Genomic DNA, 112412 nt, shown 5'->3' with positions numbered 1-112412 from the left:
ACATCCGACCGGCCAGATCGGCGCCCACGATCCGGCCGTTCTCGTCGCGGGTGAAGAAACCGCGCTGGCCCTGCAGACCGCCACTGGTGACGACGTATTCGTCGCGGTTGCCGGGGAGCAGTCCGAGACCCGCCGCTGGAAGGTCCGGGGGGAGTTCGATTTCCGAGGCCGCGCGGACTTCTGGCTTGATTCCGCAGGCGATCGTCAGGCCGGTCTCATCGGTGCCGATGGTGAGTGTCATGGCGTCGATTTCGTAATCGCCGATGATCTCCTCGGCCCGCGCCGGATCGAAGGGGAGGGGTTCGGGATCCTTGTCGACCACGCCGAGGTAGTGCTCGAGCGCCCACCGCACCACCGCCTGGTTGAACTGGATGCCGTCCTCCGGACCCGCATTGGACATGACAGTGATGGCGAAATTTCGCTCCGGCACCGTAACGAGTTCGGCGAATTGGCCGTTCGACGAGCCGCCGTGGCTCACGATTCGCACACCGTCCACCTCGCGCAGGAACCAGCAGATGCCGAAGGCGTCGCCGAGTGAGCTGCCGGGCAACTCGACGGTCTGTTCCCGCATTCGTGCCAGTGCCTCGGCGGGCATGACCTGCTCCCCGTTCTCCGCCCGGCCGTCACCGAGTTGAAAACGCGCCCAACGCAATTGGTCGGCCACCGAGGATACGATGCCGCCACCGGGATTATTGGCGCGCGTGTCCTTCCACTCGCGCGCGACCGTCAGCGCGCCATCCGCACCGCGATTGTGTCCGACCGCGAAGCGCCGAGACATGATCTCGCTCAACAGATAGCGACTGCGCGACAGCCCGATCGGGTCGAGCAGCAGCTGTGCGACCGCCTTCTCGAAAGTCAGCCCGGTGACCTTCTCGACGACCCGCCCAAGCAGGTTGTATCCAGCCTGCGAATAGGAGGCGCGAGCACCGACCGGCGCGACCAGGTCCAGCTCGTTCAGTCGCGCCACATACTCGGCGAGCGCATCGTCCCCGTCCCCCGTCTCGACGATCAGCCGAATCCCCAGCCCCGCGGTGTGATTGAGCAGATTCAGCACCGTGAGCTCCGCCGCCGCCGCGTCATCGGCCAGCACCAGCTCCGGCACGTACCGCCGCACCGGCGCGTCCAACTCGACCTTGCCCTCCGCGACCAGCCGCATCACCGCCGTCGCGGTGAACGTCTTACTGACCGACCCCAACACGAACATCGTGTCCCGATCCACCGGCACCGGACTCTCGATACTCGTCACACCGTGCGCGGCGAAAACCTCCAGCCCATCAACCCACACCCCGACCGCGGCCCCCGGCACCCCGAACTCGGCAGCCATCTCCGCCACGAATGCATCCAGCGCAACTTCAGACATCGTCCAACCTTTCCGTTCTGTCCGCCCACAGCATCGAGGTCTTCCGTGCCCCGTGTGTCCGGCCTGCCCAGTACCATGCCCACCCCTGCTGATACGCCGCTGACACGGCTCAGTGGGACCTGGTCCAGGTTCATTTCCGTCCGACGAGGTGGCAGTGTGATCACATGCCGATTCCCGGATTGCGCGATTGGACGGCCGCTGACCTCGATCACCTGCCCGAGAACGGATTGCGGTACGAGGTGCTGAACGGTCAGCTCATCGTCACCGCTGCCCCGACGCCTCGGCATCAGACTCTGATCGCCTGCCTGGTCCGGGCTCTCGAAGTCGCGCTGCCACCTGGCCACGTCGTACTCGCGGGCGTGGGAGTTCTGGTCGGCGATGACGAGCCGGTTCCCGACCTCATCGTGGTGAGCGGCCCGATCCAGTGGGATGACAGTGCTGTCCTGGTCGAGCAGGTGAAGCTGGTCGTCGAAGTGGTGTCCGAATCAACGGCGCTGCAGGACCGTATGGTCAAGCCAGTGCTGTACGCCGCGGCCGGTATTCCGAACTACTGGCGCGTCGAGATCAATCCGTTCGGCGACCAGCTCGTGAACGAAGCGTTGCCGGTCGTGTTCACCCACGTCCTCGGTGCCGACGAGACCTACGCGCAGAAGCATCGGGTGGCGACCGGAGACATTGTCACCGTGCGCGATCCCTTTGAATTCACAGTGGATCCGGCTTCGCTGATGCCCTGAGTCGACAGTGCGGTTCACGGCGGGCCTGTTTCATCGGTGGCAGCGCACAGGCCCGCACGATCGTCGAGCTTCCACGGTCAATGCTGGGGCTCACTGCTCGGCACGAGCGCGAGCAGTTCATCCACGGACCATTGGTCATCAGCATGTTTGCCCAGTTTGCTGGCAACGACGCGCCCGCCCGGCGCGATGAGGAAGTCGCCCGGCAGCCCGAGGCGCCCGCCTTCGGGTTTCGTTGGGGGAGCGGGCTTTTCCTTGCGAAAGACCGCCAGGCTCGCGGTCGTGACGCCGCGGATGATGGTGGGCCAGGCGCGGGGGTCGAGGAGGGCGCGGGGTTTGGCCTCGATGCCGAATTCGCGGTACAGGGTTCGGGTCGGGTCGGCGATCAGGTCGAAGGGGAGGTCGCCCTCGTATTTGCGCAATTCGGCTGCGCTGGAGTGGAATACGACGACTTCGCGGATATCGGCCGCCAGGATTTCGGCGTGCCGGACCGCGAACGAGCGCAGGTGCAGATTGCAGACCGGGCATCCGGCGAAGCGGCGGAACTGCAGGTGGATCAGGCAATCCTGATCCGGAATCCGAATGGTGCTGTCGGCGATGGTGACCAGTTCTCGGGCGGGCACCGTGGTCGGCAATGGCATGGAAACTCCCTTCGTAGGTGTACGACGTACTCCTACGACAAGTATGCGCGTACCTTGTACGCTGTCAACCCGTGCCCCGCCCTCGCTCGCTGACCAGCCCCGCCGTCGCGGCCGCCGCCGTGGCGGTGCTCGACCGCGACGGTCTGTCCGGCCTCACCATGCGCGCGGTCGCCAAGGAACTCCGCATTGCCACCATGGGGCTCTACCGCTACGTCGCCGACCGCGACGAACTCGAGATGCTGATCGTCGACCACCTCTTGGCCGATATCGACCTCAGGCCACCGGCCGACCCGGACTGGCGCGACCGCGTCACGGCGCTACTGGATCGAATGCGCACGACGGTATCCAGCCACCCGGCAGCGGTCCCACTGGTCGTGCGCCACCGTCAGTCCGCCCCCAACAGTCTGCGCTGGATCGAAGCGATGCTGACCGTCCTCACCGACGCGGGCTTCACCGGCATCGACCGAATCCTGGCCCAACGCACCCTCATGGCCTTCCTGCTCGGTCACCTCCAGAACGAGCATTACGGCCCACTCTCGGGCCAGGGCACCACCGCGATGACCCGACTGGACCCCGCCGACTATCCGGTACTCGTCGAAACGGCCACCGCCGCCGGAAATGTCGACGCCGACACCGAATTCCGCCTCGGCATCGAAATCGTCCTGCGCGGTCTGGCCCCGTAAACCTCGGCCAATGCCGCCAGAGTTGCTGCCGCGCATCGATTCGCGCGCCACGCACGTTTTCGCCCGGCGAATTCGTGCGCGGCGGTCGAAAAGGTGCGCGGCGTGGTCTCCGTCGTCGACCGAATGGGGAACTAGTCGGTAAGGCCTGGTATGGACATGGTCGCCCCCATGATGCGGTGCCCTGCATCGTTCAAATGCAGACCGTCGCCGCTGTCCAGATCGGGTCGAATGAAGTCGGGATCACTCGGATCTTCGACAGCGGCAGCCACATCGAACACCGCGTCGAAAACCCGGGTGGTGCGGAGCCATTCGTTGACCGCACGGCGTACCACCCGCCCTTCGGCGACATTGAGGTCCGGATAGATGACGCCGGCGAAGGGGCCGATGGTGTTGGCGTACACCGCGAGTCCGGCCGCATGCGCACGTCCGGCCAACTGTCTGAAACCGGCGATGAGCGCATCGGCCGACGATGTGCTGTTATCGAGGATCAGATCGTTGATACCGAAGTTCAGCACGACGTGGGTCACGCCGGGCACCGCGAGCACATCGCGATCGAAACGGGCCAGGCCGCGTTCGCCGATCTGGTCCGTCAGCAAACGGGTCCCGCCGATGCCCTGATTGAGAACCCAACCGCTGGTGAGACGTGCATCGAGAACGTCGACCGAACGATGGTTCGCACCCGGGGTCGATCCGACCCCTTCGAACCAGGAGTCGCCGAAGGCGACGATGATCGGGTCATTCGTCGAGGTGAGCACGTCGACGCCGGTCACATAGAAGCGCGAGGTGGTCTCCTCCGCATCGGACAGCGCGACAGCGGCGACCTGATCACCGGGGGCTATGAAACTCGATTCCATCGGTAGATGCGAAAAGGGCGCCAGGCCGGTCTCTTCCGGCAGGTGAACGCTCAGCGCCAGATCCATACCCGCCGTCGTGACGAAATCGACCGGGTCGCTGACGATATCGGTTCCCGCCGGAATGGTCACCTGTGCCTTGCCGTCGAAGCGCAACTCGGTATCGGTCTCCGCGACGATCTCGGCCCCGGACTTGCGCACCGCGATCCGGGCTGCGCCGATGGTCACCGGTGTCGAGCCGTAGCGATTCGTCAGTCGCACCCGCAGTTGCTCGCCGCCGCCGACCAGGTGCAGCACTTGTCGCACCGTCTCATCGGCGAAGCCGCGCGGCTCGGCCAAGCGAATCCGTTCGGTGGGGTCGACAAGCGTGGAGCGGAAGCCCGCGACCCAGCGCGAAGAGGTAGTCATCGGATTCTCCATTTAGTTGCGATGAGGAATATTGCGATGACAACAATCTAGCGCATATGTTCCGCATGTCAACTATCCCCACAGCAACTATCTCCGCTAAGCTCGCCAGCGTGGACGCAGAACTCTTCGACGATCCCAGGCTCACCACCATGGGCCTGCTCTACGAGGCGTACGACGGCCTGACCCGAAAGCTGGAACCGACCTGGAAGAAACACGGCCTGTCCGGCCTCGATGTCAACGCGCTCATGCGCCTGAGCCGCTCACCGGACCGTCGCCTGCGGATGACCGACCTCGCCGCCCAGACCAACCTGTCCACCAGTGGCGTCACCCGACTGGTGGACCGCCTGCAGCGCAACGGTTTCGTGCGCCGCGAACTCGACTCGGTGGACCGCCGCAGCTCCTACACCGTGCTCACCGCCGCCGGTGCGACCCGCTTGGCCCGCGTACTCCCCGATTACCTCGAGGTCATCGAGCGCTGGTTCACCGGTCTGCTGCCCCCCGACCAACTCGATGCCTTCGTCGCCGGTCTGCGCACCATTCGCGACCAGGTGAGCCCGGAAGCCACTGCGCGCGAAGCCGACTGAAATCTCGGGGGTGTCGGTGTCGGTTGTTGGGTTGCGGGCATGACGATCACGACGCATATCAACCCCGAAACCTTGCCGAGCAATCCGGCTTTCACCCAGGTGGTACGGGTTTCGGCGAGGCAGCGGGCGCGGCCATCGAGCACGTCGTGAAGTGGACGATTCTGATCGTCGACGGCCACCCGTTGCAGGACGGATTCGCGGCATTCGGCGACGTGTGGGGGCGACGGCCGAATCCGCCCGCCAGCACCGTCGCAAAGGTGGCCGGACTCGTCGTGCCAGGCGCGGTGGTCGAGATCGAGGCGGTCGCCGCCGTTCCGGGGTGACCGCTAGTCGATCGCCGCGGTGAGGCGATCGGTGAGTTCACGGATATGGGCGATCAGTTCGGGAGGTTCGTGGATCCGGCAGGCGAAGCCGAAAATCGCTATGTAGACGGCGAGCTCGTCCAGGGAGTTCGCCCCCGTTCGGAGTACGCAGGTTCGGTCGTCGAGGGCCTCGATGACGCCGACGGTCGGCGCAATGCGTTCGGCGGCGACCTGGGCGGGCACGTACAGGGTGACGCGGGCGGCGTAGCGGTAGGGCGAAGTTGTGGTGCCGCTGGTGATGTAGTGCGCCAGGTCGGTCTCGGGTGGTTCGCGCGGGGTGAAGCGAGGGCCGGTGGGAATGCGGGGCTGCAGCCGGTCGACGCGGTAGGTGCGCCAGTCCGCGCGGTCGTTATCCCAGCCGATGAGGTACCAGTGCCGACCGGTGTGCACCAGGCGGTGCGGTTCGGTGCTGCGCAATGCGGTTGTGCCGCTGTGGGTTCGGTAGTCGAAGCGCAGGCGGTGATTGTCGCGGATGGCGCCCGCGACGGCGGTCAGCACCTCGGGATCGACGGTGGATCCGGCGGAAGGCACTGTGACGGTGACCGATTGCAGCAGACTGACCCGGTGCCGCAGCCGTGACGGCAGCACCTGCTCCAGTTTGGTGAGTGCGCGCAGCGAGCTGTCCTCGATGCCCGCGATGGTGCCGCCCGCCGCGGTGCGCAGTCCGACGGCCACGGCCACTGCCTCATCGTCGTCCAGCAGCAGTGGCGGCAGTTTCGCACCCGCGCCGAGGCGGTATCCCGCGACACCGGCGGTCGCGTCCACCGGATAACCGAGATTGCGCAGCTTATCGATATCGCGGCGCACCGTGCGCACATCGACCTCGAGGCGTTCGGCGAGTTCGGTGCCGGTCCAGTCGCGAGGCGTCTGCAACAGCGACAGCAGTCGCAGCAGGCGCGCGGAGGTTTCCAACATGTCCGAAAGTCTGCCGCACACCTAGGGCCGAAGCTGTCCTAGGTGCCGCATAACGTGGTTCTCATGAGCACAGAGATCATCCCGTTCCGTATCGAAATCCCCCAGCAACAGCTCGATGACCTGCGCAATCGTCTCGACAACGCGCGCTGGCCCGCACCGCTGCCCGGCGACGGCTGGGATATCGGTGTGCCGACCACCTGGCTGCGCGAACTGGTCGACTACTGGCGCACCGGCTACGACTGGCGCGCCGCCGAGGCCCAGCTCAACACCTATCCGCAATTCACCACCGAGATCGACGGACAGCGCATCCACTTCCTGCACGTCCGCTCGCCCGAGCCCGATGCCCTGCCGCTGCTGATGACGCACGGCTGGCCCGGTTCGGTCGTCGAATTCCTCGACGTGATCGGACCGCTCACCGACCCGCGCGCACACGGCGGCGATCCCGCCGACGCCTTCCATCTGGTCATTCCGTCGCTGCCGGGCTTCGGCTTCTCCGGACCGGTCACCGAGGTGGGCTGGACCACAGCGAAGATCGGCGCGGCATGGGCGGAACTCATGCACCGGCTCGGCTACGAACGCTATGGCACCCAGGGAGGCGATATCGGCGCGGCGGTCAGTCCGGAGGTGGGCCGCGCCGCGCCGGAGCATGTTGTCGGCATACACGCCAACGGCGGTCCCGATCCGCTCCCCACACAACAACTTTCCGAGGACGAGCTGGCGAGCCTGACGGAGCTGGAACGGGACCGGATCCGGCGCATCGAGGCGTTCATGCGGGAGGAGTTCGGCTATATCGCCATTCAGTCCACCCGTCCGCAGACCTTGGCGTACGGATTGGTGGATTCGCCGGTCGGCCAGCTCGCCTGGATCATGGACAAGTTCCGCGAGTGGACCTATCCGCGAAATGTGGACCCGGACAAGATTATCGACCGGGACCGGCTGCTGACGAATGTGATGCTGTACTGGCTCAACGGCACTGCGGGCTCGGCCGCCTACGTCGGTTACGCACAGCGCGCCAGCTGGGGCGTAACCAAGTCGAATTCCGGTGTGCCGACCGCATCCCTGGTCTTCGCCCACGACGTCGTTATTCGCCGTTACTGCGAGACCCAGAACACCATCACCCGCTGGACCGATGTGGATCGCGGCGGACATTTCGCGGCCCTGGAGGAACCGGTACTCCTGACCGACGATATCCGCGAGTTCTTCCGCGACCTGCGCTGAGAACGCGGGCCTGTTCCGGCATGTCGAGGCCGGAGCAGGCCCACAATGGATGGCAGCACGACGGTGGCAATGCAGAGGTGGGCGCCATGAGTGAGCCGAGAAGGATTACTCAGGAACATCGGGAAGAGTTCTGGCGGCGCTGCGGCTGGGCACCGGAGCTGCCGATGGCGGAACGCCGCCATATCGAGGAACTCTGGGATGACGAGTCCATCGATACCGCGGAGCTGTTCGGCTGGTAGTGATCAAGCGGTGAGTTCACCAGCCTGGCGCCAGGAGTCGCGTTCGGCGGCAAAGGCTTCGGCCTGTACCGCGCGGAATTCATCGATGGATTCGGCATTGTCGGACAGAAACCTCCGATAGTCGGCGAGCGCGAACGCACCGTCCTCGGCCTGCACCTGGACCTTGCCCGCCGCGAAATCGGCACGCAGGTCGAGGAGTTCATCGGCTTCGACCGGATACCAGCGGATCCGGTCGAAATAGCGCAGCAACCAGGGGGATTCGTCACCCGCGGTACCCGAATGACGATGGTTCCAGACTTGGGTTGTGCGGCCGACGAATTGGTAGCCGCCGGGACCTTCCATCCCATAGATGCACAGGTACGCGCCGCCGATGCCGACGGCGTTCTCGGGGGTCCAGGTGCGGGCCGGGTTGTACTTCGTGGTGACAAGCCGGTGGCGTGGATCGGTCGGGGTGGCAACAGGCGCGCCGAGGTAGACATCGCCGAGACCGAGCACCAGGTACTCGGCCCCGAAGACGGTGTCGTAAACGTCCTGTACCGAAGCCAATCCGTTCATGCGCCGGATGAATTCGATATTCCACGGGCACCAGGGCGCGTCGGCTCGCACGCCGTGCATGTAGCGGGTGATCGCCTCCCTGGTGGACGGATCGTCCCAGGACAGCGGGAGCCGTACGGTACGGCTCGGCACGACGAGCTGATCCGAGGCGGGAATGTGCCGTTCGGCCTCGGTCAGCACATCGAGCAATGCGGCAACGGGCAGGACGCCGGGATCGACCCGGATCTGCAGTGAGCGGACACCCGGCGTCAACTCGGTAACACCGCGCACACCGACCGCGAGCAGATGCTGATGCAGCGCGTGCACGCGGGCGCGTAGACCGAGATCCAGTGTCATGGTGCCGTATTCGACGAGCACGCCGTCATCGCCCTGACGGCGGTAGGTCACCCCGGTCGTGTCGTCGACGTCGGTGCGGCGCAGTACACCGTCATCACCGTCGCCGCCGGGGGAGAGCACGGTGGGCCAGGCGGCGCGTCGAGCGGGACCGAGTTCGCGGATCGAGGCGGCGCGATCGCTGCGGATCGGCACGAAGCGCACCGCGTCGCCGGGGGCGAGCTGGCCGAGTTTCCAGCGGTCGGCGGCGACCACGGTCACCGGGCAGACGAAGCCGCCGAGGCTGGGTCCATCGGGGCCGAGCAGGATCGGTGTATCGCCGGTGAAGTCCAGTGCCCCCACCGAATACGGGGTGTCGTGGATATTGGACGGGTGCAGTCCGGCTTCGCCGCCATCGGTTCTGGCCCATTCGGGTTTCGGGCCGATCAGTCGGACACCGGTGCGATCGGAATTGAAATGCACCTGGTAGTCGGTGTCGACAATCGTGTCGAAGTCATGTCGGGTGAAGAACTCCGGTGCGCCGTGCGGACCTTCGGTGACAGCCAATTCCCACCGCCGGGTCAGAACCGGCTGCTCCTCCATCGGCACCGCGGCCGCCACCCGACCCCGGCGCGCACCGAGCGGCAGCATTTCACCGGCACGCAATGCACTACCCGCGCTGCCACCGAACTTGCCGAGCGTGAATGTGGCCGCGCTGCCCAGATATTCGGGCAGCTGAATACCGCCCGCGATCAGCACATAGCAGCGCATGCCCGGTCCGTGCACTGCACCGATATCGAGCGTGCCGTCCGCCGGAACCAGCACCGTTCGCCACTGCTGGACGCGGATCCCGTTCATGGTGACATCGGTCGGCGCACCGGTGACGCACACCCAGGTCGGCGCGGAAAACCTCAGCGCGGGACCGCCGAGTGTGCACTCGAGGCCCGCGGCGCCCTCGGCATTGCCCAGTACGCGGTTGCCCAGCCGGAACGACAGATCGTCCATCGGTCCCGATGGCGGAACTCCGATGTGCCAGTACCCGACTCGCCCCGGCCAGTCCTGCACCGTCGTCAGCATGCCCGGCCGCAGTACCTCGATGCGTGCGGTGGCGTCGCCGAAGTTCCCGCCGACCGAACCGGCCGAGTCCGGCCGACGGCACGTGCCGTTCTCGGCGGATCCCGCAGCGGCAGTTGTGATCTCGAACGTATCCGCGGCTTCGATGCCTACATTTGCCCTGAGCTCTTCCCGGGTGTTGTCCCGGCTGATCGAATGGTTGTCGGTCGGCAGGTCCGACGATCCGACCCGACTCGGCGCACCGGTCACAATCATCGGCTCACCACCATCCGCACCGGTGTCGGATCGAAGCCGTTGCAGGGGTTGTTGATCTGCGGGCAATTCGACACCAGGACCAACGTGTCGATGTCGGCACGCAGCGTGACTTTCTTTCCCGGAGCGGACAATCCGTCGACGATGCCCAGGGTGCCGTCGGCCTCGACCGGGACATTCATGAACCAGTTGATATTCGACACCAGATCACGTTTGCCCAGGCCCCATTTCAGCGCCTCGGCGAGGAAGTTCTCCACACAGGCGTGCTGATGGCGGGTGTGATGGCCGTAGCGCAACGTATTGGACTCCTGGGAGCAGGCGCCCGCGATGGTGTCGTGGTTGCCGACCTCGTCGGCGAGCACGGTCATGAGTGCGGTGCCCGCGTCGGTGCGGAGCACACTGCCGGTGCCGAGGAAGATATTGCGCTGTGCGGTAACGGTCGCCTGCGCGCTATAGCGGTCGGTGTGATCGGCCGCCGAGTAGAGCAGGCAATCCACCGCCTGATTGCCGTGCAGGTCGATGATTTCGAGTTGGTCGCCCGCGCGTACCACGGCCGACCATGGCGCACAGGCCGGCACGGTTTCGTCGAGCACGATGGTGCGGGTCGGTGCCGAGATCATGCCCCTACCTCCAGAGTCGCGGCCGTCCAGGCCTGTTCGGTGTTCTCGACCGCCCGCACATACTCCGGATCCGAATTATGCGGCACGGCAAGCTCTTCCGCGGCAGACCAAGCGATGATGTCGAGATCTGTTACGGGTCGCTCATCGAGCGGGTGGGTGGCGTCGGCGACGAGCAGCACCACCGGCAGATGGATGAGCAGGTCGACCGAGGCGCCGGCGCCCGCGCTCCCGGTGGCGGACAGTGCGCCGTCGGATCCGACGCGGACGCCGCGGAAGAAGGACACGGTCGGCGCGATATCCCGCGGCGTGAGTCCCTGCTTGGCGCCCGCGAGCCGAAGCAGCGCACGGCCTTCGGGCGTCGTGCCGCACAGGGTGTCGTGCCGGCCGGAGGTGTCGGCGACAATGGTGGCCAGCACCCGGCCCTGATCCGAGAGCAACGGATGTCCGGTCCCCAGATAGGCCTGCCACGGCACCTTCACCGTATCGGCCACATTCAGCCGCTCCCACGGCGCGTCGGCCCGCAACATCAACAGGTGTGCGCACGCTGCTCCGGCGGGATCGCGCAGGCGCAGTCTGGTCCCGCGACCGAGCACGACATTCGCGTATCCACCGGCCGGAATGCGTTGGGCGAAGGTGATCTTCGCCGCCGCGACGTCATCCGGCAGTTCCGGTCCGGCGATGGTCGCGGCGGCTGCTTGAGACCTCGCGTGCGCCCGCGCTCCGGTGGTGGAGTCTGTTCTGGTCATCGATGAGTTCCCTGAGGTCGTAGGTGTCTTGGGTTGGCGTCCCGGATGCCCAGGGCGGCTGGCCGATGGTTATTCCGGTCCGCTCGCTGATTGCGAGCTTGTTGCGGGTCGTCGCTGTTCAGGGATCTGTCGGCGGGGTTGTCCACGGGCTCGAACTACGGTGTCGGTTGCGTGGTGCTCGGCGGGTGTTGTCCGGTGCGACGTGGTCGGTACGTAGTCATCCGGCGCGCCACTGGGTTGGACGGTGTGCGGTGGTGCCGGCAACACCACCGCACACCCCCCTCATCAGGCCGGTTGGATCGCGGGTTCGAGGCTTTCAGTGCTCGGCTTCGCATTGACGATGCGATGCACGACAACTCCGACGGCAACCACGATCACCACGAAAAGCGGTGCGGCCCAGAGCATCCACCAGCTACCACCATTGGGCGTGTAGACCTCGGCGCGCGGCCAGGCCAGGTTCACCGCCATCGCGACGCCCCAGACGACAGCGAGCGCGTTGATCGGGATTCCGAAGCGACCCAGGCTGAACAGTCCGGCGGCACCGCTGTCCCACCCCCGGCTTCGCCGCACCAGCAGCGGCACGGTGACCAGCAGATACGCCAGATAGAGCGTCACGATGCAGACGCTGGCCAGGGTGGCGAAGATCGCCGCATTGCCGAGGTTGAGCACTAGCAGGCCGATACCGAGCACACCGATGATTACGGCGGGCAGCACCGGGGTGCCGAAGCGCGGATGCACCACGGCCAGGCGGCGGGCGAAGGGCAGCTTGCCGTCCCGCGCCATCGAGAACATCAGTCGCGAGCCTGCGGTCTGAATTGCCAAGGTGCACACTGTGATCGCCACCGCGACACAGCCGAGCAGCACCTTGCCCGCCGGGCTGTCGAGCTTCGAGGTGAGCACGTAGGCCAGGCCCTCGGTGCCCAGCGAACCGTCATCCAGGCTCGGCGCCGCCATCAGCGCACCGAGCAGCAGCAGTCCACCGCCGAGTGCGGAGACCGCGAGCGCGGTCAGAATGGTGCGCGGCGCGACCCGGCGCGGATTCTTGGTTTCCTCGGAAAGCTCTCCGGCGGAATCGAATCCGACCATCACATAGGCGGCCATGAGACCGGAGACGAGGAACGCCGCCCAATACGGTCCGGTTGCCGCCTGATCGGTCTGCAGCACCACGCCCGGCCCGCGCTCGGTATGGGTGAAGAACAGGGCGATGATGGCCAGCACGCCGACGATCTCCACGGTGACACCGATCGAATTGATCCGCGCCATCAGATCGATGCCGATCACATTGATCACCGTGGTGAGCACCAGCAGGATGCTGCCGAGCAGTACTGCATTGGTGGCGCCGGAGGTCGAGGTGAGCGCGGTATCGTCGCCGACGATCTGGAATCCGCTCCAGATCGATGGCAGTACCACCTGCAGCGCGATCGCCGCGGCGGCGGCCGTGACGATCTGTGCGATGACCATCATCCACCCGGCGAACCAGCCGACGACTTCGCCGCCGAGCCGACGCGACCACTGGTAGATGCAGCCCGAAATCGGATAGCGCGCGGCCAGTTCGGCGAAGTTCAGCGCGACCAGGAACTGCCCGACGAACACAATGGGCCAGGTCCAGAAGAACGCGGCCCCACCGAACGAATAGCCGAAGCCGAAGAACTGGAAGATCGTGGTGAGAATCGAGACGAAAGAGAATCCGGCCGCGAATGAGGCGTAGCGGCCCAGCTTGCGGTGTAGCACCGGCTGATAGCCGAATCCGGCCAGGTCGGCATTGTCCTGGTTGGCGGGCGGTGGGAGGACGGGGGCGGGGGAATCGACTCTGGTGGCCATGGGGGTTCCTTCGCGAGCGGCCAATACCTATCGAATGACAGTTTTGCGTTCACGATCGCGCTTTCGGTGACCCCCGTGTATCGCTTCCGGGAACGCCGGTAACTTCTGCGTTGCCTGGATTTCTGTCGGATGACAGAAACCTCACACCTGGGCGATCGCGTTGGAAACATCAGACCGGTCTGATTGGTATGGCGGCGGTCGAGCATATCGGCGGCGGTGTCAGAATGGCGTCGTGGCAAATCTCGGTCCCGGCCGTCCCCGTCTCGACCAGCGGCCCCGGCGCGGTCGGACGCCGCGCGCCGAGATCCTCGACGCCGCCGGAGAGCTGTTCACCACCAATGGCTATGCCAATACCTCGACGCGGGCGGTCGCGGATGCGGTCGGTATTCGGCAGGCCTCGCTCTATCACCACTTCGCCGCCAAGGACGACATCCTCGACGCGCTCCTCGCCGAAACCATCGCGGGCCCCTTGGATCTCGCCGAGCGCCTACGCGAGGTGCCAGCGCCGTCGCACACCCGGTTATATGCGCTGGCCTGGTTCGATGTACGTCAGCTGTGCGCATCGCACTGGAATCTCGGCGCGCTGTACCTACTTCCGGAAGTGCGCACCGAACGCTTCGCGGCCTTTCGGTTGCGCCGCGACGAATTACGCGCGCACTACGAAACCTTGGCCGCGGCGGTCGCTGCCGAGGCGGGTGTGGCAGGGGCCGAGGGCCTGCCGTTCCGGCTCGTCGAGACGGTGATCGGCATCCGCTCGGATGCGGGCAGCGCTCCCGCCCATGCCGAACGCGCCATTCCGGACGCGATCATGCGCATGCTCGGCTGGCGCGGTGATCTGGACGGCCTCCGCGCCGAAGCGACCGCACTCCTGCGGCGTTCGGCTTCCTGAACTAGCCCTTCCCGCGGGTGGCTTTGAACTCGAAGCCCCAGTTGTACATGCGCGCGATCTCGCGCACACCGCCGCCAGGATGCCCCGAGGGTGGTCGGACAAATGTGCCGTCGCGACGAACGATCAACTCGCCGTTGACATTCTCGAGATGGGCGAGGATCACATCGCGCGAATTGTCCTGACAGCCGGTGATGATCATTTCGATCGGCGGCGAGTTCAGCGGATACAGCGTGGCGGTGGACTGCACGCCCTGGAAGTTGTTCGCACCCTCGTAGATCGAGGCGAAGACCAGAATCCGGCGGAACTGCGCGGTGTAGTCGAGATTGATATCGAGATTCTCGCCGGTGGTGCTGCTACCGGTCCGGTCGTCCTGGTCGAGCCGGATGAACGGCGGGCGATCCAACGCGCCGAACGAACGGTCCAGTGCGCGAACGGAGCCGATCCGGCCGTCGGCCAATTCGAAGAAACAGCAGAGATCGAGGTCGAGGGCGTTGGCGCGCTTGCGCCCGAACAGACCACCGCCACCGGTCTGCGCGGTAACCCAATTCAGGTTGACCCGCATGGTTCCCGAGGTCGCACCGTGTTTGGTCAGCGAGACCGTCGGCGCTTCCTTCGTCAGCGAAACCTTGCCGAGGTTGACCGGCGCACCGGGCGCTGCGGCAGGTGCGGCGAATTGATCGGACGCGATCGGCGGTGCATAAGGCTGCGCTGGTTGGTTCGGCGGCGCATACGGCTGCGGCGTCTGGTTCGGCGGTGCGGAGGGCTGCGGAGTTTGGTTCGGTGGGTACGGGTTCTGCGCGTATGGCTGCGCCGTCGGGCTCGCCGGATAAGGCTGCCCCGGATTCGGCGGATACCCGGGCGGTGCCGCGGGGGGATACTGCGGAGGTGCCGCGAACTGCTGCTGCGTGGGCGGTGGCGTGTACTGCTGCTGGGGTGCGGGCGGCGTGTACTGCGGCGGCGGGTAACCCGGTTGCTGCGCCGCGGGCTGCTGTTGCGTCTGCCCCGGCCCCGGATCGTCGACCGAAATCCCGAAATCGGTAGCCAACCCGGCCAACCCGGTCGCATACCCCTGACCGACCGCCCGGAACTTCCACGCCCCTTGCCGTCGATACAACTCTCCGAGCACGAACGCCGTCTCGGTAGTCGCCCCCGTGCTGTCGAACCGCGCCGCCTCCGCGCCGCTCACCGCATCGAGTACCCGCACATAAAGCCCGTGGAACTGCCCGAACGTGCCACCATCGGCGGATGCCGCGATCACAATCTTGTCGATCTGCGATTCGACCTGCGCCAGATTCACCGACAATGTGTCGATGACCGTCGGCCCCGGCCGCTTACCTTCGTGCCGCACCGCGCCGGACGGATGATTCGGCTGGTTGTAGAAGACGAAATCGTTATCCGAGCGCACCTTTCCGGAGACGAGCAACAGCGCGGAGGCATCCGCATCCGGAACCCCTGGACCTGACTGCCACCCCAGTTCGACGCGGACTGAAGACATCGGCACCGCGACATTGGCGCCCTTCATCATCGACACATCTGCCAAGGTATACGACCTGGGCGCGCCCTGTCTCGGTCACCGCGCGCCCCGGCATCAGTGGGTGGGCGGCGCGATTTGCCAGTGCTGTTGCAGCGCACCGGCGATCTCCGGCAGCACCGTGACCGGCACGCGCTTGCGCCGCAGCATTGCCCGGATCTCGTTGACCTGCTCACGTTTACGCATGTCGTACGCGCCCGCGACCGGCCGCCGCACCGGCGGGATGGACAGCAGTACGAGTTCGCCGTGCCGCTCGTCGCCGCCGATCAGATCCAGCGCCAGCGACCAGCGGGCCCGCTCGTCGAGTGCGAACCGTCCGGCCACCACCCGCTCCCAGTCGATACTGGCTTCCCGCCACGGGGTGCGCTGGTAGATCGCCCCCTCGGTGAGCACGACGACATCGCGCCCGAACAGCGCGACCAGCATCGCGATGCCCGCGACCGCACCGGCCAGCAGACCGGTGAAGATCCGGTTGACCCCGAATCCGGACACGATCGCACCACAAACGAGCACGGTGACCGCTATCCCGAGCGTCCCGTACAGCATTGCCCGCCCGGTCGGAACCACACCCGCGCGCACCATCGTCATCTCGACCTCCTGCATACCGCACCCCAACCTAGCCGGTCGGTAGACCGGTGGCTTCCCGATGCGGGCGGGTGCACCGATATCAGGACGCCAGAGCGACCGCCGCCTCGCCGGTGTAGACCAGGAACTGCAGACTCTGCTGGAAATAGAGCTGTACCGATTGCGCGTCGTGGGTCAGGTAGCCGATGGAGAGGTCCTGGCCGAGCCGCAGATCGAAGTCGCCGCCGCGCGTGGTCAGCACGAACGCACCGTCGATGGCCGGCGCCCAGATGATCTCGCCCTCCGGGATGAGGCGTTCGATATGGGTGCGGATCGGGTGACCGTGATCGGAGGTCTCACTGACCGCCGTGTAAAGGTCCGCGCTCAACAGCACCGAATACGGACCGTCGACACCCGCCAGCCGCAGCGCGCTCAGCGCCTGGGCGACGGACTCCGGGACCAGTCGCGGATCGCTGGGCAGCGTGATCGGGGAATTGGACGAACTCGCCCGAATACCGGTGATATTCGCGGCCTGATAGCCCTCGAAAATGGCCCGGTCCTCGGCGAAGGCGATCTTGCGCGCGGCTTCCTTGACCGCATCCAGATCGGTGTCCTGTGCGCCGCGCTCGACATCGTCGAGTTCCTCGCGCGACAACGTGAACAGCACCCGCAACTCGACCAGCGGTGCCACCACGCGCTGGCGGGCCTGCACCCCCTCGTCCGGTGCGGTGATGACGGTGGTTCGGCCGAGGCCGACCGCCGAATAGTCGGTGCCGTGCGGTCCGGACAGATCGACCACCCGGCGACCGGCGATATGGCGCTTGAAGGTGCGCGTCGCCTCTTGTTCGATGGCCGTCCATGCCTCGGCGGTGATCGGCGCGAGTTCGCGATGGAGGTTGTTCACTACTGCATGCTCCTTTTCAACGTGCCGATACCCAGAGAACCGTCACTGCCAACACGATTCGGCGATAAGGATTCCGCGAGCGCTGTCGCGGCGACCTCGGGTGCGTCGGGGAGGTCGTCGAAGAAGTCGAGGGGCGGCGCGAAGAACAGCGTGCCGGTCACCGCGATGGAGAAGTCCAGGATCCGGTCATAGGCCGCCTCCGTCGTCCCGGCGAACATCCGGGACAACATCGTTTCGGTAATGCTCGGCGTCGCCGCGTAGGCGATGTAATACGTGCCGAATTCCCCGTCTTTGACGCTGCCGAAGGGCATATTGGCGCGCAGGATCTTTCGCTCGGTGCCGTCCTCGTCGGTCACGGTATTCACCGCGACGTGTGAATTCGCGGGTTTATCCGTGTCGGACAGCTCGAAATCGTCGAGTTTGGTGCGGCCGATCACCCGCTCCTGCTCCTCGACCGACAGTGCCCGCCACTGCGCCATGGTGTGCAGATACTTCTGCACGATGACGTAACTGCCGCCGGCGAAGTCCGGATCCGCGTCGCCGATAACGGCCGCATCGACGGCCCCGGCGCCCTCCGGATTCTCCGTGCCGTCCACGAAGCCGAGCAGATCACGCTGCTCGAAGTACCGGAACCCGACGGTCTGATCGACAATGGTGACCGCGCCTTCGAGCCGGTCCGCGATCGTCATCGCCAATTCGAAGCAGGCGTCCTGGCTTTCGGACTTGATGTGGAAGAGCAGATCTCCCGGCGTGCTCGGCGCGGTGTGGTGCTTGCCGACGAATTCCGGCAGCACATGCAATTCGGCTGGTCGCGGGCCCGCGAAGAGGCGATCCCATGCGGCCGACCCGATCGATGCGACGCAGGTGAGTCCGGCGCCGGGCAGCCGAAAGCCGACCGAACGACGTAATCCTGGGAGATCGGCGAGCAGGTCGCGCACCGCCGCCTCGCCGTCCTCGTCAATTGTGGCGACGAGGAAGATCGCGGCCGGTGTGAGCGGTTCGAGGATCGGCTGCGGCTCACCCATGCGCTCCACCCTAGAGGGCGGCTGCCGCAAATCGGCCACGCGGTGCGGCCCGTCGGCTACTACTTGGCGACTGTCAACAGGAATGCGACATCGTCCACGGCCTTGACGCTGTGCCGTGCCTTGGGCACGACGAGCAGATCTCCGGCCGAACCCTTCCACTCGTTGGTGCCGCTGAGCAAGGTCAGTGTGCCGCTGAGCACCAGCAGGGTGGCCTCGCCCGCATTATCGTGTTCGGCCAGGCTCTGGCCCGCCGACAGACCGACCACGGTCTGCCGGAGCGCATTGGCATGACCGCCATAGATGGTTTGCGAACTGCGCCCGCTCGTGGCGGTGGCGGCCAACTTCAATTGTTGGCGCGCGACCGCAGTCAGCGATTTCTTGTCCATGGACCGCCTTTCGCAGATGCAATCAGCCGGATCAGGGCTGGTGACACGGGCTGATATCCAGGAGTATGCCCGAATGGCGGGTGACGTGTGTCCGGTTTGGGCGCCGCGCCGGTACGCGGCGTGTTCGTTGCAGGTCGGTGTTCGAAGTGTGTTGTGCGATCCCGAATGCGTGCTGCGCAGAGTTTGCCGAATGGTCGGCTTACTCACGGGTGTAGTGACGAATCCGGAAGCGGGGGCCGGACTTCGACTCGTGCCACGGCTCGGTATCGTCGGCGTGCCATTCGGGGCCGATGGCGGGTGCGTAGGCGTCACCGTCGACGGCGGTGTCCACCTCGGTAACCAGCAATTCTGTCGCGAAATCCATGGCGGCTCGGTAGATTTCGCCGCCGCCGATGATCCAGACGTCCTGCGGCGCGGTCATGGCCATGGCTTCGGTCAATGATGCGGCGCGTTCGGCACCGGCTCCCGACCAGTCGGGCTGGCGGGTCACCACGACATTGCGGCGGCCGTCGAGCGGGCGGAATCTGGGCGGTAGGGAGTCCCAGGTGCGTCGGCCCATGATGACCGGATGCCCCATCGTGACGGCCTTGAAATTCGCCATATCCTCGGGCACGCGCCAGGGGATGGTGTTCTCGAAGCCGATCACCCCGTCCGGAGTCTGCGCCCAGATCAGACCGATGGTGCGGTCATGCCCTTCCGTCGCCCGACCACCACTGCGCACCGAATCGCCGCGCGATGCTGCGTTCATACCGCAACCGGCGCCTTGATCGCCGGATGGTGTTGGTAGCCGATCACTTCCACATCTTCGTAGGTGTAATCGAACAGCGTCGGCGCGGGCCGCAGATTCAGGGTCGGGAACGGGTAGGGCTGTCTGGTCAGCTGTTCGGTGACCTGCTCGACATGGTTGTCGTAGATATGGCAGTCACCGCCGGTCCAGATGAAATCACCGGGTGCCAATTCGGTCTGCTGGGCGACCATGTGTGTGAGCAGGGCATAGCTGGCGATATTGAACGGCACGCCGAGGAACAGGTCCGCGCTGCGCTGGTAGAGCTGGCAGGACAGCTTGCCGTCGGCCACATGGAACTGGAAGAACGCGTGGCACGGTGCCAATGCCATCTTGTCGAGTTCGGCCACATTCCAGGCCGAGACGATGATGCGCCGGGAATCCGGGTCGGTGCGCAGGGTGTGCAGCACTTCGGCGATCTGGTCGATATGGGTGCCGTTCGGTGTCGGCCAGGACCGCCACTGCACGCCGTAGACCGGGCCGAGTTCACCATGGCGATCGGCCCATTCGTCCCAGATGGTGACGCCGTGCTCGTGCAGCCAAGCCACATTGGAATCGCCGCGCAGGAACCACAGCAATTCGTAGACGATCGACTTCAGATGCACCTTTTTCGTGGTGATCAGTGGAAAGCCCGCGGCGAGGTCGTAGCGCAGCTGATGGCCGAAGATACTGCGGGTGCCGGTGCCGGTGCGATCCGCCTTCGCGGTACCGGACTCCAGGACCAGTCGCAGCAGGTCCTCGTACTGGGTGTCAGCGTTATCGGCCACGCCTGGCGAGCTTACCCATATCCTCCCCTGGCAAGCTCGGGCCATGCGCAAGCTCTACGTGATCGGCATCGGTGCCGGGGATCCGGACCAGGTGACGGTGCAGGCGATCAAGGCAATGCGGCAGGTCGAGGTGTTTTTTGTGATCGGCAAGGGGGCCGAGAAACAGGAGCTGGTCGACGTGCGCACGTCGATCCTCACCGAACACCTCGAGCACCCGTACCGCATCGTGGAGATCGCCGATCCGCCACGCGACCGGGATCCCGCCGATTACCGGGGCGTTGTCGCGGATTGGCACGATCGCCGTTCGGCGCTGTTGGCGGATGCGTTCGCACAGGTCGACGGTGTCGGCGGCATTCTCGTCTGGGGTGATCCGTCGCTCTACGACAGCACGCTGCGCATGGTCGAGCGGGTACTCGATCGCGGTGCGCAGAGCTTCGAGTACGAGGTGATTCCGGGTGTCACCAGTGTGGCGGCCTTGGCCGCTCGGCATCGGACGGTGCTGCACCGTATCGGGGAGCCGGTGCACATCACCACCGGCCGTCGACTGCGTGCGGACGGGCTCAGCGGCTCGACCGTGGTGATGCTCGATGGTGACTGTTCGTTCACCGAGGTGCCCGACGCCGACGTGCACATCTGGTGGGGTGCGTATCTGGGAATGCCGGACGAGACATTGATCGAGGGGCCGCTGCGTGCGGTCGAACAGGAGATCGTCGAGCGGCGCACGAGGCTGCGTGCCGAAAAGGGTTGGATCTTCGACGTTTACCTCCTGCGTCCGGGCTCCTGACGCGCGACCGCCTTCACGGTGGCGAGGACCGGCGCGGTCTCCAAGGTGCGGATGTCCTCGAATGCGCCGAGGCGGTGGGTGAGGTAGTGGTGCAGTGCCTCGGGATCCGTGCACATGGCTTGGGCGACAAGGTTTGTCGGGCCGGTGGTAGCGGCGACGAAGGCCAGTTCCTCGTGCTCGGCCAGCGCGGTCGCGACCCGATCCAGCTGTGACGGTGCCACCGACATCCACAGCAGCGCCTGGGTGGTGGCGCCGAAGCGAGCGTCATCGAGTTCGACATCGAAGAAGATCGCCTGTGCCGCGCGCAGTTCCGCGAGTCGCCGGCTGACCGTGGCTTGGGACCAGCCGGTCGCCGTGGCGAGTTGGGCCGAGGTCGCTCGCCCGTCTTGCTGCAAAGCGTTCAGTAGCGCCGCATCGCTATCGGCGAGGCCGCGACGAGGTGTGGGACCGGATCGGTTCGGCTCCAATTGTTTTCGCTGCTGCTCCCGCAGAGCGGTGATGTGGCCGCGCCATGCGGTCGGTCCACCGAGGTAGGTGTGCAGAACGTAATGCGCGGAGACTCCGGTGATGCCCGCGGCTCGGGGGAGGTCCCGCAGCAGCAGCGAGCGCGAGGCGGCGGACGCGCGTGGAATGTTCACTACCAGAAGGATTTCCGTGCCGCCGGAGGTGAGTTTTACCCATGACGTGTCGGGTCGGCGTGCCAGGGAATTCGCGAGGTTCCGTCCGCTGGCCGTCGTGGTGGTGAGGCGCACGAGCCACTGGGTATGTCCGGCGTGGCCGGGATCGGTGAGGCCGACCACGCACAGTCCGGCGGTGGCGCGCAGGCGTTGGTAGCGGCGGGTGATTGTCTGGGTCGAGACGCCGAGGACTGTCGCGATCTTGCTGAACGGTGCGCGGCCGTCGATGTGCAGGGCGTGGATCAGGCCGCGGTCTACGTCGTCGAGCATGGAAGTACCTTTCATTTCACCGCCTGATATGGAAAGTATCCGCTGATTTTCGCCGGCTGATGGTGAATTTCTGGGCTGCTGCCGAAAGTTGACTTCGCCTCGGGCCGCACGGCCCGAACCCTCGACGAAGGAGAAGTTGATGATTCTGGTGACCGGAGCGACCGGGACCGTGGGGCGCGAATTGGTCGGCCAGTTGCTCGCGCGTGGTGTTCGGATGCGCGCCATGACGCGGCGGCCCGAACTCGCCGAACTGCCCGACGATATCGAAATGGTGCGCGCGGACCTGGGCGACCCCGACAGCCTCACCGCCGCGATGCGCGGCGTCGATCGGGTGTTCCTACTGTCCAGCGGCCCCGAAATCCCCACTCACGATGCGAATCTCGCGCAGGCCGCGGCTCGTGCGGGCGTCGAACACATCGTCAAGTTGTCATCCGGTCGCACCGGGGACGACACCGCGACCGATCCGATACCCACCTGGCATCGCGCCGGAGAACAGGCGGTCCGCGACAGCGGAGTCCCGTGGACGATGGTGCGCCCCTTGGGGTTCATGGCCAATGCGCTGCACTGGGTCGGTTCGATTCGCGATCACGGCGCGGTATACGCGCCGTTCGGACAGGGCAGTATCGCCGTGGTCGATCCGCACGATATCGCCGCCGTCGCCACGTCAGCGCTGACCACCGAAAGCCACGAGGGCCAGATCTACACCCTGAGCGGCCCGCAGCCACTGTCACCCGGCGAGCAGACCGAAATTCTCGCCGACGTGCTGGGCCGCCCGCTGCGCTACATCGAAGTAGCACCCGCCACCGCCCGCCAGTCGCTCATCGACCACGGCGTCCAAGACGAGATGGCCGACGCGATTATGGCACTGCGCGCCACCGCCTTGGAGGCATTCACCTCGGTCGTCCACCCCACCGTCGAGCACATCACCGGCGTCCTACCCCGCCCCTTCCGTGTCTGGGCAGAAAACCACCGCGCTCACTTCGCCCGCGCCGCATAGCGCTGGCCCGCACAGACTCGCGTCTCTCGCCCCTCCGTGCCCGCCGCGCCGCCTGGACTGCACGCCTCCGTCGGCCCCTGCCCGCAATCCCGCTCGAGCGCCCGCTGTCAAGATCAGGTGGCAACCACGGCGGCATTGGCCCGAGCAGCCCCCGCCACCAGTTCCACCTGATCTCGAGCCACCCGCGCGGGCGTGAACTGCGCCGATGTCGGTGGGGCTCGGTAGGGTGAGGGCGTGCCCGAGCTACCGGAAGTGGAGGCGTTGGCGCAGTTCCTGAGGGAGCACGCGGTCGGCGCCGTGGTGGGGCGTGTCGATGTGGCCGCCTTGAGTGCGGTCAAGACGTTCGATCCGCCGGTTACGGCGCTGTCCGGACGCGATGTGACCTCAGCGGGCCGGTGGGGGAAATTTCTCGGGATGGAGTGCGACGGACTCTGGTTGATCACTCATCTGTCGCGCGGCGGATGGTTGCGGTGGATCGATGAGCCGAGCCGGACACCACCCAAACCGGGGGGTAAGAGTCCGCTCGCCCTACGGGTGCACTTCTTCACCCCCGAAGGTATGACGCCCGCATTCGACCTGACCGAGGCGGGCACGAAGAAGCGGCTCGCGGTGTATATCGTCGACGATCCGAAACTCGTGCCAGGTATCGCGCGCCTCGGCCCCGACGCACTCGAGGTGACCGAGGAGCAATTCGGCGAGATCCTGCACGGCGCATCGCAACGCATCAAAACCGCGATCGTCGATCAGTCTCTGCTCGCCGGAATCGGCAATGCCTACTCCGACGAGATCTTACACACCGCCAAGATCTCGCCCTTCGCCAATACCAAAACCATGTCGGCGGAAAACGTTTCGGTGCTGTACGAGGCCATGCGCTCGGTGCTCACCGACGCCGTGCAGCGCTCCGTCGGCCAGGATGCCGCCCGCCTGAAGGGCGAAAAGCGTTCCGGCATGCGGGTACACGCCCGCACCGGTCTGCCGTGCCCGGTGTGCGGCGACACGGTTCGTGAGGTCTCCTACGCCGAGCGCTCGTTCCAGTACTGCCCGACCTGCCAGACCGGCGGGAAGGTACTCGCCGATCGCCGGATGTCGCGCCTACTGAAGTAGGTCAGATCAACGTCGGTACCCGGATTCCCTGCCAGGCAATCCGTTTGGCTTTGTCCGGATCATTCTCCAACCGGGTGATCTCATCGACGATCAGCGTCGTGCGCCGGTCTTCGTTATAGGCGGGCCAGGAGGGGAGCGGTCGGCCGGTCCGCGCGAATGCGAGCCAATTGTCCTGGAACTGCCGGGTGACCGAGAGCAGTCCACGCCGCCCGCCCACCGCGGTGAAGGCCCGGCCGATCGGCGAATCGGCCGCACCGAAGACCGGGATCAGCTCGGTGGCATGGGTCGCGCCGATCCCCGCGAGACGCAGTGCGCGCGGGGCGAAATCGTAACGGTAGGCGTAGGTGGGGGCGTAGCGACTGTGACCGGCCGCGACGGTGACCGAGGGCCGCCAGAACACGTAATCACCACCGGCCCGAACGGCGACCTTCGCATCCGGATAGCCCGGATAGGCGGCCACGACTCCGGATTCGAGTTCCGCGCCACCGGCCCGGGTGAGCAGGGCATGCAAGCGGTCCGGTGTGGTCGGCAGTTCATCGGCGAACTTCGCGAACAAGGTGCCCTCATCGCGATTGGTGCCGATGATGAGCGGAACCTGATGTGCGGCACCGCTGGTGATCGCATCGATCGGGGACTGCGGCAGATATTCGCCGTCCACGACCGGCGCGATGGGGAACAGGCCGGGGCGCTCCCGCAGCACCTTGTCGCTGGTCTTGTCGACCGCGCGCCGAATGTCATTGGCACCGGCCGTGATCAGTGCTTTGGCCGCGGTGTCGGGTGTGGCGCCGAGCGCTTCTATGCATCGGCGGGCGAATGCGCGCCCATCATCGGCGCTCATACCCCAATCGGCGGGCGGGCTCTGAGCGATGCCGCGATGGAACAGTCCCTCGGCGGCCGGTGTGGCCAGTAATGCGAGCACCGCATGCGCGCCCGCGGATTCGCCGAAAATGGTGACATTGTCGGGATCGCCGCCGAATGCGGCGATATTGCGCTGGACCCACTCCAGTGCCGCGACCTGATCGCGCAGCCCGAGGTTGCTGTCGAAAGGTCGTTCGGGCGTGCCGAATTCACCGAAATCGACATAGCCGAACGCACCGAGCCGGTAGTTCAACGACACCACGATCACGTCGCCGCCGACCACCAGTCGCGCACCGGAGTACAGACCGAGCGCCGAGGTGCCGATCAGGTACCCGCCGCCGTGTATGAAGACCAGCACCGGCCGGGGTGTCGATGATGGTTCGATCGGTGCGACGACATTGAGTGTCAGGGCGTCTTCGCTGGTCGGCTGGTACCGGCGCGGCCCGATCCTGGCACCGGAGCGGTGCTGCATCGCGGCGAAGCCGAATGCGGTCGCCTCGCGCACACCGGTCCATGGCGTCACCGGTTCCGGCGCGCGAAATCGCAGGTCGCCGACCGGTGGGGCGGCATAGGGCAGGGAGCGCCAGCGCAATACGCGACGGCCGCGGTAACCGCGGACAACTCCGTCGGCGGTCGTTATATCGGACATCTTTCCGATGGTAACTACGAGCGGCGGGCCTCCAACAGACGCAACCAGAGCTCGCTTACTGTCGGATAGGCTGGCACTGCGTGCCACAGCGTCGTCAGCGGCACCTTGCCGACGACGGCAATCGTCGCCGCGTGGATCAGTTCGCCGACCTCGGGTCCGACGAAGGTGGCGCCGAGCAGCGTATCGGTCGCGGTATCGATGACGATCTTCGCCCGCCCCGTGTAATCGTCGCGCGCCAGCGACGATCCGGCGACCGCGATATCGAGTTCCACGGTTTCGACCGCATAGCCCGCTTTACGCGCCGCCGCCTCGGTGCGCCCGACGGACGCGACTTCCGGTGCGGTGAATATCACCTGGGGCACCTGCCCGTTGTCGGCCGTCGCCGCATATCGCGCATCCGCGAGCGCGCGTCCCTCGGCGCGTGCGGCAATGACGTCACCACACACCCTGGCCTGGTATTTCCCCATATGTGTCAGCGCGGCACGATAATTCACATCCCCGACCGCATACAGCCAGTCGCCGTCGATGCCGCGTACCGTCAACTGGTCGTCCACCTCGACATAGCCGTCCGCGAGCCCGACCGAGCCCAACCCGAGCTCGGCCGTCGCCGGTCCGCGCCCGGCGGCGACCACGATCTCGTCGGCCTCGATCTCGCTCTCGCCGGTCTGGACGGTCACCGGACCACCGTGCATCCAGCCCTCGCCGGAGTCCTTCGCATCGACGCGCGTCACCCGAGTGGGTCGGGTACCGAATCGAATCCGAACACCGGCATCGGACAGTGCCGTGGCCACGCGTTCCCCCGCGAACGGTTCGGTATTGCCCAGCAATGCCTCGCCGCGTATCAGCATGGTGATCTCACTCGCGCCCAGCGCGGCGAGCCAGGTGGCCGCCTCACACGCCACCACGCCGCCGCCGATGATCACCACCCGGCGCGGAACCTCGTGCAGATTGGTCACATCCCGGGAAATCCACGGCAGCGCATCGCGCAATCCGGGCACATCCGGAACCGCGGCCTTGCTGCCGGTGGCCAGTACCACCGCGTGCCGGGCGCGCAGCTGTCGGCCGTCGACCTCGACGAGTCGCTCGCCCGCGAGCCGCCCCGTCCCGCGAATCACCGCGATGCGATTGTCGTTGGCCCAATCGACCTGTGAGCTGTCGTCGTGCTTATGTGTGAAGGCGTCGCGCCGCTTCAACACCGCGTCGATATCGAGCCCACTCGCGGTTATTCCGGCCATGGCCTCGGCGCCGGACAGCACGTGGGCCGGTCGCAGCAGCGCCTTGCTCGGTATACACGCCCAGTACGAACATTCACCGCCGACCAGTTCCCGCTCCACGATGACCGCCGTGCGCTCGCTGTTCGCGATGGCGTAGGCGGCGGCGTTCTCACCGGCCGGACCACCACCGATCACGATGACGTCGTATTCGGCGGCGGAATCGGTGGTCACTGCAGATAACCCTCGACCTGACGGGCCGGGTTCTCCTGCGCGTCATCGGGCGTATTACCGGCATCGATGCGCGCGCGGCGCTGGCGAAGCAGATCCCAGGCCTGATCGAGCATCACTTCGAGTTCGGCGAGCTGCTGCCGCTCGGTCACCGGATCGACCGCACCGGCCGTCGCCCTGGACCGCAAATCATGCTCGCGATCGACCAAGTTCTTGATATGCGCCAGGATGTCCTGTTCGGTCATGGGGACCATGCTACGACCGCGCTTGCGATCCGACGGTCAGTGCGACCCGGCATCGGGCGGGGGCACGTCGATGCCTTGCTGCAGCGCGGCCACAATGTTGTCCAGGATCTCGTACAGTGCCGCGATCGTATGGTCGGTGCCGAGCATCCAGTGGTCGAGCCCGACCCCGAAGGCCGCGAAGCAGGTCGCCGCGACGAGTTGCGGGCGCAGATCGGATTCGGGCAGGCCGGAACGCTTGGTGAGCAACTGGGCGAGGGCATGTTTGCGGCTCATCGCCCCGGTGAAATTCTCCTGGCGCAGTTCGGGATTGGTGACCAGCACGTGACGGGCCCTGCGGGCGGTATCGGCCTGGCGCCGACGCAGCGCCCCCTCGGATTCGTCGAGCAATTGCTCCTGGATCGCCGACCGCAGTGCGGTGAGCGCGGATTCGGTAGCCGGGCGGCGCTCCAGTGCCGAAAGCAGTTGCGCCATCAGATCTTCCTCGTGCGCGAACACTACGGCCATTTTCGATGGAAAGTGGCGGTGGAAGGTGCGCCGCGAAACCTGCACGGCATCGGCGATCTGCTGCACCGTGGTCTGCTCGAAACCCTGCCGCTCGAACAGGCGCAGCGCGGTATCGATCAGTTCGCGGCGCACTCTGGCCTTTTCCTGCTCGCGCAGACCGCTCTGCTCCATGCGTCCTCCAGAAAACATCTGTCTCAAAGTGACACTTTCCAGCTTAGTCTGGTTAAAGTGTCTCAATGAGACAGTAGCTCCCAACGAGAGGAAAGTGTCGATGCGTCGCACACTGATCACCCTGGCCGCGGCGGCCGTCCTGGCCGGACCCTTGGCCGCGACCGCGCAGGCGGATCCGACCGGACCGGCGCCGGGAACGGTGGTGCGCGACGAGGTTTTGCCATCGAATCTGTGGCTCGCTGGCACCGGATCGGCGCGGCGAATCACCTACTGGACCAGTGACGCCGACAATCGCCCCGCCCAATCGACCGGTGCGATCTTCATCCCGGCGGGTACGCCCCCATCCGGCGGCTGGCCGGTGGTGTCATGGGAGCACGGGACGGTCGGTGTCGGCGACGATTGCGCCCCGTCGACGGCGGGCCGCTCCGAGCGCGATATGAACTATCTGGCGACCTGGCTGCGGCAGGGCTACGCCGTCGTGGCGACCGATTACATCGGCCTCGGCACACCCGGTGTGCACACCTATCTCGATGGTCGGGCCGAGGCGCATGCCGCGATCGATATGGTGCGCGCCGCCCGTGCCGTCGACGATTCGCTCGCGTCGAAATGGGTGGCCGTCGGCCAGTCCCAGGGCGGCGGCGCGGCGGTGTTCACCGCGTCGCTGGCGACGGCATATGGCTCCGAACTCGACTACCGCGGTGCGGTCGCCACCGGCCCCGCTTCGAATATCGTCGACGCGGCGATGCTGGTCGGACCCGCCACGCCAGCGATCGCATCATCGCACCTGACCGCCTATGCGACATATGTGATGAACGGGTTGAAAGCGGCACGTCCCGACTTCGACCTGGACAGCCACCTCACCCCGGTCGGCAGGGAATTGGTCGATGCGGCGCAGACGCTGTGCTTCACACCCTTGGCTCAGCGCGCCGAGGGCGTCACGCTGAATCAGCTGTTCTCCCGGCCGCTTTCGGAAGGCGACTTCGCCGCGACCGCCCGTCCGATCATGGATGTGCCGATGACCGGATACGACCGCCCGCTCTTCATCGGCCAGGGCACCAATGACACCGATGTGCCCGCGCCGTTGACCGCGAAGCTGGTCGCCGACTTGCAGGCCAACGGTGTCCGGCCTGAGGTCCACATCTATCCCGGCTCGGATCACAGTGCGACCCTCGCGGGTTCGCTACCGGACAGCATGCCCTTCGTGGCCCGGCTGTTCGACTGAAATCGGCAGCGCAGCCTCCGTAAGGCATTCTGCGGCAATCGGAACGGCGGTGGTCAGCTCGGTCCAGCTCAGTGCCGTGTAGCCGAGTGCGATGCCGAAAGTGTGCGGACCGGCTGCCGTGGCCAGTGGATGTTGTTGTGCCGCGAGATGGTGGCGGGACAGTCCGTCGAGCGCCACACCGCGCGCCCGGCCAGCTGCTACGGCACGCCGTTCGGCCTCGGCCGAATCCAGTGGCACCACCACATGTGAACCGGCATCGTCACCGAATACTTCGAGTCCGCGGCGGCGTAGCTCGTCCACGACCAGAGCGCGGCGCGGCGGCACCGCGCGGCGCAGTCGGCGCAGGTGTCGGGCGAGATCGCCGTGCTGGGCGAATGCGGCGAGTACGCGCTGACCCGCGGGACTCGGGCTGGTGCCGGTCCGTTCGCGGTGCGCGATAACGGCTTCGGTGATATCCGGGGCGGCCACCAGCCAGCCGATGCCCAGGGTGGGCGAGAGGATCTTGCTCGTGGTGCCGAGATGCACGACCACGTCCGCGGCCATCGCGGCCAGCAGCGGCAAAGGCGCGGTGTCGTAACGCAATTCGCCGTCGTAGTCGTCCTCGATGACGATCAGGCCCGCACGCCTGGCGAATTCGACGAGTTGTACGCGCCGCGCCGCCTGCATGCGGGTGCCGAGTGGAAATTGGTGTGCCGGAGTGCAATACACGGCCCTGATGCCGGTGGGCAGTCGGTCGACGTGCAGGCCGTCGCCGTCGATCGGCACCGGTAGCACCCGGATACCGGCCGCGACGAATGCGCCCGCGGCGCGCTGATAGCCCGGATCTTCCATGGCGATGGCTTCGCCGGGGCGCAGCAGGGCGGCCGCGAGTTCGCCTACGGCCGAACTGGTTCCGGCCGTAGCCAGCACCACGGTCTTACTGCCCGCGCCGAGGCCGCGGTGGCGCAGCAGGTGTTCGGCGACCGCCGCCCGGTATTCCGGTTCGCCGCCGCGATCCTTGCGGACGATGGGGGAGCCGTCGGCGGCCGCGCGCCAGGCACGTCGCCAGGCCGCCTGGTCGATCGCCTCGACGCACGGTGCGCCGGGGCCCAGATCGAGCAGGTCCGGTTCATATTCGGCGGTGCCGTGGTGACTCGGGTGGACGGTCGGTTCGGTCGGGGCGGTCGTCAGGTAGGTGCCCGAGCCGCGGCGGCCCGCGATCCAGCCCTCGGCGTGCAGTTGGTCGTAGGCCGCGGCGACCACCGTGCGGCTCACGCCGAGGCGTCGGGCGAGTTCTCGCGACGACGGCAGTCGATCATCCGCGCGCAGGAGTCCGTTGCTCGCCGCGGCCCGCAGTCCTTCCGCGACCTGAACCGATAATGGCTGGTCGGCATCGCGGTCGAGGACGATCGGAAGTTCCTCCAGCATCGCGCACCTCCGAATTGGACTGTTCGAATTTCCATGAATTGGCTATTTCAGAATGCCACTTTCGGCCCCAGGCTCGAGGTATGACGAAAACGACCAGTGCTCGGCCGCCGCTTTCGCCGACCCCACGTACCACCCTGACACGTTCCAAGGAGCGCGGCCGTACCGACCGGGCAGAACTGGATGCGGTCCTCGACGCCGGCCTGGTCTGCCATCTCGGCGTGCTGCTCGGCGGCAGTCCGGTGGTGCTCCCGACCGTCTACGGCCGCGACGGCGACACGCTGTATCTGCACGGCTCGACCGGCGCCGGAAACCTGCGGGCGGCGCTGACCGCCGATGTCTGCATCGCCGTCACCCTGGTCGACGGCATCGTCTACGCCCGCTCGGCCATGCACTTCTCCGCCAACTATCGCTCGGCCGTAGTGCGCGGCCGTGCCGTCGAACTCACCGACCCTGGTGACCGCATGCACGCGCTGCGGGTCGTCGTCGAACACTCCGCACCGGGCGCGTGGGACCGCGTGCGGCCGCCGAACAAAAAGGAAATGGCCGCCACCATGGTCCTGGCCCTCGACCTGACCGAGGCATCGGTGAAGGTCCGCTCCGGTGGCCCCGAGGACGACGCCACCGATATCGACACCGGCGGCGTCTGGGCGGGCGTCCTGCCCTTGCGTCAGGTCTGGGACGCCCCGATCTCCTCGGACGATCTGGAGCCGGGCATCGGGGTACCGCAGGATGTACTCGATCGAACCGATATCGCGCTCGGACCGCCCGGCAGCAGCAATTCACTCCTGCCGGAGCTCACCACAGGGTGACCGGGAGGGCGAAGGCGGTTGTGGTTTCGTGGGCAAGGGTGCGCAGGGTTGCGGGCGTGTCGATATGGGCGGGATCGAGGCTGACGATAGCGAGGGTGTAAGTGTCGGCGATTCGACAGAGGTAGCCGGATAGCCGAGTGCGTGGCAGGCAGTTCGCGGTGAGGCCGGGGTGGATGGCGCGGGCGGCGACGCCGGTGCAGCGGTGTGGGCCGAGGGCCCGCAGCGAGTCGGGGACGGTTCCGATATTGGAGCACAGCATGTCTCGTTCACCGGCACCCCTGGACAGCGCATGGGCCCAGCGGTCCGGAATGACCTGCAGCAGTTCCTCCGGCATCCCGCCGGGGCTGGACATGCGCCGCTCGTAGGCGATTCGGGCCTTCTCGCGGATGGTGCCCGGAGTATCGGCGCGCTCGATGGTGAGCTCGGTCATCGCGAGATCGTTGTCGACGCGCGGCTCGTCGCGGGTGTCGACCGGGAGGCTGGCATCGATGGTCGCGCCGGGAAATCCACTGGCCCACAACATCTTCGCGATCAGCGCTATGAAGAGACTGTTGGCCGTGCCGCCTTGCGCCTGGGCTACCGACTCCCAGTCGCCTGCCGGGCATTGCAGCACCACGCTGTGGGCGATCTTTCCGCCGGTCGATAGCGCATATTCGCGGTCCGGTACCGCGCGAGTAGGGCGCGGTGGGATGCCGCGGCGCAGCGCGCGGACCGTGCCACGCGCAACGATCGACCACTGCCGCCAGGCATCGGACCAATCCGACGTCGACTCTCCGGACTCCCGGGCCGGTGCGGCATTCGCGTCGGACCGGTCTGCAGCCCCTGCGGTGGATGTCATCGGCTCACCGGTATCCGATCGGCCGGGCGCGGCTGCGACCGTTCGCCCCGTACCAGGGCAATTCGCCGCTGGTGCCGGCGCTTTCGCAAATGAGCCGCTTACTCGCGCCGACGGCGTGGTCAGGCTCGGTCCGCCGAGCGCATCGTCGACCGCGAGTACCAGGGCTCTGCCGTCGGCAAGCGCATGTGAACAGGTCAGCGATACGATCGAACCGCCGTCGGCCAAGGCGGCGGTCGACAATCGCCAACCCGGGCCGAATTCGGGATCGAGGTTCGCACCCTGCTCATCGGCCCACTCGAGCAGGTCTCCGGTAGCGATAGCGCGGTCGGTGAACTCGAGCGGATGCGCCCGAGTATTCGGCCGCCAACCGCGACGTGCTCCCGGAACCCGAGGTCGAATCACCCTGCGGCCCAAGGGGCCAACCCGCAGTGTCGCGTGCACCCGTCGCAGCAGTTCCGGATCGACGCGATCGGCGGTGCGCCACAAACCCTGCAGCGCGATCGGGGTACCGAGCCGGCGATGGGTGCGCAGGAAGATCTCGTCGACGACGCTCAACCGTCGGGCAGGCCCCATTGTCAGGAGCGCGCACCATGACGGCCCGCACCGGCGGCGAACCGTTGCGCGCCGTCCAGGGCGCCATCGGCCAAGGCCTCGAGACCGTGCCGGTACTCATTGCGCATAGCCGTCACTTCGTCCATACCGTCCTGCTCCAGCAGCGACCTGCGGTCCGAGCGCAGGCAGGTCTGCGGCAGTGCGGCCAATTCGGCGGCGAGTTGTTCGGCGGCGCTGCGGGATTCACCATTCGGCACCACTCGATTGACCAGCCCGATCTGCAGCGCCTCGGTGGCGGCGACGGCACGGCCGGTGAGCACCAAATCCATCGCGCGTCCGGTGCCGATGATGCGCGGCAACCGAATCGTGCCGCCATCGATCAGCGGCACACCCCAGCGGCGACAGAACACACCGAGGGTGCTGTCCTGCTCGGCGACTCGCATATCGCACCACAGGGCCAGTTCCAGTCCGCCCGCGACCGCGTATCCGGAGATCGCGGCGATCACCGGTTTGGACAGCCGCAGTCGAGTCGGTCCCATCGGGCCGTCGCCGTCCTCGGTGACCCGATTGGAGCGCTCGGTGCCGAGTGCCTTCAGGTCCGCGCCCGCGCAGAAGGTACCGCCGTCGCCCCATAGCACGGCGACCGCCGCATCCGGATCGGCGTCGAATTCGCGGAATGCGTCGACCAGGGCCGCGGCGGTCGGACCGTCCACGGCATTGCGTGCCTCGGGGCGGTGCAGGATCACCGTGGTCACGGGCCCGTTGCGTTCGATTCGCACAGTCACGTGCACGACCATACGCCGTCGGAAGCACCCTTGTGTGAAGAAATGAATATGTGGTTCACTTCTTGTATGGCGTACCGCAGAACCCCTGCTGTGCAGGCCCGCCTCGATGCCCAGGCGGGCCTGATCGTGCAGGCCGCGACCAAGGTGCTGTCGCGCGCGGGCTATGCCGGGCTGTCCATGGCGGCCGTCGCCGCCGAGGCCGGCGTGGCCACCGGGACGGTCTACAAGAACTTCAGCGGCAAGGCCGACCTGGTGAGCGCGGTATTCCGGAAGGTGGTCGCGCACGAGGTGGCCGCGGTGGGCACCGCAAGCGCGTCCGGAACGGCCGTCGAGCGGGTGACCGCGGCGGTGGAGACCTTCGCGGGCCGGGCGCTGAAGAATCCGAAACTCGCCTATGTCCTGCTCGTCGAACCTGTCGATACCGTGGTCGATACCGAGCGTCTGCGCTTCCGCCGCGCCTTTGCCGAAGCTTTCGAATCCGCGGTCGCGGAAGGTGTCGCGCGTGCCGAGTTGCCCGCCCAGGATGCCAAGATCAGCGCGGCCGCCCTCGTCGGCGCGATCGGCGAGGTCCTGGTCGGCCCGCTGGCCGACGCACCGCACAGCGAATCCGTCGTGCCCGAACTCGTCAATTTCGCGTTACGCGCACTGGGTGTGCACGACCAATCCGACTCAGGAGTGTCCGATGCCGACGCATGAAGTCTTCAACCAGGTGCCCGATATCGTGCCCTTCGATGTCGCGCAGAACCCCGCCCTGCTCGAGGGGCTACACCGCGAGGGTGCGGGCTGGGCCGAATCGGAAGTGCGTGAACTCGGTACGCGCGCGGGCGGATTCGAAGCGCAGGAGTGGGGCCGCCTGGCCAACGAATACCCGCCGGTCCTGCACACACACGACCGCTACGGCAACCGCGTCGACGAGGTCGAATTCCACCCGTACTGGCACGAACTGATGAAAGTCGCTGTCGCGCACGGACTCCACGGCTCACCCTGGCTCGACGACCGGCCGGGCACCCATGTCGCCCGTGCGGCCAAGTTCTACACCTGGGGCGCCGCCGACGCCGGGCATATGTGCCCGATCTCCATGACCTACGCCATCGTGCCCGCGCTACGGCACAATCCCGAACTCGCGGCCAGATACGAGCCGCTACTCGGTTCTCGCACTTATGATTTCGGCTTGCGCGAGCCGTCGACCAAGGCCGGCCTCATCGCCGGTATGTCGATGACCGAGAAGCAGGGCGGCTCCGACGTTCGCGCCAACACCACCACCGCCACACCGCAACCCGACGGCAGCTACCGCATCGTCGGCCACAAATGGTTCACCTCGGCCCCCATGTCGGATATGTTCCTCACCCTGGCCCAGGCGCCGGGTGGGCTGTCCTGCTTCCTGCTGCCACGGGTACTGCCCGACGACACCCGCAATCCCATTCGGATCCAACGCCTCAAGGACAAGCTCGGCAATAAGTCGAACGCGTCCTCGGAGATCGAATACGAGAACGCCACCGGCTGGATGGTCGGTGCCGAAGGGGCCGGCGTCAAGACCATTGTCGAAATGGTCAATATGACCCGCCTGGACTGCGTCATCGGTTCCGCGATCGGCATGCGCATCGGTGCCGTCTACGCGGCGCACCACGCCCGGCATCGAGAAGTGTTCGGGGCCAAGCTGATCGACCAACCGGCGATGCGCAATGTGCTGGCCGATCTGGTGATCGAATCCGACGCCGCGACCACGGTCATGATGCGCCTGGCCGGTGCGACCGACCGCGCGGGCACCGATCCCGCCGAGGCCGCGCTGCGCCGAATCGCGTTGGCCGTCACCAAGTACTGGGTGTGCAAGCGCGCCCCCGCACATGCGGCCGAGGCCCTGGAATGCTTCGGCGGCAATGGTTACGCCGAGGAATCCGGTATGCCCCGGCTCTACCGCGAGGCCCCGCTCATGTCCATCTGGGAAGGCTCCGGCAATGTCGCGGCGCTGGATGCCTTGCGCGCCATGGGGCGGCAGCCCGAAACCGTGGAGGCCTTCTTCAACGAAGTCTCGCTCGCCGCGGGCGCCGACCCACGTCTCGACGATGCCATCGCCCGCCTCGGCAAGGAATTGTCCGACCTCGACGAAATCGAATACCGTGCCCGCCGTGTCGTCGAACTCATGGCGTTGGTCCTGCAGGGCGCGCAACTGGTGCGCCACGGCCATCCCGCCGTGGCCGACGCGTTCTGCGCCACCCGCCTCGGCGACGATTGGGGCATTGCCTTCGGCACCCTTCCCACCGGCGTGAACACCACCGACATCATCGCCCGCGCCCTGACCTGACCCGGCCGATCGCGGGCATCCCGTGTGGCCACCGGCCACGGGTAGAAATCTGGGTAGTTCTCGAGGGCGCTCGCGTCAGCGTGCGAGGGAAGTAGGCTGGGCGCGCCATTGCCGAGGTGAGAGATCGTTGTTGCGCCGGAACAAACGGGTGAAGTAGCCCGCGTCGGGAATCCCGACCCGCCGGGCAATCTCACCGACCGGCAGATCGGTCTCGGCCAGCAAACGGCGCGCCTCGGCCATCCGCCGCTCGGTGATCCACGCCTGCACGGTGCGCCCGGTACGGCGGCGCACCACGGTGGTCAGATGCCCCGGCGTCATGCCGACCGCATCCGCGACATCACGCAGCGACAGCGGTGCGGTGTGTCGCTGGTCGATGATGTCGAATACCTCGGCGAGCAGCGGTTCACCGCTGCGCCGCAGATCACCCACCACGTCGGCGGCCAGCCGCGCGAGGTCGATGAGCAGCAGCGTCAGATGTGCCGCCGCCGCCTGCCGGTACCCCTCCTGCCGCTGTGCCAGTTCGGCGTCGATGGCGGCAATCGCATTGTCCCACAGTGGTCTTCGTGCCACCGGGACGGTCAACTCGAGCACGCCACCCGAATGCTCGTGCAGGAATGGAAATAACAGCGGATGCGCGCGCCACGCGGGCCAGGGCGTGCGTCCGGCGTCGCCGAGCGCCGCGGGATCGAAGAACACCGCGACCGAGCCTTCGGACTCGTACGGTGGTGCGTCCGCGATCACCTGACCCGGCGCGACCACATACACCACGCCGGCGGACCGGATGTACAGCATGGCCGGAAAGTTGTGAATATGCGGGCTGTGGTCGCGTTCGGTAAGTCGATCGAACCACAGCAGCGATACCGGCGGCGTGACCTGATCGCTGCGATAGTCGTACTCCGGAACACCACGGCGGTGCCGGACCATCCGGGTAGCCTCGGTCATGAGACCGAAAATAGTCCGAATTCGGCCGACAATCACCCAATTGTGCCGCTGTATCAGCGGGCACCATGAAAATCATGACCAAAGATCATCCACATTCCGTAGTGAAAGCCATGGGCAACCGGCACGACTACCTGCCCGCCGCGGGCCGCGACGCCTTCCTGCCCGGCTACGATCTGCTGACCCGCCTGCTCGGCATGTACACACTCCACGAAACCCTCGTCGCGCAGGCCGAACTCGCCCCCGATCAGCGCGTGCTGGAAATCGGCTGCGGCACCGGAAATCTGACGATCCGGGCCAAGCGCACCCAGCCCGCGGCCGAGGTGATCGGTTCCGATCCCGACCCCCTCGCACTCGCCCGCGCCGAGCGAAAGGCACACGGGTTGAACGGAATTCGCTTCGAACGCGCCTATGCGCAGGAACTGCCCTATCCGGACGGCGAATTCGACCGGGTGCTGTCATCGATGATGCTGCACCACCTCGAAACCGATATCAAAACCGCCGCGCTGGCCGAGGCGCTGCGTGTGCTGCGCCCCGGCGGCAGCTTGCACATCCTCGATGTCGGCGGCGAGGTGACCCCGGACGACGGCCTGATGGCCCGGTTGTTGCTGCACAACCACCATGTCGGGGACAACCTCGGCGACGGCATCCCCCAACTCCTGCGCACCGTCGGCTTCGACTGCGCCGTGGTCGCCTCCCGGCGCCACCGGCGCCTCGGTCGCGTCACCTTCTACCGCGGGACCCGCCCGAACTAGCCGCCGACCCGCTGCAGCGGGTCGAGTACTCGCTCGACCAGTGCGGTGTCGCAATGTTCGATCACCTCGGTGAGCCGACCGTTGGCGATCCTGAAGATGAAGCAGTAGGTCTGCTCGTACGGCTCGCCCCGGGTGGTAATGCCGTGCCCGCGGACCTGGGCGACGACGCGGTCGTCTTCGGCGATCACGAAGTCGGCCGCGCTGCGGTACTCGGTGAACTGGGTCATCAGTGGACGCAGCAGTTCGTTCAGCACCACCGATTTCGGCTCCCAGGCGCCCGACCAGGACCAGTTCCCCGGAAAGATCCAGCGGAAGTCCTCGGCCATGGCCTCGCCCATCGCCCGGGTATTGCCCTGGGACATCTGCTCGAAGATGTCCTCGATCAGTTTCTTGTTCGCTGCTGCACTCATACCTGCGACGCTAGGCGGCACCGAGATATGCGACAAGCGAGAGTCTCGCATATTTGGTATGAGTTGATCGCATGGGTGAGTTCACGATCGTCGGCCTGCGCGTGGTCCGGGAGGCGGCTCGGTGCGGATCGTTCTCGACCGCCGCGGAGAATCTGGGCTACACGCAGTCGGCGGTATCCCGGCAGATCGCCCTCATGGAGCAGGCGGCGGGCCGGGCATTGTTCGAGCGGCACGCGCGCGGCGTACAGCCCACCGAGGCGGGACGAATCGTGCTGCGCCATGCCGAAACGGTGCTCGGTGGGCTCGGCTCCGCGCGGCAGGAACTGGACGAACTGACCGACCGCCCACCCGCCACGCTCCGGGTCGGCGCATTCTCGACCGCCATGGCGGCGCTGGTGCCGAGGGCCATCGCCGCCACCACGTCTCGACTCGCCCGCGTACCGCTGCGCGAGGGCACCAGTCCGCGGTTGGCGTCCGCCGTCGCGCGGGGCCGGCTGGATCTGGCGGTGGTGACCGAGACGCGGAATCTGCCCGCGGATACCGACATCGAGCCGCTCCTGGACGACCCACTGCTCATCGCGGTGCCACCGGACCACGCCCTCGCGGGTCGCGCCAGCGTCACGCCCGCGCAGTTGCGCGGCGAGCGCTGGATCGCGGGCAGCAGCGAGGTGCACAGCACCCTGCTCGGCGCCTGGCGCGATGCCAGCTGGGAACCGGAGATCGCCTTCGTCGCCCGCGACTGGTTCGCCAAACTCGGGCTGGTCGCGGCGGGTATGGGCAGCACCGTGGTGCCCGGAATCGCGGTTCCGGTCCTGCCGCCGGGCATCGCGCTGGTCCGCATCGACCACCCCGCCGCGGTTCGCACGACCTGCGTCGTCTATCGCGGCGGGGATTCGGCCACGCCGAGACAGCTGTTCATCGAGGCACTGCGCGATGCCGCCGCCGACCTCGCCACCGAAGTCCGCCAGCGACTGCGATAGCCGACTTATCCAGCCATGCGCGCAAATTCGCAGCGGAGCGGCGCAGGCTGAGTAGGGTGATTTCGATGACACGGACTTCCGTCGAAATGCCGTTGCGCTCGCTCGTCGAGCATCTGCGGATCCGGGCGGCGGGGTGCGCCCGACGGTACGTGCTCGGCATCGCGGGTCCGCCGGGTGCGGGCAAGTCCACATTGGCCAAGGCTATTCGCGACGATCTGAACAACCGATCCGGTACTCCGATCGCCGAGATCGCTCCGATGGACGGCTTCCACCTGTCCAACGCCGAACTGCGCGTCACCGGAAATCTGGAGCGCAAGGGCGAACCGCACACCTTCGACGTCGCGGCCTTCGTGGAAACCCTTCGCCGCCTGCGCGATACGCCGCTCGGCGAGCCGGTGCCATGGCCGACCTTCGACCGTGCCATCGAGGAACCGACCCCGGCCGGTGTCGTCTTCGATCGGCAGGAGATTGCCATTACCGAGGGCAACTACCTGCTGCTGTCCGACGGCGCCTGGTCGGGCGCGCGTGAATTCCTCGACGAGGTCTGGTACCTGGACGTGGCCCGCGAGGTCATCGAACAGCGGCTGCTGCGCCGCCACATCCGCGGCGGTCGAACTCCGGATGCCGCGAAAATCAAGGTGTACGACAGCGATCTGCGCAATGCCGATCTGATCGCCGATACCAGGCTCCGAGCCGACCTCGTCCTGCGTCAGCGCGGCGGCCGCTACTACGCCACCGAGGATGTCGAGCGCCGCGTCGCCGAATCACGCTGGAGGTGACATGATCTCGCTCGACAAATCGTGTCGAGGCAGCCGGGAGCAAGCGGAATGTGGGAGTACGAATACAGCGCGGAGACTGCGGTCGCACCGGAGGCGCTGTGGCGGTGCTGGTCGGATATGGAGTCCTGGCCCGAATGGAACGAAGGTCTCGACGAGATCGAAATCGACGGCCCGTTCGAGGTCGGCACCTCGTTCACCATGACGCTCCCCGGCGGCGACACCGTGCGGCTGCGCCTGGTGGAGATCGAACCCGGCGAACTGTTCACCGATGAAATGGACGGCGGCGATTTCACCGTCGTCACCGAGCACCGCCTGGAGCCAGCGGGTGAGGGCTGGACCCGCGTCGTCTACCGGACCGAGATCATCGGCGATGCCGCTGATACCGTCGGCCCCGAAATCGGTCCGGATATCACCGCCGACTTCCCGGATGTCATCGCCGCACTGATCAAGACGGCGCAAGCGCTGGGCTGAGGCACCAGCGTTGGGCCGGCGGCTCAGCGGTTGTCGCGGTACCAGCCGATCAGGGCGTCGGTGGACGAGTCCCCTTGCGACTGTGGCTCTTCCGAAGAGGTCAGCAGGGGGGCCAGTGCGAGGGCCTGCTGTTTGCCGAGTTCGACACCCCACTGGTCGAAACTGTCGATGCCCCAGATGGTGCCTTCGACGAATACCTGATGTTCGTAGAGCGCGATCAGCTGGCCGAGGACCGACGGTGTCAGCTGCGGCGCGAGAATCGTCGTGCTCGGCCGATTGCCCGGCATCACCTTGTGCGGTACCACCTTCGGATCGGTGCCCTCGGCCACGATCTCCTCGGCGGTCTTGCCGAAGGCGAGCACCTTGGTCTGTGCGAACAGGTTGCTCATCAAGATGTCGTGCATGCTGCCGGTGCCGTCGCGGGTGGCCAGATCGTCGGTGGGACGGGCGAATCCGATGAAATCGGCCGGAATCAGCCGAGTGCCCTGGTGCAGCAGTTGGTAGAAGGCGTGCTGGCCGTTGGTTCCCGGTTCACCCCAGAAGATTTCGCCGGTCGAGGTGGTCACCGGGGTGCCGTCGGCGTGCACCGATTTGCCGTTGGATTCCATGGTCAGCTGCTGCAGATAGGCCGGAAAACGCGCCAGATCATTCGAATAGGGCAGCACCGCACGCGATTGGGCGCCGAAGAAGTTCGAGTACCAGATGCCGAGCAGACCGAGCAGTACCGGTCCGTTCTCGGCCAGCGGCGCGGTCGCGAAATGCCGGTCGACGGCATGCATTCCGGCCAGGAATTCGGCGAAGCGCTCCTTGCCGATGGTCGCCATCACCGAAAGGCCGATGGCCGAATCCACCGAATAGCGACCGCCGACCCAATCCCAGAAGCCGAACATATTCGCGGTGTCGATCCCGAACTCGGCGACCCGCTCGGCATTCGTCGAGACGGCCACGAAATGTTTGGCGACGGCGTCCTCGCCGAGCGCGGCGACCAGCCAGCGCCGGGCGGCGGTGGCATTGGTCAGCGTCTCCAGTGTCGAAAACGTCTTGGAGGCAACGATGAACAGCGTTGTCGCCGGGTCGAGTCCATCGAGTTTCGCGAGCAGATCGGCCGGGTCGACATTCGAGACGAAGCGGGCGCCGATCCCGGCATCGGCATAATGCCGCAGTGCGCGATGCACCATATCCGGGCCGAGATCCGAACCACCGATGCCGATATTCACCACGGTCTTGATGCGCTCGCCGGTCGCGCCGCGCCACGCACCCGAGCGCACCGCGTCGGTGAATTCACCCATCCGCCGCAGTACCTCGTGTACCTCGGCGCCCGCGTCCGCACCGTCCACGATGACCGACTCGCCCTCGGGCAGGCGTAGCGCGATGTGTTCGACCGCGCGGTCCTCCGAAGTGTTGATGTGGTCGCCGCGGAACATCGCGTCGCGGTGCTCGGCTACCCCGGCCTCATGCGCCAATTCGACCAGCAGATGCAGAGTTTCCCGGGTTACACGGTGCTTGCTGTAGTCGATGTGCAGGTCGCCGACTCCGACGATCAGCTCGCGGCCGCGGTCGGGATCCTCGGCGAAGAATTCACGCAGGTGTCGTCCGGCGACGGCGCTGTGGTGCTCGTGCAGTTTCCGCCAGGCCGCCGATGCGGTGATGTCGCTGCTCACGTCCGCGAGGTTACAAGCACTCGATCGGGCGCGCAGACAAGGACCGCATACTTTCGCCGATGTTGTCCTGACGGCTACCCCGTGGCGGTCGTTCGCGTGTCGCGAACAGCGACTGCGGGCGGGTCTGGCAAACAGTCGGCAGCGCGCGTGCGGCCCGCTCGAAGTTCGGATCGCTGAGTCGAGGGTGATGCGCGAGCGCGCGGCCTAGGCTTGGGTGCATGGTGTCCGAACGCGAAGTACTCCAATCCGTGCCGACGCAGCTGTGGATCGGCGGTCCTGTCGATGCCACCGGGGGTGGCACCTTTCCGGTGCACAATCCGGCCGACGGGCAGGTGCTGACCGAAGTCGCCGACGCCACGCCGGAGGATGCCGTGCGCGCGCTCGACGCGGCCGTCGCGGTGCAAACCGGATGGGCGGCGACACCGTCGCGGGAACGCGGCGAGATCCTGCGCCGGGTCTTCGAGCAGTTGACCGCGCGCGCCGAGGAATTCGCGCTGCTGATGACGCTGGAGATGGGCAAGGCGCTGCCGGAGAGCCGCAACGAGGTGCGCTACGGCGCCGAATTCTTCCGCTGGTTCAGCGAGGAAGCGGTGCGGGTGCATGGACGTTATCTGCACGCGCCGTCCGGCACCGGGCGGATCATGGTGCACAAGCAGCCGGTCGGTCCGTGTCTGGCCATCACACCATGGAACTTCCCGCTCGCCATGGGCACGCGCAAGATCGGACCCGCGCTGGCCGCGGGCTGCACGATGATCGTCAAGCCCGCATCGGCCACACCGCTGACCATGTTGGCGCTGGCGAAGCTGTGCAGCGAGGCGGGGCTGCCGGACGGTGTGCTCTCGGTGATCACCTCCAGCCGTTCCGGCGCCGTTACCCAGCCGCTGCTCGACGATCCGCGCCTGCGCAAGCTCACCTTCACCGGATCCACCGAGGTCGGCAAGAAACTGGTGCAGAAGTCGGCGAACGGATTGTTGCGCACCTCGATGGAGCTCGGTGGCAATGCGCCGTTCGTGGTCTTCGACGATGCCGATATCGACGCCGCCGTACAGGGCGCGATGTTGGCAAAACTGCGCAATGGCGGCGAGGCGTGCACCGCGGCCAACCGTTTCCACGTGCAGAACGGTGTCCTGGAGGAGTTCACCACCAAACTCGTCGAGGCGATGTCGAATACGGTGACCCTCGGACCGGGCACCGATCCGAACACCACGCTCGGCCCGCTGATCAACGAGGAACAGCTCGATACCGTCAGCGAACTGGTCGACGACGCGGTGGCGGTCGGCGCGCAGGTCCGCCTCGGCGGCAAGGCCCCCGGCGGTCCCGGCTGGTTCTATCCCGCGACCATCCTCAGCGACGTCCCGCCGAAGGCTCGGATCCTGCGCGAGGAGGTTTTCGGTCCCGTCGCTCCGATCGTCGGCTTCGAAACCGAGGAAGAGGGCCTCGCGGCCGCCAACAACACCGAATTCGGCCTGGTGAGCTACGTCTACACCCGTGACCTCGACCGCGCCCTGCGCATCGCGGAGGGCATCGAATCCGGCATGGTCGGCATCAACCGCGGCGTAATCTCCGATCCCGCAGCACCTTTCGGCGGAGTCAAGGCCTCCGGCTTCGGCCGTGAGGGCGGCATCGAGGGCATCGAGGAATACCTGTCCACCAAGTACATTGCCCTCACCTGATCCGCGGACACGAAACGACCGCCCCGGGGTGCGAAACACCCGGGGCGGCCTTCTGAAGGCGGCGATCTCGCGAACGCCGCGTGGTTCGATGGGGCCGCTGGTGGCGGCCGGAGGCGGTTAGTGGCCGAGTCGGCCGCGACCGAGGCGCAGCAACAGCATGGCGAGGGTGTGACCCTCCTGGCCGAGCTCGCTGAAGCGCTCGAGCACCTTCATCTCACGACTGTGTACGAGGCGGGGGCCGCCGGAGGCCATGCGCGTGCGGCCGATGATCCGGGAGATCTCGGTGCGGCGCTTGATGGCGGCCAGGATTTCCGCGTCGAGCTGGTCGATCTCCTTGCGGAGCTTGTCGATCTCGGCCTCGGAGTGGGGCAGAGCCGAATCAGACCCAGTCGTCGTGGCGGGGGTGCTCATCATTCATCTCCTCGTGTCAGAACATGGATCGGCCGGTGAGCCGAGCTCGTTACCGATCGGTTCTTTCACCGTGCAAAACAAACCTGGCAGGTGTGGCAATCCTCCCCCCAGGCAGCGCGCTCAGGTACAAAGTCCGCGATCACGATATCCGGCTGTTGGCCGAATCGGATACTTCGCGGCAGTCGCGCAGGTCATACGGCCAGTCTGCCACGGGGCCCAAGCAATGCAAAACACTTCATTTTGTGAATCTCCTGAGAAGGGTTGCATGTCGGGACGTCCGTGTCGACCCGGGGCGGTTCATCTGCCGTTCGCCGAACGGACACCGATGGTGACCGGGACTTCATCTCTGTCGGTGCCCGCCGGTAGCGTGGATGGACGATGGACATCACGGTGGCTCCCAAGACGCAGGCCGGGCTGGCTCGGCACCAGGATTCAGCCCAGAAACCGCAGGTCGACGCTGCTCGCACCGAGGAGATGGGTGACTCTGCCGTGCCCACCGCGGCGGAGGTCCCGCACTCGGCCGCCGATGATGCGTCGCGGCGTGTCGTAGACGACAAACACCGTGTCGAACAAGAAAAGCGCCGTGCCGAACGTGAGCAACGTCGCGCCGAGGAGGCCGAGCGACTGCTCGACGGTCTCAACCCGCAGCAGCGCGCTGCGGTCGTGCACGCCGGCGCGCCCCTGCTGATCGTCGCGGGCGCGGGTTCGGGCAAGACCGCTGTGCTCACCCGGCGCATCGCCTATTTGCTCGCCGCCCGCGGGGTGACGCCGGGCCAGGTCCTGGCCATCACGTTCACCAATAAGGCCGCCGCCGAAATGCGTGAACGGGTGAGCGGGCTGGTCGGTCCGCGCGCGAACAACATGTGGGTCTCGACCTTCCACTCCAGCTGTGTCCGCATCCTGCGCATGCAGGCCGCGCTCCTGCCCGGTCTGAATTCCAATTTCTCCATCTACGACGCCGACGATTCCCGGCGGTTGCTCACCATGATCAGCCGCGACTTCGACATCGACGTCAAGAAATATTCGGCGCGGCTGCTGGCCACCGCCATCTCGAATTTGAAGAACGAGCTCATCGGCCCGGAGCAGGCCACCGCCGATGCCGAAACCGACGAAACCGAACTGCCCGCACTCGTCGCCCGTGTGTACACCGAATACCAGCGCCGGTTGCGTTCGGCGAACGCCCTCGACTTCGACGATCTGATCGGTGAAACGGTGGCGCTGTTGCAGAACCATCCACAGGTCGCCGAGTACTATCGCCGCCGGTTCCGGCATGTGCTGGTCGACGAGTACCAGGACACCAACCACGCCCAGTACATCCTGGTCCGCGAGTTGGTCGGGGATCACGCGCAGGAGCAGGCCGAAGACGCGGTCCCGCCGAGCGAACTGTGCGTGGTCGGTGACGCGGACCAGTCCATCTACGCCTTCCGCGGCGCGACCATCCGCAATATCGAGGAATTCGAACGCGACTTCCCGGACGCGGAAACCATTCTGCTGGAACAGAATTACCGCTCCACCCAGAATATCCTGTCCGCCGCGAACGCGGTCATATCGCGCAATGAGAAGCGCCGGGACAAGCGGCTGTGGACCGATTCCGGCGAGGGTGATCTGATCACCGGTTACGTCGCCGACAACGAGCACGACGAGGCCTCGTTCGTGGCGCGCGAGATCGACCGGCTGGTGGACGCGGGCGATGCCAACTACAGCGATGTCGCGGTCTTCTACCGCACCAACAACAACTCCCGCGCGCTGGAAGAGATCTTCATTCGGATGGGACTGCCGTACAAGGTGGTCGGCGGCGTGCGCTTCTACGAGCGCAAGGAGGTGCGCGATATCGTCGCGTACCTGCGCGTGCTCGACAATCCGGACGATACGGTGAGCCTGCGCCGCATCCTCAACACCCCACGCCGCGGCATCGGCGACCGGGCCGAGGCCTGTGTGGCGGTACACGCCGAACAGCGCGGCATCGGTTTCGCCGAGGCGCTGCGTGATGCGGCCGATGGCACAGTGGCGCTGCTGAATACCCGGTCGCAGCGCGCGATCGCCGGATTCCTCGACCTGCTCGACGAGGTGCGAGCGGCCGGTGCGCAGGCGGATCAGGATTTCCCCGACCTCGGCAATATGGTCGAAGCGGTACTCGACCGCACCGGCTACCGGGCCGAGTTGGAGGGTTCCGACGATCCGCAGGACGGTGCCCGGCTCGACAACTTGAACGAATTAGTCAGCGTCGCACGGGAATTCAGCTCCGAGGCGTATAACAATGCCGAGGCCGCCCGTGCCGAGGGGCTGGTGCCGGAGGTGGCCGAGGGCGAACCCGATCCGGGCTCGCTCGCCGCCTTCCTGGAACGTGTCTCGCTGGTGGCCGATAGCGATCAACTGCCCGAGGAGGGCACCGGCGTGGTCACCATGATGACGCTGCACACCGCCAAGGGCCTGGAATTCCCGGTGGTCTTCGTAACCGGCTGGGAGGATGGGCAGTTCCCGCATATGCGCGCACTCGGCGATCCGACCGAGCTGGCCGAGGAACGCCGCCTGGCCTATGTCGGCATTACCCGGGCGCGGCAGCGGCTCTACGTCACCCGCGCGGTGGTGCGGTCGGGCTGGGGACAGCCGGTTTCGAATCCGGAATCGCGATTCCTGCAGGAGATTCCGGCCCACCTCATCGATTGGCAGCGGTTGGAGCCGAAGGGTTCGCCGCTGACCCGCGGCCTCCGCCGGCGCGCCGGCGACGACGGCTTGGAACACGACTGGACCCGCGACGGCTGGAATCAGCAGCGGCCGGGCGTCAGCGACCGCGGTCCGCGCCGCCCCGCTCCCGGCGGTGCAACCCGCAATAACGCCGATCTCGTGCTGGCTGTCGGCGATCGAGTCAGCGACGACAAGTACGGGCTGGGTCGCGTAGTGGCCGCCGAAGGCTTCGGGCCCCTGGCCACCGTCACCATCGACTTCGGCACCGCGGGCAAGATCCGGCTCATCCCGCAATACAGTCGCACCCTGGTCAAACTCTGATAGGGCCTTTGCCTCTGATCTGCCGACGATGCGGTCGGTAGCGTGCGCGGCACCCTCGTGGTTCGGCTGCTGCCGCGCCGCTCGGATCAGGTACACGCTGGTGCAGAATTGCCGCGTGCACGCTCACTACCGGTACGTGGGCTCGGAGGTGGTCAAGGTTGTGAACCTGCTCGGACCGGCGATCGCCGCCGCACCGTAGTCAGCGGCACTGCCGGTGAGTACCACGGTCGTCAGTCGCGTTCTTGGCCGAGGCTGATGCCCCGGGTGGCGAGCCAGGGGAGGGGGTCGATGCGGTCGGTGCCGTTGAGCCAGACTTCGAAGTGGCAGTGCGGGCCGGTGGATTCGCCGCGGTTGCCGACGGTAGCGATTTCGTCGCCGGCCAGGACGTGCTCGCCCACGGAGACCAGTGCGGTGTTGATGTGGCCGTACACCGTGACGGTGCCATCGTCGCCGCGCATTCGTACCCACATGCCGAAACCGGCGGCCGGTCCGGCGTCGATGACGGTGCCGTCCTCGACGGCGTAGATCGGTGTGCCGATGGGGGCGGCGACGTCGACACCGGGATGCAGCACGCCCCAGCGCTCGCCGTATCCGGAAGTGAAAGCGCCCGAGGCGAATTTCATGAACAGCGGACGCAGCTTGGCCTCCGCCTCCGCCGCCAAGTCCTGCGCGAACTTATCGCCGTTCTCCAGCACATCGGAGAACTGCCCGAGGTCCGTCGGTGTCGCCGTGTCGAGCAGCTCCGGTGTCGTCGGCAGCTCACCGCTCACCGGTTCCAACACCTGCTGCTGCCCGACAGCCTGCAATTCGGCCGTCTGTGGCGACTTCTCGCTACCCGCCGCCAAATTCTGCCCCGCGGCGACGATCGCACCCGCCGCCACCGCAATGACCGCAGCCCGCCCCCTGAACGCCCGCGGCGGCGCAGGCACCCGATGCGCACCACCCCGTCGCCTGCGCCCGGTGCGATCCACCGAATCGGCAGATCCTACTTCCCGACCTGCCCCCGCCCACCCGTCGACATCCCGAACACCGCCGCCGAATTCGCGACTATCCCAACCCTCGTCGCGATTCCACAAATCGTGGTGGCGCCCATCGACATCGTGGTCCGGTCGAGCTGCAGGATCCCAGCCGGCGCTTTCATCGAATTCGCGCCAGCCACCCAGCCCGCTGCCATCTCCGTCGTGTACGCCGTAGTTCGGCCGTTCGCCGTGGCCTGGGCGCGTGTCACGATCCGCGTTTGTCCCATGCCCCAGGCTCGCGCTGTAGTTCGGGCGTATGCGGCCTTCCAGGCGGTCGCCGTGCTTTTGGCGTGCGTCGTGGACCGCGCGTGCGTCGGAGCTCTGATGGACATCGTGCTCTCGGCTGGTGCCGTCGCTCTGGAAAGCGCGGCGGCCGATCCGGTCCTCGCCGTGGACCTCCTGCCAGCCATTGTTGTAGTCGAGGTCGTGGCCGTAGTCCTGGCTCGCGTCGTGGTTCAGGCTTGCATCGTCATCCCGGCTAGCGCCGCCGGTCCAGCTCGACACCTCATCGCGGCCGTCACCGAACTCGTGCCAGCCGCCGTTGCTCGCCCTGTGATTCAGGCTGTTGCCGTAGTCCTGGCATGCGTCGTAGGCCTGTCCCGTGCCGTCATCCTGGATGGCGATGCCGTTCCAGGTCAGGTTCTCGTCGTGGCTGTCGTGCGCTTCGTGCCAGCCGCCGTTGCTCGTGCTGTAGGTCAGGCTGTCGCCGCCGCGGTACTGGCCTGCTTCGTAGCCCTGGCTTTCGTCGTGGCTCGGTTTTGTGCCGCAATCCTGGATGGCGGCGCCATTCCAGTTGTCGCGGAAGTCGCCGAACTGGTGCCAACTGCTGTTGCCCGCGTTGTAGAGCAGGCTGTCGCCGTAATCGTGGTTTGCGTTGTCGTTCTGGCTTGCATGGTGGCTCGGTTTTGTGCCGTCGCTGTGGTTTGTGCCGTAATCCTGGATGGCGGCGCCATTCCAGTCGTTGCGGAAGTCGCCGAACTGGTGCCAGCCGCCGTTGTCCGTGCTGCCGCGCAGGCTGTCGCCGTAATGCTGGCTTGCATCGTAGATCTGGCTTGCGCCTTGATCGTGGCCCGCGTGGTATGTCTGGCTCGTGCCGTATTCCGGACTGCCACCGTAGTTCTGACCGGCGCCGTAACCGTGACCAGCGCTGTAGCTCTGAGTACCACTTTCGAGCAGCGAATCCGCTTGTGACCAAGGATCACTCAGCTTCCAGGATTCGCCCCCGCTCGACTGCCCCGAAGATTGCCAAGAATTATCTAGGTAATGCTGAACTGGCACGCCCTGCCCGTCGGTGCCCGATAACCGCTCTCGTCTCATAGTCGCGACCGCATCACACCGCTAGTGCGTCCGAATTGTCCTGAACGCGAGGAAAGTTCGAAAGTTACTGGTCTTCGAGTGTCGTGGACGGCGCTCGGGGTGCTCGCAACGCGCATCGAGATTTCTATCCTCCGGTCACAACTACTGAAGAGAAACGGGTGCATCGACGGTAACGAATCGATTGCGGTCCCGCAACCATTCGTCCGATGAATCCCATTGCTGCACTTGGAATTTGGCTTCAAGTGCATAGAAAACCCGCAGCGCGTCGAATGTGGCACGCGGCATGCCGCGAACCACCGGTCAACCGGCCGCGATGCATTTATGCGAACAGCCCAGCCTCGACGAAAATCCGACCCGAAGAGCAGATCAGTCGCGCTGCGGACCCAAGCTGATACCGCGCGTTGCCAACCAAGGCAGCGGATCGACCTTGTCGACGCCGTTCAACCACACCTCGAAATGGCAGTGCGGGCCGGTGGAGAAACCACGGTTGCCGATGGTGGCGATCTGATCACCCGCCAGAACGCGCTGGCCCGCCGACACCGTGGCGGTGTCGATATGGCCGTAGATGGTGACGGTGCCGTCATCGTGCAGCAGGCGCACCCACATGCCGAAACCGGATGCCGGACCGGCTTCGAGCACGGTGGCGTCGGCGACGGCGTAGATCGGGGTGCCGATCGGGCCCGCGATATCGACGCCGAGATGCTGTACGCCCCAGCGGGCGCCGAATCCGGAGGTGAAATTGCCCGCGGCGAATTTGGTGAACAGCGGGCGGAGCTTCGAGGCCTCCTGTGCCGCCAAATCGTCGGCGAACTTCTGCCCCTTTTGCAGCATGTCGCCGAACTGGCCGAGATTCGTCGGGGCCGAAACATTGAGTACCTGCGGCGAATCCGGCGCGGCATTCGGCTCCGCCACGCTGACCGACTGTGCCGCGATTTCGTGAATCTGCCCGGCGGCCTCGTAATCGACGGCCTGTGAGGGCTGTTCGGGCGAGGCGAAGGCGGCCTGTCCGGCGGCGACCACCGCACCCGCGGCCACAGCGACGACCGCGGCGCGGCCCTTCAGGGAGGCGGGGGGTGCGGGCATCCGATGCGCGCCGCCATTACCGCGATTCGTCCGGCGCGCCGGGATCACCGTGGGACCGGCCGGAGCTTCCGGATCCTCGGGCTCCCAAGCGGAGTCCTCGTCCCAAGACTCATCGCCGTCCCAGGACCCGTCCGCCTCCGCTGTCCAAGACGCCTCGGAGTCGGCGTGCCAGGAATCGTCACCCTCGGAAGTCCAGGAATCGTCGGATGCCCACGCGCCGCCGTCGGACCAGGAATCGGCTTGGCTCCAAGCCTGCGACTGTCCCCACGAATCATCGTGCGACGACGAATCGGCCGGTGACTGTCCCCAAGCGGAATCGGACTGCGCCCACGAATCGTTCGCGTCCCACGCGTTGTCCTCGTGCTCGTATCCACCCGCCGCGGCAGGGGCGGCATATCGGTGTCCACCGGCACGTCGGGACGAAGTCCCGAACGGATCTACCGCGGCATTGGAATGTCCACCGAAGCTCTCGTCATCATCGGACCGGTAACGATGTCCGGAGCGAGCGCGATTTTCGGTTGCGAAGGTCGAGCGATGGTTCATCGGTGGTGCCACATCATCGAGCGAGAGATCACGGTATCGAACTGCCTGATCAGGAGCGTTGTCAAGGAACGGCTCTCCATGTCCGGAGCGCTGTGCTGCGTCAAGCTTGCCGTCCTCCTAGTCGTGACCGTGTTGTGACATCGACCGCAATGACGGTAACGAAACGATTGCGAGCTCCGCAAGCGCTACGTGCGATCAATCCAAACATGTGAGATTGATCACGGTAACGCACCGGAATATCTCACTGTGATCGGGGCACGTGGGTGAGGCTCAGCGACGACAAACCGTAGTAGGGGGCCGTCGGTCAACCGGTTCGATGGCTCTACCTGGCGCGCCGTCAGCAACCTACTGGCGAGTAGCCTTGGCCAGGGTTTTTCCTGCCCTGGCCGGCACCCCGTGACCTGCGCCACTTAGGATGAATGTGGCCGTTTGGCCCTCCATGTGACTGGTTAAAGTCCGACCCGACCCGCTTCCGACGTCGGGCCGCCAACAAAGACGTTGTCATCACAACGCAGACGAGACGGTGAGTACATGGATCTCTTCGAATATCAGGCGAAGGAGCTCTTCGTTAAGCACGGAGTGCCTTCGTCCGAGGGCCGCGTCACGGACACGGCCGAGGACGCCCGCGCCATCGCGGCGGAAATCGGCAAGCCGGTGATGATCAAGGCCCAGGTGAAGGCTGGTGGCCGCGGCAAGGCGGGTGGCGTCAAGTTCGCCGCCACCGCGGACGACGCGTTCACGCACGCGCAGAACATCATCGGCCTGGATATCAAGGGCCACATCACCAAGAAGATCCTTGTCGCCGAAGCCAAGGACATCGCGGAGGAGTACTACATCTCCTTCCTGCTGGACCGCTCCAACCGCACCTATCTGGCCATGTGCTCGGTCGAAGGCGGCATGGAGATCGAAGAGGTCGCCGCGACCAAGCCCGAGCGCCTCGCCAAGGTGCCCGTCGATGCCGTCAAAGGTGTCGACCTCGCATTCGCCCGCTCGATCGCCGAGCAGGGCCACCTGCCCGCCGACGTGCTGGATGCCGCGGCCGTGACCATCCAGAAGCTCTGGGAGGTGTTCATCGGCGAGGACGCCACCCTGGTGGAGGTCAACCCGCTGGTCCGCACCCCCGACAACGAGATCCTCGCGCTCGACGGCAAGGTCACCCTGGACGAGAACGCCGAATTCCGGCACCCGGATCACGCGGCCTTCGCGGATAAGGACGCAACCGATCCGCTGGAGCTCAAGGCCAAGGAGAACGACCTCAACTACGTCAAGCTCGACGGTGAGGTCGGCATCATCGGCAACGGTGCGGGTCTGGTCATGTCGACCCTCGACGTGGTCGCCTACGCGGGTGAGAACCACGACGGCGTCAAGCCGGCCAACTTCCTCGACATCGGTGGCGGCGCCTCGGCCGAGGTCATGGCCGCCGGTCTGGACGTCATCCTGGGCGACGCGCAGGTCAAGAGCGTGTTCGTGAACGTCTTCGGTGGCATCACCGCGTGTGACGCGGTCGCCAACGGCATCGTGAAGGCGCTGGAAATCCTCGGCGACGAGGCGAACAAGCCGCTGGTCGTCCGTCTCGACGGCAACAAGGTCGACGAGGGCCGCAAGATTCTCGTCGATGCCGCGCACCCCCTGATCACGCTCGCGCAGACAATGGACGAAGGCGCCGACAAGGCCGCCGAACTGGCAGCGGCCAAGTAAGGAAACCGGAAATGTCTATCTTCCTCAACAAGGATTCCAAGGTCATCGTCCAGGGCATCACCGGCGGTGAGGGGACCAAGCACACCGCGCTGATGCTCAAGGCCGGCACCCAGGTCGTGGGCGGCGTCAACGCGCGCAAGGCGGGCACCACCGTCGCGCACACCGACAAGGACGGCAACGCGGTCGAGCTGCCGGTGTTCGGCACTGTCGAAGAGGCCATCAAGGCGACCGGCGCCGACGTGTCCATCGCGTTCGTGCCGCCGAAGTTCTCGAAGGACGCCATCATCGAGGCCATCGACGCGGAGATCCCGCTGCTCGTGGTCATCACCGAGGGCATTCCGGTGCAGGACACCGCCTACGCGTGGGCCTACAACGTGGAGAAGGGCAACAAGACCCGGATCATCGGCCCGAACTGCCCCGGCATCATCACCCCCGGCGAGGCGCTGGTCGGCATCACCCCGGCCAACATCACCGGCAAGGGCCCGGTCGGCCTGGTGTCGAAGTCCGGCACCCTGACCTACCAAATGATGTACGAGCTGCGTGACTTCGGCTTCTCCACCGCCATCGGCATCGGCGGCGACCCGGTCATCGGCACCACCCACATCGACGCCATCGAGGCGTTCGAGAAGGATCCCGAGACCAAGCTGATCGTGATGATCGGTGAGATCGGCGGCGACGCCGAGGAGCGGGCCGCGGCCTACATCAAGGCCAATGTCACCAAGCCGGTCGTCGGCTACGTCGCGGGCTTCACCGCCCCCGAGGGCAAGACCATGGGCCACGCGGGCGCCATCGTGTCCGGTTCGGCCGGTACCGCCCAGGCGAAGAAGGATGCGCTCGAGGCCGCCGGTGTGAAGGTCGGCAAGACGCCGTCCGAGACCGCCGCGCTGGCGCGGGAGATCCTGGAGAAGGCAAGCGTCACCGCCTGATTCGCTGAATCATACGAAGGCCGCCACCCCGATCGGGGTGGCGGCCTTCGTGGTTCAGAAGAAGTGGACCACCGATGCGATACCGAAGACGAGGCTGTACACCGCGAACGGCAGCAGTGAATTCGACTTGAAGTAGCGCTCCAAGAAGCGGACCGCCAGATACGCCGCGCCGCCCGCGACAATCGATCCCACCAGGACCTGGCCGAGGATACCGTCGCCCTGCGGACCGGCCAGCGTCGGCAGCTTCAGCACGCCCGCGGCCAGAATGACCGGAGTGGCAAGCAGGAAGGCGAATTTCGCCGCGTCCTCATGGTCCAAACCGCGTAGCAGACCGCCGACCATTGTCATGCCCGAGCGGCTGATGCCCGCGAACAGTGCGCCGGTCTGTGAGACACCGATGATCAACGCGTCCCTTATCGATAGATCGCCAAGGCCGGTCGGCTCTTCCTCCGCCGTCGCGACGAAATATCCCTCGTCGATGGCCTTTGCCCGCGCCTCGGATTCGGCGAAGCGGCGCCCGTAGTCGGACAGTGTCGGCTGGCTGCGGCGACGCAGCACTTCACCGGTGACGAGCACGACGCCGTTCAGTGTCAGAAACAGGCCCGCCGCAAGGGGTTTCGCGAACAAGGTGCGCAGCGGATGTTCCAGCAGCAATCCGAGTACACCGACCGGCACGGTCGCCAGGAGCACCAGCCAGGCCAGGCGCTGGGTCGAGGTCTCGATCCGCCGGGTGCGCAGTGTGGTGAGCAGGCCGACCACGATCTCGACCCAGTCGCGCCGATAGAACACCAGCAGCGCGATCGCCGTCGCCACATGCAACCCGACCACGAAGGCGAGATACGGTGTGCCGGAATCGGAATCCCCCTGGGTGACCAGATCGCTCCAGGATCCACCCAGCCATGCGGGTACCAAAACGGAATGACCCAGGCTGGAAATCGGGAACAGTTCGGTTATGCCTTGCAATGCGCCGATCACAACGGCTTGGGTGTACGTGAGCATCGCCTGACAGCTTGGCACGCCGAGCCCGCCACAACCCGCCCTGAAACAGAGCTGTGTCCGTTTTGGAATGCTTGTCGCAGTGGGGGTTTCAGTCGGTGGTCGGGATAGTTGCGCTCGATTCGGTTCCGCTGTTGCGTCGTGGTCCGGACAGCTTGTCGAGATCGATAGTGAGCGGAAGCGGACTTGGTTGCGTAGGTCGGGGTGGTGGTTGGGCGGTCTCGGGTCGGCACTGCCATGCTGGATGGCGTGGATGTGCTGGTGTTGGGCCCAGTGCAGGTTCGGGCAGGCGAAGACGATCTCACCATCGATCGGCCGCTGGAGCGTGCGTTGCTGGTGCGGCTGGCCTTGGCGGGCGGGGTGCCGGTTCCGGATGGGCGGCTGGCCGAGGATCTGTGGGGCGCGGATGTCGAGCGGCCGGTACAGCGACTGCGCGTGGTGGTTTCGCGGCTGCGCGCGGCGCTCGGGACGCATGCGCGGGTAATCGGACGCACGCCCGCCGGATACCACGCGAGGGTGACCGCAGCGGATCTGTCGACGGCGGAGGCGGCGGCACAGCGGCTGTATGCCGCGCGCAGGGCCGGTGACCACGCCGCCGTCGCGGCCGCGGCGCGGGAGGCGCTGGGATTGTGGCGCGGTGCCGCCCTTGCCGATCTCCGCGGCGTTCCGTACGCGGCGGCCGAGGGAGACCGGCTCGACGATTGGCGGCTGTCGCTGAGTGTGGCCGGGCTGGAAGCCAATCTGGAGCTGGGCGCGGCCGGCGAGGTCGTCACCGAACTGACCGGCTTGGTGTCGCGATATCCGCTGCACGAGCCGCTCTCGGGTCTGCTGGCACTGGCGCTGTATCGGACTGGGCGACAAGTGGACGCACTCGACCGGCTGGCCCGCCTGCGCCGGAACCTCGCCGAGGAACTCGGGGTCGACCCGGCACCGGAGACGGCCGCACTGGAACTGCGCATCCTCGACCACGATCCGACCCTGCGTTCCGGGAACGCCGCACCGATTGTCGCGGCCCCGGTCGACGCCGATGCCGGTACCGAAACTGCAACCGCCGCAACCCATCCCGATCCGGTCGTTTCGGCGCCGGTGACCAGCTTCATCGGCCGCGGCCGCGAATTCGACACTCTCGGCGCCCGCCTCGTCGGGCCCGGCCTGACCACCCTGGTCGGCGTCGCAGGCAGCGGAAAGTCCCGCCTAGCAGCCGAACTCGCTCGCGCTGCCGCCAATTCCGGACGCCCGGTGGCTTTCGTCGAACTGGCCCCGTTGGCCCGAGCCGAGGATGTGCTACCCGCGGTGCTCGCCGTGCTCGAGGCGAATGGTCTGGCCGAAGACGTCTCGATCGACCCCGACGCCCCGCTGCCAGGAATCGTTGCGGCCCTGGGTACTTCGGAAATACCGCCCGCGCGCGGGGCTTCGGGTGTGCCGGCAGACGCGCCAGCACCGACCGGTTCGGTCGCCCGGGACGCATCGGGAGACCGAAGTGACTCCGGTACCCGCGCGAATGCGGGTCCGCCGAATGGCTCGGACGTGCGCGGTGGCTCGGGCACGCGCGGAGATTCCCGTGCGCTCGACGCTGCACAGGCTCGGGACGGCTCGAGTCCGCAGTCCGACCTCGAAGGCTCGGCATCGTCGAATTCGGCACCCACCGGAGAGAATGCGCGGCGGGCCGTCCTGCTGGTGCTCGACAATGCCGAGCATCTGATCGAATCGGTGGCCGAATTGGCCACTGCCGTAGCTAGTTCCAGTGTATTGGTCACTTCCCAACGGGCGTTGGGAGTGCCGGGAGAGTCGGTGTATCCGCTCGGTCCGCTGGAACGTGGCAATGGCGTCGCACTGTTCACCGAGCGAGCCGGATTGCATGGACTGGTCACCGTCGGTGAGCGGGAGGAACTGGTCCGAATCTGCGCGGCCGTGGATTGGCTACCGCTGGGGATCGAGTTGGCCGCCGGTCTCACTCGCACGCTCACGATTTCGCAGCTCGCGCAGCGCATCGATGATCGAGTGCGGCTATTGGTCGGCGGTGCGCGGGATGCGGGCGGTGGGCGGCATACGAGTTTGCGAGTCGCCCTGGACTGGAGTTACGAACTGCTGGCGCAGCGGGAGCAGGCGGTATTACGCAGGCTCGGGGTGTTCGCGGGCGGGTGCACGCTGGAGGCGGCCGAAGCTGTTACGCCGGGCGATGGCGCGGATCTCGCGATCGGCGATATCGCGCCCGCAGTTGCGGACCTGGTGAACCGAAGCTTGGTGACGGTGCAGAACTACGGTGCGACAAGGCGATTCGTGCTTCTGGAAACAGTGCGTGACTACGCACTGGCCCAGCTGGCACAGACCCGCGAGGCCGATCCCCTGCGTGCCCGACATGTCGACTGGTGTCTGGATCTGGTGCGAAAGATCGGCGAACCCGACGATTTCGCGACCGCGGAAGCCGTGGCCGCGGTCTTCGCCGAATGGCCGAATATCCTCGCCGCACTCGAACACGCGCCCGGAACACCGCGAGCCGCGGCCGGATTACGACTCGCCACCGCAATGCACGTCCCCTGGCTGGCCAGGGCCTGGTTCCGTGAGGCGCGCCGCCACTACGGCGCACTGATCGAGTCACTGCCAGCCGCGGCGGATAGCGCGATGCCCGCCGATCCGGAACCGGACGCGCCAGCCGCGACCGTACCGCCCGCCGAATTGGCCCGAGCGCTGAGCCATTACGGTTTCCACACCCTCATGACCGGTGACTTCGATTCCGCCGCAGCACAATTGGCGAGAGCGAGCGAACTCGCCGCACCATTGGACGATATCGAACTCGCCCAGACCGTCCGCTACTACCAGGGCATCGTCGATATCGAGCGGGCCAGACTCCTGGAGGCGGTCGAGCGCCTGCGCGAGGGCGAACGACTGGCGGTGCGCGTCACGCAGGCCTCATCCTTCGCGGACGCACTCGGCACCGCACTGTTGTATTCGGGTGACGCGGCGGGCGCCCTCGCCGCCTATCAGCGGTCCACCGAGGTGGACCGCGCCAATGACGATGAGCACAGCCTCTCGCGCGGCCTGAGCAATCAGGCCAAGGCGCTGCTCGATCTGGGCCGCACCGAGGACGCACTGGCAATGGTCGAAGAATCCGACCGTTATGCCCGTCGCCTCGACGATCGACAGATCCTGCCGCTCAACGACCTCACCCGCGCCGCGGTCGCTTTGGCCGCCGGACAACTCGACGCCGCCGAATCCTATTGCCGCACGGCCCTGGACCACGAAGAGGAGGCCGGTCTGGCCCGGCTCGAACTCGCCGACGTCCTCATCGCGAAGGGTGAGCTCGAGGAGGCCGCGGCACTGCTGGCCGAGCACGACACGGCGGCTCCCGGAGGTGTCCCGGCGCTGGCGGCGCGCGCGATCGAGGTCGCGCTGCGGCACGCTCGAGGCGACTCGGACCCGGAATCGGTCGAGCGCATCCGCTCCGCCTACCGGACCAGTGGATTCGGCTGGCAGCGCTATCTCAACAGGCTCGAAAAACCGGGCAGTACCTCGTGAAATGCGCATGAAATCGCGCTGAGACGGGTGGGCGGGACGCTGGTCATCGCCAAAGGAACCCATCCGAAGAAAAGGCGTAGACAATGACCATCAACCGCACCAGCCCCGCCCGCATCGCGGCCATCGCCGCCCTTACCGTCGCCGGTTTCGTCGGCGGCATCGCTCCCGCCGTCGCGGGGCCGTTCGGCACGGGATCGGCGCAGGCCCAGCCGGGCAACCTCGGCCCGTTCGAGTACGAGTCCGAATGCCTCGCCCGCGGCAACCAGGGCATCCAGAACGGCGAATGGCAGGACTACGACTGCGTGGGCAGCTATGGCGCCTGGTACGTCGTGCCCCGGTAGTCACCGGGGGCGCGCAGCAGCGGATCTCGGCCCGGAGCAGTTCGCTCCGGGCCGAAGTGCTTTCCCATCGGGGGTGGTAGCGCAGAATTGTTATCGGTCGGCGCAGATCCACACAGGACCAGCGTAGACACGGTTTTTCGAGCGCTCGGCGGGTTTGTTGAGGGTGACCTGGGCCAGCGAGTGCAGTAGCGTCAGATAAAGATCCAGCCGTCCAGACCTACTCGACCTAGGAGACGACGACCATGTCATACCCGACCGGGGGCTCCGGGTACAACGCACCCGCGATGCCGCCCGCACCTGCCAGCTCCGGCCAGTCGGCTGGTACCGGCACCGCGTCCACCGCGAAGGGCCTGCCGTACTTCCTGGTGGTCGGTGTCGCCGCGCTCGGTGTGATCAACTTCCTGCTCGGCTTCCTCCCGTTCTTCGGTCAGAAGCCGCGGGAGGTGCGCGGTGTCACGGTGGAAGGTAATGACACGCTCAGTCTCTTCCAGTACTTCGGTGCCGCGGGACTGCTGGCGATCCTGCTGCTCGGCGGCCTGCTTGCCGGACTTTCGTTGCTGCCCAAGCAGAATTGGACCGGCGCCGCGGCCGCGGCATCGGCTGCCGGCTTCCTCGGCACGCTGTTCCTGTCCTTCACCACGCCCGACGATCTGAATGTCGAGCTGAAGTGGGGCGCCTACGTGCTGCTATTCCTGGCCTTCGTGCAGACGGCCATCGCGGTTGTCGCGGTGCTGTTCGAAGCCGGCATCCTGACCCCGCCCGCGCCCAAGCCCGCCACCCCGCAGGGTCCGCCGAGCGGTTTCGGCTCCGGCGGCTACGGTCAGCCGGGCGCGTTCGGCCAGCCCGCGGCCTTCGGCCAGGGCCAGCCGGGCCAGTTCGGCCAGGGCCAGCCAGGGCAGTTCGGCCAGGGCCAGCCGGGTCAATTCGGCCAGGGCGCTCCGCAGTACCAGTCGCAGCAGCCCTACGGTCAGAGCCAGCCGAGCCAGCCGACCTACGGTCAGGGGCAGCAGCCGTCCTACGGTCAGCAGCCTGCCTTTGGTCAGCAGCCCGGATACGGTGCGGCGCAGCAGGGTTCGCCCTACGGTGCTTCGCCTGCCGCGCAGCCGCGCCCGGATGAGAGTGCCACTCAGCACTTCGGGACCCCGCAGCCCGGACAGCAGTACGGCACACCGGGTTTCGGCCAGGGCCAGCAGGGGCAGCAGGGTCAGCAGAACCAGCCGTTCGGCGGTGAAACCGGTTCGGACCCGTCCTCGGACGCCACCCACGCATTCCGTCCCTCGGACGAGAACAAGTAGTTCGTCGGCTCTCCCGGCGCGCCCCGGACCGGGTCGGCGCGCCTGCCCCGTTCGCGCCGGGGGAGCTGCCACGCTGATTTGCCATGAGCTCCTCGAGATCTTCTCTTGTTCGCCGGACCGCCGAGTCCCGCGGCGCGCCGGAACGTACGGCGCGGAGCGACCGATCCATGCCGCCGCGCACGCCCGCGGACGGTTTCGACGAGGCCAGGTTTCTATCGCTGACCCCGGAGCGCGCCCGGGTGCTGCTCCTGGTCGCGGCCCGGCCGACGACCTACGCACTCGTCGCCGTTGTGGTCCTCATGCTTGCCGCGCTGCTGTCCTCGGGCAGCAACCTGGCCGGCACCTCGGGTGCGATCGCCGCGGGTTGGCTTGCGGCACATCAGGTTCCGCTGATGATCGGCAAAACCTCACTCGGACTCCTTCCGCTGCTGCCTACCGGACTGCTGGTCTGGCTGACCGGCCGCGATTGTGCCCGCGCGGTCGAGCCGGACAGCTCGCGCGCGGATCTCGGCTGGCTCATCGGCGCGGCACTGGCCGGACCGCTGCTGGTCACGGCGGTCTGTCTGGCGGTCGCCGAGGATGCCTCCGGTGTCGTCGCACTGCAGCCACCGGACACGCTCGCCGCCTTCGGCTGGGTCGGCGGCGTGCATCTGGTCGCCGCGGCCGGTGCCATCGCGAGCCGGAACCGGCGTCGGCTGTTCACGCTGTTGCGACTGCCGGATTGGGCGATCGCGGGCACATTCGGCGCGGGCCGGACGGTGGTGCGGCTGCTGGTCTGCGCCACCGCGGTCGTCGTCGTGTCCTTCCTCGTGCACTGGTCGCGCATCGGTGACACCTTTCACACCGCTGGTAATGCGGCGGGTGTGCTCGGGCTGATCCTGCTCTCGATGGCGTATCTGCCGAATGTGGTGGTCGCCACGGTCGGTGTGCTCGTCGGTTCCGGCGCGCAGTTCGGTGATGCGTCGATCGGACTGTTTTCCGTTGTCGGCGGCCCGATTCCGGCCGTTCCCCTGATGGCAGCGGTGCCGGCCGGACCCGCATCGGGCTGGTGGTCGGCGCTGCTGTTGATTCCGGCCGCCGTGGGTGTGCTCGGCGGGCTGGATATCGGACGGACCTCCCACGACCGGGCGGTCGCCCCGTGGGCGACGCTGACCTCGGCCGGGCTGGCGACCGTGGTGTTGGTGTTGCTCGGCGCGGTGGCCGGTGGTGATCTCGGGACGTTCGGGCAGGTGAGCCTCGACCCGCCGATCTTCGCGGTGGTGGCCTTCGGCTGGTTTGCCGTAACCGGATATGTCGGTCTGATGCTCGCGCGTTGGTTCGTCGTTCCCATCCGCACGCCGATGAACGGATACGACGACGAGTACGCCGATTACGACGACTACGAAGACGACTACTACGACGACCGTGATCAGTACGAAGATCACTACGACGACGAATACGACGATTACGACGACCAATACGACGACTACGTCGGTCCCGACGTCGAGGTGGAACTCGACGGCGAACTGGTCGAGGAACAGACCGCCATCGTCACCTCGGGCGCCGCGGGCAGCTATACCGTTCCCGACATCGTCGATGCCGAAGTGGTCGAGGCGGACCTGCCGGAAAGTGACCGGGTGGACGGTCGTTAGGCTCTACTCGGCGGTGTAACACCGCCTCCGCCATTCGACCGACATCCAGGAGCGGACCGCTGAGTTTACCCACCCCGCCGGCTGCCGTCCCCCAGCCGTCCCCGAATGCCCTGTTGGTGCCCACCGCGGTCCCGGCAACCGTCGTCGTGCTGGCCTCTGGCACCGGTTCACTGCTGCGCGCCCTCATCGAGGCCGCCGCCGCCCCGGAGTATCCGGCGACCGTCGTCGCCGTCGGGGTCGATCGGGTCTGCCAGGCCACCGAACACGCGGCCGCCGCGGGGATTCCGGCCTTCCGGATGGCAGTGCAGGACTTCCCCGACCGTGCCGCCTGGGATGTCGCGCTGACCGATGCGGTCGCTGCCTACGCACCCGATCTGGTGGTCTCGGCCGGATTCATGAAGATCCTCGGCCCGGTCTTCCTGGCCCGCTACGGCGGCCGGATCATCAATACGCACCCCGCGCTGCTGCCCGCGTTCCCGGGCGCGCACGGGGTCCGCGACGCACTCGCCTACGGGGTGAAGGTCACCGGGTCGACCGTGCACCTCGTCGATTCCGGTATCGATACCGGACCGATCCTGGCGCAGGAAGCGGTGCCGGTGCTCGACGATGACGACGAGGCCACGCTGCACGAGCGCATCAAGGTTGTCGAGCGACGGTTGCTGGCGGAGATTGTCGCCGCCGTCGCCACCAGAGGCATTGTCTCCGACGGACGAAAGGCAGTAATTCCAGATGAGCGGGTACTTCGGTGAGTGATCGTAAGGAGATTCGCAGGGCGCTGATCAGCGTCTACGACAAGACCGGGCTCATCGAGCTCGCGACCGGGCTGAACGCCGTCGGCGTCGAACTGGTCTCGACCGGGTCGACCGCGGGCAAGATCGCCGACGCGGGCATCCCGGTAACCAAGGTCGAGGATCTGACCGGCTTCCCGGAGACCCTGGACGGCCGGGTCAAGACCCTGCATCCGCGGGTGCACGCGGGCATCCTCGCCGATACCCGCAAGGCCGAACACGTCGACCAACTGGTCGAACTCGGTGTCGAGGCATTCCAACTCGTCGTGGTGAATCTGTACCCGTTCACCCGGACCGTGGCCAGCGGTGCGAGCAATGACGAATGCGTCGAGCAGATCGATATCGGTGGTCCGTCCATGGTGCGCGCTGCTGCCAAGAACCATCCGTCGGTCGCGGTGGTCGTCGACAGCGGCGACTACGACCATGTGCTCGCCGCGGTACAGGCGGGCGGTTTCACCCTGACCGAGCGGACCGCGTTGGCGGCCAAGGCATTCCAGCACACCGCGAGCTATGACGTCGCGGTCGCGAGCTGGATGACCAGCGTGCTCGCTCCGGATACCGAGCCGAATGGGGCCGCCGCGCACCAGTTCCCGAGCTGGATCGGCGGCTCCTGGGAACGCGCCTCGGTGCTGCGCTACGGCGAGAACCCGCATCAGGCCGCCGCGCTGTACACCCAGAGCGACGGCAGCAGGGGCCTGGCGCAGGCAAAGCAGTTGCACGGCAAGGAAATGTCGTACAACAACTACACCGATGCCGATGCCGCCTGGCGTGCCGCCTACGACCACTCGGCACCCGCGGTCGCGATCATCAAGCACGCCAACCCCTGTGGTATCGCGATCGGCGCGGACCTCGCCGAGGCGCACCGCAAGGCGCACGCGTGCGATCCGGTGAGCGCGTACGGCGGCGTGATCGCGGCCAATGGCGAGATCACCGTGGAGATGGCCGAACAGGTCGCCGAAATCTTCACCGAGGTGATCGTAGCGCCGTCCTATGCCGATGGCGCCGTCGAGGTTTTGCAGCGCAAGAAGAACGTGCGCATCCTGGTCGCCGAGCCGCCGCGGCGCGCGGGTGCGGAGTTGCGCCCGATCAGCGGCGGCGCGCTGCTGCAGAGCCGCGATATCCTCGACGCCCCGGGTGACAACCCGGACAACTGGACCCTGGTGGCGGGTGTGGCAGCCGATGCGGAAACCCTCGCCGATCTCGAATTCGCCTGGCGCGCCTGTCGTGCCGTGAAGTCCAACGCGATCCTGCTAGCCCAGGACGGCGCCTCGGTCGGCGTCGGCATGGGCCAGGTCAACCGGGTCGATGCGGTCGGTCTCGCGGTGCAGCGCGCCGGTGACCGCGCCAAGGGTTCGGTCGCCGCATCGGATGCGTTCTTCCCGTTCTCCGATGGCCCGCAGCAGCTGATCCAGGCCGGCATCCGGGCGATTGTGCAGCCCGGCGGCTCGGTCCGCGACCAGGACACCATCGATCTGGCCCGCGAGGCGGGAGTCACCCTGTACCTCACGGGCTCGCGCCACTTCGCGCACTGAGTTGCCCGCTGCGGGCGGGGGCCACCCGGCTTCCGCCCGCAGCGCGGTCCAGGTGACATCGTGTTACGGAACGGTCCGGTCGACGGCGCTGCGAACACTGCGGAGTCGTACCGGATAGCAGTTGGCGACACCCTCTATCTCCAGGGCGTCGATACGGCCGGAACCTTCTACGCCACCAGGTCCACACTGCAGCTGCTGCACCGGAGCACCACCATTCCCGGCGGTACCGTGACGGATTGGCCCGACTACCGCGAACGCTCACTCATGCTCGACGTCGGCCGCGAATTCATGCCGGTGGGCATGCTGCGCGACCAGATCCGGCGCATGGCCCAGCTCGAACTCAACCTGCTGCATCTGCACTTCTCGAGCTCGTGCCCGAGGTGGACTTCCCGGGCCATATGAACGGAATCCTCGCCACCCATCCCGAGCTGAAGCTGCGCAGCGCGGGCGGGGTCGTCTCGGACTCCGCCATCGATATCTCGAACCCGCACAGCTACGACCTGATGCGCGACATCCTCGAGGAATTCCTGCCACAATTCCCTGGCCGCTATTGGCATCTCGGCGCCGACGAGTTCCTGCTGCAGGGCGCCCGCATCGTATCCATGGACGAATATCCGCAACTGGGCGAATACGCCCGCGCCACCTACGGCCCGCAGGCACAGCCGGTCGACGCCTACCTCGGCCTGATCAACTGGGGTGCGAACATCGTGCGTGCGCAGGGCAAACGCGCACGCATCTGGTGGACCGGCCGCCATCGGCAATTTTCCCGCCCCACTGGCCTATGAGCTATGGGATCCAACACTTTTCGTGGACGGCACTCGCCTGACCGCGGAACAGAACGCGAGCAATCTCGGCTCCGGGCTATACGTGTGGTGCGACGACCCGACCGCGCAAACCGCCGACCGGATCGCCACGTCGATCACCATGCCGTTGCGTATCATGGCGCAAAAGGCCTGGGGACCAGCCAAACCCACGACCTACCTCGAATTCGCCGCCCTCTCGGACGCGATCGCCGAACCCATCTAGACCGCGCTGAGGACCTGTCGGCTTCCGAGTGGAGCCTTCAGTGGCACTTCGAGGGTGCCGAAAATCGCGATCATGGTGCACATTCGACCGACCGCATCGGCGCGTGTGCCCGATCGAAGTTCGACGGTGACCGTCGAATCGGTCTCGGTTGCGCCGGCATCCACGCCGTAGCACTCCGGCGATCCGATCTCGAAATTGACGGCAATCCGATCGGCGGCCACCCGTGACCAGGACGTGAACGGAATCGGATGTGCGCCAACGATCGTCGGATCGGCGACGAACGGCCGGCCGGCGTCGGCCGGCGAACCCTCGGTCGGCGTACTCTTCGCCGCGCTGGTGGTCGTCGTCTTCCTTTGTGTACCACCGTTATCGGACCCACCGCATGCGGTGACGGCGAGGCCGACGAACAATGCGACGGCGACTGCGGCGGGCCGAATTCGCGACATCCGATACATACCGACCACCCTAATCGACGCGGCGGTCCGCCGGGTCGAACCGACTCAGCAAACATGGCAATCGGTGGCTTCGGATTGTGCGACAAGATAATAGAGCGCAGAGGTCAGCACAGTGAACTTTTGGCTAAGCCTGCGCGTAATACCTGCGCACCGCGCGCCCGCGCACTAGATTCGGGGGCCGATGCGCGCCGATCGGGTTCGTGGCGCACATCGAGTCGGATCTTGGCACAGTAAACCTTCGAAAGGAAGTACGTGAGCGACACGCTGCGCGTTGGTGAAGAACTCGGGCTCGGCTATTCCTTGAAAGGCGGTGCGTACACGCTGGAACTGCAGCCCGATGGCAACCTGGTGCTGTCGGAACCGGATGGGAAGGTCGTGTGGTCCACCCTGACTCACGATCAGGGTGTCGAGCGGGCCATCCTGCAGGACGATGGCAACTTCGTGCTCTACAAGGGTGAGGGTGCCGCCTGGTCTACCGAGACCAATGGCCAGGACGTGGACCGGCTGGTCGTGCAGGCCGACCGCAATGTGGTGCTGTACGGCAGGGACGGCAGCGCGCTGTGGGCGTCGGACACCCAGACCGACGATCCGCTGCCCGCCCCGGAGGAGCCGGTCACCCAGGCGGCCGCAGTCGAAGACGTTCCGCCCCCGCCCGTCGCCGAAGAGGTTCCGCCCCCGCCGCCGGCGGCGCAGACCTACACGGTCGAGCCGGGCGACACCCTGTGGGCGATCGCCGAACGCTTCTACGGTGACGGCAACCGCTACCAGGAGATCGCCGACGCCAGCGGTATCGACAACCCGGACGCCATCAACCCCGGCCAGGTGCTGACCATCCCGTGATAGCTGTGTTGAATGGCAGCGCCGTCGGCGCTGCGAACGGTCGCTCGTAAGACTCGCTCCGTGGTGGTCATGTGAGCAGCGATCCGCGTTTTGCCTGGATGGCCGCCGAGAATGACGAGGGCCCCGCAGCCGATTCGGCTTCGGGGCCCTGCCGCATCGGTGCCTACCGGCTGGTGAACGGCAGAAGTGCCATCTCGCGGGCATTCTTCACCGCGACGGCGACTTGGCGCTGCTGCTGCGGGGTGAGCCCGGTGACCCGGCGGCTGCGGATCTTGCCGCGGTCGGAGATGAAGGTGCGCAGCAGGTTGATGTCCTTGTAATCGACCGTCTCGACGCCCGCCGCGATCAGCGGGTTCTTCTTCGGGCGACGGGCCTGCTCGGCGCGAACCTTCTTCGAGGGTGCTCGCTTGACTGCCATGTGACGGGTTCCTTCTCGAGATCAGTGGTTGTCTACCAGCTCGATTTGTGCACACCGGGGAGTTCACCCCGATGGGCCATCTCGCGCACACGTACGCGGGAAAGTCCGAACTTCCGGAGATGACCGCGCGGTCGTCCGTCCGCGGCGTCCCGATTGCGCAATCGTACCGGACTGGCATCGCGGGGCAGCCGCTGTAGCGCCGACTGAGCCGCGGCGCGATCTGCCGCGGACGTGGTCGGCTTGCGGATAAGGTCCTCGAGCTCTGCCCGCCGTCCCGCATGGCGGGCGACGATCTGCTTGCGCTGCTCATTGCGCGCGATCTTCGACTTCTTGGCCATCAGCGCTCCTCACGGAAGTCGACGTGCCTGCGCACCACCGGATCGTATTTGCGCAGCACCATGCGGTCCGGATCATTGCGCCGGTTCTTCCGCGTGACGTATGTATATCCCGTTCCCGCAGTGGATTTCAGCTTGATGATCGGCCGGATCTCGGTCGATTTCGAGGCCATGGCGCTCCCGTCAGATCTTGTCGCCGCGGGCCCGGATGCGAGCCACCACGGCCTCGATCCCGTCCCGGTCGATGGTCTTGATGCCCTTGGCGGAGACGTTCAGCGTGATGCGCCGGTCCTCGCTGGGCAGGTAGTAGGTCTTGCGCTGGATATTGGGATTCCAGCGTCGGCTCGTCCGCTTGTGCGAGTGCGATACGGACTTGCCGAATCCCGGCTTGCGCCCGGTGACCTGGCAATGGGCCGCCATGCGAACTCCCTCCACTATTTGACAATCATTTTCGACAACGGCTGGTGGACAATGTACCGTTGCTCGATAGCAAATGAAAATCGTTATCGAAAGGGGTGTCGCGTGGAACCCGCCCTACTCCCACCTGGGAGGCGGTCCGACCGGAGAACGCCCGTCGTGGTGGTCGCCGGTTGTTCGGGAGCGGGCGTGGCGCGACTGGCCGCCGCGCTGCGCGAGACGCCGGGCACCGCCACCATCCGCCACGACCTGAGTGGACTCGGCGAGGGCATCGTGCATCGCACGGTACGCATCGGCGAGCAGGAGACCGCGACCGTGCTCGAATTGGCGCACGGTTGCGTCTCCTGCACACTGCGCATCGATCTGCTGCCGCTACTGTGTGTGCTCGCCGCCCGTGAATCGGTCGATCGCATTGTGCTGGAACTGGATCCGGCCTTCGAGGCGGAAGCGGTATGCCAGGCGATCGGGAATATCGCCGTCACCGGTGTGGTCGGTCGCGTCGACGGCCCGGCCGGCCGCGATGTGCGGGTCGAAGCCGTACTCGCCTGTGTGGACGCGCGCACCTGGTTGGCCGATGCCACCGGCGAGGACACGCTGGCCGAGCGCGGATCGGCGACCGCCGACGACGACCGGACCGTGGCTCAGGTTGCGGTCGGTCAGGTCGACTTCGCGGATGCCGTGGTGGCACACGGCGACATCGGCGAACCGATCGAGCGGGCGCGACTCGGTGCGGTGTTTGCGCGGCTCGTGCCCGAGGCGCCGGTGGCCTGGATCGAGGATATCGATCTGCTCGACTCGGCCGAAGTCGAGGCATTGCTCGCCCGCATCCCGGCCCATTCGCGGCGCGGTCACGTCTTCGATGCCCACGCGCCGCTCTTGCGCGGGCAGCCGCCGCTCGGCGCCGAATATGGTGTCACCCTTATCGAATTCGCCGCGAGCCGCCCGTTCCATCCGGCCCGCCTGCACGAGGCCCTCGATGTGCTGTTCGACGGTGTCGTGACCGCGCGCGGGCGGATGTGGCTGGCCACCCAGCCGAACGAGGTGGTGTGGCTGGAATCGGCGGGGGGCGGATTGCGCGTCGGCGGCGCGGGCCCGTGGCTGGCCGCCATGAGCCCGAGTGAATTGGAACAGGCCGACCGCACGCGCCGGGCCATGGCCGCACTGCGCTGGGACGAGCAGTTCGGCGACCGCGATATTTCACTGGTCATCCTGGCCCATGACGCGGACCCGGCCGAGATCCGTCAGGCCCTGCACTGGGCGCTGGTCGAGGACGACGAACTGCGCCTGGTGGAACGCGCACCAGAGCGCGTCGCGCAGTGGGAGGACCCCTTCGGCGAATGGCGTGCCGACCCCGGCGAATCCACCGGCCTGCCGATCGACGGCCAGGCGAAAAGCCCGAGAGGAGAGGCGAAATGAAAGCTCGCCGAAAAAGAGTCACCAGCCATCCTGACTACCACCCTGTGGTGTTCGAGGATTCCAGCACCGGAAAGCGGTTCCTGACCCGATCCACCGCGACCAGCGCACGCACCGTCGAGTGGGAAGACGGCCGTACCTACCCGCTGCTGGTCGTGGATGTCACCTCCGATTCGCACCCGTTCTGGACCGGCGCGCACCGCGTGCTGGATACCCAGGGTCGGGTGGAGAAGTTCGAGCGCAAATACGGCAGGCGAGCGCGGGCCGCGTCCCAGCCTTCACGAGGGGAGGGCTGATATGGCGGTGCCCAAGCGCAGGATGTCGCGGTCGAATACCCGCAGCCGCCGCTCGCGGTGGCAGGCGAATCCGCCGGACCTGGTGCCGGTCAGTGTCGGCGGAGTCGTACACCGGGTGCCGCGCCGTTTGGTGCAGGCGGTGCGGCGCGGGCTCATCGATCCGGAACGGATCTGATACGCGCTCGAACGAACGGCGGCCCGGCAGATCTTGCTGCCGGGCCGCCGCTGTGCACTGCAAGGGGGCTACTCAGCCCTCCTTCTCGGCGAGCTGCACCAAGGTGGCGGCGAGCTGGAAGAACTTGTTATTGCCGAGGTCAGCGATGGTTTTGATCTTCAGGGCCTCCAGCAGCTGCTTATCGTGCGCTGGGGTGAGGCCGGCCAGCGCCGACGGCGGGGCGGAGAGGATGTCCTTCAGTGACTTGTTCTCGAATTCCTTGTCGAGAGCCTTGTCGAGCACCACGTTCACGGTCATGCGAACTCCTTCGAACGAACCGGTATGTGCAAGCCGACGATAACTCGCGCGCTGCTGGCATGGGACGGGAACGCGTGGGGTCGATGGCCGATCGACCGGAATAGCGGTTGACGCTATTCGTGGCGGTCCCGGAACGGGACCACTCAGGATCTTAGCAATCTGATGGCTATCCAAGTGGTGCGTGTCACATCGCGGTTTTCCGGTGCTTCGATTGCGTTGCGGTAGCTATCCGGTCAATTACATACTGAGAGTTGGCTTTTCGTGGCCGTAAAAGTCCCGGCGCAGTGATGATTTCGTGCTCTCGTGCCGGTACCCTCATCCGAGAGGGCGGGTTCTCGGAACCCCCGGTTCACCCGGATCTCCGAGAACCCGCTCATCGCCAAACTTCCCGCCCCTCTGGCGATTTCCCCACTTCCCGGCTACCGGGCAAACCTGGCAAGTCCGGCAATAGTGACTCGAGCCGGGCCAGTTGTTCCCCCACGAAGTCGGCCGGACCCTCGATCAGCGAGAGCGGCCACGGCCAATGCGGTCCGTCCAACCGCTTGACCTCTTCGACCAGATCCGCGGTGGTGGCTTCGAGTTCGCTGATCTCCGTGCGCAATTCGCCGACTTGCGTACGCAAGTCGGCCGATTCGTCCTCCAACTCCTTGATCCGCTGTAGCGCCGCGGCAACGCCATCCACCAGGGTGAGATAGCGGCCCTCCGCATCGGTGCCGAGCTGCGGCCAACCGGACAGCCCCGGACCGCGCAGCTGGATCTGGATATCGCGCAGCACTGCCTCTTGTTCCGGCGTCACATCCGGTTCCTCCTGTACGAAGTCCCACTGGCCGAAATCTATTGTCCCGGACTCGTTTACATCGCAGAGCACACCGCCGACGACCACCTGCCGCAATGTCTGATGGATATTGCGCCTGGTCTCCACATTGGCGCCGGACCAGGCGTCGGTCTGCCACGACCATGCCGCGACGCCCGCGTCCAGCGCCCGGCTGATCGACCAATAACCGCCGTAGATACCGACATTCGCGGTGCCGAGTACGGTGGCCGCGCCTTCGAGATAGGCATTGATCGCCAGCTGATCCTGCGGTGTCGAATCGAAATCCGCGGAGAAGTAGATCGGCCGATCCGACCGACCGCCACAGCGCAGCACCTGCGCCGAACCCGCACGGGCATCGACGATTCCGGCGTCGTAGCCCTCCAGCATCCTGGCCGCGGTCGTCTCCCAGTTCGACACGATGGAGATGCCGTTCGCCCGCAGGTCTTCGGCCTCGGCCGGGGTCAACTGCTTGCCGGGCAAGGTCGGACCACCCTCGGAGAGGTAGCGCACGACGAAATCGAAACCGGCCGCTCGGATGGCCGCACCGCCGGGACGGCCCGCAGCGTAGTCCAGACCGAGACGCATATCAGTAACTGTAGGGGGTCTCGTCGGCCGAAATCGGTGGCATTGCCGAACCCGACGAAACTATCGGCGCTCGGTGGTCGACCGACCGGATCGATCGACAGACAGCAGGCCCCAGTCGGTTCAGCGCACCGACTGGAGCTCGGACCGGCTCGATCGGAGTTCGGCCCCCCGCTTGGCCTCGAGCGCCGCCGCGGTCTCGCGCCGGTCGGGTGCGATGAGCACCGCGCTGATCGGGACCGTCAGCGCGAGCGATCCGATGACGAACATCGGGAAGACGAATTCGAACAGCGTGAGTCCGTCCGGTGCCTTGGCGGTGGTATCGATCGTCGGGTCGAGCGCGGCGATCCCGGCGTAATACATACCCGCCACACCGACCGCGAACAGCAGCACCGTCGCGGCCCGCGCGAACAGGCCGTGCAGCGCCTGGAACGACCACAGCGTGCCAACACCGGTGATCAGCGCGACCAGCACCGCGACCGCCGCGAGCCACGGCGAGACATCCACCGAACCCTGGATGCGGATGGACCCGAGTCCCAGGTACAGGGTGAGGCCGATGCCGAACCCCATGACCAGTCCGCCCGGAATGAGCCGGGCCAGCTGCAGCCGCCGGCCGATAATGATCAACGCGACGAATACCGCGACGAACGACGTCACCATGGCCGCGACCATCTTGCCGCCGTCGAAGCGCGCCGCGGTACCTGAAATATCGAGGCCGAGCAGCGCGACCGAGGTCGACAGCCACGCCCCGACGCCGCCGATCGCCACCGCGGCCGAAGTCACCCACACCAAGCGGAACCGGGACGAGCGCGCCGCGTGCAGCACGCAGGCCAGCCCGACCACGGCGCCGAGCACCGATACACCGAAGGAGAGTCCGGCGACCCAGTACCCCATCGAGAACTGGTCCACCGCCGCGCCGCCGTTCGCCGCAGCGAACAACCGGACGTCATGCATGTCGGGCGGTTCCTTCCAATTCGAGCGCCTTCAATTGGGCGATCGCGTATTCGGTGACGGCCGCCAGCGCCTGGCGGACCTCCATGGCATTGCGCGCATCGATATCCACGATGGGCACCCCCTCGCGCACCGAAAGCGCCTCGCGCAGTTCGGCGATCGGGAAGCGGGGCGCGTCGGGGAAGCGGTTGACCGCGATCAGGAACGGCAGTTTGCGCGCTTCGAAGAAGTCGACGGCGGCGAAGCTGTCCTCGAGCCGTCGGGTGTCGATGAGCACCACCGCGCCGATAGCGCCGCGGATCAAGTCGTCCCACATGAACCAGAAGCGGCGCTGGCCGGGCGTGCCGAACAGGTACAGCACCAGGTTGCCCGGCAGGATGATGCGCCCGAAATCCATGGCGACCGTGGTGGTTTCCTTATCCGGGGTATCGGCGAGATCGTCGATACCGTCGGAGAAGCGGGTCACCATGGCCTCGGTGCGCAGTGGGACGATCTCCGATACCGCACCGACAAAAGTCGTCTTACCCGCGCCGAAGCCGCCCGCGACCACGATCTTGGTCGAGGCGACCCGAGTGTCGGCCTCGGCGGGTCCGGTGTTGCCGGATCCGGAGTTGCCGGGCTGCCCGTAATTTCCGCCTTGCCTATAGGGCACGGAGTCCACGCAAAGTCCTCTCCATAAGGGAACGGCGCTCGTCGAAGCTCGCCTCGTCGGTCAGTGTCGAATGCACGCGCAGCGCGCCGTCGACGACGAGGTCACCGACCATGACCCGGACCATGCCGAGCGGTCGATCCAGGTGTGCGGCGATCTCGGCGACCGACAGCCGATGCGTGCCCAGCCGCAGGATCTCGGTGCGCAGATCGCCCGCCGGCCAATCGAGATGCGCAGTGTACGACAAGGTTTCGATAACCGCTTCGAGTGGTAGGTCGACCGCGGGTTCGGTGCGCCCGGAGGTCAGGGCATACGGTCTGACCCGGGTGGTCGGCCGGTTCGGCCCGTGGCCGAGTGGACTCGACATCGTTGGATCAGACGGCTGTCCGGGCGGTGGCGGAGACCACCGTGCCCACACGGTCGACCAGCAAGGCCATTTCGTAGCCGATCCGGCCGATATCGTGCGACTTGTTGGCGAGCACGGCCAGGTGCGACCCGTTACCGACGCTCATCACCAACAGGTAGCCGCGCTGCATCTCCACGATCGACTGCATCACCTTGCCGCCGTCGAACAGCCCGGCGGCACCGGTGGCCAGGCTGGCCAGGCCGGCGGTGACCGCGGAAAGCTGCTCGGCCCGGTCGGCGGGTAGATTCGGGCTGGTCGCCTGCAGCAGACCGTCCGCCGTCACCAGCACCGCATGCGACACTCCGGGCACATCCTTGGTGAAGCGGGCAACCAGCCAGTTGAGGTTCTCGTCCGTGGTGCTGTTCGGGTTGGTCATACAAGCCCTCCGTCGTTGTACTGCGCTTCGGCCCGCCCGCTGCGGACCCCACTGAGATGCCTGGTCAGGTTGTTCCGGATCTCCTCCGGATCGCGTACGCCGGGTTCCTCGACCGGCGCGAGGCCGCCGGGCACCAATTGTGCACCGGGCCTGCGGATCGGCAGTCCGCCGACGGTTCGGGCCTCGGCGGTCGGATGGCTGGCCTGCTCGGCCGCCGTCCAGCCCGCGTCGGCGGGGGAGGTCCATGCCGACGGCGAGGACTGCGCGGTCGCGGGTTCGACCAACCACTCCGAGACCATCCGCTGATAGATCGGGGTGGGCGATTCGCCCTGTACGGGCTGTAGTCGGGTCGAGGTGTTGGTCGCGGTTTCGGCCGAGACGGGCTGTAGTCGAGTCGAGGTCGGCTCGGGTTCCGATGCGGCGGCGGGCTTTCTGGCCGGCAGCGACGGCCGCACGGTGGGCTGTGGCCCGGTCGGATGCGGTTCGGCGGATTCGCGGGAGACGATCGGGTTCGAGCCGGTGTGCGCCGGTTCGTCGGGGTGTTCAGCCCACAGATCGGTCACCGCGCCGAGGGGCGCCCGCGGTTCCACATCGATGACCGAATTCGGCCCGGTGGCCGGATCGTCGGTCGGCGTCGGCGGCCCGAACGGCGCGCTGCGGGACCGGTCGTCCACACCGCGGCGGTTGCTCGGACTCTCGGCGAATAGATCGACCGATGTTTCGGTGTGATCATCGCCGGGTATCGGTACCTCAGGCGCGTCGGCGACGCGCATGGTCGGACGACGTTGTGGCAGACCGGAACTGGTGACCGCGAACCGGGACGGTTCACGCTGCGGCAGGCTCGGCACCGGCACCAGCGTGCGCGGCGGCTGTTGTTGCGACGGGGTCGGCAACGCGGCCACCACCTGCGCCTCGATGGCCCGCTGGTTGGGATCGGTGGCATCGAGCGGCGGCGCGACCAGTGCGCCGGGCAGATGCACGCTGGCGGTGATACCGGGCTGCTGTGCCATGGTCGAGGTGCGGCGCAGGCTCACCGTAATGGTGTGCCGTTTGGCGAGTCGGCCGACGACGAAAAGGCCCATGCGGCGGGCGGTTTCGACGGTGACCTCACCACCGGAGGCCAGCCGGTCGTTGGTGAGCTGTAGATCCTCCAGCGACATGCCGAGGCCGCGGTCGGTGATCTCGATCAGGTAGCCGCCGTCGACCGCGCGCGCCACCATCACCGCGACCGGTGTGGTCGGCGGGGAGTAGCGCAGCGCGTTGTCGATCAGTTCGGCGAGCAGATGTTCGATATCGACCGCGGGCTCACCGGCGACGATGCCGTCGGGCACCGCGCCGATTTCCACCCGCTGGTAGTCCTCCACCTGGGAGACCGCACTCCAGAGCATGTCCGATAGTGGGACCGGAAGTAGTTGACCGCGGCGCAGCGCGGTACCGGCGAGCACCAGCAGGTTGTCGCCGTTGCGGCGCATGCGGGTGGCGAGGTGGTCGAGGCGGAACAGGCTTTGTAGCCGTTCGGCATTGTCCTCGTCGTGTTCCAGATCCTCGATCAGCGATAGCTGCTGTTCGACGAGGGATTGGCTACGGCGGGAAAGGGTTTCGAACATATTCCCGATCTGCAATCGCAGTCGGGCCTGATCGGCGGCGAGATTCAGCGCCTGCTCGTGGATTTCGTCGACAGCGCGGGCCAGCTGGCCGACCTCATCGGTGGTGTGTACGCCGACCGGGGTGATCTCCGGGGTCGCGCCACCGCTGCGCACGACCGCGAGTTCGTCGGGCAGTTTGACGTGCGCGACCTCGAGCGCGTCGCGCCGCAGCCTGCGCACCGGGACGACCAGGGTGCGGGCGACGGCAAGGGCCAGCGCCAGCCCGGCCAGCAGCATGCCGATGACGATCGTGGTCTCGCGCAGCGCACCGGTCTGCGCCTGGGTGGTGCGGTGCGCCAGCGCCTTGTCGATGGTGTCGGCGAGGGAGTTGGTGGTTTTCTCGTAGATGTCCGCGCTGACCTGTAGTGAATCCAGCACGGCCGAATTGGATGTCGGATCCCCACCGTTCTGGCTGAATGCGCCGAGGCGGATGCCGACCGCGTCCAGCAGCGGCCGCATATTCGGCGCATTGTCCGGAAGGATGATGCCGTAGGTATTGATCATGGTCATCTCGGCGCCGGCGGAGGTGAGCACCTTCGCGCGCACGCTCGGATTGTGGGCGGCGTCGGGGGAGCCGATCATCATGCGCTGCTGGGTGAGTACGCGGCGGGCGTTCTGGAGCGCGCCGATCTGCAGGAAGTAACGCTGGATGACGAGGTCCTCGACCGACGGCGAGAGCGCGTACGCGTTGCCGATGCGAACCGCGATCTCATCGGCCTGCTCACCGACCATCATCGGTGATCCGTTGCGCAGGCTATTGCGCATGGTGGTGCCGGTGGCGACGGCCGAGGCCAATTCGGAGGTGACCCGGGTGCTCACCTTGGTCGTGCGCATTCCGGCCTCGAGGTCGGCCAGTGCCTGGTCGAATTTCGTCAAGGCCGCGTCGGTTGCCGGATCCGCGGTGTTCCCCCAGGAGGCGGTCGCCGCGACGGCGAGTTGTTCGGTGGCGGTACCGAACTTGACGATCGGGCGAATGATGATGACCTGTTCGGTCGCCGCATCCAACTGTGACATGGTGCGCAGTTCGTTGTTGATGCGGAGCACGGCGAAGACGGTGGCCAGCAGCACGGGCAGGACCAGCACGATGCCAACCTTGCGAGTGACCGACCAGTTGGACAGACTGAATTGCCAGGACCGCGGTGCAGCTTCCATCCGCTTCCGTTGCCTCCGCTTCACGAGCTTGCACGAGTGCCCCCGGATGGCTCGTGGCTGTTCGGTTTTGATTCAACCCGCTGAGAACCAACTAGAGGTCTTCTTTTTACCGCAGGGAACATACCGTGCAGAGTGACTAACGGCAATCTGGGGCAGTCACTCTGTAATTCACTCGAATATGGCTACTGAGAACGGGTTTCGCCACCCAAAACGGTTGCCGGTTTCCGTCGAGATCTGTACGTGATCACAAACGTGCTGGTCGCTCGACCAGTCCCTAGCGGGCCGCATCGATGCTGAGTGCGGCGTGTCGAGCGGCGACCTCTCAGTCGACTCTCAGTCGATGCGGTCAAACTGGGGGCATGCGCATTCTGGTAGTCGACGACGATCGTGCCGTCCGGGAATCGCTGCGCCGGTCGCTGACCTTCAACGGCTACTCCGTCGATCTCGCGGTCGACGGTGTGGACGCGCTGGAGAAAGCAACCGCGCAGCGACCGGACGCACTCGTACTCGACGTGATGATGCCCCGGATGGATGGGCTCGAAGTTTGCCGACGCTTGCGCAGCACCGGAGACGATCTGCCGATTCTGGTTTTGACCGCGCGGGATTCGGTTTCCGAACGGGTAGCCGGACTCGATGCCGGTGCCGATGACTATTTACCGAAACCATTCGCCCTAGAGGAATTACTGGCCAGATTGCGGGCGTTGTTGCGCCGCAGGGCCGCCGATCCCGGCGAGGTTTCCGAGACCATGATGTTCGCCGATCTGTCGCTGGACCCGGTGACCCGTGAGGTGACCCGCGCCGACCGCTCGATCAGCCTGACCCGCACCGAGTTCGCACTGCTGGAAATGCTGATGGCCAATCCGCGCCGGGTGCTGACCCGCGGCCGCATCCTCGAGGAGGTCTGGGGTTACGACTTCCCGACCTCCGGTAATGCGCTCGAGGTTTATATCGGCTATCTGCGCCGCAAGACCGAGGCCGAGGGCGAGGCCCGGCTCATCCACACTGTGCGTGGTGTCGGCTACGTGCTGCGCGAAACACCGCCGTAGGCGAGTCGGCACCATGGCCAGAACCAATCCCAGGCGACCGGTGGTCGCCGCGCTCGGCGCATATCCGCCGGAACCGTCGGATATGCGGCCACCCATGCCGCTGACCAGATCGGTCTCCCTGCGCTGGCGGGTGACCCTGCTCGCCGCCTCGGTGGTCGCCATCGCCGTGGCCGTCACCTCGATCGCCGCCTATGCCATGGTGGCCCGCGCGCTGAATGCCGATGTGGACGCACAGCTCAAGGCGCGCGCGAACACCATGATCAACAATAATTTCGACAGTTTGGGTTTTCAGTCGATCGTGCTGGCCGGCCTGTACTCCAATGATGTCGGTGTCGCGCTGATATATGCGAAAGACAAGGCATATATGCCGCCGCAGCAAACGATTCCACCGGTCGGTGCCCAGGAACTGGCGGTCGCGAACGGTGAGTTGCCCTCGTCATTGCGCACCGTGAGTAATCAGCGGGTACTCGCGGTGCCGACGCATTCCGGCGCGACGCTGGTCGTCTCGCAGCGGTTGCAACCGACCCGCGAGGTATTGGACAGGCTGGCCTGGTTGCTGTTCGTCGTGGGCGGTTGTGGTGTTGTGCTGGCGGCGGCCGCGGGTACCGCGGTCGGCCGCACCGGGCTGCGCCCGATCGGCAGGCTGACCGCGGCGACCGAACGGGTCGCCCGCACCGACGATCTGACACCGATTCCGGTGACCGGTGACGATGAACTCGCAAGGCTCACCGAGAGTTTCAACACAATGTTGCGCGCACTCGCTGAATCGCGCGATCGGCAACGTCGATTGGTCGCCGATGCCGGACACGAATTGCGCACGCCACTCACCTCGCTGCGCACCAATATGGAATTGTTGATCGCCTCCAGTCGTCCTGGCGCGCCGCAGATTCCGGAGCAGGATATGGCGGAGTTGCGCGCCGATGTCATGGCTCAGATCGAGGAACTGTCCACCCTGGTCGGCGATCTCGTCGATCTGGCCCGCGAGGATGCGCCCGAAACCGTCTACGAACGAGTAGATCTCGGTGAGGTGGCCGAGCGCGCGCTGGAGCGGGCCCGGCGCCGCCGCGGTGCTATCGAATTCGCCGCGCAGTTGCAGCCCTGGTTCGTATACGGCCATGAGGCGGGCCTGGAGCGGGCGATTCTGAATGTCCTCGACAATGCCGCCAAGTGGAGTCCCGCGGGTGCGCAGGTGAAGGTCACCATGCGCGAAACCGGTCGCGGGTTGCTCGAGCTCGATGTCGACGACGCCGGACCCGGCATCCCGGTCGCCGAGCGGGAGTTGGTATTCGACCGTTTCTATCGGACCACCGCGTCGCGTTCCATGCCGGGGTCGGGGCTCGGCCTCGCGATCGTGAAGCAGGTTGTGACCAAACACGGCGGCACGATCACCATCGAGACCTCCGAGCGCGGCGGCGCCTTGATCCGGATTGTGCTGCCGGGCGCGGCGACCATGCTCGACGGTGCGGTCGATTCCGTAACCGATTGACGCCCTTCGAGACACGGCTGTGATATCAGAGCGCGATGCGTGGTGCCGCCTCGGTCCGTATCGTATTGCCGGGTAACGGAGGACAGGCCGGAAGAGGGTCCGTTCGCCGATATCTCGGAAAACTGAAAGCGGGGTCTCAGTTCGCTCTCAGTCGTCGTCGCCAAGCTGGTCGAAGACGTAAGGAGAAAAATGACCGAGGAATCCAAGGAAGGCTCGACGCCGCAGCCGGAGAACACCGATGCCGCGCCCGGTCCGTATCCGACCCAGGAGATTCCGGTCGCACCACCGGGCCAGCCGGATCAGGTCTACGCGCAATCGGGATACGGGCCACGGGGGCCGGCACCGCATCCAACGATCTGGCAGCAGCGCGTGTCGCAGAACCCGACTCAGCGATTTCCGGGTCCCGAGGCGGGCCCGGAATACGCCCAGCCGTCCTACCCACCGCCCACCCCACCCGGCGGGCCGTATCCCGCGGCCGCATTCGGTGCCGACCCGATGCCCGCACCGCCGCCGCCCGAACCCGCCCGCCGCCCGGTCCGCACCGGCCTCGTCGTCGGCGCGGTCGCGCTCGCACTCGCCAGCGGTGGCGTCGGTGGCGCGGTCGGTGCGCTGGTCACCCGCTCCGATAGCGGTCACACCACAGTGACCAATGCCCTGGAAGCGCCCAAGCCCAATGTCAGCAATGTCACCAATGCGCCGGCCGGCTCTACCCAGGCGGTGGCGCAGAAGGTGCTGCCGAGCGTGGTCATGATCAAGGTCGCCAGCAATCGCGCACAGGGCGAGGGCTCCGGTGTGGTGCTGTCCTCCGACGGTTTGATCCTCACCAATAACCATGTCGCCTCCGGCGGTGGCGCCAACGCCAAGATGGAGGTCGCCTTCGCCGACGGCACCACGGCACCGGCCACGCTGGTCGGCGCCGATCCGGTCTCCGACCTGGCCGTCATCAAGGTGCAGGGCAAGGATGGACTGACCCCGATCGAACTGGGTTCTTCGTCGAATCTCGCAGTCGGCCAGCCGGTTATCGCCATCGGCTCGCCGCTCGGGCTGGCGGGCACGGTGACCACCGGCATCGTCTCGGCACTCAACCGTCCGGTCTCCACCAACGGTGAGGGCACCCCGAGCCAGGTGCAGCCGGTCATCGACGCGATCCAGACCGATGCCGCGATCAACCCCGGCAATTCCGGTGGTGCGCTGGTCGACGGAAGCGGCAAGCTCATCGGCATCAATACCGCCATCGCCAGCCTCGGCGGTAGCGAGGCAACCGGCCAGCAGAGCGGTTCCATCGGCCTCGGCTTCGCCATCCCGGTCGATCAGGCCCGCCGGGTCGCCGACGAACTGATCAAGACCGGTCACGCCACCTACGCCCAGATCGGCATCAAACTGCGCCCGCAGGACGCCGCCGCGCGGGTGCTCGAGGCGACACCGGACGGTCCGGCCGCCAAGGCGGGCATTCCGGCCGGTGCCATCATCACCAAGGTGGACAGCCGGACCATCGACTCCGGCGACGCGCTCATCGCCGCGGTCCGTTCCCATCAGCCAGGAGACAAGGTGAAGGTCACCTACACCGATGAACAAGGCAACAATCCCAAGACCGTCGAGGTGACCCTCTCCGGTGCGGCCGCGGACGGCGGCCGATGATGCGGGTCCTGCCAGGCGGATTGTCGGCGCGACCGGGAGCCGACGCCCACCTCGTCGATCTGGACGCTACGGTTACCACCATGGAAATCGATGCTCCTGTCGCGGGGCGTGCTCTGGTGGTGGTCGTCGACGATCGAACGGCGCATGGAGGTGTGGACTCGCTCGGGCCGCTGGTCACCGAGTTGCTCACCGAAGCGGGTTTCCTGGTGGACGCTTCGGTATCGGTACAGGCCGATGAGGTGGAGATCCGCAATGCGCTCAACACCGCGGTGATCGGCGGTGTCGATCTGGTCATCTCTGTCGGTGGTACCGGTATGTCCCCGCGCGATGTCACACCGGAGGCCACCTCGCAGGTGCTCGACCGGGAACTGCCCGGAATCAGCGAGGCACTGCGGTCTTCCGGCCGGGTAGCCGGTTCGCTCGATGCCGGTCTTTCGCGCGGTCTGGCCGGCGTCTCGGGCAGCACATTGGTGGTAAACCTGCCGGGCAGCCGGGCGGCGGTCCGCGACGGCATGGCAACCCTCGGTCCGCTCGCCAGCCGAGTGATCGGCGAGCTGTCCGGATTGGCGGAATAAATTACCGCCGCCGAGTCCTCCGACGACCCTCGCCCGGCGACACGCCGGGTGAGGGATGCGGCGCGTCTGGCAAAAATTTTCGGTGACGTCCTCCCGGAGACGACCAGTGACGAGCACCGCGCCGATACCGAATCGTTGTCCGACGATTGGTTCCGCTCGCAGGTGCCACCCCATCACGGCTCCTGACCCATCTACGGTCCCGTCACGTATGACGGTTCGCGGCTGCGCCTTCATCCACTACGAATCCCTCACGCTGAAATTTGCTAGACGTTCAAGTACGGTGCTGTCTCGTAGTTACCAACGGCATCGTTGCGACGGGACCCGTCTTTGAGGATCGTTCGAGTGGCGTCGCTTTCCTGTTTATGCACGTCAAGCAATATGAGCATTTGAGATGGTGTGATCTAGATCACATTGATCTTAACGAAAACTTACGTTGCCAGACCGTTACTGGTCGGTTTAATCTCGCCACGAGCCACCCACGCACTGGACCTCGCAGGTCCGGGTACGGCACGTACGTTTTGTCGACCCGGCGGAACCCGGCTCGGTTCCGATGCCAGCGCTGACCGTTGCGCCGAAATAACAGCCGGTTACATATCGGCAACAATCGGACGACAAACTGAGCTGGGCCTGAGAGGACCAACGTCCAGCCTCGATGGTCGAGGTTGACTGTTAGAACCTGATGAGGGGAAGTATGAGCGAGAACCGCACCCTGCGCCGCGGTGCCCGGATCGCGGGCGTCGGCGCCGCCGCGGCCGTGGCCATGGGGCTGCTTTCGACCGGTGCTGCCAATGCCGATACCTTCGTGCCGTTGCCGGACGGCCAGAAGAACGGCCCCGATGTGACGCTCACCCGCACCGGTGAGCACGCCCTGATCTCGCCTTCGCTGGCGGCCAACGGCGCCGGGCGTGTGGTCTGGGTTTCGGGCAACGCCATTGCCGATGTGAACGTCACGCCGGAAGGCACGGTCGGCCCGAACAACGGCGCTTCGGGCGCCCCGGGTACCAACAACTCCTCGACGCACGGCGCTTCGCAGCTGAGCACCGGCTACATCGTCGGCTGCCAGGTCAGCATCGCCAGCGACGCCATCTCGGCCGGACTCTCCGGCGGCATCAACCTCTCGGGTGGTTCGCTCGGCGGTTCGATCGGTCTGAACCTCGGTCCCGGTGAGGTGAAGTTCGTGCAGATCGATTACAAGGACATTCTGAAGCCGGGTCGTTACTCGGTCGAGTATCAGGATGCCGAGATGGAGATCCAGGGTTGCGCGGGTTATGCCCAGGCGCGTGCCTACACGGTGGTCGAGATCATCGGTGACAACTACTCGAAGACCACCCTGTACGGGCAGCCGTTCAGCATCGGCTGACGTCGGTCGTTCCACGAATATTCTTCTCGCTCAAGCGATTCAACCCTCGAGGGATTAATTTCATGATCAACCGTAAGAAGGTGGCACGGGTGGCCGGTGTCGGCGCTGCTGCCACTGTCGCCCTTGGCCTGTTCTCCACCGGCGCCGCGAACGCCGATACCTTCGTGCCGCTGCCGGGTGGCTCGATCACCAAGACCCTGTCCGACGGCACTGTCGTCACCATCAACCTGACCGGCGAATCCGCCAACATCAACCCGTCGATGGGCTCGACCCCGGTGCACCGCAACGCGTGGGTGTCGGGTAGCGCCCAGGTCACCGTATCCGGTGACGGTGGCGGCTCGATCTTCCCGGGTTACACCGTCGGCTGCCAGGTGAGCATCTCCGGTGGCGGCGTCGAAGGTGGTGTGGACGGCAGCGCGGATTGGAGTGGTGACACCGTCACCGGAAGTGTCGGCGCGTCCAGTGGCGCGAACCTGACTCTGGGCCCCGGTCAGTCGCAGTCGTTCTACGTGCTCGATCTCGAGCAGGCCGATGACTTCGGTAATGAGGCGCACAAGAAGCGCAACAAGTTCAAGAATGGCAGTGGTTCGGTCACCTGGGCCGATGAGACCATCGGTCTGACCGGCTGCGCGGGTTACGCCCAGGCGCGTGCCTTCGTCAGTGTCGAGGTGGAGACGGATAACGTCATCACCTGGACCACCCTGTGGGGCCAGCCGTTCAGCCTCGGCTGATCGCCAGGGGCAGCAAGCCCTGAAAACGTAAGCGGGCTCGTCGCATTCGCGGCGGGCCCGCTTTCTGTTGTGAAACCCCTTAGCACCCAGTGAAATTCGCAGATCGTAGCGGATCGAGCGGTAACATGTGCGAAATCTCACAGGAATTCGGCGGAAACCACTAATATTGGGCGCACCCAAGATCGTCCACCGACGAGATTGTCGGCAAACCGCTTGATGGCCAATGTCTTTCCAGCGAGCGGTGTCGGCATGAAAGGGTTTTCGTCCTCGGTACCCCGAGGACGACCGCTAGAATCCGATGAGGGGAAGTATGAGCAAGAACCGCACCAGCGGTCTGCGTCGAGGTGTCCGCATCGCGGGTGCCGTTGTCGCCGCCGCTGCTGGGATGGGCCTGCTTTCGACCGGCGCCGCCAACGCCGATGTTTTTGTGCCGTTGCCGGACGGCCATAAGCTGGGCCCGGGTGTGACCGTCAGCCGGACGGGTGAACACGCGTTGATTTCACCGTCTTTGGCCGCGAATGGCGCCGGCCGAGTCGTGTGGGTCTCGGGTAACGCCATTGCCGACGTGTCCGTCACTCCGGAGGGCACCATCGGCCCGAACAACGGCGCCTCCGGGGCGCCGGGTACCAACAACTCCTCGACGCACGGCGCATCGCAGCTGAGCACCGGCTATATCGTCGGCTGCCAGGTCAGCATCGCCGATAATGCGATTTCGGCCGGGGTTTCCGGCGGCATCAACCTCTCGGGCGGTTCGCTCGGTGGGTCGATCGGCCTCAACCTCGGCCCTGGCGATGTCAAGTTCGTTCAGATCGATTACAAGGACATTCTGAAGCCGGGTGTCTACTCGGTCGAGTATCAGGATGCGGAGATCGAGATCCAGGGCTGCGCGGGTTATGCCCAGGCGCGTGCCTACACCGTCGTCGAGATCATCGGCGACAACTACTCCAAGGTCACCCTGTACGGAGCGCCGTTCAGCATCGGCTGACCGCGGTGGGATCTGTCGAATCTCCACTCGCCTAATCGAATTCATCGAACTCAATCGCTAGAGGTAGGTACTACCAATCATGATCGATCGTAAGTTTGTGGCGCGCGTGGCCGGGCTCGGTGGCGCCGCCGCGCTGGCACTCGGCCTCTTGTCCACCGGTGCGGCGAATGCCGACACCTTCATTCCACTACCGGGCGGTCAAATCGTCAAAACACTTTCCGACGGAACGGTTCTCACCATTCGGCTGGTCGGCGAATCGGCCACTATCAATCCTTCTATGGGTGCGACACCCGTGCACCGCAATGCGTGGGTGTCCGGTAGCGCGCAGGTCGAGGTGACCGATGGCTGGAACGGCGCGATCTTCCCGGGTTATGTCGTCGCCTGCCAGGTGAATATCGACGGTGGCGGTGCCAGCGGTGGTGTCGAGGGCACCGCGGACTGGAGTGGTGACACCGTCACCGGTGGTGTCGGCGCGACCAGCGGCGCCAACCTGAGTCTCGGTCCGGGCCAGGCGCAGTCGTTCTATGTGCTCGATCTCGAGCAGGCCGACGACTTCGGCAACGAGTCGCACAAGAAGCGCAATAAGTTCAAGAATGGCAGCGGCTCGGTCACCTGGGCCGATGAGACCATCGGTCTCAGCGGCTGTGGTGGCTACGCGCAGGCGCGTTCCTTCGTCAGCGTCGAGGTCGAGACGGACAATGTCATCACCTGGACGACGTTGTGGGGGCAGCCGTTCAGTCTCGGCTGAGTATTCCGCTCGAATACGCCGAACGGGCCCGCCGCGTGTGCGACGGGCCCGTTCAGCGTATGGCGCAAGTGGATCAGCGTATCTGATTGTGGCGCAGTCGAATTCCCGTTCATATTGTCGGGCAAGGGAATTCGATCAGAATTCGTGGCGCCCACCCCCGCTGCTCTGGGTGTCGGCGAGCAGGTCGCGGATCTGGATCAGCACCTCGGAATCGCTGAGTTTGGTATCCGGGGTGGTGCCGAACCGCTTCTTCGCGTGCAATGCGGGGAGCACAAGCACGAAGTACAGCACCGCCGCGATGATCACGAAATTGATGGCCGCGGTGATGACCGGACCCACCTGTACAAAGGTCGCCGGTTTATCGGCAACCAACCGGAAACCGAGGCCGATGTCATCCCGTTCGCCGAAGACAGCGAGAATCGGGTTGATGATGCCATTGGTGAACGCGGTGACGATCTCGACGAACGCGGTACCGATCACCACGGCTACTGCCAGGTCAACGACATTTCCGCGGAGTAGGAAATCCTTGAAACCTTTGAGCATTGCCGATATCTCCTCTTCGGGTGGGAGCTGACTCGTTGTGCTCGGCGGTTCGGGCTGCCGTATCGACCGATGCTAGTTGACCTTGATCGCGAATTCTCGGCGAACTCGATCAATGGAAAACCACGGTCAGGGCGGTCCGCAGTGAGGCGGCGGCCACCGCGGTGGCGTGTTCGGCATCCATCGCGACCAGCACGACCCGCTCGGGCGCACCCCGCCGGTCGCCGGGACCGGACACCAACACGACCGCGGCATTGATCGCGAGCAATCGGGCGGGACGGGTGCCGGGACCGCTCTGTTCCTCCGCCCCGATGACATCCACCCGGTCACCCGCCCGCAGTATCTCCGCGACCGCGGTATCGGCCAGCCGAATGGGCACGATGCGGGCATCACCCGCGCCGGTGGCGACCGCCGCCAGTCGCGGACCGAGGATGCGCAGATCGGTGAATACCTCGCCGGTGCGCATGGCGCCGGTCAGTGTCGCGCCGACCAGGACGGCGATGTCGCCGATCGCGCCGGCGGGCAGTGCGCCGGATTCGAGCGGTGTAGAGCGCAGATCGGTGGCTTCGAGCAGATGCCCCGGTGGCAGATCGTGTCCGGCGACCACGACTTCGGTGCGCGCACTGTGAGGATCACCACGCAGGAACAGAACGATCGCGAGTGCGGTGAGTGCCGCCGCGAGCAGGCGCCGGGCCAGTAGCGCATCCGCCCACGGCGGTCGATTCCAGATCGCCGAGCGCAGCGAGTCGCCGCGGCCGAGATCGGCGAAGGACCGGGTCTTGCCGGACGGAATGATGCCCAGGGAAGCCATGCCGCGAGCCTATGGTCACCGGCCATGCGACTCGCCCGAGAAAGGCGGGCCCTGTGGATGGCGACAGCCCTGGGGATAACTCCCGCAGGGCTGGTTTACCAGGTGAAAGTCAGCTGGCGACGGCCGTGCTCGTGGTGCTGGAGCTGCTCGACGAACCGGAATCGGAACTCGACGCGGAGCTGCTGGCACCGCTGTCCGACTTGGCGGGCTCGCTGGCGGTCGACGACCCGCCGCGGCTGTCGGTGCGATAGAAACCGCTGCCCTTGAACACGATGCCAACCGAGTTGAAGAGCTTGCGCAGCTTGCCCGAGCACTCCGAGCAGACGCTCAGCGCCTCATCGGTGAAGGACTGAACGATGTCGAAGCGGTTGTCACACTGGGTGCACGCATATGAATAAGTTGGCACTGGATCCTCCGCATGGTACGTCAACCTGGCACTCTACAGCCGACAGTGCCAACACCGCTAATCGGCATTTCATTCCGCATCCGTATCACTACCCAATCGATGCAGCCCGCCGCGCGGTGTGAGGGCCCAGCCCATGCGCAGATCGTGCGGCTCCTCGGGAAGCCGGTCGAGCAGTTCGTCGTCGCGGACCACCGCGATCAACCGCGCCGTCGGCCGGGCCGCGGGCAACGTCCGATCGTAGTATCCCGCGCCGCGGCCGAGCCGAACACCGCGGCGGTCCACCGCAAGCGCCGGGACCAGGATCAGCTCCGCCAATGTGATCGCATCGGCGAGCACCGCGCCCACGGGTTCCAGCAGTCCGAATTCGGCGCGCCGGAGGGCATCGGCACCGGTGAACTCGGCCCATTGCAGTGGTCCCGGCGGTCCGGTGACGGGCAGCAAGACCCGGGCGCCCGCCGCGCGCAGTGCTGTCAGCATCGCTGTCGATCCGGGTTCACCGCGCACCGGCACGTACGCGCACACCCAGGCGGGGACGTCCAGTTCGGTGACACTGTGGGCCAACTCACGTGCCTCGGATGCCTGGTCGGCACTGGTCATCGCGGCCCGTCGCGCAATGATTTCGGCCCGCCAGGCATGTTTGTCGCGCTCGCCGGGCATCTCCACAGGGATCACCTTAAGCTCACCGGGACCCGAGTCGGCGTGATGGCCGGTTCGGGCCTGTAATGGATGGATAGGGTAGGCGTATGACAACAAAGGCCGGACAATCCGCGAATGGCGCGGCCGTGTCGTGTTTCCGCACGGCCGTCGTGCCCGCGGCCGGGCTCGGGACGCGGTTCCTGCCCGCGACCAAGACCGTGCCCAAGGAGTTGCTGCCGGTGGTGGACACTCCCGGCATCGAACTGGTCGCGACGGAAGCCGCCGATTCCGGTGCGGAGCGGCTGGTCATCGTGACCTCGCCGGGTAAAGACGGTGTGGTCGCACACTTCGTAGAGGACTTGGTGCTGGAGAGCACGCTCGCCGAGCGCGGCAAGTTCCACCTATTGGAGAAGGTGCGCAAGGCGCCCGCGCTGCTGGATGTCACCTCGGTGGTCCAGGACGAGCCGCTCGGCCTCGGCCACGCGGTCGCCCAGGCCGAGGGCGCCCTCGATGATGACGAGGACGCCATCGCCGTACTGCTGCCCGACGACCTGGTGCTGCCGTGTGGCGTGCTCGATGTGATGAGCCGGGTCCGGCGCAAGCGCGGCGGAACTGTGCTGTGCGCCATCGACGTTCCCAAGGACGAGGTCAGCGCCTACGGCGTCTTCGACGTCGCGCCGGTGCCCGATGCGGTGAATCCGAATGTGCTGCGGGTCAACGGAATGGTGGAGAAGCCCGCGCTCGCGGACGCACCGTCGACCTACGCGGCCGCGGGCCGATACCTGTTGGACCGCGCCATCTTCGACGCGTTGCGCCGAATCGAACCGGGCACGGGCGGCGAGCTGCAACTCACCGATGCGATCGCACTGCTCATCGAGGAGGGCCATCCGGTCCACGTGGTAGTCCACCGTGGGTCGCGCCACGATTTGGGCAACCCGGGCGGTTATCTTCGTGCTGCGGTCGATTTCGCTTTGGAACGAGAGGAATACGGCCCCACCCTGCGGGAGTGGCTGCAGCACCGGCTCAGTGCGGACTGGGACCCACAGCTGACGACCTACGACTGATAGGCGCGGGCGTCGGGTTTCGCCGATAGTGGACCGTCGGGTACGAATGATGGTTCATCTGCGGTGTGAGCGACGGGCTCGGAGGCGGCAGCTTGCGTAACCACGCAGAGCCCCGGGAACACCGCGGATCGGCAGAGCCGCGCGGGTTCGGTTGCGCGGTCGCGGAATCGGGTCGGTGCGGAGAGATCAGGAAGGGCTGGATGCGCTCGGTTGAGGATCAGCAGATCAAGGTGACGGCCGCGGCGGTCGCGCCCCGGCCGGTCCGGGTCGCGATCTCCGAGGCCCAGGGTCTGCTGTGTGCCGAGGATGTCGTCACCGAGCGGCCGCTGCCCGGATTCGATCAGGCCGCGATCGATGGGTACGCGGTGCGCAGTGTCGATGTGTCCGCCGCCGGCACCGATATCCGCGACGAGGACGGCGAATTGGTCGATCTGACACTGCCGGTGGTCGGTGAGGTGGTCGCCGGTTCCAAACAGCCGATCCGATTGCAGCCGCGCCAGACCGTCCGGGTCGACACCGGTGCACCGCTGCCGACGCTGGCCGATGCCGTGCTGCCCTTGGATTTCACCGATGGTGGCCGGGCCAGGATCAAGGTGTACGAACCGGTCCGATCCGGCGACTATGTCCGGCGCATCGGTGACGATGTGCAGCCCGGCGATGTCGCGGTGCGTGCGGGCACCATCATCGGTGCGCCGCAGGTCGGTCTGCTCGCAGCGGTCGGTCAGGACAAGGTGCTGGTCCATCCTCGGCCGCGGCTGTCGGTGATCTCGGTGGGCGGCGAATTGATCGATATCGATCGCACGCCTGGACCGGGCCAGGTCTACGACGTGAATTCGTATGCGCTCGCCGCGGCCGCGCGCGATGCGGGTGCGGATGTGAACCGGGTAGGCATCGTGAGTTCGGATCCGCGGCGGCTGCGCGATGTGGTGGAGGGGCAACTGGTTCGTTCCGAGGTCGTGGTGATCGCGGGTGCCATCGGCGGGTGGGCTTCGGAACAGGTCCGCGAGGCACTCGAGGGCCTCGGTGACCTCGAAATCACCAGGGTCGCCATGCATCCCGGCTCCGTACAGGGTTTCGGGCGGCTCGGGCGCGATGAAGTGCCGACCTTTCTTCTGCCGTCGAATCCCGTTGGGGCACTGGTGGTTTTCGAGGTCATGGTGCGACCGCTGATCCGAATCGCGTTGGGGCGCAGACATCCCATGCGCCGGATCATTCGCGCCAGGACAATCACGCCGATCACTTCGATCGCCGGACGCAAGGGTTACCTGCGCGCGCAACTCATGCGCGATGAGGCCACCGGCGACTACCTGGTGCAGCCGCTCGGCGGCGGCGCGGGCGGTTCGTCGCATCTGCTCGCGACGCTGGCCGAGGCGAACAGTCTGATCGTGCTCGACCCGGACGACACCGAGATCAGAACCGGTGACGAAGTCCGGGTCGCATTTCTCGCACAGCGCGGCTGAGGCGTGGAGACGATGAACGTATTCCGGGTTACGCAGCATCCCGGTTGGCCCGCGCATCTGGGACCGGTGCGCGTCGCGGCCGGGGAGGTGACATTGCGTCCGGTGCGGTTGCGTGACGCGGCGGCGTGGAGCCGGATCCGCTTACACGACAGGGCGCATCTGGAGCCGTGGGAGCCGACCGGGCGCGGTGCCTGGGAGGCGCGCAACCACGCGTCGAACTGGCCGTCACTGTGGTCGAGTCTGAAGGCCGAGGCAAGGCGCGGCGCGATGATTCCGCTCGTGATCGAGGTCGACGGCGCGTTCAGCGGACAGTTGACCATCGGCAATATCGTGCGCGGCGCGCTGCGTTCGGCGTGGATCGGTTATTGGGTCGCCAAGGATTTGGGTGGTCAGGGCGTGGCGACGGCCGCGTTGGCGCTCGGGCTCGACCATTGCTTCGGACCTGCCGGATTGCATCGAGTCGAGGCGACTGTGCGGCCGGAAAACCTTGCCAGCCAAGCGGTTCTGCGCAATGTCGGGTTCCGCGAGGAGGGGCTGCTCAAGCGGTATCTGGATGTCGACGGGGCCTGGCGTGATCACCTGCTGGTCGGCATCACCGTCGAGGAGGTGGCGGGGACCGTCGTCGATCGTTTGGTGCGCGATGGTCGGGCCACATTGCCCTGAAATCGGACACCTGCACGTCCGTACCGTTTCCGACGCGCCCGGCCGACCTCGGCGCGCGGCGAAAATGGTGGAACTGTGACAGGTGTGGCGTATGTGGACGGCGCGCCTGACCGAAGTTGGTGCGACACGGAATTAACCTACGGACGTCGGAGGTGCGTCCCGTGCCACCGGCAACCAGCTTGTGAGGCAGTGCCGAATACGCCTCACGGCGGCCGGACGTCCGTCCGTCCGAGGCGTTTTGCGGCGAGCGAACGCACCGCGACGGGGCGCGGTGCGACCCGGTCGAAAGGCCGAGCGGACGATGCGGCGGGGACGGAGGTGCAGAGGCGAAATGCCGAATTCGATCCTATGGATTGGCCTGGTCGTGCTCTGGGTCTTCGTGCTGTTCCCGATCCTCGCCGACCGGCACCCGAGGATCAGGCAGACGACCGACGCGGCGCTGGCGACCCGCGTATTGCACCGCGGAGGTTCCAAGCGGCGCACCAGGAGTGGTCCGGCCGCCGGACACGACAGCGATCCGGATTACCGGCCGACCCGAGTGCAGAGAAGGCTTTCCCACAGCGATGATGCGGAGGACCGGATGACCCCACCGGCCGACGAGCAGGTCACCGAGGACGACGATCCCGCGGACAACCCGCCCGAAGCCAGGTCGGAATCCGATGCCGAAATCGACGATCGGGACGGTGAATCCGACGAGTTCGACGGTGCCGACGACGAATTCGATACCGCGGATAACGAATTCGACGACGCCGAGCTCGATGCCGCCGAATCCGACGATGCCGAAATCGCAACGGCCCGAACGGCTGCGAACCAGCGGGCGACCGTCGATGATGACCGGGTGGCGGTAGAGCACACCGAACCGGCTGGTGCCCGGATCCCCCTGGCCCGGACGGCGGCGCCCGCTCGATTCGACGAATCCGATTCCGACGATTCGGATTTCGTGCCGACCCGGCGCGGACGCGGCGGCTTCGACCCGGAGGCCGATGCCATCGCGCGCGCGGCCCGCTACACCTTCCGTCAGCGCGCGGTGCTCGGTCTCGTCCTGGCCGCCCTCGCCTTCGGCGGACTCTCGGTGGCGCTGAGCCCGATGTTCTGGTGGGGCTGCGGCGGCTCGGCCCTCGTCCTGGTGACCTACCTGGCGTACCTACGCAAGCAGGTCCGCATGGAGGAGGAAATCCGCCGCCGTCGACTCGCCCGCTTGGCCCGCAGCCGCGGCGAGCACATCGAGGCGGAGCGCGAGGCCGAGCAGCGCGCCAAACAGCGCGTCATGGACCGCGACACCGCCCGCGCCCTCCGCCGCCGCTCCGCCCTCATCGAGGTCGACGACGAAGACCCCATGTTCGAACACCTGGAAGCCTTCGACCCCGCCACCGCCCGCGCCCTCCGCCGTGGCGCCAGCGATATGCGCCGCGCCGCCGGTGCCTGACCCGAATCGCATCCGCCCAGGTCAACCATGCGATTCGGAGTCTGCCCACCCAGCCTGCTACAGTGTCACAGCGCGGTTCCCCGGAGCCGCACGGGGCTATAGCGCAGTTGGTAGCGCGTCTCGTTCGCATCGAGAAGGTCAGGGGTTCGATTCCCCTTAGCTCCACAAAAAACCCAGGTCAGGCTCGGTTTTAACCAGGTCTGACCTATTTTATTTGGCCCGACCCCACGGAAACCCCACGGTTTGCATTCTGGTTTGTATCGGATGGCCCGGTGGGTGTGGTGATTCTGGGCATCCATAAGCCCGCAGCCGAGTTCGGGTGCACCCGATGCGGCGTGAGCGGACATCGTCCGGCGGTAGGTACCGAAGCGTCGTCCCTCTCGCCACGTTATGTGACATAGCCGGCGAACCCGGCCTGCGGGTCCCACCCGGCGGCGGCCAGTTCTCCGGCTAGCAGGTAGGCACCGACCAGGGCCAGCCCGGTGCCCTGGCCGGACATCGGTGACGAGTTGAACGCCGCGTCTCCGAGCGGGCCCACTCGTCCGCTCGACCAGCGGTCCATCACCACCTGGGCGACCTGGTCGAGGTAGAAGTCCGGGGCCGCGTCCAGGTGCGCGAGGATACGCGGGGTCAACCAGCCCAGGCCGGCCATCCGCTCGTGCAGCAGGCGCTTCTGGGCCGCGACGTCGCGGTACTCGACCTCGAGGTCGGCCGCGGCGAAGGAGAACATGGCCATCGCCCGGGTGGCGTCCTGGATCGGGCGCAGACCGGCGGAGCGCCCGCTCGCCTGGTAGTCGATCAGCCAGCGGTCCAGCCCGAACTCGTTGGGCGCACGGTGGCACCGGTTATCGCGAACCGCTCGGTATCGTGTCCAGACTCGGCGACGCTCTCGCCTGGTCCGACCGAAAGTTCAGCGAAACGGTATGGCGCCCCGGGAATTCGGACTCGGTGTCCTTCCACCTCGACTTCGCGGAAGTAGTGACGAGCCTGTAGCTGTGGGTTTTCGAGAAGGTCTTCGGGCATGGACACCGGAGCCACACTCACTCCGTGGCGTTGGCCGTCTTCGTAGAGTTCGCGTTTCGTGCGTGGCGTTGTCAGCTGCTCGAGCAGTCGGCGGAATTCGTTGATGGCTTCGGGCGTGCGTCGCCAGAGCCGATCGCGCCAGCGATTCTCGGCGAGGATCCGTGCCTCGGTTACTCCTGCCTCATCGAGCCATTCGATGAGGCCGTCCCAGCCCAGGGGGCGTCCGCCGAGTCCGCCGACGACGTAGATGTAGCCATCACGGCAGGCGAACAGTCCTGTCCCGGCCTCCTTGGGGTTGCTTCCGGCTCTGCTGCGGATTTCGCCTTCCAGGTCGTAGTACTGGATGGCGTTTTCGAGCGAATGAGTGACTGCCTCCTGCGCGGAGACGTCGACGAGCTGGCCGTGACCGCTGTCCTCATCGGCCAATAATGCGATCAGTCCACCAATCGCTGCATGGAGGCTGGCGGCGACGGCGCTTTGCCTGCCGACCGGTCGCACAGGCGCTCGGTCGGGGTCGCCAGCCAGTCCCAGCAAGCCTCCTGCGGCGAGCAAGGCGAGATCGTCGGCGGGACGGTCCGCCCACGGCCCGTTGAGGCCGTACGGGCTGACGTTGATATGCGTCAGCGATGGAAATCGGGCTGCGATGTCGTGCGGGTCCAGGCCGGCTGATCGAAGATTCGCGGGTGACTCCGATGTGATCAATACCTGCGCCGAGGCCAGGAGATTCGTGAGCGTCGGGCTGCGGAGTCCCGATGCCAGGTCAGCGATCTCGATACTGCGCTTGCCGACGTTGTGAAAGATCCATTCGGCCGAATACCTCGGTAGGACAGCTGCGCCGATTTGCCGGTCGGGGTGCCCGCCGATCGGTTCGGGGCGAATCACCTCGGCGCCGAGGTCGGCATAGAGCCGTCCAACGTAGCTCCCCAGCGAAGTGCTCAGGTCGACCACCCGGACTCCCCGCATCGGACCGCTGGCGGGGCACTGCGCATTCACGAAGTCAGTTTCGTACATACGAAGTACGATACGGATGGTGGTGCTGTTTGAACAGGCCTCGGCGCTATTGGGGCCGAATAGGATCGAGCAACGGACATGATGGGAGCAACACTATGAACGCGTCGCGGATCGACCGCGCGTTGGCGGTACTGGGGTATCTGGCCCATCACCATGAGGGTCGTAGTCTCAAGCACCTCAGCTCGGACCTCGATCTGCCGATGAGCAGTACTTACGACCTGATGCAGGCTCTTGTGGAGATCGGCGCGGTGCGTGTGGCCGGTCCGCGAACGTATGCGATCGGACCGCGCGCGGTGACCATCGCGCTGACGGTGGTGGATTCTCTGAGCTTGCGGGAGGTGGCGCGCCCGTTCCTCACGGCGCTGTGCGAGGAGATCAACGAAAATGTGTACCTGGGAATCCGGGTGGGCGATGGCGTGACGTATGCCGATCGATACGAGGCTTCGCAGCCGCTGGCCGTGGTGATGCAACTCGGTGGCGCTCGGCCGATGCACGGTTCGGCGGTGGGGAAACTATTGGCGGCGTTCAATCCGGATCTGGAAGCCAAGGTGCTCAGTGCCCCTCATCTGGAACCGCTCACCCCATTCACGATCGTCGACCGCGATCGGTTGAAGGCCGAGTACGCCAGAATCCGCGAACAGGGCTACGCCGTAACCGACGGGGAAAGTGTGGAGGGAATCACAGGTATTGCCACTCCTATCCTGAATGCCGCGGGCAAAGTCGAAGCGGCAGTGCATGTGTCGGCGCCCCGCGGCCGATTGGCCAGCGATCGTCTGCCGCTGGTACGGGATCTCATGCAAGACGCCGGGAGGCAGGTTTCGCTGCAACTCGGCGCTCGCGTCGAAGAATGGCCGGTGGCGGGTTGATCGCTGACATCAATCCGCCACCGAGGCGAATTCAGGACCGGCTGTTCGCAGGTCGGGCATAAAGACTCTTCCCGCCGCATACATAGAGCACTTGCCCGGTCGCCGATCGTGCCGACTCGGATACGAGGAAGTTGGTGGCCCAGGCGACATCGTCAGCATGTCCGATCGTTCCGGTGGGCTGTGCCCGCATCAGTCGCTGCATCACTTCTGGTGGCTCGGCCCGCAGGAGCGGAGTATCGATGAGCCCGGGTGCGATGCAGTTCACCGTGATCCCGTATTTCGCGAGTTCGATCGCCAGCGCCCGGGTCGTCGAGACCACGCCGCCCTTCGACGCGGAATACGGCAGTTGGCCCCACCATCCCAGCCATGCTCGGGAGGATATGTTGACGATCCGTCCGCTTCGACGCGGGATCATCGACCGTGCCGCTGCTTGCGAGCAATACGCGACCCCACTCAGATTCACCCCGATCGTGCGTTCCCAAATGTGTTCGCTCATCTTGCGAACACTCGTGTCGATGCTCATGCCAGCGTTGTTCACGAGGATGTCGACCGATCCGATCGCGTCTTCGGCGGCTTCGAACATGGCAGTAACCGAGGCCGGCCGCATCACGTCGACCTGCAGTCCGGTGGCGTCGAGTCCGTCCGCGCGCAATTGGGCGGCCGCGGTGTCGGCCTTGTCGGCGTTGAGATCGGCCAGAACAACGCGAGCCCCTTGCTCGGCGAGTCGGGCCGCGATCGCCAATCCCATGCCTTGGGCGCCGCCGGTGACGATGGCGGATTTGTCGGTGAGATTCATGCGGTGCTTCCTTTCACACCGACAGGCTCGACAGCAGCGACGAACCGCCACAGCAATAGAAGACCTGACCGGTGATGTAGCGGCTGCGAGGGTCGGAGAAGAACGCGATCGAACCGGCAACGTCGCCACCGCTCACCGCGTGAGGTAGGAGCGCGGGTCGGTCATCCTCGTCGACCCCAGCGTGGTCGCGGAGGACAGCTGCGGGCACGGCGACCACGTTGACCGTGATGCCTTCGGAGGCATAGCGCAGCGCGAGGCTTCGCGCAGTCGCAACAAGGGCGGCCGAAGTGGCCGCGATGCGCGGGCGCCCCGCAGATCCCAGGAGGTCGGCCGACACGGTGACAACGACGGCGCCACCAACGCCAGTGAAGGCCGTGGCGGCTCGGGCGCAGATGTCGATGAGCACTGTGCTCGAGTCGCCACAGTCGTCGTGGTAGAGCGCGGGGATGTAGATGATCGCGGTCAGCGGGTCAACTCGATGATCCGCGCGCAACGCGATTTCGGTGTCGTTGCCGGTGTCGACCGACCAGGACTGGTTCTGCAGGTGGTCGGCCACGTCGACGGCGAGTTGGGTCCGCATGTCGATGACGGCCGCGGTGCGCGGGTGGTCGGTGATATGTGGCATCGGCGGTCTCTCCTGGTTCAGTCCGCGGTCAGGACATGGATGGTGCAGGCACCGTTGTCGACGCCGAAGATTCCGCCGCCGGTGGTGTGCGTCAGAGCCACGGTGGCACCTGGTACCTGCAGCGGTCCTGCGGTTCCGGTGAGCTGCCAGTACGCTTCGCAGATTTGGCTGACTCCGGTCGCGCCGACCGGGTGGCCACGGGAGAGCAATCCGCCGCTGGGGCTGACGGCGATTCGGCCGTCTCGATCGAATTCGCCGGCGTCCACGGCGGCGTGGGCCTTCCACCGCTCGGCGATTCCGAGTGCTTCGGCGTGCAGCAGTTCGGCGATGGAGAACGCGTCGTGCAGTTCGACGAGGTCGAGATCGTTCGGTTCGATGCCCGCCATCTGATAGGCGGCACGTGCAGCGCGCTCGGTGATATCGGGCCAGGTCATGTCACGGAAGGATGTGTGGAACGTCCCAGATTTGACGACGCTCGCGCGGACTCGCACGACGTCGGCGGCCAGGGTGCGCGCGACCTCGGCGTTGCACAGCAGTACCGCTGCGGCACCGTCGCTATTGGGGCAGCAGTGCAGGAGCTTGAGTGGATCGGCGACCGGTCGTGACAAAGCCACATCCTCGGGGGTAACGGCTTTCTGGAAATGGGCGCGGGCGTTGTCGGCGCCGTTGGCGCGGTTCTTGACCGAAATGCGGTCGAGCACTTGGGAGTCGGCGCCACTCTCGTGCACATACCGCTGTGCCCGCATGGCGTAGGTCGCCGGCATGACGACACCTTGTGCGGTTTCGGCGTCGGCGGTGGTCAACGGCAGAGCTCCACCGCCGAACGTGGACAATTGGTCGACACCGACGACGACCGCGCTTTCGGCGGTTCCCGCAGCGATGGCCTGGAAGGCGAGGTTGACTGCGGATCCGCCACTGGCACACGCATTCTCGACCGAGAAGACCGGCTGTCCCGAGATGCCGGCACGTTGCAGCACGCGTTGGGCTATCAGCGACCCGCCGTATACCGATCCCACGAAGCCGATATCGATGTGTTCCGGGTTGAGGCCCACGGAGTTGATGAGGTCGAGCGCCGCAGTTCCGCCCAGTTCCGCCGGGCTGCTGTCTTCGTGCTTGCCGAACGGCATGACGGCCGCGGCGACAAGGTAGACGCCGTTCATCGCTGGCTCTCCTGGGTGATCAGGTCGGGTTGTGCGCGGTAAGACCACAGCTCGACGTCGTCGGCGGTGCCGATCCGGCCCAGCACCAGTCGGACCGGCGTATCCGGGTCGAGTGAGCGATCGCTGTCGGTGTGCATGAGCACCCGCACTCTGTCGATGTCGATGTAGGACAAGACGTAGCTCTTGGGCCACGCGCCGCTACCAACGTGCACGTGGCTGGAGGCGTACGCGATGCCGGTGTTTCCGGTCCGGTTCTGGGTGAGATCGTGCGAGGCGCACGACGAGCACGCGAACCGCGGGGGAAACCATCGCTTCCCACAGTGGTTGCAGTCGCTGACGCGTAGTTGGAGCCCGCCTGTCGGCGGCTGTACATACCAGTCCTCGCCGACGTACTGGCGGTCTGGGAGTGAAGTAGACACGGGGTCCTCTCGGATCGGTGGGCGTTCTTGTCGAGTTGGTCAGCGTCCGCGGTAGGTCGGCTTTCGTTTGTCGCCGAATGCTCGGCGTCCTTCGGCGCGGTCGTCGGTGTCGCGCAGGGCGCCCCACAACATCTGCTCGATTGCGATGGACCGGCTCAACGGGACGTCGTCGGCGGTGCGTGACATGGCTGTGATCGCTCGTACGGCGAGGGGGCCGTTGGCGACGATGCGTTGGGCGGTCGCTTGCGCGAGGTCCGGCAAACGGTCGGACTCGACGACATCGCTGACCAACCCGACGCGCAGCGCTTCTGCTGCGTCGATGCGGTCGCCGGTCAGGGCGATCTTCATCGCCACGGCGCGAGGGACTGCGCGCAACAGATTCGACACTCCGCCGGCCCCGGGCACGCTGGCCCACCGAGCCTCGGGCAGGCCGAAGGTGGCGTTGGACGAGGCGATCCTGAGGTCGCACTGCAGCGCGAGTTCGAGACCGCCACCGAGGGCATGGCCGTTGACCGCGGCGATAATCGGCTTGGTGAGACCGAGGTCGTCCCACACCATCGCGCGGACGTAGGAACCGTTGTCGACGCCGGTCTGGAGCGCGGAGAAGTAGCTCGACGCGAAGGCCGAATCCGGCGGGGAGGTGTTCTTGAGGTCGGCACCGGCGCAGAATGCCTTGTCACCGGCACCGGTGAGTATGGCCACCAACGCGGTGTCGTCATCGCGGAAGCCGATCAGCGCTGCGCGGAACTGCATGATCGCGTCTGGATCCAGGGCGTTGAAGACTTCTGGACGATTCAAGCGGATCACTCGGATCGGACCGTGGTCCTCGGTTTGGATCTTCATCAGCCGAGCACTCCTTCGGCATGTGCGTGCTCATACTCGGCAGTGCTCACGCCGAGTAGAGCTGTACAGACTTCTCGCGAATGTGCGCCGAGCATCGGCGCGGCAGATCGCAAACGACCTGGGGTGCGACCGAGCCGGTAGGGAATGTTGTTGTAAATCGAGGGCCCCATCACCGGATGGTCGAGGCTCACGAAGTGACCGCGAGCGCGCAGCTGTGGATCGCGACACATCAGGTCCTCGCTGTTTGCTACGGCAGCTGCTGGTATACCCGCCTCGCAGAGCGCCTCGGCGAGTTCGAACGATTGGAATCGTGCGGTGCGAGTACTGATCTCATTGTCGAGCTCGGCACGGTTTCGGCGCCGCAGGCCCACGGACTCGAATCCCGACCCAGCCTCGGCCAGGTCGGCGGCGTCGAGCACGCTCGCGCATTTCGCCCACTGTGCGTCGCCGGTGACCGTGATGGTGCACCACGCGTCTGTGCCGGCGCAGGGATAAACGCCCGATGGTGCTGCCTCGAGGTCGGCGTTGCCCATGCGCTCCACCGGCAGGCCATTAGCCGCCGCCACCATCGCGGGCCCGATCGCGTTGATCGTCGATTCGAGTTGTGCCAGTTCGATATAGCTTCCCTGCCCGGTGTGGCGTCGGTGTCGCAGTGCTGCGAGCAATGCGATCGCGCCGTGCAGCGGATTGGGTACATGATCGGGATAGTTGGTGCCGGTGCCGACTGGGAGTCGGTCTGGATAGCCGCTGAGTCCGAGTAGGCCACCTACAGCGCCGATCGACAATCCATATCCGCGGAACCCCTTGTGCGGGCCCGCGTTGCCTTGCATCGGCATCTCCAGGTAGATGATGTCGCCGCGCACCGCGCGCGCCGCCGCATAGCCGACGCCGAGGCGATCCATCGTTCCCGGCGTGAAGTTGTTCACGACGATGTCGCTCTTGGCGATCAGTCGCAGGGCCAGCTCCCGACCGAACTCATCACGCAGATCCAGGCAGATCGATTTTTTGCTGGAGTTCCGGTTGGCGAAGTACCCGCTTCGATCGACACCCGCTATGCGATGTCGGAACGGCGGCATGCTCCGGATGACGTCGGTGCGCGTCCGCGACTCCACCTTGATCACTTCCGCGCCGTGATCGGCGAGCGGTTTCGTCATGAACGGTCCGGCGCCGACCCAGGAGAAGTCTGCGATCCGAATACCGGTCAACGGGAGCGTAGAAGCAGGCACCGTCAATCCTTCACTTCGTAGTTACGAATTCAGATTCGAGTTTGCGATGTTCGCTGGTGAAAGTCAACGGCCCGGACAGAACCGGCGTCAACGGGGCAAATAGGCAAGCCGGGGTGGCGCATGCCGGCGGCTGCGACCCCCGGCCGCGCCGCAGGCGATCCGATGCGAAACGGACCGGCGCGAGCTTCACCCGCGCTGAAAATTGTGGAGCTTCCACGCGAGGTCCTGTTGTCGAGACGTGCTCAGGTCGTGACCGAGTGCGGATGGCAGATGCCTTCGGCAAAGTTGTTGACAACTTCCGTCGGCTGTGACGATAGTTACAATGGATTCGCAAATACGAAGTCAATTTCGGATGTGCGATGAACGTCTGATAGCCCCAGAAGGAGTCTCCATGAGCCGCAGCAAACCCCGCTTACTCGTCCTCGATGATTGGGAGGGCCGACTGCGCCGGTCCGCGGGATACGCCCACCTGCGGGAGCTGGCAGATGCGTCGGTTCTCGACGGTCCGATCGGCGAGCTCACCGACGAGGAGTTGCGTGGTGTACAGATCGTGATGGCTGTCCGCGAGCGCACTCGTTTCGACCGCGAGCTGTTCGATCGCATGCCCAACCTGGAGCTGATCCTGCAGACCGGCGGGCACGCGTATCACATCGATCAGGTCGAGGCAGCGCGGCGCGGGATCTCGGTACCGCTATGGCGGCGCAGCGACGCGTGCGAGGCCGCTGTGCGCGAGCTCACCATCGGCCTGATGATCGCCGCGCTGCGGAAACTGCCCGCAGCGATCCGCGACTCGGATGCCGGACTGTGGAACGGACACCTCGGTGCCACCTTGCGTGGTCGACGCATCGGCATCCTCGGAATGGGCTTGCAAGGCCGTGCTGTGGCCCGGCTGGCGCAGGCATTCGACATGGAGGTAGTGACCTGGGCCCGGCCAGGCAGTTCCACCACCGCCACCGACGGGATTCCTCGATTGTCTATGGAGGAACTGCTCGGAACCTCGGACGTGGTCAGTGTCCATCTGCGCCTGTCCGACGAATCCCGAGGGCTGCTCACCGCAGACCGCTTGCGGTCGATGAAACCGGGATCGGTATTGGTCAACACCGCCCGCGGCGCCATCGTCGACGAGGCGGCACTCGCCGAAGTGCTGCGCGACGGACCGCTGCGCGCCGCAGGTCTCGACGTGTTCGCGCACGAACCCCTGCCCGCCGACTCTCCGCTGCGCACGCTACCCAACGTGGTACTGACTCCCCATATCGGTTGGACCGTCGAGGAAGCGTTCGAGGAATTCGCCACCGGCGCCGCCGAGCAGCTGCACGACTACCTCGCCAACGACCTCGACCCCAGGGAACTGGCGTTCCAGCCCGATGTCGTCGTGTACCGCGAAGCCGTCGGGTCGGTCCGCGCATGATGTCACTGCCACGACACGACCACTGGATCAACGGCAAGAAGGCCGCCCCTGCCTCCAGCGAGTATCTGCCCACCGACGACCCGATGACTACCCGCCCCTGGGCCGAAATCGCGCGCGGAAATGCCGACGACATCGACGAAGCGGTCGGCGCCGCCCACACCGCGTTCCGCACGTGGAAACGCACCGGCCCGAGCGTACGAGCCGAAATCCTGTGGAAGATCGGCGATCTCATCGGCGAGCGCGCCGACGAGCTGGCCGCCCTCGAATCACGTGACGCCGGGAAAGTCATCCGCGAAGTCCACACACAACAGAGCATGCTGCGGACCTGGTACCACTACTACGCCTCGCTCGCATTGCACATGGAAGGCCGTCAGATCCCGCACGACAGCCGAACCCTGACCGCGATCACTGTGCGCGAGCCCTATGGCGTCATCGGTGTCATTCCCGCGTTCAATTCGCCGATGCTGCTGGGCGCCATGAGTATCGCGCCCGCCCTCGCCGCCGGCAACACCGTCGTGGTCAAGCCCCCAGAGGTCAACTCCCTGTCGTTGCTGCTGCTCGGCGAACTCACCAAGCAAGCCGGCCTGCCCGATGGATGCTTCAACGTCGTCACCGGATTCGGCCACGAAGCCGGCGACGCCCTCGTCGGTCACCCGGCAACGAAGAAGGTCTTCTTCACCGGAGGCATCGACTCAGCACGTTCGGTCACCTCGCGGGCGGCTGAGGGGCTCAAGCAGACCGTCCTCGAACTCGGTGGCAAATCAGCCAACATCTTCTTCGACGACATCGACATCGACACTGCTGTCAACGGAGTCATCGGCGGCATCTTCGCCGCTGCCGGTCAGACATGCATCGCCGGGTCGCGCCTACTCGTCCAGGACACGATCGCGGACCGTTTGGTCGAGGCCGTCGCCGACCGTGCGCGAGCGGTCATTCTCGGCAACCCCACCACGCCGACGACCGAGATGGGTCCGATGTCGCAACCGAAGATCCTCAACGGCGTCACCCAACGGGTTGATGAAGCGCTCGAGCAGGGCGCGCGGGTCCTCGCCGGCGGGCCCAACGGAGCCAAACCCGCCGCCGGCTGGTTCTATCCGCCGACCGTGCTCGACGGAGTGACCAACGACATGGCGGTCGCGCAGAACGAACTGTTCGGCCCAGTGCTGTCCGTCATTCGTTTCCGCGACGAGGACGAGGCGATCGCGATCGCGAACGACACCGATTTCGGCCTGGCGGCGGGTGTCTGGACATCGAACTACCACACCGCGCACCGTGTCTCACGAGAACTGGAAGCCGGAACGGTGTGGGTCAACACCTACCGAGCACTTCAGTACGCAACACCGTTCGGCGGGATAAAGAGCAGCGGACACGGACGAGAAAACGGCATCGACGGATTCGCCGAATTCACTCAGCCCAAAGCGATCTGGTTCGAGTCGAATCCCGACGCTATCGGAGATCCGTTCGCACTGCGGTGAAGTCCGACAACATCTGCAATCGCCCGCGATCGCGCGACACCCCTCACCACATGGAGATCACAATGACGTCATCGTTGAACTACGGCCCGATGCCGAAGCCACCCGAACTCTTGCCCCCCTCCCGTACTGAGCCGGTGAATTGCCATGTGCGGCCGTCGGATTCGCGGACAACAAGGCCATTCACGTCGGCGGTGGACTCGACGACCGGTCGTGTTCGCCGGGGCGGCTTCGAGGCGAGTGCAGGATTGGGTCATCGATGACAACGCAAGATAAGTCGCAGGAAACGGGTCCAGTCATAGGCGCGGTCCCCGCGCCCGCAGTACCGTTGCACGAGCTGCCGCTCGGTCGTGCGCACTACAAGCTCGTCGCGCTTGTTGGTATGGGGTTGTTCTTCGATCTGTACGAGCTGTTCCTGGCTGGAACGATCACGGGTGTGCTCAGGCAGCAGCTGCACCTGTCCATCTCCGAGTTGAGCGGCATCCTGGCGTCCGCGTTCGCGGGTCAGTTCGTCGGCGCACTGGTGCTCGGACGGCTGTCGGACGTCTACGGTCGCCGTCGTATGTTCATGCTGAATATCGGCTTGTACGCGGGCTTTACGTTGCTGGGTGCGTTCAGCCCGAACGTGTGGTTCCTGATGGCTACCCGCGTGCTGGCTGGTCTGGGTATCGGAGCGGAGTTGGCGCTGTCCGACACCTACCTGTCGGAGGTGATGCCCGCGCGGGTGCGCGGTCGGATGATCGCAATTGCCTACACGATCGGGTTCTGTGCGGTGCCTACGGTTGGGTTCCTGGCGCGTTGGCTCGTTCCACTGCATCCGCTGGGTGTGACCGGGTGGCGGTGGCTGTTCGTGTTAGGCGGTTTCGGTGCGGTTTTGGTGTTCGTCGCGCGACGTCGAATGCCGGAGTCGCCGCAATGGCTGGAGCGTCGGGCGCAGCGCCCCGAATCGGTTCCGTTCGCCGAGATTCTGCGTCGGCCGTTCCGCCGCCGGACGAGCTTGTTCTCCGCAGTGATGATCCTGCAGGTCTTCGGCTACTACGGTTTCGGCACGCTGGCAGTGTTGGTGCTGCAGAGCAAGGGCTTCACCGTCGTGCATTCGCTGGGCTATCTGTCCATTACGTATCTGGGTTACCCGCTCGGTTCGCTGCTGGCCATTCCGCTGATGGAGCGCGCCGAGCGCAAGTACCTGGTGATGGGCAGCGCCGCGCTGATGGCGCTATTCGGTTTGGTGTTCGGCGGCGCGACTACCGTGCCACTGATTCTGGTCTCTGGCGGATTGTTCACGCTGGCCAGCAATGTGTTCTCGGACGCCCTGCACACGTACCTGCCCGAGTCCTTCCCGACCAGTGTCCGAGGCACGGCATCCGGCGCGACGTACGCATTGTCGAAACTGAGCACGGCCGTGCAGCCGTTCCTGCTATTGCCGCTGTTGGACCATCGCGGCCCCGCAGCGGTTTTCACGATCATCACCATTGCCTTGGCGCTGATGATCGCTCTGATCGCGGTGTGGGGACCGGTTTCCGGCCGCAGACCCCTCGAACTGGGGTAACGCTGGTCCCGGCCATTTTCGCGCCCGTGACGAGAACCGGCTCTCACCCCGGGCCGCCGTCACATGAGGTACTGCTGCGATGAGCCATTCGCGAAATCGCGGGGCGAATTCACTTGCCGACTACGCGGGGGATGAAGAACAGCGGAAACAGACGAGAGAACGGAGTTGACGAATTCGCCGAATTCACCCAGCCCGAAGCGATCTGGTTCGAGTCGAATCCCGACGCTATCGGAGATCCGTTCGCACTGCGGTGAAGTCGAACAGTATCTGCAATCGCCCGACATAACTGGAGATCACCATGACATCATCAACGAACTACGACCTGATCGTCGTAGGATGCGGAGCCGCCGGGCTCGCTGCATCACTCACCTACGCCGAAGCCACCGAAACACTGGACCCGCCACGGCGCATCGCCATCCTCGAGCGGTCGATCAAAGAAGAACGAGGCGGCGCTACCCGATGGACAGACGCGTTCCTGCGGGTGACGGAAGACCGTACCTTCGACCCCGATTACGTCGACCACCTGGACCGAGTGTCCGGCGGGCGTACTGACACCGCTTACCTCCGCAAGCTCGAACGCGAGGTTCCGAAAACTTTGTCGTTCATCGAAGAACGTGGCGTGAAGCTGCGTTTCGACGAGTTTCCGCTCGCGCACCGGTTCGACAAAGGCGTCGCATCGACGACCCCACCGGGAATGCCGGAAGGCGGCGGCCGATCCATCGTCGAGGCACTCGCTGCCAAGCTCGAATCTTTCCCCAACGTCGACTTCCGCTACGAAACCGAAGCCGTCCGGCTCATCACCGACGACTCCGGCGCCGTCAGCGGTCTCGTTGTCCGTGGATCCGACGGTCGCACCCGCCAACTCACAGGCCGCTCGGTCGTGTTGGCCTGTGGCGGTTTCGAAGGCAACTACGAGGTTCTCACCAGATACATCGGCGAGCGTGCGTGCGATCTCCCGCTCATCGCCCCCGGCGTCGCCAACAACCGCGGCGACGGTCTCCGCATGGCACTCGAACTCGGCGCCGACACCGCAGGACAGTTCGACATGATCCACGCCGAACCCTCCGACTCCCGCACGAGCAAGCCCAACGCCGTTCTCTACAGCTACATCGCTGGGATCTTCGTCAACCAGCAGGCCGAGCGATTCTTCGACGAAGGAATCGACACCTGGGACAACACATTCGAAAAGATCGGCTACGAGATCTGGAAGAACCAGAACCAGAAGGCATACTGGATCGCGGACGCGAAGACGCTCGCCATCCCTGGTATCGAGGCCGGATTCCTCAGCGACCTGCCACCGGAAAGGGCCGACAGTCTAGGCGAACTCGCGCAGAAGCTCGGCCTCGACGCCGAGGCGCTGCAAGAAACGGTCGACACCTTCAACGCGGCAACAACCGACAGCGAGTTCGATCACACCCGATTCGACGGCAAGAGGACCGTCGGCATCACGCCTGCCAAGGCCAACTGGGCGGTTCCTCTCGACACGCCACCGTTCATCGGCTACCCGCTCACCGCGGTCATCACCTTCACCTTCGGTGGCGTGCGGACCGACACAGATGCCCGCGTAGTGCTACCGAACGGGGCACCCATCCCGAACCTCTACGCCGCAGGCGAAGTCACCGGACTCTTCTACCACGAATACCCGCCCGCCACCTCTGTGCTGCGCTCGCTCACATTCGGTCGAATCGCCGGCGAGCATGCGGTTCAACAACATTCCTGATCGATACCCCGACACGCGCGGCTCGCCGCTCTGCCGGTGAGCCGCGCCGCAGTTCGGCGCTTGGCGGATGGGCTCAGAATTTTGCCGAAGGTCCCTTCGGCCGTCGGGTGGTTCGGATTGATCAGCCTAGATCGCCGGTCTGCATTTCCGATCGGTTCACCATTGGGCGGCTTCTTGCATGATGTTCAACGGAAGGGATTTCGGGAAGACAACCGGGAACGCCGACATAGCCCGGTGGAACGGGCCCGGTCGCCAAACCAGCTCCTCAGGCGGCACAGCCAGTCGCATCTCGGGGAGGGCGTCGAGAAGTTGGTCGATGGCATCCTGCACGATCAGGTATGCCACGGACTTGGCCGGGCAAGCATGCGGTCCGGCGCTCCATGCCAGGTGTGAGCGATTACCGGTGCGGTCCCCACCACGGATTTCGGGATCGTTGTTGCATCCGGCTAGGCTGATGAGAACGGGCTGGTGCGCAGGCAACCAGGTGTTGTCGATCAGCATCGGCTGCCGCGGGTATGTTGCGCAGAAGTTGGCCAACGGTGGGTCGTTGAAGAGCACCTCATCGAGCGCGTCACGGGTCGACAGGCTGCCACCGAGCACATCGCCGCCGAACCGGTCGTCGGTCAGCATCAGCAACAGGGTGTTGGTGATCAGATTCTGCTGCGGTTCGATACCCGCACCGTAAAAGCTGATCAGCTGGGAAAGCATCTCCATGTCATCGAGGTTGGCCGGATGATGCACAAGCCGCGACGTGACGTCGTCCGCGGGCTCCGCGCGTCGCAGCTGAATCAACTCCATCAGAGCCTCGCTGAGCATCTGCATGCCGTGGGCAGCCTCGACGGTATCGAAGAGTGCGGCCATGCCGGTCGCGACCCGCTGCCCCAGTTCCGCCGAGCAGCCGACCATTTGGTTGAGGACCGCGAAGACGAGCGGGAACGCGTACTGGGAGATCAAGTCGGCCGAACCGGCCGCGCAGAAGCTGTTGATCAGCGGGGTCGCGATCTTCTCGACCGTGAAATGCAGGGCGTGCAGATCGATCCCGTCGATACTCGCGGTATACGTCTGCCGATAGCGAGCATGCGCTGCTCCGCTGTTACGCAGTGCATTCGGACGCCATTCCAACATCGGTCGAATGGGAGAGTCGTCGGGAATGCTCTGCTGCCAGGTTCGTGGATCGGCCGGAAAATGGTCGGGGTCATTGAGGATTCGCAACGCGGTGTGGTATCCGAGAACCAAGGTCGCGGGCACATTCGGTGCCAACTCCATCGGAGCGATCGAGCCGTACTGGCTGCGCATCGTGCGGTAGCCGTTGTGTGGATCAGCGGCGAATTTCCGGCTGCGCAGACAAACTTGTGCGATGTCCGGACTGATGGGTGATCCGTGCTGGACGGGGCAGGGTCGGGGCGTGGTGGTGTGGGGCGCGGACGCCGAGGTCTGTTCTGTGGCCATAGCGGTGACTCCAGACGTTGGAGGAATCCGGCGAAGGTGGTCGGTGAGCAAAGGCGGCTGCCTGGGTCACGCGCGTCGAGAGAAGGTCATAGGTAGGTCAGGTTCCAGGTCGAGCCCGACGCGGACTTCATAGCGCTTGTGGTGCGGCCGCTGTGCCCATCGTCCGGTGCGGGCAGTACGCCGGCTATCTCGGCGCTCGACCAGTCGTGTGAATTACATTGCGATACAACATAATCGACTCCGAACTCGACTTCGGTCACGGTCCGGTGGACGCGGTGGATGCCGTCGGTGTCAGTCATCGCCACCCGGTCTCTGAGAGGGTTTGTCGTTGTCGTGAACACAGTAGATGTCGCAGTCGGGTCGGCCCCATTGTCGGAAGCGACATATCTAGTACTGAAAGCGACATGGGTTCGACTCCCGGCTCCGGTGTGCGGCTGAGGTCGGCGCGACGAGCGGATCGTTCTCGCCGAGCTGATGAGGCTCGAATTGACCCGGTAGCGAGGTGCCGGAAGGTTCTCGGACAGTGGCGCCCGACGAGGATCGGGGTTCACTGACACCGGAGTTGTTGTGGCAAGGAAGAATTCGCGGTCGCGGTAATCGCCCGAGTTTCGGGAGACGGCGGCGAAGGATGTGGTCCAGCGGTCCCGTCCGGTGGCGGATGTTGCTCTCGAGTTGGGTGTGGTGGCGCAGACGCTGTCGAACTGAGGCAGAAAATATCGTGAGGTTCATCCGAATCTCTGGGCCATCGACCGTCAGCGGGTTCGGGTTATCGGGCGTTGGACCCACTGCTGTCTTTGTGGCATTGCGCAAACCGCTTGCTGCGGTTCAGCCTGCAGACGTGGATGATCACGGCAGCTCCCAAGGCGGTCGAAGCAGCCTCTGCCCTGTGGGTCGCGGTGTTCAACCTGACGATCGGGCTCGGCGCACTGGCCGGCGGCGCGGTCGTCGACGCCGTCTCACTGCCCGCGGTCCTGGTATTCGCCGGTGTGCTGCTGGCCTTGGTTACCCTCGCTGTCTGGTCCGGCCGTGGCGCCTTCGCGAGTACCTCGGAAACCCGGGACTCGCACCGGACGGGAACCTGAGCCCACTGACGGAGGATCGCTCTCGCCCCTCGAAGCGGGTGAACTGTCAGGCCGCCCGTGGCGCATCACTCAGGCGCTGCCCCCGAACCTCGTGGCCGGTCGACGAATGCCGCCGTGGCGGGGCGGGAACTGTGCAGAGGCGATGTAGAACGACACCGACCGGCAAGCGCTGTTGTGCCGACCCCGGAAATCCCGTGACGATCCTCGGGGACCTACGCGGCGACGGCGGCCAGGCGGAGTTGATTCTCGATATCGGCGGGTGAGCCGGTGTAGTGGAGAGCGCACAGGCCGAGGCGAGCGGCGGCTTCGCAGTTGTCGGCACGGTCGTCGACGAACAGGACGCGGCCGGGATCGCGAACTCCGGTCGCGGCGAGCGCGTTTCGGTAGGTGTCGGGGTGGGGTTTGTTCATGCCGAGCCTGGCCGAGTAGAGAGCGTCGGTCATCAGAGTGCGCCAGTCGGAGGCGTCGAGGGCATCGCTGACCGCATGGGGTGCGTTGGAGAGCAGCACCATCGGGAGATCTGCCCGCACGGCATGGTGCAGGAGTGCGACAACGCGGTCGTCGGTCCGGGTCCACAGCGCGGTGTCGACGGCGCGCAATCGGGCGAGCAGTTCCGGCTCCGGGTGATGGCCGAGCACGGCGGTCCAGAAGTCCGCGTCGTCGAACTCGCCGGAATCGTAGGGTTCGCGTGCGCTCCAGAAAGCATTCTTGAAGTGTCCGAGCTGGTCTGCGTGCCATCCGGCGAGTTCGGCGAGCCTGCTCCACATAGGAACGGTGGGCTGCAGGCCGATGACGCCGTTGTAGTCGAAGATGACCGCGTCGAATTCCGCGGGCTGGTGAGGTCGTGTGATTGCCACCGGTTCTCCAAGGCTTGATGGGACAGGACAGCCACGGCGGCGGCAAGCGGGGTGCCGCCGCCGACTTCGCCGTCGAGAATTACCGCGAAATCGGCTGTGTGGTATGACGATTCCCGCCTCGTTCGATGACGAAAGAGGCGCACAAACTGTGGATCGAAGGAAGGCTCTGCGGAAAGGCTGAAGGTGATGCGCGACGCTGCGCGAACAAGCCGAAACCTACCAAGGGGTACGGCGAGCTACCACTCGGAACGGGTCTTGGTGATCCGCTCCACAAAGCGGCGCCCGAAGGTCTCACCGGCGTCGTAGCCGAGATCAATCGCCGGGGGCGGCCAGCAGTCGTCGAGACTAGTTCCCCGCCTCCTCCGTCGGCGCATGACAGTCACGCTGGATACGCCTTCCCAGGTCATCGCGGCGATCCCGAACGTCCACCCGGTCAAACAATTCCTGGGCCAGCGGCCCGGAGGACGCGGGGTTATGCCCGGTGTATAGGTTTCGTTCCACGACCGTGTAAGGCTTTCAGATCTCGCTGCGGGTGAAATGGACACTCAGAGTGACCAGTTCGTCCTCTGCGGCAACTTCGGTGCACTCTGCGTCCGCGACCCGAATCGAGGAAACCGAACAATTTCGGCTCAATAAGCATGTGCTGGTAAAATAGCAGCAATGTCCAGCACCCTGACATTGCCTGGACGATGCAGCGTCGGCCGAAGGGGCGACGGTACAAAGAATTCGCGAGGTTGTACTTCGTGGTAAAGCCTCCAGCAAGAGTGGGCAACCGTCGGTCGGCTGGAAGAGTCGGCACGAGAAACGTGCCAGGCCTGACGAGACGCGATCAATAAGAAGCAACCCGAAGAGGTGAATCATGCCCGAGAATCTTCCCCGCAAGGCGCTGATCGCCATTAGTAGCTACAACGGGGTAATCTATCCGGACGGCACAAAGACCGGTCTCTTTTTCACCGAGGCCCTCCATCCATTCGAAGTGTTTACGCAGGCTGGGTTCGAAGTGGATCTAGCCACAGAAACGGGCACATTCGGTTTGGATGATCTCTCGCTTACCGAACGATTTCTGGCGGGTGACGACAAGGCGGTCTTCGATAACCCGGAGCACCCGTTCAACGTAAAGTTGAATTCACAATTGAGGAAAGCATCCGACTTGAAGAAAGGGGAGTACGGATTGTTCTTCGCTTCTGCCGGGCACGCGGCACTCTATGATTATCCAACCGCTCGAGGGCTTCAGATTATCGGCGAAGACGTCTGGACTCGGGGAGGTATAGTCGCCGCCATATGCCATGGACCTGTGATCCTGCCCAAGATTATCGACTCCAAAACCGGTAATTCGGTTGTCGAAGGGAAAACCGTGACCGGATTCACGATCGAGGGCGAGATTGTCTTGAGTGTCCTCGAGAAACTCGAATCCGACGGGGTAATCCCGGTCGTCGAAGCAGTGAGCAGCGTGGGAGCAGACTACAGCTCTCCGATGCATCCGTTCGACGACTACTCCATAACTGCCGGCCGAGTCATTACTGGAGCCAATCCGGCAAGTGCGCGTAGCGCAGCCGAAAGGGCCGTGAAGGCCTTCGGCGACCTTCCGGAGGCATAGAGAGCGAGGAGCTGTTCACCTCCTTGGTGACAGGGACGGTGGGCGCGGCTTCGTTGTTGGTGAACGGAGCCGTCGGGTCGGTCGCGGAGGGCATGATCATGTCCTGCTAGCGACCGAACCGGCCAATAAGAGCGCGGGCATCGGGGGCGAGTCGGGTTGCCTTGCCGCGGTGTTCGTCGGCGCGTGCAGATATGTGACGACCTGTGCTGCTGGCAGGTGTCCGGCCCTCGCGCAAAAGTGAGGGCCCGAGGTAGGTGGCAGCTCTTGTCGCCGATCTCTGGCGGAGAGACGTCGCAGGATGCGGGACTATTGCCGGTGGCCGCCCTCCGGGTTCTGCCCACCGGAAGCTTCACTCGAAAACGATGACCTGGCGTCCGACGACGTCGCCGCGACCCAGGGCTTGCAGATTCTCGTTGATGTCTTCGAGCTCGACCTTGGTGACGTTGTGTTTGATGAGGCCGGCTTCGGCGAGGGAGAGCACCTCGACGAGGTCCAAGTGGTTGCCCCAGAAGGAACCGAAATAGGACAGCTCTGTGCCTACGAAGGGGAACTGACGGTGCTCGACACGGTGGCTCATGAGGCCGACCGCCGCCAGTGCGCCTTCAGGGCCCAGCAGGTCGAATCCCATTGAGACGGATGCCTCGCTGCCGACGCAGTCCAGGATGGCATCGATTGTTCTCCGACCGGTCAGCCTCTCCAGTTCGTCTTGGATAGCCTCGGTGGACTTGTCCTTGACATTGATCCCGTGGTCCGCGCCGTTCTCCTTCGCTACGTTCAGTTTGCTGTCCGTGCGCGCGAGCGCGACCACGGTCGCGCCGCTTCCGAGCAGCTTCGCGTATTGGACCGCGTAGCTTCCCAGCCCGCCGATGCCCGTGACTGCGACGGTGCGACCGGGACCTAGCTTGCCCGCGTCCCGTAGCTTCCGCATCCCTCGGTACGGGGTCATGCCCGCGTCGGTCATCGGCGCGAGGAGTTCGGGTGCTTTCGCGGCGTCCTCGGAGACCGGGATCGCATGGCGGTACTCCACGGCCATGTACTCGGCGAAGCCTCCTGGCGGGCCGAACCCCACCCACCGGCCGTTGCCGCTGCACAGCTGTTCGTTGCCTTCGCGGCACTGCCGGCACGTGCCGTCGCCCCAGCTGGGATTCACCACGACCATGTCACCTTCGGCGTAGCCGACCGTGGTAGGCACGGCGGTGCCCAGTCCCGCCACTCGACCGGTGATCTCATGGCCGGGGATGTAGGGAAACTCCACGGGGAACGGATCCTTGAAGTAGCCGTCGAGGAGTTGGTAGTCGCTTCGGCACATGCCCGCCGCGGCGACCTTCAGCAGAATCTCGTCCGGCGCGGGCTCGGACACCGGAACCTCTTCGATCCGAAGCGGTTCCTGGTATCCGTACATGCGGGCTGCTCGCATCTGCATCACGTGTGCCTCGCTCTCGCTGACAGGCAAATACCGACTCAGATGTGCGGCGTGGGCGGGAATTGGGTTTGGACGTCGCCGCTGCTTCCGATATCACCATCCTCGCATGTCCGCAGCTGACCTGGAAGGTAGCCGACGGAGGAGGGCACTACGGCGACCACCGAGTCGGAGGGAGGTGGAGTCTGGTGTCGACGACGCCGTCGGCAATGGTGCGACGGTACTGCTGGGCGGTGAACGCTCGGACGTGCTCGCCGTCCGGTCTACAGGCAAAGCCGAGTGGTACGGGCAACGACGTCGGACCTCGGCCCAGGGCCGAGGTCCGACGTCGCTGCGGGGATGGTGGCGTGACTGCGTGGATCGGCGTCCGATCAAGCGGCGTCGAGGGCTGCGGTGATCTTGCGGGTCATCTCGGCCAGGGTGGGGCTGGGCTGGGCTTTGCGGGCTTGGGTGGCGGC

At 65.9% G+C, this 112412-nt stretch carries 110 protein-coding genes, 1 tRNA gene and 2 pseudogenes (1 of these 113 running past the window's edge); 56 read left to right on the top strand and 57 right to left on the bottom strand.

Annotated elements, in window-relative coordinates:
• On the bottom strand, window positions 1-1360 hold the 5' portion of the coding sequence (locus AB0L58_RS33325; RefSeq protein WP_364393169.1) for a serine hydrolase domain-containing protein. 23 nt of this gene lie to the left of the window's left edge; the window shows 1360 of its 1383 coding nt (coding positions 1-1360); the start codon lies at window positions 1358-1360; the stop codon falls past the left edge of the window.
• A 164-nt stretch (window positions 1361-1524) separates the two neighbouring features.
• Between AB0L58_RS33325 and AB0L58_RS33320 the strand changes: the two genes are divergently transcribed.
• Window positions 1525-2094 carry a Uma2 family endonuclease gene (locus tag AB0L58_RS33320; protein WP_364393167.1) on the top strand — a complete coding sequence of 190 codons (570 nt, stop codon included), beginning with the start codon at window positions 1525-1527 and terminating at the stop codon, window positions 2092-2094.
• Between the two features lie 77 nt (window positions 2095-2171).
• On the opposite strand, the gene AB0L58_RS33315 is transcribed toward AB0L58_RS33320, so the two are convergent.
• The gene (locus AB0L58_RS33315; protein WP_364393165.1) at window positions 2172-2732 is read right to left on the bottom strand and encodes a peroxiredoxin-like family protein; all 561 of its coding nucleotides are present in this window, start codon (window positions 2730-2732) and stop codon (window positions 2172-2174) included.
• A 71-nt stretch (window positions 2733-2803) separates the two neighbouring features.
• Between AB0L58_RS33315 and AB0L58_RS33310 the strand changes: the two genes are divergently transcribed.
• Complete coding sequence (locus AB0L58_RS33310) at window positions 2804-3415, top strand: TetR/AcrR family transcriptional regulator C-terminal domain-containing protein (protein WP_364393163.1); 612 nt, start codon at window positions 2804-2806, stop codon at window positions 3413-3415.
• Window positions 3416-3546: 131 nt separating this feature from the next.
• Here AB0L58_RS33310 and AB0L58_RS33305 read toward each other — a convergent pair whose 3' ends face one another.
• Window positions 3547-4674, bottom strand: coding sequence for a GDSL-type esterase/lipase family protein (locus tag AB0L58_RS33305; protein ID WP_364393161.1), 1128 nt, complete (start codon window positions 4672-4674; stop codon window positions 3547-3549).
• A gap of 110 nt (window positions 4675-4784) precedes the next feature.
• Here AB0L58_RS33305 and AB0L58_RS33300 point away from each other — a divergent pair, with 110 nt between their 5' ends.
• Both AB0L58_RS33300 and AB0L58_RS33295 read left to right on the top strand, forming a co-directional pair.
• Window positions 4785-5258, top strand: coding sequence for a MarR family transcriptional regulator (locus AB0L58_RS33300; RefSeq protein WP_364393158.1), 474 nt, complete (start codon window positions 4785-4787; stop codon window positions 5256-5258).
• 146 nt (window positions 5259-5404) lie between these two features.
• On the top strand, window positions 5405-5581 hold the full coding sequence (locus AB0L58_RS33295) for a hypothetical protein (protein ID WP_364393156.1): 177 nt from the start codon (window positions 5405-5407) through the stop codon (window positions 5579-5581).
• Window positions 5582-5584: 3 nt separating this feature from the next.
• Here AB0L58_RS33295 and AB0L58_RS33290 read toward each other — a convergent pair whose 3' ends face one another.
• Window positions 5585-6535 (bottom strand): YafY family protein, encoded by a 951-nt coding sequence (locus AB0L58_RS33290; RefSeq protein WP_364393153.1) that lies wholly within the window; start codon window positions 6533-6535, stop codon window positions 5585-5587.
• A gap of 63 nt (window positions 6536-6598) precedes the next feature.
• Between AB0L58_RS33290 and AB0L58_RS33285 the strand changes: the two genes are divergently transcribed.
• Both AB0L58_RS33285 and AB0L58_RS33280 read left to right on the top strand, forming a co-directional pair.
• The gene (locus AB0L58_RS33285) at window positions 6599-7753 is read left to right on the top strand and encodes an epoxide hydrolase family protein (protein ID WP_364393151.1); all 1155 of its coding nucleotides are present in this window, start codon (window positions 6599-6601) and stop codon (window positions 7751-7753) included.
• An 86-nt stretch (window positions 7754-7839) separates the two neighbouring features.
• Entirely contained in the window at window positions 7840-7992 is a 153-nt protein-coding gene (locus tag AB0L58_RS33280) for a hypothetical protein (protein ID WP_364393148.1), read from the top strand.
• A 3-nt stretch (window positions 7993-7995) separates the two neighbouring features.
• On the opposite strand, the gene AB0L58_RS33275 is transcribed toward AB0L58_RS33280, so the two are convergent.
• From AB0L58_RS33275 to AB0L58_RS33260, 4 genes are all read right to left on the bottom strand, one after another.
• Window positions 7996-9936, bottom strand: a complete 1941-nt coding sequence (locus AB0L58_RS33275; RefSeq protein WP_364393210.1) for a 5-oxoprolinase/urea amidolyase family protein — start codon at window positions 9934-9936, stop codon at window positions 7996-7998.
• A gap of 248 nt (window positions 9937-10184) precedes the next feature.
• Complete coding sequence (locus AB0L58_RS33270) at window positions 10185-10805, bottom strand: urea amidolyase associated protein UAAP2 (protein ID WP_364393146.1); 621 nt, start codon at window positions 10803-10805, stop codon at window positions 10185-10187.
• Complete coding sequence (locus AB0L58_RS33265) at window positions 10802-11551, bottom strand: urea amidolyase associated protein UAAP1 (RefSeq protein ID WP_364393143.1); 750 nt, start codon at window positions 11549-11551, stop codon at window positions 10802-10804. Before AB0L58_RS33265 ends, AB0L58_RS33270 begins: the two co-directional genes overlap by 4 nt.
• A 285-nt stretch (window positions 11552-11836) precedes the next feature.
• Window positions 11837-13372, bottom strand: a complete 1536-nt coding sequence (locus AB0L58_RS33260; protein ID WP_364393141.1) for an amino acid permease — start codon at window positions 13370-13372, stop codon at window positions 11837-11839.
• Window positions 13373-13604: 232 nt separating this feature from the next.
• On the opposite strand from AB0L58_RS33260, the gene AB0L58_RS33255 reads away from it, so the two are divergent.
• A complete protein-coding gene (locus tag AB0L58_RS33255; protein WP_364393139.1) occupies window positions 13605-14261 on the top strand; it encodes a helix-turn-helix domain-containing protein in 657 nt (218 codons plus the stop codon).
• Between the two features lies 1 nt (window position 14262).
• On the opposite strand, the gene AB0L58_RS33250 is transcribed toward AB0L58_RS33255, so the two are convergent.
• The 7 genes from AB0L58_RS33250 to AB0L58_RS33220 form a co-directional block, all read right to left on the bottom strand.
• A complete protein-coding gene (locus AB0L58_RS33250; protein WP_364393208.1) occupies window positions 14263-15786 on the bottom strand; it encodes a TerD family protein in 1524 nt (507 codons plus the stop codon).
• A gap of 63 nt (window positions 15787-15849) precedes the next feature.
• A complete protein-coding gene (locus AB0L58_RS33245) occupies window positions 15850-16380 on the bottom strand; it encodes a hypothetical protein (protein ID WP_364393137.1) in 531 nt (176 codons plus the stop codon).
• A 79-nt stretch (window positions 16381-16459) separates the two neighbouring features.
• A complete protein-coding gene (locus tag AB0L58_RS33240) occupies window positions 16460-17260 on the bottom strand; it encodes a family 1 encapsulin nanocompartment shell protein (RefSeq protein ID WP_364393134.1) in 801 nt (266 codons plus the stop codon).
• A complete protein-coding gene (locus tag AB0L58_RS33235) occupies window positions 17260-18285 on the bottom strand; it encodes a Dyp-type peroxidase (RefSeq protein WP_364393131.1) in 1026 nt (341 codons plus the stop codon). Before AB0L58_RS33235 ends, AB0L58_RS33240 begins: the two co-directional genes overlap by 1 nt.
• Before the next feature lie 59 nt (window positions 18286-18344).
• On the bottom strand, window positions 18345-18671 hold the full coding sequence (locus AB0L58_RS33230) for a cupin domain-containing protein (RefSeq protein WP_364393128.1): 327 nt from the start codon (window positions 18669-18671) through the stop codon (window positions 18345-18347).
• Window positions 18672-18870: 199 nt separating this feature from the next.
• A complete protein-coding gene (locus AB0L58_RS33225) occupies window positions 18871-19419 on the bottom strand; it encodes a dihydrofolate reductase (RefSeq protein WP_364393125.1) in 549 nt (182 codons plus the stop codon).
• Window positions 19416-20222 carry a thymidylate synthase gene (locus tag AB0L58_RS33220; RefSeq protein ID WP_364393123.1) on the bottom strand — a complete coding sequence of 269 codons (807 nt, stop codon included), beginning with the start codon at window positions 20220-20222 and terminating at the stop codon, window positions 19416-19418. The genes AB0L58_RS33225 and AB0L58_RS33220 overlap by 4 nt, the downstream gene beginning before the upstream one ends.
• Before the next feature lie 43 nt (window positions 20223-20265).
• On the opposite strand from AB0L58_RS33220, the gene cobF reads away from it, so the two are divergent.
• The gene (cobF, locus tag AB0L58_RS33215) at window positions 20266-21006 is read left to right on the top strand and encodes a precorrin-6A synthase (deacetylating) (RefSeq protein WP_364393120.1); all 741 of its coding nucleotides are present in this window, start codon (window positions 20266-20268) and stop codon (window positions 21004-21006) included.
• Here the strand turns inward: cobF and AB0L58_RS33210 are convergent.
• On the bottom strand, window positions 20982-21953 hold the full coding sequence (locus tag AB0L58_RS33210) for an AsnC family transcriptional regulator (protein WP_364393118.1): 972 nt from the start codon (window positions 21951-21953) through the stop codon (window positions 20982-20984). The genes cobF and AB0L58_RS33210 overlap by 25 nt on opposite strands.
• Before the next feature lie 139 nt (window positions 21954-22092).
• On the opposite strand from AB0L58_RS33210, the gene AB0L58_RS33205 reads away from it, so the two are divergent.
• Together AB0L58_RS33205 and AB0L58_RS33200 are read left to right on the top strand one after the other, a co-directional pair.
• The gene (locus AB0L58_RS33205) at window positions 22093-22950 is read left to right on the top strand and encodes an SDR family oxidoreductase (RefSeq protein ID WP_364393115.1); all 858 of its coding nucleotides are present in this window, start codon (window positions 22093-22095) and stop codon (window positions 22948-22950) included.
• Between the two features lie 234 nt (window positions 22951-23184).
• Window positions 23185-24054: a DNA-formamidopyrimidine glycosylase family protein gene (locus AB0L58_RS33200; protein ID WP_364393113.1), complete on the top strand. Its 870-nt coding sequence runs from the start codon at window positions 23185-23187 to the stop codon at window positions 24052-24054.
• A 1-nt stretch (window position 24055) separates the two neighbouring features.
• Here AB0L58_RS33200 and AB0L58_RS33195 read toward each other — a convergent pair whose 3' ends face one another.
• The 4 genes from AB0L58_RS33195 to AB0L58_RS33180 are packed head-to-tail and all read right to left on the bottom strand — an operon-like array spanning window position 24056 to window position 27923.
• The gene (locus AB0L58_RS33195; protein WP_364393111.1) at window positions 24056-25561 is read right to left on the bottom strand and encodes a carboxylesterase/lipase family protein; all 1506 of its coding nucleotides are present in this window, start codon (window positions 25559-25561) and stop codon (window positions 24056-24058) included.
• A gap of 14 nt (window positions 25562-25575) precedes the next feature.
• On the bottom strand, window positions 25576-27006 hold the full coding sequence (locus AB0L58_RS33190; RefSeq protein WP_364393108.1) for an NAD(P)/FAD-dependent oxidoreductase: 1431 nt from the start codon (window positions 27004-27006) through the stop codon (window positions 25576-25578).
• Entirely contained in the window at window positions 27003-27248 is a 246-nt protein-coding gene (locus AB0L58_RS33185) for a DUF2630 family protein (protein ID WP_364393106.1), read from the bottom strand. The genes AB0L58_RS33190 and AB0L58_RS33185 overlap by 4 nt, the downstream gene beginning before the upstream one ends.
• A gap of 36 nt (window positions 27249-27284) precedes the next feature.
• Window positions 27285-27923, bottom strand: coding sequence for a TetR family transcriptional regulator (locus AB0L58_RS33180; RefSeq protein WP_364393104.1), 639 nt, complete (start codon window positions 27921-27923; stop codon window positions 27285-27287).
• 100 nt (window positions 27924-28023) lie between these two features.
• Between AB0L58_RS33180 and AB0L58_RS33175 the strand changes: the two genes are divergently transcribed.
• Window positions 28024-29145: a lipase family protein gene (locus tag AB0L58_RS33175; protein WP_364393101.1), complete on the top strand. Its 1122-nt coding sequence runs from the start codon at window positions 28024-28026 to the stop codon at window positions 29143-29145.
• Here AB0L58_RS33175 and AB0L58_RS33170 read toward each other — a convergent pair.
• The gene (locus AB0L58_RS33170; RefSeq protein ID WP_364393099.1) at window positions 29104-30552 is read right to left on the bottom strand and encodes a PLP-dependent aminotransferase family protein; all 1449 of its coding nucleotides are present in this window, start codon (window positions 30550-30552) and stop codon (window positions 29104-29106) included. The genes AB0L58_RS33175 and AB0L58_RS33170 overlap by 42 nt on opposite strands.
• An 80-nt stretch (window positions 30553-30632) precedes the next feature.
• Here AB0L58_RS33170 and AB0L58_RS33165 point away from each other — a divergent pair, with 80 nt between their 5' ends.
• Complete coding sequence (locus AB0L58_RS33165) at window positions 30633-31361, top strand: pyridoxamine 5'-phosphate oxidase family protein (RefSeq protein WP_364393096.1); 729 nt, start codon at window positions 30633-30635, stop codon at window positions 31359-31361.
• Here the strand turns inward: AB0L58_RS33165 and AB0L58_RS33160 are convergent.
• Window positions 31348-32772: a hypothetical protein gene (locus AB0L58_RS33160; RefSeq protein WP_364393094.1), complete on the bottom strand. Its 1425-nt coding sequence runs from the start codon at window positions 32770-32772 to the stop codon at window positions 31348-31350. The two genes, AB0L58_RS33165 and AB0L58_RS33160, sit on opposite strands and share 14 nt — an antisense overlap.
• Window positions 32773-32774: 2 nt before the next feature.
• Window positions 32775-33548, bottom strand: a complete 774-nt coding sequence (locus tag AB0L58_RS33155; protein WP_364393091.1) for a crotonase/enoyl-CoA hydratase family protein — start codon at window positions 33546-33548, stop codon at window positions 32775-32777.
• A gap of 54 nt (window positions 33549-33602) precedes the next feature.
• Between AB0L58_RS33155 and AB0L58_RS33150 the strand changes: the two genes are divergently transcribed.
• Both AB0L58_RS33150 and AB0L58_RS33145 read left to right on the top strand, forming a co-directional pair.
• Window positions 33603-34232, top strand: a complete 630-nt coding sequence (locus tag AB0L58_RS33150) for a TetR/AcrR family transcriptional regulator (RefSeq protein WP_364393088.1) — start codon at window positions 33603-33605, stop codon at window positions 34230-34232.
• Complete coding sequence (locus AB0L58_RS33145; protein ID WP_364393085.1) at window positions 34219-35838, top strand: acyl-CoA dehydrogenase family protein; 1620 nt, start codon at window positions 34219-34221, stop codon at window positions 35836-35838. The genes AB0L58_RS33150 and AB0L58_RS33145 overlap by 14 nt, the downstream gene beginning before the upstream one ends.
• A gap of 75 nt (window positions 35839-35913) precedes the next feature.
• On the opposite strand, the gene AB0L58_RS33140 is transcribed toward AB0L58_RS33145, so the two are convergent.
• On the bottom strand, window positions 35914-36780 hold the full coding sequence (locus AB0L58_RS33140) for a helix-turn-helix transcriptional regulator (protein ID WP_364393082.1): 867 nt from the start codon (window positions 36778-36780) through the stop codon (window positions 35914-35916).
• Between the two features lie 74 nt (window positions 36781-36854).
• On the opposite strand from AB0L58_RS33140, the gene AB0L58_RS33135 reads away from it, so the two are divergent.
• A complete protein-coding gene (locus AB0L58_RS33135) occupies window positions 36855-37532 on the top strand; it encodes a class I SAM-dependent methyltransferase (protein ID WP_364393079.1) in 678 nt (225 codons plus the stop codon).
• On the opposite strand, the gene AB0L58_RS33130 is transcribed toward AB0L58_RS33135, so the two are convergent.
• Window positions 37529-37942, bottom strand: a complete 414-nt coding sequence (locus AB0L58_RS33130; RefSeq protein WP_364393076.1) for a nuclear transport factor 2 family protein — start codon at window positions 37940-37942, stop codon at window positions 37529-37531. The genes AB0L58_RS33135 and AB0L58_RS33130 overlap by 4 nt on opposite strands.
• 71 nt (window positions 37943-38013) lie before the next feature.
• Here AB0L58_RS33130 and AB0L58_RS33125 point away from each other — a divergent pair, with 71 nt between their 5' ends.
• The 3 genes from AB0L58_RS33125 (at window position 38014) to AB0L58_RS33115 (ending at window position 40172) form a co-directional block, all read left to right on the top strand.
• Window positions 38014-38922, top strand: a complete 909-nt coding sequence (locus tag AB0L58_RS33125) for a LysR family transcriptional regulator (RefSeq protein WP_364393074.1) — start codon at window positions 38014-38016, stop codon at window positions 38920-38922.
• A 65-nt stretch (window positions 38923-38987) separates the two neighbouring features.
• Window positions 38988-39701 carry a nucleoside/nucleotide kinase family protein gene (locus AB0L58_RS33120; protein WP_364393071.1) on the top strand — a complete coding sequence of 238 codons (714 nt, stop codon included), beginning with the start codon at window positions 38988-38990 and terminating at the stop codon, window positions 39699-39701.
• Between the two features lie 48 nt (window positions 39702-39749).
• Window positions 39750-40172, top strand: a complete 423-nt coding sequence (locus AB0L58_RS33115) for an SRPBCC family protein (RefSeq protein WP_364393068.1) — start codon at window positions 39750-39752, stop codon at window positions 40170-40172.
• A 23-nt stretch (window positions 40173-40195) separates the two neighbouring features.
• Here AB0L58_RS33115 and pgi read toward each other — a convergent pair whose 3' ends face one another.
• Window positions 40196-41833, bottom strand: coding sequence for a glucose-6-phosphate isomerase (gene pgi / locus AB0L58_RS33110; protein WP_364393066.1), 1638 nt, complete (start codon window positions 41831-41833; stop codon window positions 40196-40198).
• 218 nt (window positions 41834-42051) lie between these two features.
• On the opposite strand from pgi, the gene AB0L58_RS33105 reads away from it, so the two are divergent.
• Window positions 42052-43506: an NAD-dependent succinate-semialdehyde dehydrogenase gene (locus tag AB0L58_RS33105; RefSeq protein ID WP_364393064.1), complete on the top strand. Its 1455-nt coding sequence runs from the start codon at window positions 42052-42054 to the stop codon at window positions 43504-43506.
• A 117-nt stretch (window positions 43507-43623) separates the two neighbouring features.
• Here AB0L58_RS33105 and AB0L58_RS33100 read toward each other — a convergent pair whose 3' ends face one another.
• The gene (locus tag AB0L58_RS33100) at window positions 43624-43917 is read right to left on the bottom strand and encodes a chorismate mutase (protein ID WP_364393205.1); all 294 of its coding nucleotides are present in this window, start codon (window positions 43915-43917) and stop codon (window positions 43624-43626) included.
• Between the two features lie 378 nt (window positions 43918-44295).
• On the opposite strand from AB0L58_RS33100, the gene pcrA reads away from it, so the two are divergent.
• Window positions 44296-46923: a DNA helicase PcrA gene (gene pcrA, locus AB0L58_RS33095; RefSeq protein ID WP_364393061.1), complete on the top strand. Its 2628-nt coding sequence runs from the start codon at window positions 44296-44298 to the stop codon at window positions 46921-46923.
• A gap of 230 nt (window positions 46924-47153) precedes the next feature.
• Here pcrA and AB0L58_RS33090 read toward each other — a convergent pair.
• Both AB0L58_RS33090 and AB0L58_RS33085 read right to left on the bottom strand, forming a co-directional pair.
• Window positions 47154-47870 (bottom strand): annotated as a pseudogene (locus AB0L58_RS33090) (M23 family metallopeptidase); the annotation flags it as partial.
• Between the two features lie 1755 nt (window positions 47871-49625).
• On the bottom strand, window positions 49626-50885 hold the full coding sequence (locus AB0L58_RS33085; RefSeq protein ID WP_364393059.1) for a M23 family metallopeptidase: 1260 nt from the start codon (window positions 50883-50885) through the stop codon (window positions 49626-49628).
• Between the two features lie 531 nt (window positions 50886-51416).
• On the opposite strand from AB0L58_RS33085, the gene sucC reads away from it, so the two are divergent.
• Window positions 51417-52583, top strand: coding sequence for an ADP-forming succinate--CoA ligase subunit beta (sucC, locus tag AB0L58_RS33080; RefSeq protein WP_364393057.1), 1167 nt, complete (start codon window positions 51417-51419; stop codon window positions 52581-52583).
• Between the two features lie 11 nt (window positions 52584-52594).
• Window positions 52595-53509, top strand: coding sequence for a succinate--CoA ligase subunit alpha (gene sucD, locus AB0L58_RS33075; RefSeq protein WP_040695450.1), 915 nt, complete (start codon window positions 52595-52597; stop codon window positions 53507-53509).
• Between the two features lie 54 nt (window positions 53510-53563).
• Here sucD and AB0L58_RS33070 read toward each other — a convergent pair whose 3' ends face one another.
• Window positions 53564-54508 (bottom strand): undecaprenyl-diphosphate phosphatase, encoded by a 945-nt coding sequence (locus AB0L58_RS33070; RefSeq protein ID WP_364393053.1) that lies wholly within the window; start codon window positions 54506-54508, stop codon window positions 53564-53566.
• 246 nt (window positions 54509-54754) lie between these two features.
• On the opposite strand from AB0L58_RS33070, the gene AB0L58_RS33065 reads away from it, so the two are divergent.
• From AB0L58_RS33065 to AB0L58_RS33025, 9 genes are all read left to right on the top strand, one after another.
• Window positions 54755-58021, top strand: coding sequence for a BTAD domain-containing putative transcriptional regulator (locus AB0L58_RS33065; protein ID WP_364393051.1), 3267 nt, complete (start codon window positions 54755-54757; stop codon window positions 58019-58021).
• Between the two features lie 83 nt (window positions 58022-58104).
• On the top strand, window positions 58105-58362 hold the full coding sequence (locus AB0L58_RS33060; RefSeq protein ID WP_364393049.1) for a hypothetical protein: 258 nt from the start codon (window positions 58105-58107) through the stop codon (window positions 58360-58362).
• A 242-nt stretch (window positions 58363-58604) separates the two neighbouring features.
• Window positions 58605-59657 (top strand): DUF5336 domain-containing protein, encoded by a 1053-nt coding sequence (locus AB0L58_RS33055; protein ID WP_364393046.1) that lies wholly within the window; start codon window positions 58605-58607, stop codon window positions 59655-59657.
• A gap of 167 nt (window positions 59658-59824) precedes the next feature.
• Window positions 59825-61288, top strand: coding sequence for a DUF6350 family protein (locus AB0L58_RS33050; RefSeq protein ID WP_364393043.1), 1464 nt, complete (start codon window positions 59825-59827; stop codon window positions 61286-61288).
• Window positions 61289-61404: 116 nt separating this feature from the next.
• Window positions 61405-62037 (top strand): phosphoribosylglycinamide formyltransferase, encoded by a 633-nt coding sequence (gene purN, locus AB0L58_RS33045; protein WP_364393041.1) that lies wholly within the window; start codon window positions 61405-61407, stop codon window positions 62035-62037.
• The gene (purH, locus tag AB0L58_RS33040) at window positions 62034-63608 is read left to right on the top strand and encodes a bifunctional phosphoribosylaminoimidazolecarboxamide formyltransferase/IMP cyclohydrolase (RefSeq protein ID WP_364393038.1); all 1575 of its coding nucleotides are present in this window, start codon (window positions 62034-62036) and stop codon (window positions 63606-63608) included. The genes purN and purH overlap by 4 nt, the downstream gene beginning before the upstream one ends.
• Before the next feature lie 57 nt (window positions 63609-63665).
• The gene (locus AB0L58_RS33035) at window positions 63666-64010 is read left to right on the top strand and encodes a glycoside hydrolase family 20 zincin-like fold domain-containing protein (RefSeq protein WP_364393203.1); all 345 of its coding nucleotides are present in this window, start codon (window positions 63666-63668) and stop codon (window positions 64008-64010) included.
• Window positions 63980-64393, top strand: a complete 414-nt coding sequence (locus tag AB0L58_RS33030; RefSeq protein ID WP_364393035.1) for a family 20 glycosylhydrolase — start codon at window positions 63980-63982, stop codon at window positions 64391-64393. Before AB0L58_RS33035 ends, AB0L58_RS33030 begins: the two co-directional genes overlap by 31 nt.
• 22 nt (window positions 64394-64415) lie before the next feature.
• The gene (locus AB0L58_RS33025; protein WP_364393032.1) at window positions 64416-64634 is read left to right on the top strand and encodes a hypothetical protein; all 219 of its coding nucleotides are present in this window, start codon (window positions 64416-64418) and stop codon (window positions 64632-64634) included.
• Here the strand turns inward: AB0L58_RS33025 and AB0L58_RS33020 are convergent.
• The gene (locus AB0L58_RS33020; RefSeq protein WP_364393030.1) at window positions 64631-65089 is read right to left on the bottom strand and encodes a hypothetical protein; all 459 of its coding nucleotides are present in this window, start codon (window positions 65087-65089) and stop codon (window positions 64631-64633) included. The genes AB0L58_RS33025 and AB0L58_RS33020 overlap by 4 nt on opposite strands.
• Before the next feature lie 252 nt (window positions 65090-65341).
• Between AB0L58_RS33020 and AB0L58_RS33015 the strand changes: the two genes are divergently transcribed.
• Window positions 65342-65929, top strand: coding sequence for a LysM peptidoglycan-binding domain-containing protein (locus AB0L58_RS33015; protein ID WP_364393027.1), 588 nt, complete (start codon window positions 65342-65344; stop codon window positions 65927-65929).
• 163 nt (window positions 65930-66092) lie between these two features.
• Here AB0L58_RS33015 and rpsR read toward each other — a convergent pair whose 3' ends face one another.
• Genes rpsR through rpmB form a run of 4 tightly spaced genes read right to left on the bottom strand, consistent with a single transcriptional unit; the run spans window position 66093 to window position 67102 of the window.
• Window positions 66093-66347 carry a 30S ribosomal protein S18 gene (gene rpsR, locus AB0L58_RS33010; RefSeq protein WP_355176510.1) on the bottom strand — a complete coding sequence of 85 codons (255 nt, stop codon included), beginning with the start codon at window positions 66345-66347 and terminating at the stop codon, window positions 66093-66095.
• Between the two features lie 32 nt (window positions 66348-66379).
• Complete coding sequence (rpsN, locus tag AB0L58_RS33005; protein WP_364393023.1) at window positions 66380-66685, bottom strand: 30S ribosomal protein S14; 306 nt, start codon at window positions 66683-66685, stop codon at window positions 66380-66382.
• Window positions 66685-66855: a 50S ribosomal protein L33 gene (gene rpmG, locus AB0L58_RS33000; protein WP_040695436.1), complete on the bottom strand. Its 171-nt coding sequence runs from the start codon at window positions 66853-66855 to the stop codon at window positions 66685-66687. Before rpmG ends, rpsN begins: the two co-directional genes overlap by 1 nt.
• 10 nt (window positions 66856-66865) lie before the next feature.
• The gene (gene rpmB, locus AB0L58_RS32995; protein ID WP_364393020.1) at window positions 66866-67102 is read right to left on the bottom strand and encodes a 50S ribosomal protein L28; all 237 of its coding nucleotides are present in this window, start codon (window positions 67100-67102) and stop codon (window positions 66866-66868) included.
• Between the two features lie 51 nt (window positions 67103-67153).
• On the opposite strand from rpmB, the gene AB0L58_RS32990 reads away from it, so the two are divergent.
• Genes AB0L58_RS32990 through rpmF form a run of 3 tightly spaced genes read left to right on the top strand, consistent with a single transcriptional unit; the run spans window position 67154 to window position 68983 of the window.
• Complete coding sequence (locus tag AB0L58_RS32990) at window positions 67154-68515, top strand: GTP-binding protein (RefSeq protein ID WP_364393201.1); 1362 nt, start codon at window positions 67154-67156, stop codon at window positions 68513-68515.
• On the top strand, window positions 68512-68808 hold the full coding sequence (locus AB0L58_RS32985) for a type B 50S ribosomal protein L31 (protein WP_364393018.1): 297 nt from the start codon (window positions 68512-68514) through the stop codon (window positions 68806-68808). The genes AB0L58_RS32990 and AB0L58_RS32985 overlap by 4 nt, the downstream gene beginning before the upstream one ends.
• 1 nt (window position 68809) lies before the next feature.
• Window positions 68810-68983, top strand: coding sequence for a 50S ribosomal protein L32 (rpmF, locus tag AB0L58_RS32980; RefSeq protein ID WP_364393016.1), 174 nt, complete (start codon window positions 68810-68812; stop codon window positions 68981-68983).
• Window positions 68984-69055: 72 nt separating this feature from the next.
• Here the strand turns inward: rpmF and AB0L58_RS32975 are convergent, their stop codons facing one another.
• From AB0L58_RS32975 to AB0L58_RS32945, 7 genes are all read right to left on the bottom strand, one after another.
• Window positions 69056-69280, bottom strand: coding sequence for a hypothetical protein (locus AB0L58_RS32975; protein ID WP_040695430.1), 225 nt, complete (start codon window positions 69278-69280; stop codon window positions 69056-69058).
• A 373-nt stretch (window positions 69281-69653) separates the two neighbouring features.
• Entirely contained in the window at window positions 69654-70679 is a 1026-nt protein-coding gene (locus AB0L58_RS32970) for a glycoside hydrolase domain-containing protein (protein ID WP_364393014.1), read from the bottom strand.
• 120 nt (window positions 70680-70799) lie between these two features.
• Window positions 70800-71630 carry a hypothetical protein gene (locus AB0L58_RS32965; RefSeq protein WP_364393010.1) on the bottom strand — a complete coding sequence of 277 codons (831 nt, stop codon included), beginning with the start codon at window positions 71628-71630 and terminating at the stop codon, window positions 70800-70802.
• A complete protein-coding gene (locus AB0L58_RS32960) occupies window positions 71623-72180 on the bottom strand; it encodes an ATP/GTP-binding protein (RefSeq protein ID WP_040695543.1) in 558 nt (185 codons plus the stop codon). The genes AB0L58_RS32965 and AB0L58_RS32960 overlap by 8 nt, the downstream gene beginning before the upstream one ends.
• A gap of 88 nt (window positions 72181-72268) precedes the next feature.
• Entirely contained in the window at window positions 72269-72643 is a 375-nt protein-coding gene (locus tag AB0L58_RS32955) for a DUF742 domain-containing protein (protein ID WP_364393007.1), read from the bottom strand.
• A 7-nt stretch (window positions 72644-72650) separates the two neighbouring features.
• The gene (locus AB0L58_RS32950) at window positions 72651-73058 is read right to left on the bottom strand and encodes a roadblock/LC7 domain-containing protein (RefSeq protein ID WP_364393005.1); all 408 of its coding nucleotides are present in this window, start codon (window positions 73056-73058) and stop codon (window positions 72651-72653) included.
• Complete coding sequence (locus AB0L58_RS32945; protein WP_364393002.1) at window positions 73055-75856, bottom strand: ATP-binding protein; 2802 nt, start codon at window positions 75854-75856, stop codon at window positions 73055-73057. The genes AB0L58_RS32950 and AB0L58_RS32945 overlap by 4 nt, the downstream gene beginning before the upstream one ends.
• Before the next feature lie 359 nt (window positions 75857-76215).
• Between AB0L58_RS32945 and AB0L58_RS32940 the strand changes: the two genes are divergently transcribed.
• The 8 genes from AB0L58_RS32940 (at window position 76216) to AB0L58_RS32905 (ending at window position 84425) form a co-directional block, all read left to right on the top strand.
• A complete protein-coding gene (locus AB0L58_RS32940) occupies window positions 76216-76902 on the top strand; it encodes a response regulator transcription factor (RefSeq protein WP_364392998.1) in 687 nt (228 codons plus the stop codon).
• Window positions 76903-76984: 82 nt separating this feature from the next.
• Window positions 76985-78388 (top strand): HAMP domain-containing sensor histidine kinase, encoded by a 1404-nt coding sequence (locus AB0L58_RS32935; protein WP_364393199.1) that lies wholly within the window; start codon window positions 76985-76987, stop codon window positions 78386-78388.
• A 189-nt stretch (window positions 78389-78577) separates the two neighbouring features.
• A complete protein-coding gene (locus AB0L58_RS32930; protein ID WP_364392995.1) occupies window positions 78578-80026 on the top strand; it encodes a trypsin-like peptidase domain-containing protein in 1449 nt (482 codons plus the stop codon).
• Window positions 80027-80106: 80 nt separating this feature from the next.
• Window positions 80107-80601 (top strand): MogA/MoaB family molybdenum cofactor biosynthesis protein, encoded by a 495-nt coding sequence (locus AB0L58_RS32925; RefSeq protein WP_364392993.1) that lies wholly within the window; start codon window positions 80107-80109, stop codon window positions 80599-80601.
• 691 nt (window positions 80602-81292) lie between these two features.
• Window positions 81293-81961 (top strand): MspA family porin, encoded by a 669-nt coding sequence (locus tag AB0L58_RS32920; protein ID WP_364392990.1) that lies wholly within the window; start codon window positions 81293-81295, stop codon window positions 81959-81961.
• A gap of 62 nt (window positions 81962-82023) precedes the next feature.
• Window positions 82024-82692, top strand: coding sequence for an MspA family porin (locus AB0L58_RS32915; protein ID WP_364392987.1), 669 nt, complete (start codon window positions 82024-82026; stop codon window positions 82690-82692).
• A 310-nt stretch (window positions 82693-83002) separates the two neighbouring features.
• Window positions 83003-83677, top strand: coding sequence for an MspA family porin (locus AB0L58_RS32910; protein WP_364392985.1), 675 nt, complete (start codon window positions 83003-83005; stop codon window positions 83675-83677).
• Between the two features lie 79 nt (window positions 83678-83756).
• Window positions 83757-84425, top strand: coding sequence for an MspA family porin (locus AB0L58_RS32905; RefSeq protein WP_364392983.1), 669 nt, complete (start codon window positions 83757-83759; stop codon window positions 84423-84425).
• 135 nt (window positions 84426-84560) lie between these two features.
• Here the strand turns inward: AB0L58_RS32905 and mscL are convergent, their stop codons facing one another.
• The 4 genes from mscL to AB0L58_RS32885 form a co-directional block, all read right to left on the bottom strand.
• The gene (gene mscL / locus AB0L58_RS32900) at window positions 84561-84968 is read right to left on the bottom strand and encodes a large conductance mechanosensitive channel protein MscL (protein ID WP_364392979.1); all 408 of its coding nucleotides are present in this window, start codon (window positions 84966-84968) and stop codon (window positions 84561-84563) included.
• A gap of 109 nt (window positions 84969-85077) precedes the next feature.
• Window positions 85078-85776 (bottom strand): SAF domain-containing protein, encoded by a 699-nt coding sequence (locus tag AB0L58_RS32895; protein ID WP_364392977.1) that lies wholly within the window; start codon window positions 85774-85776, stop codon window positions 85078-85080.
• Between the two features lie 109 nt (window positions 85777-85885).
• Window positions 85886-86182 carry an FmdB family zinc ribbon protein gene (locus AB0L58_RS32890; protein WP_364392974.1) on the bottom strand — a complete coding sequence of 99 codons (297 nt, stop codon included), beginning with the start codon at window positions 86180-86182 and terminating at the stop codon, window positions 85886-85888.
• A gap of 69 nt (window positions 86183-86251) precedes the next feature.
• Window positions 86252-86839, bottom strand: a complete 588-nt coding sequence (locus AB0L58_RS32885; RefSeq protein ID WP_364393197.1) for a 5-formyltetrahydrofolate cyclo-ligase — start codon at window positions 86837-86839, stop codon at window positions 86252-86254.
• A gap of 86 nt (window positions 86840-86925) precedes the next feature.
• Here AB0L58_RS32885 and AB0L58_RS32880 point away from each other — a divergent pair, with 86 nt between their 5' ends.
• From AB0L58_RS32880 to AB0L58_RS32860, 5 genes are all read left to right on the top strand, one after another.
• Window positions 86926-87882, top strand: a complete 957-nt coding sequence (locus AB0L58_RS32880) for a UTP--glucose-1-phosphate uridylyltransferase (protein ID WP_364392971.1) — start codon at window positions 86926-86928, stop codon at window positions 87880-87882.
• A gap of 200 nt (window positions 87883-88082) precedes the next feature.
• Entirely contained in the window at window positions 88083-89342 is a 1260-nt protein-coding gene (glp, locus tag AB0L58_RS32875; protein ID WP_364392968.1) for a gephyrin-like molybdotransferase Glp, read from the top strand.
• A gap of 12 nt (window positions 89343-89354) precedes the next feature.
• Window positions 89355-90005, top strand: coding sequence for a GNAT family protein (locus tag AB0L58_RS32870; RefSeq protein WP_364392966.1), 651 nt, complete (start codon window positions 89355-89357; stop codon window positions 90003-90005).
• Window positions 90006-90336: 331 nt separating this feature from the next.
• Window positions 90337-91431 (top strand): gephyrin-like molybdotransferase receptor GlpR, encoded by a 1095-nt coding sequence (glpR, locus tag AB0L58_RS32865; RefSeq protein WP_364392963.1) that lies wholly within the window; start codon window positions 90337-90339, stop codon window positions 91429-91431.
• Between the two features lie 92 nt (window positions 91432-91523).
• Window positions 91524-91596, top strand: a tRNA-Ala gene (locus AB0L58_RS32860).
• Window positions 91597-91819: 223 nt separating this feature from the next.
• Here AB0L58_RS32860 and AB0L58_RS32855 read toward each other — a convergent pair.
• Window positions 91820-92167 (bottom strand): FAD-dependent monooxygenase, encoded by a 348-nt coding sequence (locus AB0L58_RS32855; RefSeq protein ID WP_364392960.1) that lies wholly within the window; start codon window positions 92165-92167, stop codon window positions 91820-91822.
• Window positions 92168-92229: 62 nt separating this feature from the next.
• The gene (locus AB0L58_RS32850) at window positions 92230-93465 is read right to left on the bottom strand and encodes a CoA transferase (protein ID WP_364392957.1); all 1236 of its coding nucleotides are present in this window, start codon (window positions 93463-93465) and stop codon (window positions 92230-92232) included.
• Between the two features lie 95 nt (window positions 93466-93560).
• Between AB0L58_RS32850 and AB0L58_RS32845 the strand changes: the two genes are divergently transcribed.
• Window positions 93561-94331 carry an IclR family transcriptional regulator gene (locus tag AB0L58_RS32845; RefSeq protein WP_364392955.1) on the top strand — a complete coding sequence of 257 codons (771 nt, stop codon included), beginning with the start codon at window positions 93561-93563 and terminating at the stop codon, window positions 94329-94331.
• A gap of 31 nt (window positions 94332-94362) precedes the next feature.
• Here AB0L58_RS32845 and AB0L58_RS32840 read toward each other — a convergent pair whose 3' ends face one another.
• From AB0L58_RS32840 to AB0L58_RS32815, 6 genes are read right to left on the bottom strand one after another with little or no spacing between them, the layout of a single operon-like run.
• The gene (locus AB0L58_RS32840) at window positions 94363-95127 is read right to left on the bottom strand and encodes an SDR family NAD(P)-dependent oxidoreductase (protein ID WP_364392952.1); all 765 of its coding nucleotides are present in this window, start codon (window positions 95125-95127) and stop codon (window positions 94363-94365) included.
• 13 nt (window positions 95128-95140) lie between these two features.
• Window positions 95141-95752 (bottom strand): SDR family oxidoreductase, encoded by a 612-nt coding sequence (locus AB0L58_RS32835; protein WP_364392949.1) that lies wholly within the window; start codon window positions 95750-95752, stop codon window positions 95141-95143.
• Between the two features lie 17 nt (window positions 95753-95769).
• Complete coding sequence (locus AB0L58_RS32830) at window positions 95770-96912, bottom strand: thiolase family protein (RefSeq protein WP_364392946.1); 1143 nt, start codon at window positions 96910-96912, stop codon at window positions 95770-95772.
• The gene (locus tag AB0L58_RS32825; RefSeq protein ID WP_364392943.1) at window positions 96909-97331 is read right to left on the bottom strand and encodes a hypothetical protein; all 423 of its coding nucleotides are present in this window, start codon (window positions 97329-97331) and stop codon (window positions 96909-96911) included. Before AB0L58_RS32825 ends, AB0L58_RS32830 begins: the two co-directional genes overlap by 4 nt.
• A 39-nt stretch (window positions 97332-97370) precedes the next feature.
• On the bottom strand, window positions 97371-98174 hold the full coding sequence (locus AB0L58_RS32820) for an enoyl-CoA hydratase-related protein (RefSeq protein ID WP_364392941.1): 804 nt from the start codon (window positions 98172-98174) through the stop codon (window positions 97371-97373).
• A complete protein-coding gene (locus tag AB0L58_RS32815) occupies window positions 98174-99400 on the bottom strand; it encodes a CoA transferase (RefSeq protein ID WP_364392938.1) in 1227 nt (408 codons plus the stop codon). The genes AB0L58_RS32820 and AB0L58_RS32815 overlap by 1 nt, the downstream gene beginning before the upstream one ends.
• Before the next feature lie 391 nt (window positions 99401-99791).
• On the opposite strand from AB0L58_RS32815, the gene AB0L58_RS32810 reads away from it, so the two are divergent.
• The 4 genes from AB0L58_RS32810 to AB0L58_RS32795 all read left to right on the top strand — a co-directional run bounded on the left by AB0L58_RS32810 (window position 99792) and on the right by AB0L58_RS32795 (window position 105549).
• Window positions 99792-100808: an NAD(P)-dependent oxidoreductase gene (locus tag AB0L58_RS32810; RefSeq protein WP_364392936.1), complete on the top strand. Its 1017-nt coding sequence runs from the start codon at window positions 99792-99794 to the stop codon at window positions 100806-100808.
• Window positions 100805-102283, top strand: coding sequence for an aldehyde dehydrogenase (locus AB0L58_RS32805; RefSeq protein WP_364392934.1), 1479 nt, complete (start codon window positions 100805-100807; stop codon window positions 102281-102283). The genes AB0L58_RS32810 and AB0L58_RS32805 overlap by 4 nt, the downstream gene beginning before the upstream one ends.
• Window positions 102284-102539: 256 nt before the next feature.
• Window positions 102540-103829, top strand: a complete 1290-nt coding sequence (locus tag AB0L58_RS32800; RefSeq protein ID WP_364392931.1) for an MFS transporter — start codon at window positions 102540-102542, stop codon at window positions 103827-103829.
• Between the two features lie 298 nt (window positions 103830-104127).
• Window positions 104128-105549: an FAD-binding protein gene (locus AB0L58_RS32795; protein WP_364392928.1), complete on the top strand. Its 1422-nt coding sequence runs from the start codon at window positions 104128-104130 to the stop codon at window positions 105547-105549.
• Window positions 105550-105705: 156 nt separating this feature from the next.
• Here the strand turns inward: AB0L58_RS32795 and AB0L58_RS32790 are convergent, their stop codons facing one another.
• On the bottom strand, window positions 105706-106998 hold the full coding sequence (locus AB0L58_RS32790) for a cytochrome P450 (RefSeq protein WP_364392926.1): 1293 nt from the start codon (window positions 106996-106998) through the stop codon (window positions 105706-105708).
• Window positions 106999-107607: 609 nt separating this feature from the next.
• Here AB0L58_RS32790 and AB0L58_RS32785 point away from each other — a divergent pair.
• Together AB0L58_RS32785 and AB0L58_RS32780 are read left to right on the top strand one after the other, a co-directional pair.
• A pseudogene (locus AB0L58_RS32785) lies at window positions 107608-107703 on the top strand (hypothetical protein); the annotation flags it as partial.
• 137 nt (window positions 107704-107840) lie between these two features.
• Window positions 107841-108080, top strand: a complete 240-nt coding sequence (locus AB0L58_RS32780; protein ID WP_364392924.1) for a hypothetical protein — start codon at window positions 107841-107843, stop codon at window positions 108078-108080.
• Between the two features lie 212 nt (window positions 108081-108292).
• Here AB0L58_RS32780 and AB0L58_RS32775 read toward each other — a convergent pair whose 3' ends face one another.
• The gene (locus tag AB0L58_RS32775) at window positions 108293-108937 is read right to left on the bottom strand and encodes an HAD-IA family hydrolase (protein WP_364392922.1); all 645 of its coding nucleotides are present in this window, start codon (window positions 108935-108937) and stop codon (window positions 108293-108295) included.
• Window positions 108938-109796: 859 nt separating this feature from the next.
• Between AB0L58_RS32775 and AB0L58_RS32770 the strand changes: the two genes are divergently transcribed.
• Window positions 109797-110534, top strand: a complete 738-nt coding sequence (locus AB0L58_RS32770; RefSeq protein WP_364392919.1) for a molecular chaperone Hsp31 — start codon at window positions 109797-109799, stop codon at window positions 110532-110534.
• A 349-nt stretch (window positions 110535-110883) separates the two neighbouring features.
• On the opposite strand, the gene AB0L58_RS32765 is transcribed toward AB0L58_RS32770, so the two are convergent.
• Entirely contained in the window at window positions 110884-111957 is a 1074-nt protein-coding gene (locus AB0L58_RS32765) for an NAD(P)-dependent alcohol dehydrogenase (RefSeq protein ID WP_364392916.1), read from the bottom strand.
• Window positions 111958-112412 lie beyond the last annotated feature (455 nt).

This window comes from Nocardia sp. NPDC052112 (assembly GCF_040680135.1).
Taxonomy (GTDB): Bacteria; Actinomycetota; Actinomycetes; order Mycobacteriales; family Mycobacteriaceae; genus Nocardia.
This window is presented reverse-complemented; position numbering and strand designations above follow the sequence as displayed.

Excerpts from the sequence above, each read along its gene's own strand:
- AB0L58_RS33100 (WP_364393205.1), bottom strand. The coding sequence starts at position 43,917 with ATGAGCACCCCCGCCACGACGACTGGGTCTGATTCGGCTCTGCCCCAC.
- AB0L58_RS33235 (WP_364393131.1), bottom strand. The coding sequence starts at position 18,285 with ATGGGTGAGCCGCAGCCGATCCTCGAACCGCTCACACCGGCCGCGATC.
- AB0L58_RS33225 (WP_364393125.1), bottom strand. The coding sequence starts at position 19,419 with ATGAACGCAGCATCGCGCGGCGATTCGGTGCGCAGTGGTGGTCGGGCG.
- AB0L58_RS32800 (WP_364392931.1), top strand. The coding sequence starts at position 102,540 with ATGACAACGCAAGATAAGTCGCAGGAAACGGGTCCAGTCATAGGCGCG.
- AB0L58_RS33230 (WP_364393128.1), bottom strand. The coding sequence starts at position 18,671 with ATGGACAAGAAATCGCTGACTGCGGTCGCGCGCCAACAATTGAAGTTG.
- AB0L58_RS33020 (WP_364393030.1), bottom strand. The coding sequence starts at position 65,089 with ATGTATCGGATGTCGCGAATTCGGCCCGCCGCAGTCGCCGTCGCATTG.
- AB0L58_RS32990 (WP_364393201.1), top strand. The coding sequence starts at position 67,154 with ATGTACCGTTGCTCGATAGCAAATGAAAATCGTTATCGAAAGGGGTGT.
- AB0L58_RS32940 (WP_364392998.1), top strand. The coding sequence starts at position 76,216 with ATGCGCATTCTGGTAGTCGACGACGATCGTGCCGTCCGGGAATCGCTG.
- AB0L58_RS33210 (WP_364393118.1), bottom strand. The coding sequence starts at position 21,953 with ATGCTCGACGACGTAGACCGCGGCCTGATCCACGCCCTGCACATCGAC.
- AB0L58_RS33120 (WP_364393071.1), top strand. The coding sequence starts at position 38,988 with ATGACACGGACTTCCGTCGAAATGCCGTTGCGCTCGCTCGTCGAGCAT.
- AB0L58_RS33250 (WP_364393208.1), bottom strand. The coding sequence starts at position 15,786 with ATGATGAAGGGCGCCAATGTCGCGGTGCCGATGTCTTCAGTCCGCGTC.
- AB0L58_RS32930 (WP_364392995.1), top strand. The coding sequence starts at position 78,578 with ATGACCGAGGAATCCAAGGAAGGCTCGACGCCGCAGCCGGAGAACACC.
- AB0L58_RS32880 (WP_364392971.1), top strand. The coding sequence starts at position 86,926 with ATGACAACAAAGGCCGGACAATCCGCGAATGGCGCGGCCGTGTCGTGT.
- AB0L58_RS33085 (WP_364393059.1), bottom strand. The coding sequence starts at position 50,885 with ATGAACCATCGCTCGACCTTCGCAACCGAAAATCGCGCTCGCTCCGGA.
- AB0L58_RS33155 (WP_364393091.1), bottom strand. The coding sequence starts at position 33,548 with ATGGTCGTGCACGTGACTGTGCGAATCGAACGCAACGGGCCCGTGACC.
- AB0L58_RS33180 (WP_364393104.1), bottom strand. The coding sequence starts at position 27,923 with ATGGAGCAGAGCGGTCTGCGCGAGCAGGAAAAGGCCAGAGTGCGCCGC.
- AB0L58_RS32920 (WP_364392990.1), top strand. The coding sequence starts at position 81,293 with ATGAGCGAGAACCGCACCCTGCGCCGCGGTGCCCGGATCGCGGGCGTC.
- AB0L58_RS32965 (WP_364393010.1), bottom strand. The coding sequence starts at position 71,630 with ATGCATGACGTCCGGTTGTTCGCTGCGGCGAACGGCGGCGCGGCGGTG.
- AB0L58_RS32840 (WP_364392952.1), bottom strand. The coding sequence starts at position 95,127 with ATGAATCTCACCGACAAATCCGCCATCGTCACCGGCGGCGCCCAAGGC.
- glp (WP_364392968.1), top strand. The coding sequence starts at position 88,083 with ATGCGCTCGGTTGAGGATCAGCAGATCAAGGTGACGGCCGCGGCGGTC.
- AB0L58_RS33055 (WP_364393046.1), top strand. The coding sequence starts at position 58,605 with ATGTCATACCCGACCGGGGGCTCCGGGTACAACGCACCCGCGATGCCG.
- AB0L58_RS33315 (WP_364393165.1), bottom strand. The coding sequence starts at position 2,732 with ATGCCATTGCCGACCACGGTGCCCGCCCGAGAACTGGTCACCATCGCC.
- AB0L58_RS32925 (WP_364392993.1), top strand. The coding sequence starts at position 80,107 with ATGGAAATCGATGCTCCTGTCGCGGGGCGTGCTCTGGTGGTGGTCGTC.
- AB0L58_RS32835 (WP_364392949.1), bottom strand. The coding sequence starts at position 95,752 with ATGCCACATATCACCGACCACCCGCGCACCGCGGCCGTCATCGACATG.
- AB0L58_RS33160 (WP_364393094.1), bottom strand. The coding sequence starts at position 32,772 with ATGGGGCCTGCCCGACGGTTGAGCGTCGTCGACGAGATCTTCCTGCGC.
- mscL (WP_364392979.1), bottom strand. The coding sequence starts at position 84,968 with ATGCTCAAAGGTTTCAAGGATTTCCTACTCCGCGGAAATGTCGTTGAC.
- AB0L58_RS33070 (WP_364393053.1), bottom strand. The coding sequence starts at position 54,508 with ATGCTCACGTACACCCAAGCCGTTGTGATCGGCGCATTGCAAGGCATA.
- AB0L58_RS32970 (WP_364393014.1), bottom strand. The coding sequence starts at position 70,679 with ATGCGTCTCGGTCTGGACTACGCTGCGGGCCGTCCCGGCGGTGCGGCC.
- AB0L58_RS33270 (WP_364393146.1), bottom strand. The coding sequence starts at position 10,805 with ATGATCTCGGCACCGACCCGCACCATCGTGCTCGACGAAACCGTGCCG.
- sucC (WP_364393057.1), top strand. The coding sequence starts at position 51,417 with ATGGATCTCTTCGAATATCAGGCGAAGGAGCTCTTCGTTAAGCACGGA.
- AB0L58_RS33305 (WP_364393161.1), bottom strand. The coding sequence starts at position 4,674 with ATGACTACCTCTTCGCGCTGGGTCGCGGGCTTCCGCTCCACGCTTGTC.
- AB0L58_RS33290 (WP_364393153.1), bottom strand. The coding sequence starts at position 6,535 with ATGTTGGAAACCTCCGCGCGCCTGCTGCGACTGCTGTCGCTGTTGCAG.
- AB0L58_RS32845 (WP_364392955.1), top strand. The coding sequence starts at position 93,561 with ATGAACGCGTCGCGGATCGACCGCGCGTTGGCGGTACTGGGGTATCTG.
- AB0L58_RS33115 (WP_364393068.1), top strand. The coding sequence starts at position 39,750 with ATGTGGGAGTACGAATACAGCGCGGAGACTGCGGTCGCACCGGAGGCG.
- pcrA (WP_364393061.1), top strand. The coding sequence starts at position 44,296 with ATGGACATCACGGTGGCTCCCAAGACGCAGGCCGGGCTGGCTCGGCAC.
- AB0L58_RS33275 (WP_364393210.1), bottom strand. The coding sequence starts at position 9,936 with ATGCTGACGACGGTGCAGGACTGGCCGGGGCGAGTCGGGTACTGGCAC.
- AB0L58_RS33050 (WP_364393043.1), top strand. The coding sequence starts at position 59,825 with ATGCCGCCGCGCACGCCCGCGGACGGTTTCGACGAGGCCAGGTTTCTA.
- sucD (WP_040695450.1), top strand. The coding sequence starts at position 52,595 with ATGTCTATCTTCCTCAACAAGGATTCCAAGGTCATCGTCCAGGGCATC.
- AB0L58_RS33245 (WP_364393137.1), bottom strand. The coding sequence starts at position 16,380 with ATGACGATGGTGCGCGCGGGTGTGGTTCCGACCGGGCGGGCAATGCTG.
- AB0L58_RS33265 (WP_364393143.1), bottom strand. The coding sequence starts at position 11,551 with ATGACCAGAACAGACTCCACCACCGGAGCGCGGGCGCACGCGAGGTCT.
- AB0L58_RS32955 (WP_364393007.1), bottom strand. The coding sequence starts at position 72,643 with ATGTCGAGTCCACTCGGCCACGGGCCGAACCGGCCGACCACCCGGGTC.
- AB0L58_RS33320 (WP_364393167.1), top strand. The coding sequence starts at position 1,525 with ATGCCGATTCCCGGATTGCGCGATTGGACGGCCGCTGACCTCGATCAC.
- glpR (WP_364392963.1), top strand. The coding sequence starts at position 90,337 with ATGCCGAATTCGATCCTATGGATTGGCCTGGTCGTGCTCTGGGTCTTC.
- AB0L58_RS33135 (WP_364393079.1), top strand. The coding sequence starts at position 36,855 with ATGACCAAAGATCATCCACATTCCGTAGTGAAAGCCATGGGCAACCGG.
- AB0L58_RS32810 (WP_364392936.1), top strand. The coding sequence starts at position 99,792 with ATGAGCCGCAGCAAACCCCGCTTACTCGTCCTCGATGATTGGGAGGGC.
- AB0L58_RS32770 (WP_364392919.1), top strand. The coding sequence starts at position 109,797 with ATGCCCGAGAATCTTCCCCGCAAGGCGCTGATCGCCATTAGTAGCTAC.
- AB0L58_RS32910 (WP_364392985.1), top strand. The coding sequence starts at position 83,003 with ATGAGCAAGAACCGCACCAGCGGTCTGCGTCGAGGTGTCCGCATCGCG.
- AB0L58_RS32850 (WP_364392957.1), bottom strand. The coding sequence starts at position 93,465 with ATGTACGAAACTGACTTCGTGAATGCGCAGTGCCCCGCCAGCGGTCCG.
- AB0L58_RS33140 (WP_364393082.1), bottom strand. The coding sequence starts at position 36,780 with ATGACCGAGGCTACCCGGATGGTCCGGCACCGCCGTGGTGTTCCGGAG.
- AB0L58_RS32915 (WP_364392987.1), top strand. The coding sequence starts at position 82,024 with ATGATCAACCGTAAGAAGGTGGCACGGGTGGCCGGTGTCGGCGCTGCT.
- AB0L58_RS33285 (WP_364393151.1), top strand. The coding sequence starts at position 6,599 with ATGAGCACAGAGATCATCCCGTTCCGTATCGAAATCCCCCAGCAACAG.
- AB0L58_RS33260 (WP_364393141.1), bottom strand. The coding sequence starts at position 13,372 with ATGGCCACCAGAGTCGATTCCCCCGCCCCCGTCCTCCCACCGCCCGCC.
- AB0L58_RS32830 (WP_364392946.1), bottom strand. The coding sequence starts at position 96,912 with ATGAACGGCGTCTACCTTGTCGCCGCGGCCGTCATGCCGTTCGGCAAG.
- AB0L58_RS33175 (WP_364393101.1), top strand. The coding sequence starts at position 28,024 with ATGCGTCGCACACTGATCACCCTGGCCGCGGCGGCCGTCCTGGCCGGA.
- AB0L58_RS32945 (WP_364393002.1), bottom strand. The coding sequence starts at position 75,856 with ATGGAAGCTGCACCGCGGTCCTGGCAATTCAGTCTGTCCAACTGGTCG.
- AB0L58_RS33125 (WP_364393074.1), top strand. The coding sequence starts at position 38,014 with ATGGGTGAGTTCACGATCGTCGGCCTGCGCGTGGTCCGGGAGGCGGCT.
- AB0L58_RS32870 (WP_364392966.1), top strand. The coding sequence starts at position 89,355 with ATGAACGTATTCCGGGTTACGCAGCATCCCGGTTGGCCCGCGCATCTG.
- rpmB (WP_364393020.1), bottom strand. The coding sequence starts at position 67,102 with ATGGCGGCCCATTGCCAGGTCACCGGGCGCAAGCCGGGATTCGGCAAG.
- AB0L58_RS33195 (WP_364393111.1), bottom strand. The coding sequence starts at position 25,561 with ATGTCCGATATAACGACCGCCGACGGAGTTGTCCGCGGTTACCGCGGC.
- AB0L58_RS32855 (WP_364392960.1), bottom strand. The coding sequence starts at position 92,167 with ATGGCCATGTTCTCCTTCGCCGCGGCCGACCTCGAGGTCGAGTACCGC.
- AB0L58_RS33165 (WP_364393096.1), top strand. The coding sequence starts at position 30,633 with ATGACGAAAACGACCAGTGCTCGGCCGCCGCTTTCGCCGACCCCACGT.
- AB0L58_RS32975 (WP_040695430.1), bottom strand. The coding sequence starts at position 69,280 with ATGACCGTGAACGTGGTGCTCGACAAGGCTCTCGACAAGGAATTCGAG.
- AB0L58_RS33185 (WP_364393106.1), bottom strand. The coding sequence starts at position 27,248 with ATGACCGAACAGGACATCCTGGCGCATATCAAGAACTTGGTCGATCGC.
- AB0L58_RS32895 (WP_364392977.1), bottom strand. The coding sequence starts at position 85,776 with ATGGCTTCCCTGGGCATCATTCCGTCCGGCAAGACCCGGTCCTTCGCC.
- rpsN (WP_364393023.1), bottom strand. The coding sequence starts at position 66,685 with ATGGCCAAGAAGTCGAAGATCGCGCGCAATGAGCAGCGCAAGCAGATC.
- AB0L58_RS32950 (WP_364393005.1), bottom strand. The coding sequence starts at position 73,058 with ATGACCAACCCGAACAGCACCACGGACGAGAACCTCAACTGGCTGGTT.
- rpmG (WP_040695436.1), bottom strand. The coding sequence starts at position 66,855 with ATGGCCTCGAAATCGACCGAGATCCGGCCGATCATCAAGCTGAAATCC.
- cobF (WP_364393120.1), top strand. The coding sequence starts at position 20,266 with ATGCGCAAGCTCTACGTGATCGGCATCGGTGCCGGGGATCCGGACCAG.
- AB0L58_RS32780 (WP_364392924.1), top strand. The coding sequence starts at position 107,841 with ATGATCACGGCAGCTCCCAAGGCGGTCGAAGCAGCCTCTGCCCTGTGG.
- AB0L58_RS33205 (WP_364393115.1), top strand. The coding sequence starts at position 22,093 with ATGATTCTGGTGACCGGAGCGACCGGGACCGTGGGGCGCGAATTGGTC.
- AB0L58_RS32935 (WP_364393199.1), top strand. The coding sequence starts at position 76,985 with ATGCGGCCACCCATGCCGCTGACCAGATCGGTCTCCCTGCGCTGGCGG.
- rpsR (WP_355176510.1), bottom strand. The coding sequence starts at position 66,347 with ATGGCAGTCAAGCGAGCACCCTCGAAGAAGGTTCGCGCCGAGCAGGCC.
- AB0L58_RS32790 (WP_364392926.1), bottom strand. The coding sequence starts at position 106,998 with ATGGCCACAGAACAGACCTCGGCGTCCGCGCCCCACACCACCACGCCC.
- AB0L58_RS32820 (WP_364392941.1), bottom strand. The coding sequence starts at position 98,174 with ATGAAGATCCAAACCGAGGACCACGGTCCGATCCGAGTGATCCGCTTG.
- AB0L58_RS32985 (WP_364393018.1), top strand. The coding sequence starts at position 68,512 with ATGAAAGCTCGCCGAAAAAGAGTCACCAGCCATCCTGACTACCACCCT.
- AB0L58_RS33170 (WP_364393099.1), bottom strand. The coding sequence starts at position 30,552 with ATGCTGGAGGAACTTCCGATCGTCCTCGACCGCGATGCCGACCAGCCA.
- AB0L58_RS33060 (WP_364393049.1), top strand. The coding sequence starts at position 58,105 with ATGACCATCAACCGCACCAGCCCCGCCCGCATCGCGGCCATCGCCGCC.
- AB0L58_RS32795 (WP_364392928.1), top strand. The coding sequence starts at position 104,128 with ATGACATCATCAACGAACTACGACCTGATCGTCGTAGGATGCGGAGCC.
- AB0L58_RS33130 (WP_364393076.1), bottom strand. The coding sequence starts at position 37,942 with ATGAGTGCAGCAGCGAACAAGAAACTGATCGAGGACATCTTCGAGCAG.
- AB0L58_RS32805 (WP_364392934.1), top strand. The coding sequence starts at position 100,805 with ATGATGTCACTGCCACGACACGACCACTGGATCAACGGCAAGAAGGCC.
- AB0L58_RS32765 (WP_364392916.1), bottom strand. The coding sequence starts at position 111,957 with ATGCAGATGCGAGCAGCCCGCATGTACGGATACCAGGAACCGCTTCGG.
- AB0L58_RS32905 (WP_364392983.1), top strand. The coding sequence starts at position 83,757 with ATGATCGATCGTAAGTTTGTGGCGCGCGTGGCCGGGCTCGGTGGCGCC.
- rpmF (WP_364393016.1), top strand. The coding sequence starts at position 68,810 with ATGGCGGTGCCCAAGCGCAGGATGTCGCGGTCGAATACCCGCAGCCGC.
- AB0L58_RS33280 (WP_364393148.1), top strand. The coding sequence starts at position 7,840 with ATGAGTGAGCCGAGAAGGATTACTCAGGAACATCGGGAAGAGTTCTGG.
- AB0L58_RS33145 (WP_364393085.1), top strand. The coding sequence starts at position 34,219 with ATGCCGACGCATGAAGTCTTCAACCAGGTGCCCGATATCGTGCCCTTC.
- AB0L58_RS33150 (WP_364393088.1), top strand. The coding sequence starts at position 33,603 with ATGGCGTACCGCAGAACCCCTGCTGTGCAGGCCCGCCTCGATGCCCAG.
- AB0L58_RS33105 (WP_364393064.1), top strand. The coding sequence starts at position 42,052 with ATGGTGTCCGAACGCGAAGTACTCCAATCCGTGCCGACGCAGCTGTGG.
- AB0L58_RS32885 (WP_364393197.1), bottom strand. The coding sequence starts at position 86,839 with ATGCCCGGCGAGCGCGACAAACATGCCTGGCGGGCCGAAATCATTGCG.